Origin of the sequence: Thioalkalivibrio sp. ALMg13-2 (assembly GCF_000381185.1) — a bacterium.
Taxonomy (GTDB): Bacteria; Pseudomonadota; Gammaproteobacteria; order Ectothiorhodospirales; family Ectothiorhodospiraceae; genus Thioalkalivibrio; species Thioalkalivibrio versutus.
In genome coordinates, this window is sequence record NZ_KB906106.1 from 1 (window position 1) to 112826 (window position 112826).

Consider the following 112826-nt stretch of genomic DNA (forward strand, 5'->3'; position numbering starts at 1 on the left):
CGACGCGCTGGGGGACCTGACGCCGGTCGAATACCGGCAGTTACACACCCCGGAAACCTCTAGTTATGCGTGGACCTAATCCGGGGAAGTCGACATCATCAAGTACGCCGACGACGTCGAGTTCATGACGACCGAATTCACTTCCGACAAGGACATACTGAAGGCCGCAATCGAAGCGTCACCCGGCCTCGACAGAGATACCGCGTTCTACGCCGCGACCGAGGAAGCCATCGAGCGATTCGGAACGGAAGGCGGCACCAACGACAGGAAGGCCGTCATCGCCTTGACCGACGGCGAAGATACTTTTGTTGACGATACGGAGGCTGCGCTGGGACATCGGCCATCACCTCGGGCAGGAAACCTGGCGCCATTATCCCAAACCCGCCAGGCGGGCGGGACCCACGGCGGATTAAATCAGTGTTTCCTTAACGCTTGAGGATTCCGAGCCCAGATTCAAGGATGTCGAACTCTACAGTGGGACCAAGGCCATCCCAGCTTGCCCGTAAAGGTCCTTGCGGCATTCCCCCGAAGCCATTTTCGGCGGCGGTGGCGGTACTCCTTACGGAAGAAGCTGATGTCGTCGGTGATGTCCGCCAACCAGGCCGCGTTCGAACGTGATGGCTGGAGCTGCCGGTCCGGGTAGCTCCCCTCCACCGGCGGGACCTCATCCCGCTGGGTCGTCACGACGGACGTCCACTTCCAGACCAGGCGTAGCCTCTGTTCCTGGACGCGATGGCGGGTCCGATAGCACGGGCGACATCAACCACGTCGGCTCCACCAGGAGAAATCGGCTTGGTAATAGCGAGACACGACACCTTCGCGCCTCCGCGCGCGGGAAATCTCCGGAAAGCGTACGCCGCATGGCTCAGCACTCGACCCTGCTCGGCGAACGCGTCATGCTGAGCCACGCAGGATCGAGGAACCTGGGGCACCCAACGCGAGCGTGTCGATTAATCCGGGTTTCCCAGGGCACCGTTTTCCCTGGGGCCCCTTGCGAGGCTCGATCCGACTCGACCCAGCGAGACTCGCCGGGGCCAGACACGCAGACAACCCGCGAACGCCATTGACGATGCCACCTTCGCCCCGACTTTTACCGTTGCCCCTGCCCTGGATCCTCAGTGCCGGGCTACTGGCGGTAACGGCATGGCTGATCGCGGGTCTGGTCTGGTCGATCGCCGTTCCGGGGTATACATACCCCTCCGGCACGACGGTCCACGCGGAACGGGCACCCGCCAGTCGCCCCGACCCGTCTGCCGAAGCGGATGCCCCTCCGCGGTCCGGCTATACGCGAAGTGCCGTATTCTCCCCCTTCGGCACCTCTCGGGAAGCCGCCCCACAGGCCGTCGAGAACGCGCCGGAGACCCGCCTGAGTCTGGAGCTCCTCGGCGTTCTGGCGACCGGCCAGGGCAACGGCAGCGCGATCATTTCCGCAGGGGGGGCCAATGTCGAGCTCTACCATGTAGGCGACACCATCGGGAACCAGCTGGCGACGCTGCACCAGGTACACGCGGACCGGGTCATCCTGGAGCGCGAAGGTCGACTGGAGACACTGCGACTCCCGCGGGGCGACGAACTGCGAGTCGATGGCAGCCGCTCCGATACCGATCAGCGGTCGTCACAAACCGCTGCCTCCCCCGCGCCGATCACGGCCAACATCAGCCGATCCCGCTGGCTCGAGGACCCGCAGCGCGCCATGAATTCGCTGCGCGCCCAGCCCGTACTGCGGGATGGTGCCCTGCTGGGGATTCGAGTCACCCCGACGCGCAACGAGCGTGAATTCGAGCGCGCCGGTCTTCAGGAAGGCGACATCATCACCTCGGTGCAGGGCCAGCAGATTCGCGACATCGAAGACCCCGAGCAGATCCTCGCTGGACTCGGCAACACCGACCGGGTGAACATCACCATAGAACGTGACGGGCAGACCCTGCCGCTGACCATCGAGTTAACCGAATGAGCCTCCGACTCCGCCTTTTTGCCCTCGCATTGTCCCTGTTCTGCGCAGCGGGGTCCGTCGCGGCGGATGAGCTGACGCTCAATCTTCGCGACACCAACATCAGCAACCTGATCGATCTTGTGTCGGAGGAAACCGGGACCAATTTCATCGTGGACCCACGGGTGCGCGGCAACATCACGGTCGTTTCCAGCCGCCCCGTACCCCGGGACGAGCTGATGGATCTGTTCCACGACATCCTCAAGATCCACGGATTCGCGGCCATTCCGGGCGAATCGTCCACCCGCATCGTGCCCGACGCCCAGGCCAAATTAGATGCTCCCACGATCCTCGACATCGAGGCAGAACCGGACGCCGCCGTGCGGGGCGGGAGCATCGTCACCCACGTGATCGCGTTGCGACATGTGTCCGCCGCCCAGCTCGTTCCGGTCCTTCGCCCGCTGATCCCGCAAGGGGGTCATCTCGCGGCGGCGACCGAGCCCAATACGCTGCTGATTTCGGATACGCGCAGCAACGTGCATCGCATCCGCGCCCTCGTGGAACGCATGGACCTGCCATTCGCCGACGACTTCGAGGTCATCGAGCTGCGGCACGCCCGTGCCGGGGAACTCGCCGAGCAGCTGCAGATCCTGGCGCGAGAGGGCACGGGAGAGCTCGCCACACCCCAGGTCCTGGCGGATCGTCGCAGCAACGCCATCATCCTCTCCGGGCGCGAGGAGTCTCGCTTGCGCCTGCGCGGGCTCATTGCCCAGCTTGATCGCGAGATGGAAGAAGGGAACGCGCGCGTGCACTACCTGAAGTATGCACGTGCCGAAGAGGTGGCCGAACTGCTGCGCAACATCGCCGAGAAAAGTCCGGATGTCGACCCCGACGCGCGGGGCGGAAGCGGGATCCATATCGAGGCACACGAGGCCACAAACGCCGTGGTGACCTACGGGCCTTCCGACTTCATCCGCGATTTCGACATCATCGTGGAACAACTCGATATCCGACGCGCACAGGTCCTGGTGGAGGCTGTCATCGCGGAGGTCTCGTCGGATCGCGTGCGGGATCTCGGCGTGCAGTGGGGCGCGATCGGGAACAGCGGTGCCGGGGTCCTCAACTTTTCCGGCCCCGGGTCACGCGGGATCCTCGAACTCGCGGCGGGCGTGGAAGGATTCCTGGACGGGAGCGTGTCCTCTCCCCCGGACATCGGGGACGGCCTGACCGTCGGGGGCGTGGGGTCGACCGGAAGCACGCGGATCGCGGCACTGGTCAACATGCTGCAACGCGACACCTCCAGCAACATCCTGTCCACCCCCAGTCTTCTGACGCTGGACAACGAGGAAGCCGAGATCGTGGTGGGCCAGAACGTGCCGTTCATCGTCGGGCGCTCGATCGAGGATTCGGGCCAGGCCTTCGACACGATCCGTCGCGAGGATGTCGGGGTGAAGCTTCGCGTGCGGCCTCAGATCAACCAGGGCAATGCCGTACGCCTGGAGATCGAACAAGAGGTGTCGCAGCTGGCGCCGGGTACTTCCGACGCCGCCGACCTCATTACCAACACCCGAACACTGAAGACCCACGTCCTGATCGATGACGGCGACATGCTGGTACTCGGCGGGCTGATTGAAGAACAGCAAACCGACAGCGAGGCACGCGTCCCCGGCCTGGGAAGCATCCCCGGGCTTGGAAGACTCTTCCGGGCGGATCGCAACCAGACCGAGAAGCGGAACCTGATGGTGTTCCTGCATCCACGTATCGTCCGGGACAGCGCCCGTGGCGCCGAGCTGACCAGCGAGAAGTACAGCTTCATCCGCGGCGAGCAGCTGCGCGAGCAGGCGCGCACCCAGCAGCGCGCCAGCCCGGTCCTGCCGGAATGGGAGCGCCTGACCCAGCTCCCGCCCAGCTTCGAAGATGTCCATGGCAAGCGCGACTGAATGGCCGAGGGCACCCAGGCCATTAGCGCGGGGGCGACCCGGGAACACGTGCCGGACGTCCCGAACACGCCCGGGACGCCGGTGGCCGGTACGTTCGCGGTGAGCTACACCTTCGCCCGCCGGGTTGGCGCCGTGCCCGGGGATCTGGTCGAGGGCCAACGCCAGATCTTCCTGCGCCACGACGCCGATCCGCAAGGGCTCCTGGAACTTCGCCGGCGCAGCCCCGAGCCGCTGAACCTGGAAACCGTCGATGACAAGACCTTCGAGCAGCGTCTGCGCGAGCGCTACGAATCCTCCAGCTCGCGGGCCATGCAATCGATGGAGGAGCTCGATGGCAACCTCGACCTGTCCAGCGTGGCGGAATCCCTCGCCGAGCCGCAGGATCTCCTGGAGGCCGAAGACGATGCCCCAATTATCCGGCTCATCAATGCGCTTTTGACGGAGGCAGTACGGGAAAACGCGTCGGACATCCACATCGAGCCCTTCGAGAGCCGCCTGGCCGTCCGGCTGCGCGTGGATGGCGTCCTGCGCGAGGTTCTGACCCCGCCCGCGGGGCTTGCATCGCTTATCGTCTCGCGCATCAAGGTGATGGCACGGCTGGACATCGCGGAGAAGCGACTGCCACAGGACGGACGCATCTCCCTCAGGGTCGCCGGGCGCGCGGTGGACGTGCGCGTCTCCACCCTGCCCTCGGGCCACGGAGAACGCGTGGTGATGCGCCTGCTGGACAAGCAGGCCGGCCGCCTCGACCTCACCCACCTGGGTATGGATCCGGATACCCGTGACACCCTCGAACGGATTGTCACGCGACCGCACGGGATCGTGCTGGTCACCGGCCCGACCGGGTCGGGCAAGACGACGACGTTGTACGCGGCGCTGACCCGGCTCAATGACCGCAGCCGCAATATCCTGACCGTCGAGGACCCGATCGAGTACTACCTCGACGGGATCGGGCAGACCCAGATCAACAGCCGTATCGACATGACCTTTGCGCGCGGGCTGCGCGCCATCCTGCGCCAGGACCCGGATGTCGTGATGGTCGGCGAGATCCGCGATGTCGATACCGTCCAGATCGCGGTGCAGGCGAGCCTGACCGGTCACCTGGTGTTTTCCACCCTGCACACCAATTCCGCGATCGGGGCCATCACCCGCCTGCGGGACATGGGCGTGGAGCCCTTCCTGCTCTCCTCGACCCTGAACGGGATTCTCGCCCAGCGGCTGGTACGGGTCCTGTGCAAGGATTGCCGCGAACCTCACCCGGCATCGTCACGGGAGTGCGAGCTGCTGGGCGCAGCCCCCACCTCGCCTCCCACCCTCTACCGGGCGCACGGTTGCCCGAGCTGCAACAACCTCGGCTATCGCGGCCGGACCGGCATCTATGAACTGGTGGAGGTGAACGAACGCCTGCGCACGCTCATTCATGACAATGCGAGTGAACAGGCCATGGTGCAGGCCGCGCGCGAGAACAGCGTGAGTCTTCGCGCGGATGCCTGCCGGCGCGTGCTCGACGGCACGACCAGCCTCGAGGAAATGCTGCGCGTCACCGAGGCGGGCTAGGGCCATGCCCGCCTTCGAATACCAGGCGCTGGACGCAGCCGGCCGAACGCACAAGGGCGTGACCGAGGGGGATACCGCCCGCAGCGTCCGGTCCCAGTTGCGCAGCGAAGGCCTGACCCCACTGGATCTGCTCGAAATCGGCGAATCCTCGGCCGCCACCCGGGGCACCCGGACCCACTCGGGACGCGGCGGGGCCGGCGGCATCGGCGCCCTCGACCTCGCGCTCGCGACACGTCAGATGGCCACCCTTGCGCGCGCCGGCCTGCCGGTGGAGGAATGGCTGGCGACCGTCGCACGCCAGTCCGAAAAGCAGAAGGTGCGCAACATCCTCAGTGCCGTGCGTACCCGGGTCATGGAGGGGCACTCGCTGGCCCAGGCACTGGGCGCATTTCCGCGCGCGTTCCCCGAGATCTACCGCAGCACCGTCTCGGCCGGCGAGGCCTCCGGGCATCTGCACCTGGTACTGGAGCGCCTGGCCGAATACCTCGAGAATCGTCACGCGTTGCGGCAAAAGGTCATGCTCGCCCTGATCTATCCGGTCATCCTGACCCTGGTGGCCCTTGGCGTGACCGTGGGTCTGGTTGTCTATGTCGTACCCGAAGTGGTCCAGGTCTTCGAGGGCCTGGACCAGCAGCTGCCGACACTGACCCGCATGCTGATCAGCACCAGTGACCTTTTGCGAACCTATGGTCTGTACGCGCTGATCGCCCTGGGCGTGCTCGTGGTACTGCTCGCCCACTGGCTGCGCAAACCCGGGCCGCGCATGCGCTTCGACCGGCTGGTCCTGCGCCTCCCGCTCGTGGGGCGCCTGGTCCGGGGACTCAACACGGCCCGGTTTGCACGCACCCTCAGCATCCTGTCCGCCAGCGGGGTATCGCTCCTGGATGCGCTGCGCACCGGCGCCGAGGTCATCGACAGTCGGCCCATGCGCGCCGCGGTGGAGGATGCCTCGCTGCGAATCCGCGAGGGCCGCAGCATCGGTCAGGCCCTGGAAGAGACGGGATACTTCCCGCCGATCACCGTACACTTGATCCGTAGCGGCGAGTCCAGCGGACGGCTCACCGAGATGCTGGAACGGGCCGCCGAGACCCAGGAACAGGAGGTCGAATCCCGCATCAGTATCAGCATGGGGCTGTTCGAGCCCTTGCTGATCCTGACCATGGGCGGCATCGTCCTGACCATCGTCCTCGCCATCCTGCTCCCGATCTTCGAACTCAACCAGCTGGTGAATTGAACATGCAAGAACCCCGCTCTGCCTGCCTTGCGCGTACCGGATTCCGCGGTGCCCGGGGCTTCACCCTGATCGAGATCATGGTGGTGGTGGTCATCCTCGGCATCCTTGCGGCCATCGTGGTCCCTCGCGTGATGGATCGCCCGGACGACGCCCGGATCACCAAGGTCAAGCAGGATATCCGCACCCTGGAAAGCGCCCTGAATCTCTACCGGCTGGATAATTTCCGGTACCCGACCACCGACCAGGGACTGGATGCCCTGGTGGAACGCCCGCGCAGCGGCCCGGAAGCCCCCCAGTACCGCCAGGGCGGCTACATGGACCGCCTGCCAAGCGACCCCTGGGGCAACCCGTACCAGTACCTGCACCCCGGGCGACATGGCGACTTTGACGTCTTCAGCTATGGCGCCAACGGACGCCGCGGTGGCGAGGGGATCGAGGGCGAAATCGGCAACTGGAACATGGACGAGTTCTGAGGACGCCAATGGCGACCCGCCGCACACGCCCCACCGGCTTTACCCTGATCGAACTGCTGGTCGTGATGTTCGTGATCGGCGTGGTGGCCAGCATCGGCGTGCTGTCCATGAGCCAGCTGGGCAGCCGGAGCCTCGAACAGACCGCCCGCCAACTGGCGGGCCAGATCGAACTCGCCCGGGAACACACCCTCTTGACCGGCCAGGCGCTGTCCATCGGCATTGGTACCGAGGGGCTGGTCATCCTGGAGCGCCAGTGGATCGACGACGCCCGGGTCACCTGGACACCGATCGAGCGGGGGCCTCTGGGGCCGCGGGACTTTCGGCAACACGGGCTGCAACCGCGGCTTTACGTGGAGGGGCGGCGAAGCAGCCTCCACGAAGGGCCGGAACATAACCGCATCGCCATCAGCAATAGCGGCGACATCGAACCCTTTGAATTGGTGCTGGAACACCCCGACGGGCGAAGCGGTCTCGTGCTCCGGGCCGAACGGGGTCAACCCATCCAGGCCTTCGAACACCCGCCACCGGTAGGCGGCGAGCCCCGCCACCTGCTGATGGCCCGTCCGGCACAGCCCAACTAGCCATGCTGGCACGCGGCGCACGGCGCGGATTCACGCTCCTCGAGGTCCTGATTGCCCTGGTGGTGCTCGGCGTCGCCCTCGGGGCTCTCATCAAGGCGGGCAGCGAACACGCGCGCAATACCGCCTACCTGCAGGAACGTACGCTGGCCGGATGGGTGGCCAGCAACCTGCTCGCCGACTACGAGGCCGGGCTGCGGCGAGTCGATGTCGGCACCGAGCGCATCCAGTCCAGACTCGCGGACCGCGAATGGGAGGCCCGCATCGAGATCACCGATACGATCATCGACGCCCCGCTGGAGCTGCCGGCGGTGCGCCGTATCGAGGTCCGGGTGTGGCCGCTGGATGGCGACCCCGACCATCCCCTCGCCCAGGCGACCAGCTATGCATTGCCCTGACGTTCCGGCACAGCGGTCATGTGCATCGGGCGCCTCCCGCGGTTTTACCTTGCTGGAGCTGCTCGTGGCCGTGGCCGTGTTCGCCACCGTTGGCGTGCTGGCCATTGGTGGACTGCGTGCCGTGCTGATGGCGGACCATGCCACGCAAGCACAGAGCCAGCGCCTGGCGGAGCTGCAGGTCACACTGGCCGTGCTGGAACGCGACCTGCGCCACAGCATTGAGCTGCACCCCCGCGACGGCTACGGCGACCGCCTCCCCGCCCTGCGCTACAGCCCGGTCACGGACCCGCGGCAACTGGAGCTGGTACGCGCGGGAAGCGGGGAACACGGCCGCCTGGCGCGGGTCGCCTGGAGAGTCAGTGAACGGGGGCTGGAACGGGTTACCTGGCCGGTGTTGGACGGTGCCCTGCCGGAATCCGAGCAGGTGCGCCTGTTTCTGGGCCGGGATGCACACGCCGGGCGAGCGTCCACGGCGAACGGCCAGATGGCGCGGGACACGGGCGATGAACTGGAGATCCGCTTCGACTTTGTCGATGGCGACACCCTGGAGGTCACGGACAGCTGGCCGCCGCTGGATGGCGGCGACCGCCGACCGGCGCAGGTGATCGTCCGCCTGGTCGTTCCGGGACTCGGACCCGTCGAGCGCCGCATTGCCCTGCCGGGGGCCCAGTGAAGGACAGGAATTCAGGTGCCGCGCTGATCACGGCCCTGCTGGTGGTCGCGATCGCCAGCGTGACGGCGGTCACCATGACCATGCGCGACAGTCAGCAGGTGTTCCGCGCGGCCACCATCCAGGACCAGGATCGGGCGCGGCACCTGACCCAGGGGGCCGAAACCGTCGCCCTGCACATGCTGGAGAGGCTGCCCAATTACGACGATCTTCCCTGGGAGGGCTGCGCGTCTCCCACATTGCCACTGGAGGTCGAGGGTGTCGGCGTGCGCGCCCGCCTGGAGAACCTTCACTGCCGCTTCAACCTCAACAGCCTCGGGCGCGCCGATGACCCGCCCCTTGAGGCCTTCGCCGGCCTGATCGAGCACGCCCTCGCGGCAACCGAGGGTCAGTCGGGTAACGCCCAACGCCTGGCGGTCGCCGTACATGACTGGATGAACCCGGAAACGGACGACCCGGTATACCGCGGTCTGGAACCGCCCCGGCTCAGCGGCAACCGCCCGATGCGCCTCGCGTCGGAGTTGCTTCAGGTACACGGGTTCGATCCGGACCTCTGGCAGGCACTGGCACCCTGGGTCGTGGCACGGCCGGGCACGGACAACGCCATCGACATGGAACGCGCCCCGGACCCCGTCACCACCGCGGCGCTGGGTCAGGCGACCGAACAGAGCCGCGACATTCGCTATTTCCGTCTGCAACTGGTTGTCCGCATCGCCGGACGGGATTATTTTCACTGCGCGACCCTCGATGGTCCCAACGGGCGTACCATTCTTCGCGAACACGCTCCCTGCGAACCCTGAACAAGAAAACCGGATGCCTGCAGACGCTTTTCCCTCACCGGACCCCGCATGAACTGGTTCCTCTTCCAGCTGCCAGAACCCGAGATGCTGGGCGCGGACACGCCGCTTCGGCTGCGCTGGCTGCGGCTGCGCAGGAACGGCGCGCTCGCGGATCAGGGCGAGGCGGCACCGGACGAGCTGCGCGCCCTGCTCGCGGCGGACGACCATGCGGTTGCGCTGCTCCCCGGGGAACGCGCCCCTCTCCATCGGGTGTTCGTGCCCGGGAAGTCGGGCCGCGTCCGTCGCCGCGCGCTTCCGTTCGCGCTGGAAGACCGCCTCAGCGAGGATCTGGAACAGCTCCGGATTGTTGCCGGCCCTCGCCACGGTACCGAGACCCTGGCCGGCGTGGTCGCGCATCGGGATCTGGACCGCTGGCAAGACTGGCTTCGCGAGCATGGAATCCACGTGTCGCACATGATCCCGGACCTTGCGCTGCTGCGCAGCCTGGACCCGGGCGATCAGGTCTTCCTGTTCTCGGGAACGCACCGCAGCATCGTGCTTTCGCCCGAGGCTGAACCCCTCGCGATGCCCCGCGAGGTTGCCAGCTGGTGGTTGCAACAACGCTCCGCCGCCACCACGGCCTCCGGTGACACCAGCGCCCACGAAACGCAGTCTCCCCAGGCTGCGGTTCATGTGGTGGATCCGGCCGCCGAATCCGACCCACGCGCCCCCCTCCAGCCCCCACCCGAATGGTCCGGCGACGTCCTCGAACTCCTGCTGGCCGGGGTGCAATCGGGGAGCCTGCCGCCACCCGATCTACAGCGCGCCGTACGGGCTGCACTGGCCTTCGACTTCGCATCCTCCGCCGAAAGCCCGACCTCACTCGGCGCCCTTCCCGCACCATGGCGCGCACCGGCGGCACTGGCGCTCGTGCTGGTGGCAGTCTGGCTTGGGTCCGTGTGGCTGGAGGCCTGGCAAGTCGAGCGGGAATACCGGGCAACCGAACGGGACATCACGGCCCTGTTCGAGGAAACCCTGCCGCAGGCCCGCATGGTCGACCCCGTGGGCCAGTTCGAGAGCCTGCTAGGGCAAGCCGCGCCAGGCGCGTCGACCCCGACCGTACACAACCCCCTCGGCGAAGCCCTTGCCAGCATCATGGAGGGCCTCGCCCCGCGCGACCTCACCCTGCAGCGTCTGCGGGGCGACCCGGATCGCCTTGAACTCGAACTGGAGGGCAGCGGAATCGCGGAGCTGGAACAGTTGCGCGAGGCGCTGCGCGAAGCCATGTCCGCGCGTGTGCGGATCGTCTCGGCCGAAACCGGCGAGCAGGGTGTCCGGGCACGCATGACCATCGAGAAGGAACCATGAAGGCCTACTGGGACGACTTGCGGACGCGCGAGCAACGGATCCTGCTGGCAGGTGGTTTGGTCCTGCTGATCGCGGTGGTATTTCTGGGCGTCGTCGAGCCCCTGCTGGAAAGCCGCGAACAGTCCCGCGACCGACTCGCCGAGGCGCGCGCGGAGCTGGCCTGGATGCAGGCCAACGCCCCCGAGGTCGCGGCCGCCCGCAGCCGCGAACCGACACAGGACAATCAGCGCCCGAACCTTGAAGGCCGTTCGCTGATCGCCCACGTGGATGCCTCCGCGCGGGCCTTCGGTCTCGGCGAGTACCTGGCACGCGCGCGCCCTGGCGATACCGGCGTGACCCTGCACCTCGAGGGGGCGCCCTACAGCGACCTGATGCGCTGGCTCGGCGAACTGGAACAAGAAGACGGCGTCGTGCCCGGACGCATCTTGCTGGAACGCGTCGTCGAACCGGGGCGCATCAATGCCGAACTCTTTCTGACCCGCGAGTCGTAGCGTGACCGTCACCCCCGACAACCGCGTCGATGAACGGCTCCGGGATCGCCCTGCATGGTTCTCGCTGGGGGCATTTTTTGTTCTCGCCCTGGTGCTTGCGCTGGTCGTGCGCGCGCCCGCCTCCGTCGCGCTGGCGGGTGCCGAGCGGTGGGCCGGCTTGCCGGACACGATCACCTGGGAACGGGTGCACGGATCGCTCTGGCAGGGTAGCGTCGAGGGGGTTCAATCACCGGTGGGGCCGATGGGCCGACTGCACTGGAATGTACGACCCGGCGAGCTTCTGCGCGGGGGGCTGGGCGCCGACATCCACTGGGCCCCGCCCGGCGGCGGCGATCTCCGTGGGGGCCTGCGGCTCGGCCTCGACAGCGTGCAGCTCTCCGGGCTCGAAGGGACCCTGCCCGCGGCCGCCCTGCATCAGTGGGAGACGGGCATCCCCCTCGTTCTGGACGGCCGGTTGCAGACCAGCGGCCTGCACCTCCGGGTCCATCGGGACGGAACGGTGGAACACGCCTCGGGGCGGGTCAACTGGCAGGAAGCGGCCGCGGGCCTCCCCCGCCCCTTGCCCCTGGGCGAGCAACGCGCGACCCTGCGCGAAGAGGACCAGCGCCTGGGGATCGATCTGGATGCCTCGCCAGATGCCGAACTGGGCATCACCGGCACGATTCGCCTGGACCTGCGCACGGATCCCCCGGGCATGGATGCACGGGTTTTGCTGGACCCGCGCGCCCACGCCGATGCCAGCATCCAGCGCCTACTCGAAAACAATCTCCGCCGTGACGACCAGGGACGGTATCTATGGACCGCAGGATCAGCCCCGTGACACCCGAACCAAACCCGATAACGCCCCGCCGGTTCCGGCTTGCGACCCCGACCGCCGCGCTGACCGCCAGCGCACTGTTCGGCCTGATGCTGGCGGGTTGTGCCACCACCCCGCCAAACGGGTCCGAGCCCCCGCCAGAGGATATCCGCTATGCCCTGGAACGCGGGGACTGCCGTGCGGCTTACAGTGCGCTGGATTCTGCCGACGCACCCGCCTCGGTTGACGTCCGCCTGTCGGTCGCCCGGGTATGCCTGCAGCGCGGGGAATTCGCGCGCACCCGCAACCTCACCGATACCATCCGCCAGGAGAACCCGGATCATCCGGATATCGACTACGCCGCGTATCTCGGTGCCCTGGCGCATCTGGGAACTTGGAACCGGGCCACGTCCGCGCCGCCGAAGCAACGCAGCGAACAGGGCCGCCAGGTCTTCCTCCAACTGGCCGCCTTCCTCAACGACTACCCCATGTCGGAGTACGCGGAGTCCATTGCCCCACGCCTGGCCCGTATGCGCGAGAACCTGGCCAGCATCGAACTGGAGATCGCTGACCGATCCGCCGCGGCCGGGCACGCAGACGAGGCCCGCGCACGAATCGAGTACGTGCGCGACTACTATCCGGGTACCACCGCTGCGCAAACCGCCGCCGAGAGACTGGAGGCACGCCAAGCCGACGAAGACGACGCCGGGGACTAACCGGCCAGGCGACACCCTGACATGCCGGCATGGTCCGTCGGGTCTAGCAAACGTCGGTAGCCGGCCCCGCCATCATGCAGAGTTTTCCCGTCCTTCGTTGCGAGGGTCGAGAACGGGTCGCCAACCTTCGCCATTGCTCCCGTTTGCAGAACCGGCATCGCCGGACGACCGCCACAGCGCGCCTCCACGACAATTCCTACAGCCGCGGGGCCATGCCTCCCCTGCGGCCGTTCTCGCTTGCAGTCTTCACCCTTGAACCTGTGCGAATGAATCGCCCCCCGAGGCAACGACCACGGATTGAATCAGTGGCCGCGCGTACAGACCGCACCCGGTCGGAAGGCCACTCTTGAAATACCGCATTGGGCAGGGGTTGACGGCCACACACCGTTCGAACCTGCGATTCTTGATTGATCTCGGCAAGTTCCCTTTCGCGTCTGCGGTCCACGGGAAATGAGGGACCGATTGCGGGTCGAAATCGCCGATGTCGCCGAATATTCTGGTCATCTGGAGGAGCTTTGGAGTGAATCGGTCATTGCGCCCATCAAATGGCGACTTGCTTCGCCATGAACCAGCGCGATCGATGCGGCAGGTCTTCGCATGGATCGCGCTGGCATTGTCTTTGGCGCTTCTGGCGGTCGGGTGTGGGGGTGGGGGCGGCGGATCGTCCAGTGGGGGTTTCGTCGTTTCCGGGAGCATCGAGGTGCAGGCCTTGCATCATGTCGATTCCGATACGAACGACCCGGAAAGCCGGATCTCCAGCAACAACGACCTGGCCAGTGCGCAGGCGGTACGCATGCCCGCTATCATCGGCGGATTTGTGGCCAGCCCCCTGACCGACAGCCGCTTCGGCTCGGCCGGAGACCCGGATGACGTGTTCGTGGCCGAGTTCGAGGCCGGCGACCAGGCCTTGCTGGAGTTCCCGGATCCCGCACGGGCCGATCTCGATCTGTACCTGATTGATGAAGACGGGATGCTGGTGGATGCCTCCATCGGGATCGACGGTTTCGAACGCGTCGTCGCACCCGAGGCCGGGCTTTACTATGTCCGGGTATCGGCCTATTCGGGCCAGTCCGCGTACCACTTGCGACTCGACTCGTCGCAGCTGCTGGACCCCGCGCATGCGGCAAGCCTGCGTGTGGCGGATGACTTTGTGCCGGGCGAGATCATCGTGCGTAGCGCGGACGAGATGCGTCCCTTTGCACAGAGAAAGACCCCGGCCGACATGGGCCTGAAGAGGGCCTCCGGGGCGCCGGGACGCGGGCAGCTCTGGCGGATCCCCGAGGGTCATGCGGAGGCAGTCATCAGTACGCTGGGCCTGCATACGCCCTCGATCTCGCCGGCAGTGGCCTGGCGCACTCCGGAACACGCCGCTCGCCATGACACCCTGCGCGTCATCAAGGCGCTGCGGGGGCAGCCGGATATCGTCTCGGCATCGCCCAACTACCGGATGACTCCCCTGCGGACGACGCCCAACGACCCACACTGGGGAGATCAATGGTTCCACGAAGCCATCAACCTGCCGGAAGCCTGGGACATCACCACCGGCCAGGAAGCAGACGAAGAGGTTGTCGTGGCCGTCATCGATACCGGCGTCTACCGCGAGCACGAAGACCTGGACGCGGACCGGCTGTTCCCGACAAAGCGGTTTGTCTGCGATCCGGCAGACAGCACCTGTGATGAAGAACGTTCCTGGCATGGTACGCACGTCACCGGAATCATCGGGGCGGCCACCCACAACGGTCTTGGCGTCGCCGGCATCTCCTGGGGGGTGGACATCCTCCCCGTCTGGACCCTGAACGGGACCGGGACCCTGAACGACACACTACAGGGAATTCGCTACGCAGCTGGCCTGCCGAACGACTCCGGCACCGTCCCCGACAAGCGGGCCGACATCATCAACCTCAGCCTCGGGGGCGGTGGCTACAGCGCGGAGGCCGATGAACTCTTGCAGGAGGTGCGCGAGCTCGGAATCCTGGTGGTCGCATCCTCGGGCAACGACGGAACCAGCACGGTCGGCTATCCCGCGGCCTACGAATCGGTACTGGCAGCGGGCGCCACGGACCGCAATGCCGAACGGGCCTGGTACAGCAACTACGGGCCCCGGCTGGATCTGGTGGCACCCGGGGGCATCGTCCGGGTGAATCGCCGCGAGGACGGCATCCTGAGCACTTGGGTAAGGGAGAGCACGGCCGGAACCCTTGAATCGGACTACGCATTCCTCCAGGGCACTTCAATGTCCACAGCGGTCGTTTCCGGCGTCCTTGCGCTGGGCCGCGCGGTGAATCCGGGGCTCTCCCCGGGATTGCTGCTGGAGCTGCTCGAATCGGGCGCGCTCACCAAGGACCTGGGGCCCACGGGTTGGGACCCGGAAACCGGGTGGGGCGAGATCGACGCGCATCAGGCGGTCCAGGAGATCGCGGCCCGGGCCGGCTCAGGGGAGCTGGCACCCCGGATCTCGGCATCCCCACAAAGCCTGAACTTCGGCTTCACCGGAACGGGCCTGGATCTGCGCCTGCGCAACGGGGGCGATGGCACCCTGCAGATTGAAGACATCGCCACGCCCGCGACCTGGCTCACCGTGGAACCACACGCGGTAACCGACGACGGTCTGGGGCTTTATCGCGCCTACGGGCAGCGCGATGCCCTGAGCCCGGGCGACTACGAGTCTCGCTTGCGCATCACCGCCGACAACGGCGACCCGCGCGACATTCCGGTCGGCATCCGGGTCGCCGAGCGCGACCCGCAAAGCGATACCGTGGGACGGGTCTACGTACTCCTGCTCGACCGCGACGATCGCGTCGTGGCGCAAACGGCCCTGGAACCCGAGTTCGGGACCTACCGCTATCGCTTCGAAGGGGTGCCCGCCGGGGATTATCGCGTGGTCGCCGGCACCAACATCGCGGGCGATGACCGGATTTGTGCCGGCGCCGAGGCCTGCGGAGCCTGGCCGCAATATGAAGCCCGCGAGACCTTCCGGGTGGATCGCGACCGTACCGGACTCGACTTCGGAATCGCCTGGCGGCCGTTCACAGACGGTGGTTTTGCCCTGTAGCCCCGTTGGCCAGCGCCTGGGGTGAACTGGATCACCGGGCCTCGCAACCGGGACACGGGGACTGATTCACCCCCACCAACAGAAGGGGCGCTGAGTGAGAACCCGGCGCCCCTATGGCTTCCCCTACTGCAGGGCAGCGGCCCAAAGCCGTAACCCACTCGGACGATCGATACTAGCTATCCGGGAAATTCACTTCCGTCGTCTCACCCGCCTCGACTTCGGCGTTGGCCTGATCGACGAACTCGATGGGAGTGGCCTCCTCCGGATCGTCCTCGCCCGCCTCGAAGGTCAGGGCCACCGTGTAATCGCCCGCCTCCAGGAATCCTGCGGTGTAGCGGTACTCCCAGTCACCGGTCGCCTCGACATGGCGGTAGTGCACGTTGGCCGTGGTCACCGCATCGTCATCGTCATCGCGGAGATCACTCGGCTCACGATCAGGGCCCTCGAAGACATAAACCGCCGCGCCCGGGCAGACGTGCAGCCCCGGTTCGCGCTCTTCGCAGGTGAAATCCGCGGGGAGCAGCCCGGGATCCACTGTCCCCGTAATGGCGCCCGCTTCACGGTTATCCACCAAACGCAGCGAACGCCGCATGCGATGGTAGCCCTCAAAGCGAGTGTCTTCGCGGATCGCTTTGCGCAGATCAAAGTCCACGGTGAACGAGGCCTCTTCGTCCTCCGCAATGCTGAAGCCGCTGGATAGCTGCAAGCCCGCCTGCAACCCACCCGGGATGATCAGGTTCTCGCTGTAGCCATCCACGAACTCGATGAACGAGCTGGTCGCATAATTGGAGAGTGGCGGCGCACTGACACCCTCCTCTGGCTCCAGATAAAAACGGATCCAGTCGTAATCGCCTGCCGGGACTTCTGCGTCCTCGAACAGGAATTCAGAGTCTTCGCCTTGCAACGCGAGCAAATCGATCTCGCGAACGGATTCGTCCTCACCCAGATCGATGCGAATGCGTTCGCCGTCGGAAGGCTGGAGCTCGATATGGGTGAAGCGGACCACGACCCGGCTGGCCGAATCGACAGGGGCATCCGTCACGGCAAGGCTCATCTGTCCGGTCCCGCCACCGCTGCTCCCGCCGCCGCCACAGGCGACGAGCCCCGCCGTCGCGACCCCCAACCCCACCAAACGAGTCAAATTGCCAATCTTGTGCATCACGGTCTCCCTCTAGCCAGAAACGTCCTTTGCAAGCCTAGGCAGTTTGCCAGGCCCGATGACGCACAAAGCCGCATGGACCGCGGAAAGGCTGGAAAACCAGAAGCGCATCACACGAAACGAACCGCACGGAGCCGCTGTCGGGGCGAGTCCCGCGTCGCGAACGGGCGGGGTCGACTTGCGATTTCGGCGAGAACTCGGCAGGCGTCGGCCCGCCGCCCAGGTGCCCCCCCCTCAGGCAACCAGGACCGTCAGAAGCGGTCGAGGCTGGCGAGGGGCCCCGAGAGATCGCGGATGCGCATCCAGGAGGCGATGCTGGCGCGCCAGCGGCGGGTAGGCAGGACGGCATGGGGTACGGTCTGACTGAGGAACATCACCAGCGTCCCCGCGCGTGGCTGGATGCGGCGGATCTCGCGCCCTTCGCTGTCATAGATTGCGAGTTGGCCGCCGTCGCGTTCGCGCCAGTGACGGTTCAGGTAGAACACCAAGGACAGGCGGCGGCAATTGCCGGCCTGGAAGGCGTCCACGTGCCGGGCGTAGTGCGTGCCAGGCGGATAGAGGGCGAAGTGGGACTCGGTCTCGAACAAACCCGGAATCAGCGCCCGGCTCGCCTGCAAACGAATCTCGTCGAGGCGCGCCATGAACGCCTGCTGCGCGGGACTCGCGCCATCCAGCCAGTGAATCCAGTCGCCGCGGGTCGCCCGGTCCCGATGGCGTTCGCCCGCGCGGCCGATCCGCGCCTGCGCCAGTTGCGCCGCATCACGCAGCGCATAGACCTCCTCTCGCAACGAATCCACATACATGGGCTCGATGAAATTCGGCCACAAAAACGCCTGGTCACGCTCCAGGGTCTCCAACCAGTCGGTCAGTTGGAACACAGACGAAAGCGGACCGTGAGACAAATCTGCAGGGGTCTCGAAAAAAACCTGCCGACCAAGGCCGGTAACCGACATATTCACGGGCGCTGATACCTTTCAAAGAGGCCGGCCTGTGGGGACCGGCCGACATTACTATTCTAACTCAGCGGAAAAGCGGCATAGCTTGGAGCCAAAACATCCCCGCGCTCAAAAAACGCACGGCAAAGTGGAGACCTGACAGGCACCAAATACCCCATGCAAGCGACGAAGCCGGCGGCTACAGGGTCAAAACAGGCAGCAAGAGCCTGGACCGATGTGGCGGGCTGCGGCGCCAAAGATGCGGGGGCGTTAATCAGCGCCTCTCTCATGGTCCGATGATCGGGGTCCACCGCACAGCTTTCATTTGCTCGGTTTTACCATCACCAGCGCAATGCCACCAAGGACGGCAATGCCGGCCAGTACTAGCCGTGGAGTCAACGGTTCAGCCAGCAGCCCGACTCCGGCGATGGCGGTTAGAACAGGCACGTTCAGTTGGGCGACCGCAGCCGTCGAGGTCCGGATGTACTTGAGCGCGGCGTACCAGACCGCGTATCCCAGACCGGAGGCCAGAGCACCCGATGCAACGGCCAGCAGCACACCCGGAAGATCCAGCGTGGCGCTTGGAATATAAGCCATCGCCACGATCAATGTCGGCAAGCTAGCCAGCATGAAGTTCGACGCCGTAACCCGGGTGGGATCACCGCCAACTTTTGCCCGGAGCGTGTAGACCCCCCAAGCGACGCCAGCGGTAATCATCAGTGCGGCAGGAATCGGTGGCGGGGTCGAGAGTCCAGGCGACAGCAACCAGATGAGTCCGGCTAGCGCGAGGGCAAAGCCAGTCCATTGGCGAGACGTCAATCGTTCGCCTGTCGCCAGATACCAACTGACCATGGTCACCTGGACCGCGCCGAACAGCAGCAGCGCTCCGGTCGCCGCCGTCAGGGAAATGTAGGCGAACGAGAACCCGATGGCGTACACGAAGAGCGCGAGCGCTGACCCCCAACTGCCCCGCCCTTCTGGAAGGGCCGGCTGGGCCCGAACGATCAGCCACAGCATGATCGCTCCGGAGACAATCCGGATCGCGGTAAAGCTGACCGGATCAATGGAAGTCGAGGTGAACGCGGCACGCGTCAGGATGGAATTGGCGGCGAACGCAATGAGCGCCACTGACATCAGCGTTACTAAGCGAACCGGCATCGGCGTCGGATTCCTTCTATCTGACAGGAGGATGCGATGCATCCACACCCCGAGGGAGGCGGCGATGGCCGAGCAACCCGAGCGGTTGCGTTACGAGCAGGGCATGGTGCCGAAAATCGCACCGCGAGTTCAGTGGGGCACAGAGGCTGGATTGCCCCATCAGCTTCACCGTTGCGAATGCGACCAGCTGGCTCTGTGCCAGGCAAAAAGCCATGGCCGATTGAGTCGGCCATGGCTTCCTCAGACAAGCGAGTCGGATAACCCGCTAAATGGATAGAACCCTAGTAACGAAGGGCGGCCAGCTCGACAGTGGTACCACCGTTCTCGCTGGCATATTCCTCGGCGTCACCGGCCCGCATGAACGCGACGTAGTCGTCCTCGGTTTCCACGAACGACGCGACGTGGCCGAACAGCTTGAGGCCCGTGCCGTGGTCGTAGACATACGTCGCACGAACCTCGTCGGAACCTGATTCCTCAACCTCTTCGACCGCGGCCAGCATCTCGCCAATGGAGTCATACTTGATAATGCCTTCTTCGGCGAACCAGACCTCGGCCGGCGGAAGTCCGGGCGCGCCCGGTTCGGATCGGGTGATCTTGCCCAGCTGCTCCTCGTAGTCCTTGGCTTGAGCCTCGTAGACGGCTCGCACGAAGCTATCGTCCACCCAGCGGTCAAAGTCCAGTTCAGGGACCGAACGCTCCCGCTGCAGCGTCGCATGGTGATACTTCAGCGCGTCCACCCACTCGGGTTTCAGGGTCGGATCGACCGAGGTAATGCCGCCCTCACTGAAGTACAGGTACAGGACCTCTTTCTCGATCGTGGTCCACTCTTCCAGCTTGGTCGCCGCCCGCATGGGGTCTTCCATGATCCAGTCCTGCGCCTCCATCGTGGCTGCAATGTACGCCTCAACCACACGCGGATGCTCTTCCGCGAAGTCGTCACGGACCACGGTCCCATGGAACGTCGGCTGGCCGACTTCACTACCGTCGAAGACCTTACGGCCAAACCCGCGATACTCCATCACCTCGGACCACGGGGTGAAGTTCGAATGAGCATCGATGTTACCCGTGCGGATATTCGCTACCCCGACCGGTGGCCCCTGGTCGCGAAGCTGGATGTCATCCAGGATACCGGCCTGGCTCAGCGCATCCAGGGTCATACCCCAGGCGGCACTGCCGAACGGTGTCGAAAGCTGCTTGCCGGCGAGATCCGACAGACTCTGCGCAGGGGAATCGACAGGAACCACAATGCCATTACCCGTACCGCGGGCGTTGTACCCAGTCATGGCAACGAACAGGGACTCGGCACGACCGGTATTCTGGAAGGTCGCGCCGTTCACGATTAGCGGGTAGTCGCCCATGACCCCGAACTCGAGCTGCCCGGCGATCATTCGGTTGGTAATCGGCGGACCGGAGTCGAAGTCGGCGTACTGGACGACAAAATCGACATCTTCGTATCTGCCATCGGTTGGCAAATGCTCCTCGAATAGACGCAGGCGTTCGATGACGACCCCGCCCGATACCGTATTGGTAACCTGGCTTTGGTGTCCGACCCGGATTTGAACCGTTTCGGCCACCGCGGCCCCCGAAAAGGCTGCGATTCCCACCGCAGCAACAAGTGGCTTCCAACGCATAGTTCTTCTCCCTTCGTAGAGTGTCCGCCCAGGGGCGAATGCAACGCTTGTATGGCCGGTGGATCCCGGCATGGAGATCACTCTTCCTGTACTGACAGGCCATGACTGATCTACAAGGGATGCAGCAGATTCCGTGCCGGATCCCCCACGGAGAAGAATAAACTCCTATCACTCTGATTTTATTTGCCAAATCCTCTTCAACCGGGCGGCCGATGGTTCGCCCACCCACCCGCACCCCGCCCCAAGCTGGGGAATACCTGCGCCATCGGGGTGCCGCCTCCCGGTCGACCGGCCGCACCCGCATGACAAGTAGGACAGCCCTGCTCGCCGCCGCTTCGAGGGCCGCACGAGGGGATGGACTGCGTGAGCACTCGGCTACCCGGGACAGTCCACGCATGACACGATATGATGAGTTCATCCGACCACGAGCGAGACTCGCCCCATGGAACACAACAGCCCGGACCGAAAAACCCTCCAGGAATCGCCGCAACCACTCTACGTACAGATCAAGGAAACCCTGCGCCAGCAGATCCTTGATGGCACTTATCAGCCGCACCAGAAACTGCCTTCGGAAAGCGAATTCACGCGCCGGTTCGGGGTGAGCCGCATCACCATTCGGCAAGCGCTGCGCGACCTGCACAACGAGGGACTCATCTTCAGCTCGCAGGGCAAGGGCAGTTTTGTCAGCAAGCCGAAGGCGGTACAGAACGTCCGCCGCCTGGAGGGATTCGGCGAGGCCATGGCCGCGCAGGGCTACGAAGCAACAGCCCGGGTCGTATCGATCGAGGAGATCGTGCCGCCCAAGAATGTGCGTGAAGCGCTCGACCTATCCGGCACACAGGCCGGCTCAGTGGTCGAAGTGAAGCGGGTGCGCTATCTGAATCGGGTGCCGGTCTCCCTGGAGATCAGCTATTTCCCTCTGGGCGTCGGACGTCCACTGTTCAACCAGGACCTTTCCGGCGACATCTTCCCGCTGCTGGAAAACCTTTCGGGCATCCCGCTGGGAGCCGCCAACATCAGTATCGACGCCGGGCTTGCAAGCGACGAGGTACAGGAACAACTGGGGCTGTCAGGATCCGACCCGGTACTGCAGGTAGAGCGCCTGACGCACGACCGAGCCGGGCGCCCCATCGACTTCGAGTTCCTGTTCTTCGTTGGCGACTCGTTCAAATACCGCTTCGAGATCGATCGCTCGTAAGCACCCGCGGAGTGCGCAATCGTACGCCCCGGCAGGGCGCGCAATCAGGCCTCGACGAGTTCGGAATCCGGCTCGCTCCGAAGCACTCGGATCTTCTCCCGAAGCTCGGGCAGGATCTCGAACAGATCTCCCACCAGCCCATAATCGGCGACGCCGAAAATCGGCGCGTCCGGGTCCTTGTTGATCGCGACGATCACCCTGGAATCCGTCATCCCGGCAAGATGCTGGATGGCCCCCGAGATACCCACCGCGATGTACAACGCCGGCGCAACCACCTTGCCGGTCTGTCCGACCTGGCAATCGTTGGGCGCATAGCCCGCATCCACGGCGGCGCGCGAGGCCCCCACCGCCGCGTTCAGATCCGCCGCCAGATCCTCCAGCAGACGAAAGTTGTCGGCGCTGCCGAACGCCCGGCCGCCAGAAACCACGACGCCTGCGGACTCCAGCTGAGGCTTGTCCGAAGCGTCCACATGCAATCCCGCCTCGCGCGACTGCCCCTTGGGCTCGCCCACATCGACCCGTTCAACCGGCGCCCCGCCACCCGCCAGCACCTCGCTGGAGAACGCGGTTGGACGGATGGTCAGCAGTTTGCGCGGCTCCAGAACACGCAAGGTCTCGTTCGCGTTGCCCGCATAGATCGGATGCACGAAGGTCTCCGCGCCCTGAATCGCCGTCACATCCGACACCATCTGGGTATCGACCAACGCAGCGACCCGAGGGAGCAGGTTCTTACCGAACGTCGTTGCGGGTACCAGCACATGGGTGTACCCGTCCACATGCGCCGCCACCAGATCCGCCAGATCCTCGGCAAGACCACCGGACAAGTGCGCCGCCTCGGCCACTAGCACCCGGCGGACATCGGCCATCGAGGCAAGGCTCTCGGCCACCGCCTCCACTGCCACACCGGCCACCAGGATGTCGATGGTGCCGCGCAGTTCGCGGGCCGCCGTCAGGGTGGACAGCGTACTTGCGGCAATCGTGTCTGCAGTGGTCTCGGCCACAACCAGTATCGTGTTGGTCATCTCAGATCACTCCCGCTTCGTTACGTAGCTTGTCCAGCAGTTCATCCACATCGGCGACCCGCACACCGGCCTCGCGCGGGACAGGCTCGCTCACCTGGATCCGTTCCACCCGTGGGCGCATATCGACCCCCAGCGCATCCGGGGTACAGTCCTCGATCGGACGCTTCTTCGCCTTCATCATCGCTGGAAGTTTCACGAAGCGCGGCTCATTGAGGCGCAAGTCCGCGGTCACCACCGCAGGCAATTCCAGCTCCAAAATCTGCTGGCCGCCATCAATCTCGCGAGCCACCCGCGCCCGGCCGTCCTCGATTGTTAGCTCCGAGGCGAAAGTGCCCTGGGGCCAGCCCAGCAGCGCCGCGGTCATCTGCCCGGTCTGGTTGGCGTCATCGTCAATGGCCTGCTTGCCGAGCAGCACCAGATCCACCCGTTCCCGACGCGCAACCGCTGCCAGTAACGCGGCCACATTCAGGGGCTGCGGCGGCTGTTCCACATCGATCCGGATCGCGCGATCCGCACCCATCGCGAGGGCGCTGCGCAGGACCTCGTTGCTCGCCTCATCGCCCGCCGTGACCGCGATCAATTCGCTGCAGGTCCCCGCCTCCTTCATGCGTACCGCCTCTTCCAGGGCGATCTCATCGAAGGGGTTCGTCGACATCCGCACGTTCTCGGTCTCGACCCCGGTGCCATCGGCCTTCACTCGGATGTTCACGTTGTAGTCGATGACCCGCTTTACACCCACCAATACCTTCATTGCTCGTCCTCCCGGTTGCCGTGTTCTCCGGCACAAAGTCCTACCGCGCCTTACATCTCGGAATAGATCGGGCCCTCGCCGCCTTGCGGTACCTGCCACTGGATGTTCTGGGTGGGGTCCTTGATGTCGCAGGTCTTGCAGTGCACGCAGTTCGCGGCGTTGATCTGCAGACGGGGTGCGGTGTCGTCGCCAACAATCTCGTACACCCCGGCCGGGCAATAGCGTGTCTCGGGCGCCCCGAACTCGGGCAGATTCACCTGGACCGGAATGTCCGGATCCCGCAGGCGCAAATGGCAAGGCTGATCCTCGTCATGGTTCGTGTTCGACAGGTGCACCGACGACAGCAACGGGAAGGTGAGCACCCCGTCGGGCGCGGGATACTCGATGGGTTGGGCATCGGCCTGCCGCTGCAATTGTTCGTGGTCGGCGTGCTGGGGAAATGTCCAGGGCGCGCGCCCCCCGAACAGGTACGTATCCGCCGCCGCATAGGCCAGCCCACCCCAAAGCCCCCAACGGGCAAAGGCGGGGCGGACGTTGCGCACGGCCTTGAGCTCTCCCCAGACCCAGGAACCGGCCAGCGCCTGATCCACGCCCGTGGCGACTGCCGGGTCGGTGCCCGTCACCCACTGTTCGATCACCGCATCAGCCGCCAGCATCCCGGACTTCATTGCGGTGTGGGTTCCCTTGATCCGCGCCACATTCAGGAGTCCAGCCGCGTCGCCCACCAGCATCCCGCCGGGGAACTCCAGCTTCGGGCAGGACTGCACTCCGCCCTCGACGAGCGCCCGCGCCCCATACGAGAGGCGGCGCCCGCCCTCCAGGTGACGGCGAATCTCGGGATGGGTCTTGAACCGCTGCATCTCCTGGTAGGGCGAAAGATTGGGATTGGAATAGTCCAGCCCGATCACGAACCCCACCGACACCCGGCGCTCTCCAAAGTGGTACACGAATCCACCGCCATAGGTTCGCGAATCCAGGGGCCAGCCCACCGTATGGACCACGCTGCCCGGACGATGCACGGACTCGTCCACCTCCCAGACCTCCTTGATGCCGAGCCCGTAGGTCTGCGGGTCCGCATCCTTGTCGAGTTGGTAAGCCGCAATCACCTGCTGGCTGAGGGAGCCGCGGCAGCCCTCGGCCAGCAGCGTGCGCCCCGCCACAATCTCCACACCGGGCTCGTGCTGCGGCCCGGGCGTGCCGTCGGGCTGCAAGCCGATGTCGGCGGTCGCGACCCCGCGTACGGCCCCCGCTTCGTCATACAGGACCTCGGCCGCCGCGAAACCCGGGTAGATATCAACCCCCAGGGCCTCCGCCTGCTCGCCCAGCCAGCGACACAGGCTGCCCAGCGAACCCACGTAGTTGCCTTCGTTTCGCAGCAGGCGCGGCGTGGGCAGACGCAGCGCCCCGTGCTCGCGCAGCAACAGGAAATGATCGTCGCGTGCCGGGGTCTGCAATGGCGCATTGCGTTCGCGCCAGTCCGGGATCAACTCGTCCAGTGCCCGCGGATCGATGACCGCGCCGGAGAGGATATGAGCCCCGACCTCGGGGCCCTTTTCCAGCACGCAGACGGAGAGATCATCGCCTCCCTGCTCCTGCGCCCGCTGGCGCAGACGGATCGCCGCCGCCAGTCCAGCCGGACCCGCGCCCACGATGACGACATCCACCTCGATCTGCTCGCGCTCCATCCCGTTCTCCCGATTGGTCGACATCGACGGTTTACTGCTCGACAAAGGCCCGCTCGATTACATACTCGCCCGGCACGCCGGTCTTCGGCGAAGCGGTAAAGCCCATCTGGTCCAACATGTTGGAGAGATCTTCGAGCATGGCCGGACTGCCACAGATCATCGCGCGATCGTGTTCGGGATCGAGGCGCGGAAGATCCAGGTCATCCGTCAGCTTGCCGCTCTCGACCAGGTCGGTAATCCGGCCCTGACGGACGAAATCCTCGCGCGTGACGGTCGGGTAGTAGAGCAGCTGCTCCTGGGCCAACTCGCCGAGGTATTCGTGGTTCGGGAGTTCCTCGGTGAGATATTCGTGGTAGGCCAGCTCGCTCTTGTAACGCACGCCATGGACCAGAATGACCTTCTCGAAACGCTCATAGGTCTCCGGGTCGCGAATAATGCTCATGTAGGGCGCAAGGCCCGTTCCAGTGCCAAACAGGTACAGGTTCTTGCCCGGCAGGAGATCGTGGATGACCAACGTCCCGGTGGCCTTCCGGCTGACCAGGAGCGCATCCCCCTCGTTGATGTGCTGCAGGCGCGAGGTCAGCGGACCATCCGGTACCTTGATGCTCAGAAACTCCAGATACTCCTCGTGATTCGGACTCACGATGCTGTAGGCACGCAACAGGGGCTTGCCCTCCACCTCGAGTCCGATCATCACGAAATGGCCGTTCTCGAACCGCAGACCGGGGTCACGGGTAGTGGTGAAACTGAACAACGTGTCATTCCAGTGGTGCACGCTCAGTACTTCTTGCGGATCACAGGCTGCCATGGGGGTTACCTCCCGGATTCAAGTTGGGTTGTCCTGCCGTCATTCATTCGATTCGGCGACGCCTGGGCGCTCAGCTCCCACAGGTAGCGCCACGGAAAGACGCCCTGCTCGTGGCCATCGGAGAACACGAAACGCACACCGCTGACCCCGAATGGGGCAATGTCGACCACGCTCACCTGCGTGGCGTCCGTAACCGGCTGGTCGCTGCGCCGCGCCAGGGTGCAATGGGCGCAGCGACAGGCCAGCCGCAATGCCTCGAAACGCTTGCAGGTGACCTCGCCGGAGGGCCAGTGAAACTGCACCTCGCCGGCCTCGCGCTGGAGGCGGATCTCCGTCGGGGGTTGTATCTTCATCAGGCGATCTCCCTGGCGGTCGACGGGCCGTCATCCACGGGGCAGGTTCGGGCCAGTTCCGCAAGCACCGCTTCCTCGATCACCAGGGTGCTCGATGGAGGGCAGACCAGCGCACTCTCGGCCTCATCCACCGGCCGCGCGCCCAGCAACATGGCGACAGCGGTCAACCATGCGGCGGCAAAAGCCCCACGCATGACCCATCCTGTAATGACAAGATTGGGCATAACGAATCAGCGCTCCAACTCGGCCAACTTGCCCGAGCGCTCAATCCAGGCCTCGGCGTCCGGCAGCGGGTCCTTGCTGGAGCTGATCACCGGCCACAGCCCCGCGAGTTCGGCATTCAGCCCCAGCAGGTACTGCTGGTCATCGCTGAGATCGCCTTCCGCCTGGATGGCCTCGGGCGGACACTCCGGAACACACAGGTCACAGTCGATGCATTCCCCGGGGTTGATCACCAGCATGTTGGGCCCCTCGTGGAAGCAGTCCGCAGGACATACCTCGACACAATCGGTGTACTTGCAGCGGATACAGTTCTCGTTCACTACGTAGGTCACGTTCGCCTCCGTTCGGCTACTTGTCGCAATCGGTAAAGCACGCGGCGAATCAGCTCGCCACGCGCAGCTTCGACTGGGCCCACAGGGCGGTCTTGCGCACATCCGGGTCCGGGTCATCCAGCGCGCTTTCAACGTACGCCCGCGCCTTCGCATCACCGATCTCGCCCAGGGCACCCACGGCGGCCTTGCGCAGATTCGACACGGGGTCATCGGTGCACACGCCGACCGCCTCCACCGCATGCGGATCGCCAAGAGTGCCCAGGGCCTCGACCGCCTTTTCCCGCACTTGCCAGAAGGCGTCACGGGTCCCCTCGATCAGACGCTGCAGCGCCGCCTTGAGACGCAACTTGCCGATCATCGATGCGGCCTCGGCACGCACCTGCCAGTTCTCGTCCTGAAGCGCCGACAAGAGGGCTTCACTGATCGAGTCCGGGTCCCCATAGGAAAGGGCGCTCACGGCCACTCGCCGCACATCCGGATCCGCATCCTCGCGCGCACGCTCGATCAGGACTGGAAGATTGGCGGGGGAACGCAGCCAACCGAGGACGGAAACCGCCTCCCGGCGGACGCCCGAGTGAGTGTGCTGAAGCATCGCGAGCGCGGGTTCACTGCTTTCGGCCAGGCGCATCGGCTTGAGCGCGCCCAGCACCCCGGTGATCACGAAGGGGTCCTCACTACCCTGCAATGCATCGAGCAGCGGCCGGGCCGCATCTGTGTCCTTGAGATCCGCCAGGGCATGGGCGGCGGCATTGCGCACCGCTTCGTCGCTGTCGCTGAGTGCCGCGAGCAGGGCATCCGCAATATCGGCGGATTCGAACTCGTCGACCACCTTCGCCGCCTCGCGCCGGACCGCGGGGTCCGGGTCTTTCAGGGCCTGCGTCAGCAGATCGGCGGCCTCGGGCTCGGCCACATCCACCAGGGCCAGGACCGCTACTCGGCGCGTCTCCACATCCTCCGAGGTGAGCTTTTCTGCAATGTCCTGCAGTTCGGGATCGTCGTATTGGGTCATCGTCTTCACCTTTAGCTCAGCAGATACGGGATGTTCACGGTCACCGCATCGGTGGGGCAGTCCTTCTCGCAAGGCATGCAGTACCAGCACTCGTCGTAGTGCATGTGCGCCTTTCCGGTCACCTCGTCGATCATCAGGACATCCAGCGGGCAGACGTCGATGCAAACGCGGCAACCCTTGTCGGCGATGCATTTCTCTTCATCGACCACCACCGGGACGGTGGTCTTGTGGTTGGCTACAGGCATTTCGTTTCCCCTTTATTCGGCGGCGACTTCGTCGGCGTGTTCGATCCGCATGGACTGGTAGGCCGACAGCTCGTCGTCGTCCAGCGAGATGATGTAGGGGTCCACCGGACGCGTGCCGGTGGACATGGTCCCGTCCTCGCCCTTGAACAGACGGCTGTGACAGAACCAGTTGGCGTCGTCGCGCTCGGGGTAGTCGATGGAGTAGTGATACAGGCCCCAACGCGATTCCTTGCGCCCGAGCGACGCGCGCGCCGCCATCTCGGCGCAGTCGACAATGGAGTGCACCTCCAGGGCCCGTAGCAGTTCGTGGGGATCGCGTGCCTGGAGCTTGCCGAGATCCTCGCGTACCTGGAGGATCCGGCTGAGGCCGATCTCCATCTTCTTGGTGACCTTGGGCGGCTGCAGGTAGTCGTTCACCAGGCGGCGAACCTTGTATTCCATCTGCTCGGGCGGAATGCCGTCCTCGGTTTTCAGCGGCGCCATGACACGCTCCAGCTCCGCGGCGATCAGTGAGTCATCCAGCGGCGCTTCGCTCCATTCCCCCACATACCGAGTCGCGTTCTCGCCGCAGATCTGGCCGTAGACGAATGCGCCCAGCATATAGCTGTGCGGTACCGAGCCCATGTCACCTGCGGCGTACAACCCCGGCACGGTGGTCTCTCCGCGTTCGTTGATCCAGACCCCGGAGGCGGAGTGTCCGCTGCAGAAGCCGACCTCGGAGATGTGCATCTCCAGCATGTGCTCGCGATAGTTGGTGCCGCGCCCGGCGTGGAAGCGTTCGCGCGAGGGGCGCTCATTGGTGTGCAGGACCGTCTCGATCTCCTGGATGGTTTCCTCGGCCAGGTGATCGACCTTCAGATACACCGGGCCCTTGCCCCCCTCCAGTTCGCGGTAAAACTCGAGCATCATCTGGCCCGACCAGTAATCGCACTCGATGAAACGCTCACCGTGCGCGTTCGCCGTGTAGCCACCCAGCGGGCCGGTCACGTAGGCACAGGCCGGACCGTTGTAGTCCTTCAGCAACGGGTTGATCTGGAAACACTCCAGGTTCGCCAGGTCGGCCCCGGCGTGATACGCCATCGCGTGACCGTCGCCCACGTTGGTGGGGTTTTCGTAGGTACCGTAGAGATATCCGGAGGTGGGCAGCCCCAGGCGTCCCGCGGCACCGGTGGCCATGATCACCGCCTTGGCGCGAATCAGCAGCGGTTCCGAGGTGCGGGTGTTGACGGCAAACGCCCCGGCAATCTTGCCGTCACGGTCCTTCAGCAGGCGCGTTGCCTGGTAGCGGTTTTCCACCTTGACCCGGTTGCGGCGCAGACGGCGGTACAGGATCTTCTTGACGTTGTGGCCCTCGGGCATGGGCAGCACATAGCTCCCCATGTGATGGACCTTCTTCACGTCGTAGTCGCCGGTCTCGTCCTTCTGGAAATGCACGCCCCACGCGTCCAGCTTCTGGATCATGTCGTAGGAACGCTCGGCGTAGGCCATCACGGCCTTTTGGTCGACGATCCCGTCATTGGCCGTGGTGATCTCCTTGACGTACTGCTCGGGGGTCGCTCGGCCCGGGATGATGGCGTTGTTCAGGCCGTCCATCCCCATGGAGATCGCGCCGGAACGCTTCACGTTGGCCTTTTCCAGCAACATGACGTCCAGGTCCGGGTTCTCCTCCTTGACCGTCACTGCTGCCAGGGGCCCCCCGGTCCCACCACCAATCACCAGGACGTCCATCTCGACTGTTTTGATTTCGCTGACTTTCATAGGTACTCCTCGTTGGGATCCGTGCGGAACTTGCAGTTGAACGTGTCTTCGCGAAACGACAGGCATTCCACGTCAAATGGACGGCCGGACCGATCCATAAAGACACGCGTGAGTTTCAGGATGGACGCCCGTACGGGCAGCGCGAGCGCCGCGCCTACAGCCGGCTCCGGGTGGCACGCCTCGATCTCGATGCGGGCCCCTCGGACACCGATTCCCAGTCGGTTCTTGAGAACCGTCAGGGTGTCCATGTCGAGGTCACGGCTGAATATTCGCCGCCCGATGGCGAGGGGCAGAAAGCTCTCGCTGACCATGACCGGCTGCGAGCGCAGGTGCTGCACCTGGCGTATCGCGGTGACCCGGTCGCCGGGTTTCAACCGGAGCTCCCGCGCGACCATGGGTGATGGCACGGTCTCGCTGAGGGAAAGCAGCCGTACATCGGCCTCGCCGATCTGGCTGGTCACCGTCTCGCCGAAGGCCTCCATGCGCCGCAGCTCCTGGCTTACCCGCGGTCGGGCGACAAAATTGCCCCGCCCCTGCGCTGTCACCACCAGGCCTTCGGCGCGCAACTCCTGCAGGGCTCGACGCACGGTGATCCGACTCACCCCGAAGGCCTCGATCAGTTCCTTCTCGGTTGCCAGCCGCTCGTGCGGCGCACGCACCCCCTGCAGGATCTCGCGCCGCAGGCTGTCCCGGACCCAGCCGTACAGCGGCTCGGCCCTCGCGGCCCGGATCGTGGGCCGCGGCGGGACGGAACCTGTAGACCCTTGTTGGCGGTAGTAATAATGCATATGTACTAACCTATCATGACAAGTTATGTTGAGCAATCCGCAGGCGGGCCGGCCGCAGCGGGCTAGACCGCCTGCCCCTGCTGCTCGAACGCCCGTGTAGTCTCGGCGCGGATCAGGTCCAGGCACTGTTTCTTCAACTCGACGAAACGGGGCTCGGTCACGAGCCCGTGCGTACGCGGATGCGGGAGATCGACCCGGATGTCTTCGATCAGACGCCCCGGGCTCGCACTCATCACGATGATGCGATCGGCCAGAAAAACCGCCTCTTCGATGTCATGCGTCACGAAGACGATGGTGGTGTGAAACTCCTGGCGCAGATCCACCAGGTTCTGCTGCATCATCGAACGGGTCTGCGCATCCAGGGCGCCGAAAGGCTCGTCCATCAACAGCACGTCTGGGTAGTTCGCCAGCGCACGCGCGATACCGACACGCTGCTGCATGCCACCGGAGAGCTGCGCGGGATAGTGATTGCCGTAGGCCGACAAACCGACCATCCCGAGGAAGGTGCGCGCGATACTGTCCGATTCGGTCACCGAGTGGCCAGCCATGCGCGGGCCAAACGCCACGTTCTTGCGCACGCTCTTCCACGGAAACAGCGAATGTTGCTGGAACACCATCCCGCGCTCGGGACCGGGACCGTTCACCCGTTTGCCGTCGACCTCCACATGCCCGGACGTTGGCGCGACGAACCCGGCCACCGCATTCATCAGCGTCGATTTGCCACAACCCGAAGGACCCAGCAGGCAGATGAACTCGCCCGGCTCGACCTGCAGATTGGCTCCATCGACCGCCACGTTTCGGCGACCATTGGTGTTGAATTCGATGGAGACATCCGAGATGCGGATCCGGCCCACCTCTGGGCGAGTCCCCGCCGACCCGACATGATCAGGCTCCTTGCGCGAGGGTCCCTCGCCAAACGCCCATAGGTTTCCAAGCCTCATTTCGTACCCCGTTGCAGTTACGTTTTCATTAGCAGCGTCACGACTGACTGGCGGCACACCTAGCGCTGCCAGCGCAGGAATGGCCGCGTGCCAAACCGCACCAGCAAGGTCGACAGGGTCCCCAGCAGACCGATCGTGACCATCCCGACGATGATCTGCGGGTACTGAATCAACGAATAGGAACTCCAGGTGAAGTAGCCGATCCCGTACTGGCCGCTGATGATCTCGCCGGCCAGAAGCGAGAACCACGCGATGCCCATGCCGATCGCCATGCCCGCGACAATGCTCGGCAGTGCCGCCGGCAGCACCACATGAATCAGGATGGAAGTACTGGATGCGCCCAGGGCGCGGGCGGCCCGTACCAGGTCCTTCGGTGTCTGGTCGACCCCGTGCATGGTGTTCAGCACGATCGGGAAGAAAGCGCCGAGAAAGGTGATGAAGATGATGCTGCTCTGTTCGGTCGGCAGCATCAGTATCGCGAGAGGGATCCAGGCCACCGCAGGGATCGGGCGGAAGATCTCCACGTAAGGGGAGAAAATATCCTCCACCAAACGGTTGCGGCCCATGAAGACCCCTAGTGCGACCCCGGTTACCGTGGCCAGCCCGAAGGCGATCGCCACGCGCTCGACACTGGCCCCGATATGTCGATAGAACGTGTCGGATGACAACAGGTCGAGAAGCACCGCCCCCACGACGCTCGGCGCGGGCACATTCTCGAAGTTGAGCAACAATCGGAAGTCATTCGTGGACGCCAGATGCCACAACCCGATCAGCGCCAGGACGGAAAGTATCCGGACGCTGTAGCGACCCCACCAGGTACCGCTCGACTTCTTGAACCAGGCACCGGCGGTTGCATGATCCGACACGCTACCCTTAGATCCCTCGGTCGCGGTCTCGCTTGCTTGCACATCCGTTCTGGCCTGCGCAGGGGCGCCCAATTCCGGCGAAGCTGGGTCGGCCTTTTTCAGTTCGCCCACTACGGACACAGTCTTGTCAGTCATCAACCATCCCTCTTTAGCGATCAGGCAGTGATCCCGGCGAACGGCTCCGGAACACGAACCCCCAACTTGTTCTGACGTGTTCTTACGCCCTGAGAGGATTGCAGTAACTATGCCAATGACACTGAATCGGAGAGGAATGAGTTAAGGGTCTGTTTTTACAATGGGATCAGGATGGCGGGGCCGAAGCAGCACGCCAGGGCGCGGGAGAATGTGCATCACGTACGGGCATGCCAGCCCCAAGACAGGGCAGTGGGCACGGAGGAACCGGGGGGTCAAAGGACAAGTGCCCGCCGGACCGACGGAACACGCACGATGGCTCAGTGGTCGAGAAAACCGCCGGCGATCAGGTGCTGGCGCAAGGCGGCCTGGGCCTCGGTGACGCGGGCGCGGGCGCCACGCAGGCCCAGCTCGACCTGCGGCGCCTGGCGGTCCATGCGCGGGAGACAGGAGATACGCAGGTCGGGGAACGCGGCCTCCATGGCCTCGAGCACCGGGACCAGGCGGCTCTCGGTGACATTCTCCAGGCGCAGGACCTCTTCCACGGCACCCGCTGCCGCATCGCGGTCGGGGAAGCGCTGCTCCAGGACCCAGCGGGCCATGGGCTCGGCCATGGCCGGGAAACCGGGTACGCAGTGGTGCTGCGCACAGCTAAAGCCGGGGATGCCGTTGACCGGGTTGGGGATCAGGCTGGCGCCCTCGGGGAGCGCGGCCATCCGCACGCGATGGGGCCAGGCCTCCGCGCCGAAGCGCTCCTCGAGTATGGTCATGAACTCGGGATGGGGCGCCAGCGGCCGGTCGAGGGCCTCGGCCAGGCAGGCGCGGGTGCGGTCATCCGGGGTCGCGCCGATGCCGCCGAAGCTGAACACCTCGGCACCGCTAGCCAGGGTCTCGCGGAAGGTCTGCGTCAGCAGGCGGGCGTTATCGCCCACGATACGGATCCACGCGAGCTCCAGCCCCCTTTCCGCCAACGCCTCGGTCAGGTGCGCCTGATGCCGATCGCGGCGCTTCCCGCTCAGGAGTTCGTCGCCGATGATCACGGCGCCGATCTCGATCATGCCCGGGTCGTGGCCCTCCATCGCGGGTCGATCCATCGCCGATCTACTGCTTGGCGCCCATGGCCAGCGCGCGCTCGCGGGCGGCCGCACGGGCCTCGGGGGCGTTGTCCGGATCGTCGAGCCATGGCGCCAGATGCTGCTGCAGCAGCCCGGCCAGGAAGTCGAGGTGATCAGCGCGGTCGTTCAGCGCCGGGATGTAGTGGAAGCGCTCGCCGCCGGCCTCGGTGAAGATCTCGCGGTTTTCGTCGCCGATCTCCTCGATGGTCTCCAGGCAATCCGCCGAGAAACCGGGGCAGATCACGTCCACTGAGCGCACGCCCTGTCCCGGCAAGGCCTCCAGGGTCTTGTCGGTGTAAGGCTGCAGCCATTCCTCGCGACCGAAGCGCGACTGGAAGGTGACCTGCCACTGGTCGTCGTTCAGGCCCAGCGCCTGCGCCAGCTTGTGCCCGGTGGCGTGGCACAGACAGTGGTAGGGGTCGCCCTGCAGCAGGTAGCGTTTGGGGATGCCGTGGAAGGACATCATCAGGCGATCGGCCTGACCATGCGCCTGCCAGTGCTCGCGCACACTGTTGGCCAGGGCCTCGATGTAGCCGGGCTGGGCGTCATAGGCGGCGATGAACTGCAGATCGGGCACCCAGCGCCAGCCCTTGAGCACGTCGGCCACGGCATCGAAGGTGGAGCCATTGGTGCTGGCCGAGTACTGCGGGTACAGCGGCAATACGACCACACGACGCACGCCCTGGCGGCGCAATTCGTCCAGGCCGGATTCAATGGACGGGTTACCGTAGCGCATGCCCAGGGCGACCGGGACATCCTCGCCGACCTGCGCGGCCAGGCGCTCGCGCACACCGGCGGCCTGGCGTTTCGAGATCGCCAGCAGCGGCGAGCCCTCGTCGGTCCACACGGTTGCGTATTTCGCCGCCGAGCGCTTGGGCCGAATGTTCAGGATCACGCCGTTCAGAATCAGCCACCAGATGGGTCGCGGGACCTCGACCACGCGCGGGTCCCAGAGGAACTCCTTCAGGTAACGCCGCAAGGCGGGCGCGGTGGGTTCGTCCGGCGTCCCCAGGTTGGTCAGCAAAACGCCGACGCCGCGCGCCTGGCCATGGCGATAATCCGCTTCTCCGAAATACTTCATGGGGCTCCTTGCAGGCATGGGGGACGGTGACTCCCTGTCGGAGTCACGGAGCGTCGCTTTGGTTCACACGCCAAGGATACCCGCGGGCACGAGTGCGCGCGCGCCCCGGACGGATCAGACGCTACGACCCCGCAACGGGCTGGTACGCGGGAAGTGCGCCTGCAGGAACTCCATCTGGTCGGCCAGCACGCGCTTGCCCTTGAGGAAGATGTATTCCGCGTGGGTGGGCGTGAACGGGATGGCGAGCAACTGCATCCCGGCCTCTTCCGGCGTGAACCCCGCCTTGTGGTTGTTGCAGCGCTTGCAGGCGGTGACCACGTTGGTCCAGGTGTCTTCACCGTCCTGGCTGATCGGGGTCACGTGGTCGCGGGACAGATCGCGTTCGGGGAACGCGTGACCGCAGTAGAGGCAAAGGTGGGCATCGCGGCGGAACAGGGTGGTGTTATTGAGCGGGGGGATGTAGTCGTTGAAGCGGGACTTGCGGGTGCCGTGAGTGGCGATGATCGAGTTGACCTCGACCCGTGACTGCAACCCGGTGCGCGCGTTGATGCCGCCGCGCATGCGATATAGCGGGCTGCCACAGGTGTAGGCCACCTGCTCGGTGTAATAGAGGCGCACGGCCTGCTCCAGGCCGATCCACTCTAGCGGCATGCCCGCGGCATCCGTGCGCAGGACCTGATGCTCATTCGGCAACATGACCCCGTCCCGTCTCAAGGAAACACGGATTTGCTCACGCGGCGTACGGGTGAACAAATCCATGCCGCCTTCGATACCCGAAAAACAATAAACAGCCTTCAGGAACAAAGCAATTACAACGCCATGACCCGCGGTATCGTAAGCTCGCCCAACCTGACGGGCCCGGCAACGAGGGTGGACACGGTTTAAGCACGAGGCCGGATCCGCTACACTCGCGGGTCGTTTTTTGTGCGGCACGCCCGAATCACGCGTGCCGCATCCGATTTCACCACCCGCGAGCGCGGCTGATCGTCCCATAGGGAATACGGGAACGCTTGGCCCGGGGAGAGAGCGCATGGCAATCAAATTATCCGTTCCCAGGGAATCCGCCAGTGGCGAGCGCCGCGTGGCCCTGGATCCGTCGGTAGCGGCCAAGTTCAGCGATATGGGCATCACGGTGCAGCTGGAAAAGGGTGCCGGTTCCGAGGCCCATTTTCCGGATGCGGCCTACGAGAAGGCCTCCGTGGTCGACACCGAGACCGCCTACGGCCAGTCGGATCTGATGGTCCGCGTGGCACCGCCGACAGTCGAGGAGATCAACCAGCTGCCGGAAGGCTCGACCGTGGTCAGCCTGTTCCACGCTCACCGCAACCCGGATGTGGTCAAGGCGATGCAGGAGCGCAAGATCCTGAGCTTCGCGATGGAGCTGATCCCGCGCATCTCGCGCGCCCAGAGCATGGACGTGCTCTCCTCGCAGGCAGCCGTGGTCGGCTACAAGGGCGCGATCATGGGCTCCGATCTGTCCTGCCGCTTCTTCCCGATGCTGACCACCGCGGCCGGCACCATCCGTCCGGCCAAGGTGATCGTGATCGGCGCCGGCGTGGCCGGGCTGCAGGCGATTGCCACGGCCAAGCGCCTGGGCGCGATGGTCGAGGCCTATGACGTGCGCTCCGCCACCAAGGAGCAGGTCGAGTCGCTGGGCGCGAAGTTCCTCGATCTCGGCGTCTCCGCCGAGGGCGAGGGCGGCTACGCCCGCGAACTGACCGCGGAAGAGAAAAAGCAGCAGCAGGATGCCCTGGGCGAGTACATCGCCAAGGCCGACGTGCTGATCACCACCGCCGCGATCCCGGGACGCGATGCACCCAAGCTGATCCCCAAGATCATGGTCGAGGGCATGAAGCCGGGTGCGGTCATCATCGACCTGGCGTCCGAAGGTGGCGGCAACTGCGAGCTGAGCAAGCCCGGCGAGACCCACGACCACAAGGGCGTGATCATCCATGCCCCGTTGAACGTGCCCTCGCAGGTCCCGCTGCATGCCTCCGAGATGTATGCCAAGAACCTGCTGAATTTCCTCACGCCGATGATCGCAGAAGGCGGCGAATTCCAGCCCGACTGGGATGACGAGGTCATCGCCAAGAGCGTGCTGACCCGCGATGGCGAGATCGTGCACGAGGCCACCCGCGAGGCCCTGAAGGGAGCTCAATCATGATCATCGAAGGCTTTATCGCGCTATACATCTTCATGCTCGCGGCCTTCACCGGCTACGAGATCATCTCCAAGGTCCCGGTCATCCTGCATACCCCGCTGATGTCCGGTTCCAACTTCGTCCACGGCATCGTGCTGGTCGGGACCATGGTCGCGCTCGGCCACGCCACGACCCCGCTGGAACAGGCCATCGGCTTTGTCGCCGTGATCCTGGCCGCGGGCAACGCCGTGGGTGGCTATGTCGTCACCGAACGCATGCTGGAGATGTTCAAGACCAGCAAGAAGGACGACAAGAAGGGAGATAACGCATGAGTCTGATTATCAACCTCGCCTACTTTGCGGCGGCGGTCCTGTTCATCGTCGGCCTCAAGCAGATGTCTTCGCCGACCACCGCGCGGCCCGGCATCATGTGGGCCGGCGTGGGGATGGTGCTCGCCACGCTCGTGACCTTCGTGCATCCGGAGGTCTCCGGGGGCGTGAACTACACCCTGATCGTCCTGGGTATCGTCATCGGTGGCGGTCTCGCCTGGTGGAGCGGCAAGAAGGTCGCCATGACCGACATGCCGCAGATGATCGCGCTGTACAACGGCATGGGCGGCGGCGCCGCGGCCGGCATCGGCGCGATCTACCTGCTGCAGGCCACCCCGGAGACCGTCAGCAACACCGGCCTGGCGATCGCCACCACCGGCTCGCTGATCGGTTCGGTCGCCTTCTCCGGTTCGCTGGTGGCCTACGCCAAGCTGCAGGGCCTGATGAAGAAGACCTTCCACTTCCCGGGCCAGCAGGTGGTGAACATCGCCATCTTTGCTATCACCGTGATCCTCGGCTTCATGCTGGCGACCGGCGGCGGCGAGATCGGCTCGGCCACACTGCTGTTGTTCTTCATCCTGTCGCTCGCCTTCGGCATCCTGATGACCCTGCCGATCGGCGGCGCCGACATGCCGGTGGTCATCTCGCTGTACAACGCCCTCACCGGCCTGGCGGTCGGCCTCAAGGGCATCGTGCTCGACAACCCGGCGCTGATGATCGCCGGTATCGTCGTCGGCGCGGCCGGTACGCTGCTCACGCAGCTGATGGCCAAGGCGATGAACCGCCCGATCAAGAACATCCTGTTCAGCCAGTTCGGTGGCAGCAGCGGGGGTGCCGAGGAAGCGATCGAGGGCACCATGAAGGAGATCCAGGCCAACGACGCCGGGATCATGATGGCCTTTGCCGAGAAGGTGATCATCGTGCCGGGCTACGGCATGGCCGTGGCGCAGGCACAGCACAAGATCTGGGAATTCACCCAGCTGCTGCAGAAGCGCGGCGTGGACGTGAAGTTCGCGATCCACCCGGTCGCGGGCCGCATGCCCGGGCACATGAACGTGCTGCTGGCCGAGGCCGGCGTGCCCTACGACATCATCTTCGACCTCGACGAGATCAACGAGGAGTTCAAGACCGCGGATGTCGCCATGGTCATCGGCGCGAACGACGTCGTGAACCCGGTGGCCCGGACCAATCCGGACTCGCCGATCTACGGCATGCCGATCCTCAACGCGGACCAGGCGCACAACGTCATCTGCGTGAAGCGCGGCAAGGGCTCCGGTTTCTCGGGCATCGAGAACCACCTGTTCTATGCAGACAACAACCAGATGTTGTACGGCGACGGCCAGAAGGTGGCCGCCGAACTGGTGGCATCGGTCAAGGCCCTCGGCTAGTCGGCCCGCCCCACTCGCGGGGCCCGGACACCGGGCCCCGCAACCGAAACCCGGTCACCGTTTTGCGGTGCCGGGTTTTTTTGTTGCTCACCCAACGGGCCAGGATTGAAACCCGAAATCTGTACGTTTCCTGTACAAACTACCCACAAGGGCCGGGGTCAAACCCCGGTTAGCACACACAGCGCGCACTCGGTTTCACATAGAGATCATAACTCGCTGTTTTCCCTATATTAAATGGATATGGTCGATTTTTGCCCAATCCAAGTAGCCCTTAGCAGTAACAAGCATTTAGGGATGTTCATACCGATTCACCCACAGAGTTATCCACAGCTTTTGTGGATAACCCCCCCTCCCGAAGTGCGGCGGCCACGCCCCCTCCCCGGGGTCCGACACAGTAGACTGTGCGCATGCCTGCCGCGCCCCGAATCGCCTGCATCGCGCTGGATCGCCCTCTGGACCGGCTGTTCGACTACAGCATCCCCGAGGACCTGACGCTTGCATCCGGCCAGCGGGTGCGCGTGCCCTTCGGGCGCGGCTCGACCATCGGGGTCGTGGTCGAGCTGGCATCCACCAGCGAGGTTGCACCCGGCCGCCTGCGTGCGATCCAGGAAGCACCCGAGGCAGAACCGATCCTGGGGCCCCGCCTGCTGGAGCTGCTGCAGTTCGGAGCCCGGTACTACCACCACCCCCTGGGCGAAGCCCTGCTGGGGGCACTTCCCCCGGCCCTGCGCCATGGCGACCCGCTCCCCGCCCTGACCCCGGAGACCCTGTGGCGGATGACACCCGCGGGCAGCCAGGCGCTGGCCGACGGTGACGCCCGCGGGCGACGCCAGCAGGCCGTCCTCCGAGCGCTGGCCCACCCGGGTTCCACACCGCATGACTCACCGGCCCTGGATCGCGCCACCCTGGCCGCCGCCACCGGGCTGCAACTCGCCCCGCGCGAACTGCGCGCGTTTGCGGAACGCGGCTGGCTGGAGGCGATCACGCCCGACCCGAAACAGCCACCGCCCCCGAACACCAGCGACCACACCCTGACCGCCGAACAACGCGCCGCCGTCGACGCCCTGACCCCGGATACCGGCGTACCCCTCCTGCTGGAGGGTGTCACCGGCAGCGGCAAGACCGAGGTCTACCTGCAAATGGCCGAACGCGTGCTGGCACGCGGGCGCCAGGTCCTGTTCCTGATCCCCGAGATCGCCCTGACGCCACAGCTGAGCGCGCGCATCCAGCAGCGCTTCCCCGGGCAGGTTGCCCTCCTCCACTCCGGGCTGTCCGAGGGCGAGCGCCTGCGCGCCTGGGAGTCGGCCCGTCAGGGGCAGCGCCGCATCGTCGTCGGCACCCGTTCGGCGCTGTTCACACCCCTGCCCGATCTCGGCCTGATCATCGTTGACGAGGAGCACGACAGCGCCTTCAAGCAGCAGGACGGCTTTCGCTACAACGCCCGCGACCTGGCCATCAAGCGCGGCCAGCTGGAACAGGCCGCGGTGGTCCTGGGCTCGGCCACGCCGACCCTGGAGACCCTGCATGCGGCGACCACTGGCCGCTACGCCCATACCCGACTGGCGACACGCCCGGACGGCTCTCAACCGCCCGCCGTCGAGGCCATCGACACGCGTGTGCACACCCCCGACGAGGGCCTCACCGCCCCGCTTCTGGATGCCATGCAACAGACCCTCGCCGCCGGCCACCAGTGCTTCCTGCTACTGAACCGGCGCGGCTTCGCCCGCGTGCTGGCCTGCGACGCCTGCGGCTGGGTCGCCGAATGCCCGGACTGCGATGCGCGCCTGACCATCCACGCGCACAACCCGCGTGCCGTCTGCCACCTCTGCGGTCACCAGGAACCGCGCCCCCAGCGCTGCCCGCAATGCGGCGAGGCCCTGGCCCAGCGCGGTCTCGGCACCCAGCGCCTGGAACAGGCCCTGGCCCGCCACTACCCGACCACTCCGCTGATCCGCCTGGACCGCGACAGCATCCGCCACAAGGGGGCGCTCGAGGAGGCGCTGGACCGTATCCGCCAGCTGGATGCCGCCATCGTCGTCGGGACCCAGATGCTGGCCAAGGGCCACGACTTCCCGCAGGTCGGACTGGTCGGCGTGATTGACGTCGACCAGGGCCTGTTCAGCGTCGACCTGCGCGCGACCGAAAACACCCTGCAGCTCATCGTGCAGGCCGCCGGGCGCGCCGGACGTGGTTCCGGCGGCGGCCGCGTCCTGCTGCAGACAGGGCATCCGGACCACCCCCTGATCCGCGGCCTGAACGCCGCGGACTACCCGGCGATGGTCGCGCCCCTGCTGGAGGAGCGCGCCGCCGCCGAGATGCCACCCCACGGCCACCTGGCCCTGGTCCGCGTCGAGGCGGGCGATGCCGAGACCACCCGCCGCCACGCCGAGCGCGTCGCCACCCACCTGCGCAACGCCGCCGCCGAAGGCCTGCGCGTACTCGGCCCGGCCCCCGCACCGCGCCACCGCGTCAATCGCCGCTTCCGCGAACAGATCCTGCTGCAGTCCACCCAGCGCGGCCCACTCCATCGGGCCCTGACCCGCGCCCGCCACGCCTGGCAGACCGACGACCTCCCGCGCGGCACCCGCATCGCCATCGACATCGACCCGGTCTCGCTGGCGTAAACCGCCGCCCGGTTCCCTTCGAGCGCCCCGTACCGGGGCGGCACGACCAGCGCTTCCGGGTTAGAATGCGGCCCTTTTTACCCGACGGATCGAGCTTCCCTTGAAAGACACCCTGACCGAGGCCCTGGCGGCCGCACTGGAGACCCTGGTGGCCGAAGGCCGCGTACCCGCCGACCACGGTGTCGAGGTGCAGGTCACGCGTGCGCGCGACCGCGAACACGGCGACTTCGCCGCCAACCTGGCGATGCAGCTCGCGCGCCCGGCGAAATCCAAGCCACGCGATCTGGCCGAGGCCCTGTGTGCGGCCATGCCCGAGGTGCCCGGCCTCGCCGGCACCGAGATCGCCGGCCCCGGTTTCATCAACTTCCGCCTGGCCGCGGATGCCCGCACGCTGGTGCTGGGCCGCGTCGCGACCCAAGGTGACGACTTCGGCCGCTCCAGCGCAGGCGGCGGACGCCCGGTGCAGGTGGAATTTGTCTCCGCCAATCCCACCGGGCCGCTGCATGTAGGCCATGGCCGCGGCGCGGCCTTTGGCGCCACAGTAGCCGACCTGCTGGATTTCTGCGGCTTCGATGTCACCCGCGAGTACTACGTGAACGACGCCGGACGGCAGATGAACATCCTCGCCGCCAGTGTGTGGCTACGCTACCTGGAGCAGCACGGTGTCCAGGTGCCGTTCCCGGCCAATGGCTACAAGGGCGACTACATCCACCCGGTCGCCGAGACCCTGACCGCGCAGATCGGCGAACAGGGCGTGCACCCGGCCGAGGCCGTCACCCGCGGTCTTCCGGCGGACGAGCCGGACGGCGGCGACAAGGAAACCTTCATCGACGCGGTGATCGGCCGCGCCCGCGAACTGCTGGGCGAGACGCTCTACCGCAAGGTGTTCGACTGCGGCCTGAACGCGATCCTCGATGACATCCGCGACGACCTGCGCGAGTTCGGCGTGGAGTACCAGTGCTGGTTCTCCGAACGCAGCCTGGCCGACTCCGGCGCGATCGACGCCGCGGTGGAGGACCTGCAGGGGCGCGGCGCGCTGTACGAGCAGGACGGGGCCCTGTGGTTCCGCTCTACCGAATACGGCGACGACAAGGACCGCGTGGTGCGCCGCGAGAACGGCGACTACACCTACTTCGCCTCCGACATCGCCTACCACCGCGAGAAATTCCAGCGCGGCTTCGAGCGCGTCATCAACATCTGGGGCGCCGACCACCACGGCTACGTCCCGCGCGTGCGCGCCGCGCTGCAGGCCCTGGGCCTGGACCCCGGCCGCCTCGACGTGCTGCTGGTGCAGTTCGCGATCCTCTACCGCGGTGGCGAGCGCCTGCCCATGTCCACCCGCGCCGGACAGTTCGTGACCCTGCGCGAACTGCGCGACGAGGTCGGCTCGGATGCCGCGCGCTTCTTCTACGTGCAGCGCCGCTGCGACCAGCACCTGGACTTCGACCTCGACCTCGCCAAGTCGCAGTCCAACGACAACCCGATGTACTACATCCAGTACGCGCACGCGCGCATCGCCAGCGTGCTGCGCACCGCTGCCGAGCGCGGGCATGCCCCGGCCGCCGCCGACGCCGCAGGCCTCAGCACGCGCCTGACCGAACCGCAGGAGGATGACCTGCTGGACCGCCTGGACCGTTTCCCGGAGGTGATCGCGGCGGCCGCCGAGGCCTGCGAACCGCATCAGATCGCCCAGTACCTGCGCGAGCTGGCCGCCGGCTTCCACGCCTACTACAACGCGGTACCCTTCCTCAACGCGGACGACCCCGACGTGATCGGCGCGCGCCTCGCGCTGCTGACCGGCGCCAGGCAGGTGCTGCACAACGGCCTGCGCCTGCTGGGCGTGACCGCCCCGGAACGGATGTAGACCATGGCCCAGGCGCGCAAGACCCGTCGCAAGTCCGCCCCACGGAAGGCCTCGCGGCCGATCCCCGGCTGGGTATGGATGTTGCTCGGCCTGCTGATCGGCCTGGGGCTTGCCGCCGTGCTGTACCTGCAGGGTGCCGACCGCTCGCCGGATCTGGGCGCGCTGTTCGGTGACCCGGATCCCGCGACCGAGACGGCCGCCCCGACCCCGGCACCGGTGGAGCGGGACACCGCTCCCTCGGACGACGAGCCCCGCTTCCGCTACTACGAGCTGCTGCCCGAAGACGAGATCCGGGTGCCGGAGTCCGAGCGCGACGCGCCCGCCCCGGCTGTGCCACCGGCCGCATCGCCCAGTGAAGGCGATCCGGTCGTCCTGCAGACCGGCTCGTTCCGCCGCTTTGCCCAGGCCGACGAGATGAAGGCACGACTGACCCTGCTCGGTCTGGACCCGAAAGTGCACGAGGTCGAGATCCAGGGCGAGACCTGGTACCGCGTCTACCTCGGCCCGTTCAGTGACGAGGACCGCGTGCGCCAGGCGCTGGAGCGCCTGCGCACGGAGAATATCGAGGCCCTGCGTCTGCGCTACCAGGGCTGAGCGTGAAACCGGCCCCCGCACCGGATCTCGACGCCCTCGCGGCCCGCATCGAGGCGTTGCCCTCCGGCGGCGAACGCAAGGACCTTACGGACCTGCTGCGCCGGGCCCGCCAGCGCCAGCGGCGCGGGCAGCCGTGCGACCGTATGGCCCGCACCCTCGCCGAACGCCTGGCCACCACCGAGGGGGCCGCCCCCCAGGTAGGCAGCGACGAGCGCGCCCGCCTGCGCCCGCAACCCGTCTACGCCGGCGACCTGCCGATCCACGCCGAGCGCGAACGCATCGTCGCCGCCATCCGCAAGCACCCGGTACTCGTGCTGTGCGGCGAGACCGGCTCCGGCAAGACCACCCAGCTGCCCAAGCTGTGCCTGGAGGCCGGGCGCGGCGAGGCCGGGCTGATCGGTCACACCCAGCCGCGCCGGATCGCCGCGCGCTCGGTGGCCAGCCGCATCGCCGAGGAACTGGGCACCACCCTGGGCGGCAACCGGGACTCCACGGTCGGCTTCAAGGTGCGTTTCTCCGACCAGACCGGGCCAAACAACTGGATCAAGCTGATGACCGACGGCATCCTGCTGGCGGAAATGGCGCATGACCCGGAACTACGCGCCTACGACACCATCATCGTCGACGAGGCGCACGAACGCAGCCTGAACATCGACTTCCTGATGGGCGTGCTCAAACGCCTGTCGCACAAGCGCCCCGAGCTGCGCATCATCATCACCTCGGCCACCCTCGACCCCGAACGGCTGTCGGCGTTCTTCGACGACGCCCCGATCCTGACGGTGGCCGGACGCACCTATCCGGTGGAGGTCCGCTACCGGCCGATCGAGCCGGAGGATACTGGGGACGAAGGCGACGAACAGGGGCGTGGTGAACGCGACCTGTTCGACGGCATCCGCGACGCGGTGGCCGAGTGCGAGCGCGCCGGGCCCGGCGACGTACTGGTATTCCTGCCCGGCGAACGCGAGATCCGCGACGCCCACCAGGCCCTGCGCGGCCAGGTCCGCGCCGACACCGAGATCCTGGCGCTGTACGCGCGGCTGTCCGCGCGCGAGCAATCGCGGGTATTCCAGTCACACAGCGGCCGTCGCATCGTGCTCGCGACCAACGTCGCCGAGACCGCGCTGACCGTGCCCGGCATCCGCTTCGTGATCGACTCGGGGCTCGCGCGCATCTCGCGCTACTCCTGGCGCTCGCGGGTGCAGCGCCTGAGCCTGGAGGCCATCTCGCAGGCCGCCTGCGACCAGCGCGCCGGGCGCTGCGGCCGGCTGGGCCCCGGCATCTGCATCCGGCTGTTCGCGGAAGACGACTTCAACCTGCGCCCGCCCTTCACCGACCCGGAGATCCAGCGCTCAAACCTCGCCTCGGTGATCCTGCAGATGGCCGCGCTCAAGCTCGGCCAGCCGCGCCAGTTCCCGTTCCTCGACCCGCCCGACCCGCGCCTGGTCAAGGATGGCTACCACCTGCTCGACGAATTGGGCGCAGTAGACGACCGTGGCCGGATCACCCGGCGCGGGCGGCAGCTCGCGCGCATGCCCATCGACCCACGCCACGCGGCGATGCTGCTGGCCGGCACCGAGCACGACTGTGTCACCGAAACCGCCACCATCGCCGCGTCCCTGTCGCTGCAGGACCCGCGCGAGCGCCCGGCCGAGGCCACCCAGGCGGCGGACCAGGCCCACCGCGAGTTCCAGGTCGAGGGCTCCGACTTCATGGGCATGCTGCGGCTGTGGGACGCCTGGCACACCGCCCGCGAGGACCTCGGATCCAGTGCGCTGAAGCGCTGGTGCCGCGAGCACTTCCTGAACTTTCTGCGCATGCGCGAATGGCAGGAGCTGCGCGTACAACTCCTGCGCCTGGCGCGCGAGATGGACCTGAAGCCGAACCACCAACCGGCCGACGCCGAGGCGGTGCACCGGGCGCTGCTGACCGGGCTGGTCAGTCAGGTCGGGCAGAAGACCGAGCGCGGCGACTACCTGGGCGCGCGCAACCGCCGCCTCCAGATCCACCCCGGCTCGGTGCTGGCGAAGAAGAAGCCGGCCTGGGTGATGAGCGCGGAGATCGCCGAGACCACGCGTGTCTACGCCCGCGACAACGCACGCATCGAGCCCGACTGGATCCTGACCGCCGCCCCGCATCTGCTTAAGCACCACATCTTCGAGCCGCACTTCCAGGGCCGCAGCGGGCGCGTCGGGGCCTTCGACCGCATCACCCTGTACGGCCTGGTCGTGGCACCGAAAAAGCCAGTGGACTTCGCCAAGCACGACCCGGCCGAGGCACGGCGCATCCTGATCCGCGAGGGCCTGGTCGGTGGCGAGCTGCGCTCGCGCTCCAACGGCGTGCGCGCCAACCGCGAGGCGGTGGCCGAGATCGCCGAACAGGAGGCGCGCGGGCGCCGCCGCGATCTGCTGGTGGAAGAGGAGCGCCTGTTCGACTTCTACGACGCCCGTCTGCCGGCCGAGATCACCGACGGCACGACCTTCGAGACCTGGGCGCGCAAGACCGAAAAACACGATCCGGAGGCGCTGAAGATCGACCGCGCCGAGCTCCTGAACGAGCCAGAGGCCACGCTCCCGGAAGGCGCCTATCCCGACCATCTGGAGCTCGAGGGGCTACGCCTGCCACTGGCCTACCGCTTCGAACCCGGCCAACCGGACGACGGCGTGACCGTCACCATCCCCATCGCCGCGCTGAACGCGGTGCCCGACTGGCTGGGCGACTGGCTGGTGCCGGGGCTGCTGGAGGATCGCGTGACCGCCCTGCTGCGGAGCCTGCCGAAGGCCCTGCGCCGCCAGTTCGTGCCCGCCCCGGACTTCGCCCAGGCCGCCCTGGCCCGCATCGAACACCGCCAGGGCCCATTGATTCCCGCACTGGCCGCAGCCCTGCGCGCGATGACCGGCACCGACATCCCGCTGGATGCCTGGCGCCCGGAGACCCTGGAGCCGCACCTGGTTATGCGCTTTCGCATCCTCGACCCGGAAGGGAAGGAAGAGACCAGCGGCCGCGACCTGCCCGCGCTAAAGGCACGGCTGGGCGGGAGCGCCGAGGCCCACTTCGACGCCAGCCGTCCGGACGAGATCACCCGCGAGGGCATCACGGAGTGGGATTTCGGTGCGCTGCCGGAGAGTGTCGAATTCGACCACCAGGGGGCACAGCTGCGGGCCTTCCCGATCCTGGTCGATCGCGGCGATTCGGTCTCGCTGGAGCTGGAACCCGACCCGGCCAAGGCCGAACGCGCCCACCGCGCGGGCCTGCGCCGGCTGTTCCTGCTCGGCGCCCGCAAGACCGCGCGCGATCTGCGCCGCCAGCTCCCGGAGATCGAACGCGCCTGCCTGAATTACTCGACGCTGGGCAGCTGCGAGGCCCTGCGCGACCAGATCCTGGAGGCCGCTGCGGACCGCGTGTTCCTGGCCGAGCCCTGGCCACGCGCCGCCGAGGCGTTCGCCCAACGACTCAACGAGTCCCTGCCGGCGTTCTCGCCCACCGTAATGGAGCTCTCGCGCCTGACCGCCGAGATCCTGCGCCGCTGGCACGACCTGCGCACCCGACTGCAGGGCGACCTGCCGCTGTCCTGGATCGAGGCCGCGCGCGACATCCGCGGGCAGCTGGACGCGCTGGTCCCGGCGGATTTCCTGCTGCGCATCCCGCATGATGTCCTGCCGGAACTGCCGCGCTACCTCGAGGCGATCGACAAGCGCCTGGAGCGCCTGAGCCAGGCCCCGGACAAGGACCGCGCCCGCCGCGTCGCCGTGGAGCCGCTGTGGCAGCAGGCGCAGGAACTGATCGCCCGCGCCCCGGACCACCCGGACGTCCTCGCCTTTCGCTATCGCATCGAGGAATTCCGCGTCTCGCAGTTCGCCCAGGAACTGGGCACCCGCGAGAAGGTTTCGCCCAAACGCCTGGAACGCGAATACGCGACACTGATCCAACGACTGGCCAGTGGCACATGAGCCACGACAACGGAAGGACCAACGGATGCGCGTAGCGGTCATCGGCGCCGGGGTGATCGGTGTCACCACAGCCTGGTACCTGCAGGAGGCCGGAGCCGAGGTCGTGCTGCTGGACGCCGCTGCGGCGCCGGCCAGCGGATCCAGTTTCGCCAATGGCGGCATGCTGCATGCCAGCCATGCCGAACCCTGGAACGCCCCGGGCGTGGGTCTCGACCTGCTGCGTTATCTCGGGCGCCGCGATTCGCCACTGCTGGTGCGCCCGCACGCCATACCGGGGCTGATCGGCTGGGGCCTGCGCTTTCTCGGCAACAGCCGCCGCGCGCGCTTCGAGGAACACACCCGGCTCAATGCGCGCCTGGCGGCCTTCTCCCTGAAGGAGATCGACCGCCTGCAGCGCGAGCTGGCACCCGAGGGGCTGGACTTCGACTTCCGCCGCAGCGGCATCCTCAAGCTATTCCAGGACCCGGCCAGCCAGGCCCGCAATCGCACCGCCAGCGAGGACATGGCGGACGCCGGCGTGCGCTTCGAGGACTGGACCGTGGAACGCATCATCGCCGAAGAGCCGGCGCTGGCCCCCGTGCGCGATCAATTGTGCGGCGGGCTCTACTTTCCCGACGATGCCATCGGCGATGCCGCCCGCTTTACCGCGGGCCTGCTGGCCATCGCCCGCCGCCGCGGACTGACCTATTGCCCGGGCGTGGCGGTGCGCCGCCTGCGCACCTTCCGCGGCCGCCTCGATGCGCTGGAGACCTCGGAAGGCCCGATCGCCGCGGATGCCTGTGTCGTTGCCAACGGCTACCACGCGCCCGATCTGCTGCGCCCACTCGGAATCCGGCTGCCCGTGGCACCGGTCAAGGGCTACTCGCTGACCCTGCCGATGAACGCCGGAACCCGGATTCACCTGCCGCTGATCGACGACGCCAACAAGGTCGTGATGACCCCGCTGGGCGATCGCCTGCGCCTGGCCGGCACAGCGGAGTTCGCGGGTCGCGACGGCAGCCTGAACCCGCAGCGGGCCGCCAGCGTACTGGATCATTGCCGGCGCACCCTGGCCAGCCTGCCCGACCGAATGGATGCCGAGACCATGGCCCCGTGGACCGGCCTGCGCCCGATGAGCGCACGCGGCACCCCGATCCTCGGGGCGACCGCGGTACCCGGCCTTTACCTCAATACCGGGTCCGGCCACCTCGGCTGGACCTTCGCCTGCGGCGCGGCCACGCTGGTGCGCGACAGCGTGCTGGGCGAACCCCCGGCGTTGCCGATGGACGGCCTGACACTCTGATTTCGAACGGTTTGGGGAGCGACACGCCCTGGTCGATGCGTTTCGCTACGCTCAACACATCCTACAAAGCTCCGCAGGCACCCCGCGGGTGGACATCGTCCACCGTAGGATGCGTTGAGCGGAGCTTTGTAGGATGCGTTGAGCACCGCGAAACGCATCATGGAAAACCCCGACTCCGCCCGCACCGGTTTCAGGACGCGGAAAACACCATGCGGATGCGCGCGCCGTGGAGCTCCGGGGCCTGCTCGATGAACAGCGTCCCGCCGTGGTCGGTCACCAGGGTGTGGATGATACTGAGACCGAGCCCCTGACCCTCACCGCGGCCGTCATCCTGGCCGCCGCGGGTATCGGCGCGCTGCCCGCGCTCCAGCACCCGGGCACGATCGGCCGGCGGGATGCCGGGGCCGTCATCGTCGATGATCAGCATCACCTCGCCGGGCTGGCAGCGAGTGGTAATGCGCACCCGCGTGGTCGCATGGCGGATGGCGTTGTCCAGGGTATTGCCGAGGAGCTCGAAGATCGCCCCGCTGTCCATGCGCAGGACGCAGCCCGCAGCCAAATCGGTCTCCAGCGCCACCCCTTCCTGGGCCGCGAGCCGTCCCAATGCCTGTCCGGTACGCTCGATGATCGGCCCCAGCGGCTCGGCAGCCTGGAACGGGGCCGGCCCAAGCCGCTGGGCCTGGTTGAGCTGATGCTGGACGATGCCCTGCAGCCGGTCGACCTGGCGCTGCATGTCGTCATTATCCGGTCGCGCGCTCTCGAGGTTCAGGCGCAGGGCGGAGATCGGGGTCTTGAGGCTGTGAGCCAGATCCGCGAGGGCATTTTGCTGGCGCGCCAGGCGGGCGCGTTCGAACTCGACCAGGTCGTTGATGCTGCCGGTCAGGGCGCGAACCTCGGTGGGATAATCGCCCGCCAGATGCGCATGGTCGCCGTGGCGCAGGGCATCGAGGTCACGTCGGACCTGGCGCAGCGGGCGCAAGCCCCAGAACCACAACGCCAGCGAGAGGACCAGGATCATGGAGAGGGTCATGGTCATCAGCCCCTGCCAGAGGCTGGTGCGGTACTGCTCGACCTGTTCGCTGAAGGCCTCACGGTCCTCCAGCATCTGGAAGGTCAGGCCGACCTGACCGCCGTCCAGCTCCCACTGCACCGGCAGGCTGAAGCTGAAGTAGTCGTCTTCCGTCCAGCCGCGCAGGGAGACGCCGACCGCCGACGGCGAGCGCCACAGGGTCTGCCCCTCCTCGCCCAGGATGCGCGCGTAGAGCCCGCTGACTGGCAACTGCAAACGGCTCTCGGGGAGCATCTCGGGGACGCGCACATCGGCCGGGCCGACCACCTCGGCCAGCCCCATCAGCAGCAGGACTTGCGCCTCGAGGCGGGTTTCTACCGCATCCGCCGCATTGTCGCGGAAGGCGGCCTCCAGCACCCAGGCGGTCAGCAACGAGAAGATCAGCACGGTGATCGCCGTGACCCCCGCCAAGCGCAGGACCAGACTCCCACGCAGCTTGCGCAGGGCCGCTGTCATGCGGACCCGGCAGCCTCGCGGCAGGTCATCGAGGGCTGTCCGGCTCGTTTTCCGGCACGGCGTCGGGTTCGCGGGCGAAGCGGTAGCCGCGTCCGCGCAGGGTCTCGATCAAGCCCAGGCTGCCGTCGGCATCCAGCTTGCGCCGCAGGCGCCCGATCAGGACCTCGATCACGTTGCTTTCGCGGTCTTCGTCGTGATCGTAGAGGTAGTCCGCCAGCGCATCCTTGCTGAGCACCCGGCCCGGCTGGCGGACCAATGTCATCAGCAGGCGGTATTCGAATGTGGTCAGGGTGACCGGCTCGCCATTCAGCCAGACCTCGTCACCTGCGGTGTCGATCACCAGCGGCCCGAACGCCAGCCGCTCCTGGCCCGACTGCAGGCTGCGGCGTGCCAGGGCGCGCAGCCGCGCCAGCAATTCCTCGATGTGGAACGGCTTGGCCAGGTAGTCGTCAGCCCCGGCCTCCAGGCCCTCGACCTTGTCCTGCCAGCGGTCGCGCGCGGTCAGGATCAGGATCGGCAGGCGCGGCTTGGACTCGCGCGCCTTGCGGATCACGTCCAGCCCATCCATGCCCGGCAGGCCCAGATCCACCACCGCGATGTCGCAGTGGTACTCGGTCAGCAGGTAAAGCCCGGTCTCGCCGTCCGAGGCGGTATCCACGCGGCAGCCACTGCGGTCCAACTCGTCGCCAATCTGGTTGCGCAGCGCGACGTCGTCTTCAATCAGTACCACGCGCAGGTTCATTCCGGGAGCTCCACTTCGGTGCCTTCCTCGATCCGGAGGGTACGCACTTGTTGATCGTTGGTCAGGATACGGATGATGAACAGACGCGCCCCGAACTGGCTCACATCCTCGCGCGCGTGGAGCACCCGGCCCGGGTAGTGCGCCTCGATCTGGGCAACGGCCTCGTCGAGATCCCAGACGGCGGCCTCGGGGTCATCCGTGTTGAACTGGCCTTGCGCCGGAAGCGCCACGAACAGCAGCGTCGCCAGCACCAGTGCGTGGCCCGCGCGGGGCCGGGTCAGGTCCCGCCCGCGGTATCCGGGCTGGAGAGCCGGCGTGGGTCGCATATCGGTGCATTCTCCGGACGCGTGCGTGGGCAGATGTTGAAGATACAAGGGTATCGGCCTAGCCTGAACGATATCTGAAACCGACTGGAACCGTCATGCACGAGGCCACTGCCGCACAACCCGAAGTCCCACTGGAAGAACAGGCCGGCCCGCTGCCGTGGAAAGACCTGATGCCGCATTTCGCGCGCGGCGTGGTGATCCGCGTGGCGCCGGAGCTGGATCTGATCGAGGTCGCCCGCGCCATCCGCGACGATGCGACCCATCAGGTCAGCGAATGGCTGGCCAACGACCAGGTCGCGCGGGCCTCGGATGACGATGCCCGCCGCTGGGCCGCGAACGACCCGATCTTCACCGCGATCGTGGCCGCCCCCTGGGTCCTGGCCCAGGAACGGACGCCGGCCCACTAGATGGCCATCTCCCTCGGCATCACCGGCGAGACGATGGAGCGGTTAATCCAGGCCGCACGGGAATTCCATGCCAAAGAGGATGTGGTCTTCCCGGATACCGGAAGCGAGGGTAGCGACAACGACTGGGCGATGCAGATCCTGGCTGATCACGCCAGCGACCTGACCCTGCAGGAACTGGAGGGCACGCTGCGCGACCTGGGTCCGGACCAACAGGCGGAGCTGCAGGCCCTCAGCACCCTGGGGCGCGGGGATTACACGGCGGCAGACTGGGAGAGCGCCCTGCAGGACGCGCAGGATGACTGGAGCCCGGACACCGTGAACTGGCTGCTGACCAACCCGCTGATCGCCGACGAATGGGCCGCGGGGCTGGAACAGATCGAGCGCGAGGCGTAACGCCCGTTCCCGGTGTGGCTATTCCAGCTCTTCGGGGTCAAAGCGCACAGCAATACCCCCGTCCATCACCCGCACCACCTGGGCCTTGACCCGCGGCGCCGCGCCGCCGTCCCCCAGCATGCCGAATACCTGCAGCATCAGTTCGTCGTCCGAGGCGAGCTTCATCAGGTGCCCCACGCAGGCATTTTCCGGGTCTTCCCACTCGAGGAAGGCCCCCCCGCCGGAGATATCGTTCGTGGTCAGGGTGACCGTATCCCCGCTCTCGCACTCGGCCACGACCTCGACCGTCATCGGGATCCTTGGATGACGACGTCGTTCTCCTGTCATGGCACTCCTCCTGGCGGCATATGCCTTTGCAATGCATCGAAAAGGCGTTTTTTCTGTGCTATACGAGGTTCATGATCGTTGGTTTTCGCGATCAGGCGCAACTACCGGGCTCGAACCCGGTGGCGTAATCACAACCCGGATCTTCACACCGGGCCAAAGGATGAAGGCAGTACGTCATAGCTGTCGCTCGCAAAAAGCCACTTCTTACGGAGGAGTCCGTTTCAATGAAGAAATCGCACTTGTACCTGGTGGGGCTTGTCGCCTCGCTGGCGATGGCGGGCACTGCTACCCAGGCCCTCGCCGACGACGAAATCACCCGGGGCCAGCTGATGGCCGCGTCCTGCAAGGCCTGCCACAACGCCGCCGCTGCAGGCGACGGCGTACCGGAACTGAACCGCATTCCCGCTGAAATCATCGAGAGCCAAATGAAGGCATTCCGCGACGGTGACCGCGACGCGACGATCATGGATCGTCACGCCAAGGGCTACACCGACGAGGAAATCGAATCGATGGCCGGCTACTTCAGCCGCTTCTGATCAGGGGGAAACGAATCATGCATGACTTTAATCGACGTAATTTCCTGAAGGTCGCGGGCATCAGCAGCGCCGCGGCCCTCACCGGTATCGGCTGTGCCGCCAATGGCATGCGCGGGGCCGAAAAGGCCCACATTGTGGTCGTCGGCGGCGGCTCCGGCGGCGCGACCACCGCGAAATACATCAAGCAGTTCTCGCCCGACATGCGCGTAACGCTGATCGAGCCCAACGCCACCTACTACACCTGCTACGGCAGTAACTGGGTGATCGGCGGCTTCGCTGGCATGGACGACATCGCCCAGGGCTACGACACCCTGCGCGATGAATACGGCATCGAGATCATCGAGGACCGCGTCACCGCGGTGGACGCCGATGCGCGCAGCGTGCGCCTGAGCGGAGGCGACCGCGTGAGCTACGACAAGCTCGTGATGTCACCGGGCATCGACTTCCGCTACGACGACATGCCGGGCATCTCCGAGTCCGATGCCGAGCGCATCCCGCATGCCTGGAAGGCCGGTTCGCAGACCGAACTGCTGCGCTCCCAGCTGCAGGACATGCCGAACGGCGGCGTATTCGTCATGGTCGCCCCGCCCAACCCGTTCCGCTGCCCGCCGGGGCCGTACGAACGGGTATCGCTGGTCGCGAACTACTTCAAGCAGGAGAAGCCACGTTCCAAGATCATCATCCTCGACCCGAAGGATGGCTTCTCCAAGCAGGGCCTGTTCGAGGAAGGCTGGGCCGAGCATTATGGCGACATGATCGAGTGGCGGGCCGGCTCATCGGGCGGGCGCGCCGAGGAGATCGACGTCTCCAACATGACCGTACTGGCCGACAGCGGCTTCGAACGCGTCCGCGCCGACGTGCTGAACTTCATCCCGGCCCAGCACGCCGGTCAGATCGCCCATGACGTCGGACTGACCGACGACGCCGGTTGGGTGCCGGTAGACCAGCTGACCTTCAAGTCGGAGATGGACGACAACATCTACGTCCTGGGGGATGCCAGCGTGGCGGGCGCCATGCCAAAGTCCGGCCACTCGGCCAACAACCAGGGCAAGATCGTGGCGGCCGCCATCGTCCGCGAACTGGCGGGGCAGGAGCCCATCAACCCGTCGTCCGCCAACACCTGCTACAGCCTGGTGACCCCCGATTACGCGGTCAGCGTAGCCGCGGTCTACCAGTACCAGGACGGTGCGATGGCCGGGGTATCCGGTGCCGGTGGGGTCAGCCCGTCGGGTGCCAGCACCAGCTTCCGTCGCCGCGAGGCGGAATACACCCGCGCCTGGTACAACGGCATCACCCACGACATCTGGGGCTAAACCCCGGAGTTCCACTATGGAACACACTCAAACGGCGCCTCCGGGCGCCGTTTTTTGTTGGCCACCACGAAGTACACGAAGAAGGGCGATTTGCACCACAGATGTCAGCGATGAAACCGGAGATAACATACAGGAAGGGTAGGATGCCGATGAGCACAGCGAATCGCATCGGTTCCGCGGAACTGCCGCCCCCCGGATGCGTTTCGCAACGCTCAACGCATCCTACTCGCCTGACAACCGCCTGATCCCTGCCCTTCTTCGTGCCTTCATCCGCTTCGTGGTGAATACACCCGGGTCAGGCGTTGAGGTCGGGGATCAGGCGGCTGCGCAGGCGCTGGATAGAGTCCTTCAACTGCAGCTTGCGCTTCTTCAGGCGCTGAATGGCGAAGATGTCCGGTGCGGCCTGCTCGTGCATCACGCCGATCGCGGAATCCAGAGCCCGGTGCTCGGCCTCCAGCTCGGCCAGGCGTGCGCGAATCTGACTCTCGGTTTCCAAGCCGTCCCCCAGTGGTCCCGTGAAGTGGTGGCCGCATACCGGGAGACACCCCGCGTGGCCATTCGGATCATCAAACCCGTATGATCGCAGACCGTCCCCGGTGGGACCATAGCGAATACCATTCATCCGGAGCCCCCCCCCGATGGCGACCCACAACACGCCGCTGACCATTCAGACCCCGCGCGGCGTCCGCCTCGGCGGCGTGATCGTCGCGCCCGAGGCGGATGCCATCCGCGGCCAGGCCTGCATTGCCCACTGTTTCGCCTGCTCCAAGGACTTCCCCGCCACGGTGCGCCTGGCTCGCGCCCTGGCCGCGGAAGGCATCGCCACCCTGCGCTTCGACTTCATGGGGCTGGGCGACTCCGAAGGGGAGTTTCGCGACAGCACGCTTGCGACCTACTGCGAGGATCTGCACTCCGCCATCGAGGCGCTGGAGACCTACACGGGGCGGCATACCAACCTGCTGATCGGCCATAGCTTCGGCGGCGCCATGGCGATCTATGTGGGGGCGCAGCGCGAGTCACTGGACGGCATCGTGACCATCGCCGCCCCCAGCCGCCCCGGCCATGTCGCCCACCTGTTCGGCGATACCGCGGAGGAGATTCGGCGCGAGGGTTCGGCCCGCATCAGCATCGGCGGGCGCCCGGTGGAAATCGGCCACGCCTTTATCGAGTCGATCGAGGAGCCGACCCTGGATGCCGCACTGGAGACCCTGGAGCAGCCACTCCTGCTGCTGCATGCACCGGGCGACACCGTGGTCAGCGTCGACCACGCCCGCAAGATTTTCCAGCAGGCCCACCACCCGAAGAGCTTCGTCGCCCTGCACCAGACCGACCACCTGCTCTCGCGCCCGGAACACACCCGCTATGTCGCCGGTCTGATCCGCGCCTGGTCGGCGAACCTGCTCGACTAGACCCGGAACGGCAGGAGCTCCCCCGTAGGAGCCTGCTTGCAGGCGAACGCCCCTGCCCATATCGAGCGTTGGCAGGGGCTTCGCGTGCAAGCACGCTCCTGCATATCCGGGGACCTACCAGTAGTTCTCGGTCGTGATCTGCCCCGGCTTGCGTCGGCGGTTCTTCTCCAGCCCGCGCTCGCGCAGGATCGCGGCGGTATCCTTCACCATGTCCGGGTTGCCGCACAGCATGACCTGGGAGTGCTCCGGCGTGATCTTCAGGCCCGCGTGATGCTCCAGGCGGCCCTCGGCAATCGCGGCCGGTACCCGGCCCTCGAGCCCACCCGGGAACGGCTCGCGGCTGACAAACGGGATGTACTGGAACCGCTTCGCATCACGTTCCTGAAACTCCCGGATCGTGTCCTGGTAGGTGAGTTCTTCCGCCTTGCGCACCGCGTGGATCAGGCGGATGTTCTCGAAGCGCTCCCAGGGGGTATCGGTCTTCAGCATGGACAGGAACGGCCCCAGCGCAGTGCCCGTGGAAAGCAGCCACAGGTCGCGGCTGTCCGGTAGCTCATCCAGGGTGAAAAAGCCGGTCGCGCGCGGCATCAGCTCCACCGTGTCGCCCGGCCCCAGTTGCGCCAGACGATTGGACAGCGGTCCATCCGGAACGGTGATCAGATAGAAGTCCAGCGGCGTTTCGCCCGGCGCATTCACATAGGAATACGGCCGCGCCACCGGCTCGCCGTCGATCTCCAGACGCAGGCGGTTGAACTGCCCGGCCTTGAACAGCTCGACCTCGGCATCCACCCGCAGCGAGAACAGTCGATCCGTCCACTGCTTGCGCTCCTGTACGACACCGGTCACCCAGCCCATATTCCCTACTCCGTTACTCAGGTATTATCTTGAAGAGTGGCGGCGTGACCGGAAGGATTCAAGCACCCCCGGCCAACGCCGTATAATTGTCGCAAATCCGAACACTGGAGCAGTCATGGCCCGCACCCCCTCGCAGATGATCGAACTCGGCACCGAGGCACCCCGCTTTTCCCTTCCGGACGTCGTCTCCGGCGAGACCATCAGCCTCGACAGCTTCCCCGACGCGAAAGGCTACATGATCGCCTTTATATGCAATCACTGCCCGTTCGTGCAGCTGGTCCGGCACGAGTTCGCCCGCTACGGCCGCGAATACTCGAGCAAGGGCATCGCGGTCATCGCGATCAACTCCAACGACATCCAGGCCGTCCCGGACGACGCCCCGGACAAGATGAAGGACGACGCCCGCCGCTTCGGCTACAACTTCCCCTACTGCCTGGACGAGGACCAGTCCGTCGCCAAGGCCTATCACGCCGCCTGCACGCCGGACTTCTACCTGTTCGACGCCGAACGCAAGCTCTACTATCGCGGCCAGTTCGACGAGACCCGCCCGGGATCCGACACCCCAGTCACCGGACGCGATCTGCGCGCGGCCAGCGATGCCCTGCTCGACGGCCAGGCAGCCCCCGAGCCCCAGCACCCGAGCCTCGGCTGCAACATCAAGTGGCGCCCGGGAAACGAGCCCGACTACTTCGGCTGAACCGGGCACTCCTGTTCAAACAAGGCTTTGTGGGAACCGCCCTGTGGGAGCGAGCCTGCCCGCGAATGCCCCTGCCCGCGCCCGATCCTGGCCGGCGCATTCGCCCGCGGGCCATCCCCAACAAGCCCCTCGCCGCGCCGTATACTGACCCCATCTATTTTCCGGGGAGCGCCGCATGCCGCCCAATAACGTAATCGACGGCCCGCGAGTCTCAACATGGCGCTGCCCCTCCTGCCAGGAGTCGGTCCCGCGCCTGCTTCCGAACGGCAAGACCAACCGCATCCCGGTCGCCCCGGAACGCATGGCGCTGCCAGACGGAACTGTGCGTCAAGCCTGTGCGCGCGTGCAGGGCCTGCGTGCACCGGAAATCTGCTATGCCTGTGACCAGGCCTATCAGGAGCTGTTGGGCACGCTGGTGCGCCCCCCCGCCGAGCTGGGCGATGCCCGCGGCGACCCCGGGCTGAACGACACCGGCCTCATCGGCGCCCTGCTGCCCATCGCCGACCAGGGTACGCAGATCCTCATCTTCAACGTGATCAACGAGGAACTGCGCTGCACCGAGATCGAGCGCCTGATCACCTTCAACCCCGACCGCCTCACCTACCCCGGCTCGCGCGGCGCCATCGCCCCACGCATCTGGGCGCTCTACGAAGACCACCTGGCCCAGCTCCACGCCCGCGCACCCGTCCCCTACCACCCCGAGTAGAAGCACCTCAGCCCCCGGTGGAGCCTCCCCACAACAGATTGATGAGCACGTCATCGCGAGGCGCGCCGCGCCGTGGCGACCTCCGCGGACAGCCCGAACGCCACCCCCTCACCCGCGAGGCGAGCATCGGGGTTTCGGATGGGTATTGCCACGCCCCCTCGCGGGCCTCGCAATGACGGAGGATATCGTCATCCCGGCCGAAGCGAAGCGTAGAGCCGGGATCTCGCCGGAATGGGGACAGGGTCAGGAGATCCCGGATAACCGCTACCCGGTTTCCGGGATGACGAACGTGGAAAGGATGCGTCAGGCGTCGTCTTCGGCGTCCACACGCGCGAGCATGCGCATCCCCCCAACCATGCAACGCAGCGCCTCCAGGGTCTGCAGGTCGAACGCCGCCCCGGTCTCGCCCGGCAGCGTCCAGTACTTCGGACGGCAGGTGGCCGGGCGTTCGGCGGGCATCGCGCGGGCGGCCGCCGCGTCGACCGCCACGAGCAGGTCGGCCCACGCCAGATCCCTTGTCGTGACCCCGCCCATGATCCGCGCCGGGCGCACCTCGATCCAGTCCTCGAACTCCGCCGCTGCGCCCAGCTCCGCCACGCGCGCGGCCCGCCCGTCGGCCCGCTCGGCCGCCACCAGCAGGCGCGCCCGCCGCTTAAACATGTCCGATACCCCGCAAGCCCATTTGTCCAGCCACCGAGGTCAACGCCAAGCTATATTCAGAGACACGAATTACCCACCCCATATGGAGAACGGACACCATGGCCCACCTCGACTGGTCGCATTATCCGGTGAATGAACTGAAGCTCGTCTACAGCACGCTGCACGCGCAACTGACGCTGGAGCCCGAGCTGATGGATTCCGAACTGATGGCCGACCTGCAGACCCACCTGCAGCAGGCGGCCAAGGCTGCCGGCGTGGACGCCTCCACCCACTCGCAGTGGGCTGCGTGGCTTAACGACCGATAGAAACCTATGGAACACATGTCCCACGCAGCTAGCGGCGGACGTCGAAGCCCGACAGGCGGCCAAAAAACCCTAGCCCCTACAACTCCTGGCGCATTTTCTCGAGACCGCTGACCAAATCTGGAAGGTGCTCGTCCACCAAATTCCAGATCGTGTCGCTGTCGATACCCAGATAGGCGTGGATCAACCGATTGCGGGTAGCAACGATCATGCGCCAGGGAATATCCGGATGTTCCTCCCGGACCTCGGAGGCACATGACTGGCAGCCTCGCCGATAAGCTCGAGGTTACGGAGTACGGCGTCGAAGACGAGCTCATTCTGTACGAACATGTCGCGATCAAGACCATCCGTATAGGCCATCGCCTTGCGAGCGAACCGAATCATGTCGTCCAGATAGAAACGCCACTAGCGCCCGGCCATGGACTCAGACACGGATCGCCTCGCGCTCGACGAACGGACGAAGCTCGGCGCGCAGAGCTTTTTCCGAGACCAGATCCACCGGATACCCCAGAAGATCCTCGAGGTAAAACTGCACACCGAAATACTGTTGTGCGGAGGCCGGGCCGTCGTAACCCACCAGGATATCGACGTCACTCTGCTCTCCGGCCTCGTCGCGGGCCAGCGAGCCAAACAGCGCCAGGCCGCACACGCCGAATTCGCGTTCGAGATACGCACGGTGATCTTTGAGCGCCTTCAAGACGGCGGTACGGTCCAGCCTGCGAGACATTTGGCCCATTACATCGTCCTGTTAATGCCCGTCGGTCATCCCGGCAAAGTGCTCAGGCGTCGCCTTCGGTGGCCTTGCGGTGTTCGGCGGCGAAATCGAGCATGCGCTGGGTGGCGACCAGGGCCTTCTGGCGCGCGGTCTCGTCGACGAAGATCTCGTTTTTCGCCGGCTCGTTGGTGTCTTCCAGCGTCTCGGCCAGCGAGACCAGATCGTTCATCGCCATCCACGGGCAGTGCGCGCAACTGGTGCAGGTGGCGCTGTGGCCACCAGTGGGCGCCTCGATCAGCTTCTTGTCCGGCGCGGCCTGCTGCATCTTGTAGAAGATGCCCTTGTCCGTCGCGACGATGAATTCCTGTTCCGGGCGGTCCTTCACCGCCGCGATCAGCTGGCTGGTGGACCCCACCACATCCGCCTGGTGGATCACCTCGCGCGGGGATTCCGGGTGGACCAGCACGGCGGCGCCGGGATGGCGCCCGCGCAGATCTTCCAGCGCCCAGGAGCGGAACTCGTCGTGCACCACGCAGGAGCCGTCCCAAAGCACCATGTCGGCGCCGGTGGTACGGCGGATGTAATCGCCCAGGTGCTTGTCCGGGGCCCAGAGAACCTTCTTGCCCTGGTCGCGCAGGTGCTCGACCAGCGGCACGGCGATGCTGGAGGTGACGACGTAATCGGCCTGCGCCTTCACGTCCACCGAGGTATTCGAATACACGACGACCGTGTGATCCGGATACTGCGCGCGGAACTTCGCGAACTCGTCCGCCGGACAGCCGAGGTCCAGCGAGCACTCCGCCTCCAGCGTCGGCATCAGCACGCGCTTTTCCGGGCTCAGGATCTTGGCGGTCTCGCCCATGAAGCGCACGCCGGCCACCACCAGCGTCTCGGCCGGGTGCTCCTTGCCGAAGCGCGCCATCTCCAGGGAGTCGGACACACAGCCGCCGGTCTCGTCCGCCAGGCGCTGCAGGGATTCGTCCACGTAGTAATGCGCAACCAGCACGGCGTTGCGCTCGATCAGCAAGCGCTTGATGCGGCGCACCAGCTCGTCGCGCTGAGTGTCGGTCAACGCGTGCAGCGAGGCCGTCACATGGTCCGTGCGCGGCACGTGGAAAATCGGTTTTTCGGCCACCGGTGCGTTCATCTGCCCTCTCACCCCAGGATCCGGGGTAGATCATCGTCTTCTAATAGTACGACAGGGCCCCGGCCGCTGTCGTTCCTGCACATTGTGGGGTCGTATCCGCGCATCCCAACCGGCCCGCCTATAATGTTGCGGCCATGACCGAGCTGAAGCAGCAATACAAGGCGATGACGTTCGAGGAACGCATGGACCTGGCCCTGTCCGCGGACCTCGAGGACCAGTGGCGCCCTCTACTGGTACGCGACCAGCACGCCCAGGTGAAGGCGTATTTCTCGCGGCGCATGGACCTGACGCCGGAAGAGGTCGTCCTCCTACTGGCCGACCCGAACCAGACCGTGCGCCTCAACTGCGCCAAGCGCCCGGACCTGACCCCGGACCAGGTGGAGGCTTGCGTAAACGACCGCGACCCCAACCTGCGCTACTTCGTCGCGCGCAATCCGCTGTTGACCGAGGCACAGAGGGAACGCCTGATGAAAGACGAGGACGAACTGGTACGCATCGCCGTGCGCAAGGGCCCGAAGACCCGCGGCACCCGCGCACGCCCTGGACAAGCCGAGATGATCCGTTGACCGAGACCCCGCCAGAAACGCCGAAACGCCCCAAGCCCTCGCGGCGACGCCGCGCGCTCAGCTGGGGCATCCAGATCGGGCTCGCGCTCGTGATCTTCCTGGCGGTGCGCGCCTGGATGGCGCGCGACATGGTCGAGGGCCCGGCGCCTCAATTCGAGGCCCATCTTCTGGATGGAACGCCCGTTTCGCTCGCGGACTACGCGGACGAACCCATGCTGCTGCACTTCTGGGCCACCTGGTGCCCGATCTGCCGCCTGGAGGAAGGCGAGATCGTGCGCCTGTCGCAAGGCCACCCGGTGCTGACAGTCGCCATGCAGTCCGGCGTCAAGGAAGAGGTGCTCGACCACCTGAACGAACGCGAGCGCGAACTGGCCGTGATCAACGACCCGGAGGGCGCCCTCGCCGCGCGCTACAACGTGCGCGGCGTCCCGGCCAGCTTCATCATCAACCCCGACGGCGAAATCGTCTTCCGCAAGCAGGGCTACGCCCCGCCGCTCGAACTCCGCCTGCGCCTCTGGCTCGCACGCTGGCTGTAGCCCCTTCCTGCAAACGGTGCAATTCGCTTCGCTCAGTGCACCCTACGTCCAACCGTGATCACGCGGCGCGGGGTTCGATCTCGCTACGCACGCGGTCGGCGAGTTCGATCTGGGCACGCCGCAATTCGTATTCAACCTGCAGGTTCAGCCAGAAACGCTCGGAAGTACCGAAATAACGCGCCAGCCTCATGGCCGTGTCGGCGGAGACGCCCCGGCGCTCACGCACAATGTCATTCATCCGCGTCGTCGGTACATGCAATGCCCCGGCAAGCGCGTTCACACTAAGCCCTAGCGGAGCAAGAAACTCCTCGCGCAGGACCTCGCCTGGATGGATGGGCCGCATACCGTTTGTAGTCATGCTCTAACCTCCTTCGGGAACCCTTCAGTGGTAATCGACGATCTCCACGTCCTCGGCACCCTCGTCCGTCCACCGGAAACAAATGCGCCACTGGGCATTGATGCGAATGCTGTGCTGTCCCACGCGGTCACCAGACAGGGCCTCCAGCCGGTTCCCCGGCGGTGACCGCAAATCCTGCAGCGTCTCCGCCGCTTGAAGCTGAATCAGCTTGCGTTCCGCGATCGTTCGGACGCTCGACCAACGTCGACTTCTGCCCGTTTCGAACAGCGCCCGGGTTTCCCTACACCGAAAGCTTCTGATCATGGGCACATGATATAACGCTTAACGGTAAGCAGCAAACCAATGGCGCAGCTCGCTTCGCTCCGTGCACCCTACGTCCAGCCAGTCCCGCGTAGGATGCTGTTGAGCGAAGCGAAACGCATCAAAATGGCCGTGGCCAGCAACCCAGCTTCTTGACCCCCAACGCGCACACGTTACACTTCAAAGTGTAACCAAGGGAGGCCGCCATGGAAGCCACCACCAAGGACATGCGCCTGCACAGCCGCGAACTGCTCGCCGCCGTGGACCGGGGCGAGGAGATCGAGATCACGTATCGAGGCCGCTTGCGCGCCAAATTGGTCCCATACCGGAGCGCCGCGGCCCCGCAAGCACGCGCCGCCCACGATCCACTGTTTGGACTCTGGCGGGACCAGCAAGGCTCGGTTGACGACTACATCCGACGAATCCGGCAACCGAGGAAATTCAAGTAATGCTAGTGGACACGGATGTCCTGATCTGGAATCTGCGCGGGAATCAGAAAGCCGGCGAATGGCTCGACCGCTCGCCCGGATTCACGGTGTCCGCCGTAACCTACATGGAGCTCATCCAGGGCCTGCGCGACCAGACCGAATTCCGCGCGCTGCGCCAAGCCGTCCAGTACTGGGATGCCCGCATCCAACCGGTAAGCGAAGCCATCTCGAACCGCGCAACCTTCCTTGTCGAGACGTACGCCCTCAGCCACAACATGCAGATGGCCGATGCGCTGATCGCGGCGACCGCCACACAGCTGGGCCTGCCACTCGTCACGGCCAACGATCGGCACATTGAGGGTTTGGAAATACACCTGTTTCGACCCGAATAACGGATCGGTGCAGTTCGCTTCGCTCAGTACCCCCTGCGCTCGATCATTACCCGAACGCCGTAGGATGCGTTGAGCGCAGCGAAACGCATCGCCCTCGGACGAAGCGACTAATCGTCCAGCTCGCGCAGGACGCGGAAGCCCAGGTTGGTGTCCATCTCGTCGATGTTGCGGCGGCGCCGGGCAGCGCTGCGTGTGTTCACGGCAGGGTCGAACCACGAGCCGCCCTTGGTCACCACCCATTCGTTTTCCGGGTCTCGGCGATAGACGCCGTCACGCGGCAGCGACTGGTGTCCGTCGTGCCAAGGGGTGGAGGTGAACTCCTGCACGTTACCGTGCATGTCGTACAGCCCCCAGAGGTTCGGCTGGAAGCTGCCCACATCCAGCGGGCGCGACAACGGGAAACACGCCGGGATATACCACCTGCGCCGCTGGCGCCGCTCCTCGTACGGAAACAGCGAATTGAAGTGCACGTCGCGGCACCCCACCACCTCGCCAAAGGCGAACGGCGTGCGCGTGCCCGCCCGACAGGCGTATTCCCACTCCGCCTCGGTCGGCAGACGATAGCGCTTGCCCGTCTCCTCGCTCAGCCAGTCGAGATACTGCTGGATGCTGTCCGGCTTGATGTTAAAGATCGGCATGCGCGGGGTGCTGGGCCACACCAGCCACTCCCAGGGTTCCCAGCCGGTCGCGGCCTGGAAGGCCTCCCACTCCTCGCGGGTAACTTGATAACGCCCCAGGGCAAACGGCCGCTCCAACGCCACGTAGCGCCGCGGTGCCTCGTGTGGCTGATGGCCGTACTCCGAGGCATCCGAACCCATCTCGAACTCCCCGGCCGGGATCACCTGCAGCGCCGGCGTCGGCACGCCGGAGCGCGCCTCATCGCGAAAACCGACCGATCCGCCCACCTCGCGCGCCGCCTGCTGCTGCAGATCCAGCAGATCCGCCTGATCCATCCGCTGCACGTCCGTCACCATGGGCCCACTCACCTCCAAAATCCTTCACCACCCCCGCACGCGCCAGCCAAAACCCCGTCATTGCGAGCGCAGCGAAGCAATCGCCAACCCGAACCCGGGCACGTCGCCATCCAGCCTCACAAGCCGGGCTCAACAAACCCGCCCGCGGCCACACTGCTACGACGAGCCAGAATCAAGCCCGCCGGAGAACGCATCCTGTAGGCAAGCGTTAACGCCCAAGGTTCGCCCGGGCGCGTCGTCGCTTGCGCACGCTGCAAAGCCATTTTACGCTCCGAACCTTGTTTGGACTCAGGGAGGAGTCGAACATGCCGCACACGCGTGGATTCACGCTGGTGGAACTGCTGGTCACCCTGCTGGTGGCGTCGATCCTGCTCGGTATCGGCGCGCCCGCCTTCGGTCACCTGATCGAACAAACCCGCCTCACCACCACAACCAACCAGTTCCTCACCACCCTGCACATGACCCGCAGCGAGGCCATCCGCCGCGGCGCCCTGGTCACGCTGTGCACCTCCACCGACGGTGCCACCTGCACCGGCACAAGCTGGGATGCCGGCTGGATTCTCTTCGCCAATCCAAGCCGAGCCAACCAGCCATCCGGCCCCGACAGCATCCTGCGTATCGGCAGCGCCTGGACCAACCCGAGCATCGCGGTAACCGGAAATCAGCCCGTAAGCCAACGCGTTTCCTACAACGCCCTCGGCCAGACTGAACGTCTCTCCGGCGCCCTGCTCATGGGCACCATCACCATCTGCGCCACAGGAGCCGAAGGCCGCGCCATCGTCATCAGTAGCGCCGGTCGGCCCCGCGTCGAAACGACCGACTGCACCTGAGCCCGCCCCCAGGGCCTCCTCGAGCCGCGTCTCCCGAACCGCTCGTCGGCGCGATTCGACCACTAAGCCGACCAACCCTTGCGGTGCAGCGGCCGCATGCTTATCACTAAGGTCACGGAAACTCCGAACGGCTGACGCCTAATGACCCGACCCCACGGATTCACCCTCATCGAACTGATGGTCACCATCGCGGTGTTCGCGATACTGGCTTCGATCGCCGTACCCAGCTTCCGGTTCATCATCGAGAACAACCGCGTCACCACCGCATCCAACGAACTCACCACGGCGTTCAACTACGCGCGCAGCGAAGCCGTCCGCAGGGGGTTGCCCGTGTCCGTCTGTCCGATTGGGAGCGACTGGGATGACGGCTGGCAAGTCGTTCGCAGCGAGGGTTGCGGCGGCGATCTGCTCCGCCAGTGGAGTGAACTCCCCATCCGCGTCACCATCGGTCCTTCCGGCGAGGATGATGACTTCATCGCCTTCGATGCCTTGGGCGGGCGGATGGACACGGCGGCCGGCGATGCCGAATTCACCTTTCTCATCCAGCCCGAGGACTGTGCCGGCGGCGACCGGGCGCGCGAAATCTATATCGCCGCCGGCGGTCGTTCCTCCGTGCAGCGCGTCGCATGTCAGGGCGGCTAGACAACCGAGCACTTACCAGGACAAGCCCGATGGCCAGACTCCCCCAATCCACTGCAACACGCCACCGCTCCTCGGGCGTCACGCTCATCGAGGTACTGGTAGCCCTGCTTGTACTGTCCATCGGCCTCCTGGGTGTCGCGGCACTACAAGCCAACGCGCTTCAAGCCAATCACGGTTCCCAATTGCGCTCGCAGGCGACCAACCTCTCCTACGACATCGCCGACCGCATGCGGGCCAACCGCAAGGCCGCACTGGACGGCGACTACGACGGCACCGTTGTGGCCCAGTTCTGCCCCGCAGACGCGAACGATCTGCCTGATCCAACAGGCACACTCGCCCAACGCGATCTCCTCGAATGGACTATCGCGATGGGATGCGGGTTGCCCGGGGCCAGTGGAGAGATCGAACGCGACGGCAGCACATTCGACATCACAATCCGTTGGGACAACAGCCGCCTGTCAGAGGACGACTCTGACGATGTCGAAGAATTCGTCACCAGGACCGAGATATGAACGCCCGCCAGACCAAACTGAGCTCCGGTTTCCCCTCTATCCGCGGACTGACACTAGTGGAACTCATGGTCGCCATGCTGATCGGGCTGCTCCTGGTCGGCGGCACCATCAGCATCTTCATCAGCACCCAGCAGACCTATCGCACCCAGGAGGCCATGTCCCGCGTTCAGGAGACAGGCCGCTTCGCGATCGAGCGCATTGCGCGTGACGCTCGTGAAGCCGGTTACGGTGGCTGCCCCGGATCGGTGAATAACCTGCTCAATGAAGCAAGCGGGTCTTTCAATTCCAACCTGCACGACGCGAGCCAAGCCTTTATAGATAGCGATGCCCCATCTGACCACCTCCGAGGCGATATCCTTACCGTCTCGTCCATGGGCATGGTTACCGGGGGCCCATTCGAAGCAGCAGGGGGCACCCAACCCGCGTTTCAACTTGCACAGGGCGACCAATCCCAGATTAGGCAAGGTCAGATTCTACTCGTAGTCGACCCAACTTCCGGCGCGTGCGAGCAGTTTCAAAACGTGCCCGCACAACAAGGCGTCATCAACCGAGGGCCCGGACAGAACGTCGCTCCCGGAAACGTCGGACCAGCTGGCCAAGTGAACTACACCGATTTTCAGGGCCCAATCGACTTGCTCTCCCTTTCCAGCCGCACCTACTACATCGCCACATCCGCAGACGGTTCCACACCCGCGCTGTACCGACGAACCACCACGTCTGATGGAAGTGGCAACGCGTCCCACCAACCGGCCCGAGAAATCGCAGCCGGTGTGTACGACATGCGGATCGAATACGGCCTCGACGACAATGGAGACGCACGCGTGGAGCGTTACGTGGCCTCCGGTGATATGACCACAGGAGACTGGGAAAACGCAGCGGCCGTTCGCGTGCACCTCCTGGTCAACAATGGTTCGGAAGACAACGTGGTGGACGAGGCCCGCTCCAACCTCTATTTCGGCGGCACCCTGTTCGACGCCCCCGACCGGCGGCTCTACCAGACCTTCACCACAACCATTGCCGCACGCAACCTCCTCGAGTGAACTGCAAGGACGGAATGACCATGGCCTCTCGCATTTCCTGCAGACAGCCTCCCGGGCGCGCAGCCCAAGCAGGCTCCGCGCTGATCGTCGCGCTGATCCTTCTACTCGTAATCACCATCCTGGCCGTGGCCGGCATGCAGAACACCGTCCTCCAGGAACGGATGGCGGGCAACATGCACGACCGCAACATCGCCTTCCAATACGCGGAAAGCGGACTGCGAGACGCCGAAAAGAACATCGCCGGAAACATTGAAGGCCCGGTCGACTTCGCCCCCGCAAATGCCGAGAAATGGGATCAAGAGCTAACCACTAGCACACCGCGCAGCTTCTCCTACTACATCGAGCGCCTTGAGATATCGGGCAGCAACTGCCCGTCGCCCGGCCAAGCCGTCTGCCCAGAGGACTTCGGCGGCCCCACAACAAGCGACGCATACAGAATCACCTCCAAGGGAGTCGGCGGCACTGAGGATGCGATCGTGATCCTCCAGGCAATCATCCGACCGTAGTGACCCCACGCCCGCTTGAGAACGAATTTGCCACGAGAGAGAAAAATCATGGCCTCACACCGCTCAGAAAAGACCCAATTTCGCACGCCTCGCCTAACGCGACGCAAAGTCGCCATTGCGGTCGCGGCGGCCATGATGACCTTCTCGGGCACAGCTCATGGCATCAACCTCGCCAACACCCCGCTGTTCCTGCAGGACTCCGCGCTGCCGCCGAACATCCTGTTTATCCCGGACACCTCCGAGAGCATGCAGGAGAGCCCGGATGGCCGCCTGGCGATGGACCGCGACAACCCGCTATGCCAACCCGGACCGGATCTGGAGCCAGAAATTGACTACAACCGGGACCCTGCGCTGGACCTTTGCCCAGCCGGCGCGCGCAACCCGAACAGCAAGGGCAGCATCGTAAAGCGCGTGGGGCTGGACCTGCTGGACCGTTATCAGGGCCAGATCAACCTCGGCCTGATGTCGTACCAACAGATGCCGGCAAGCAACACCCGCGATGACTTCAACTCGGGCGGCACAGTTCGCTGGCGCCTGGTCGAACGAGCGATCGACGTCCGATTCAGCAACGATGAAAATCCATCATGGTACGACCCAGCGTTCGATGGGTCTTGGGACTCGCCAACCAAACGATTCCGTGTGCCACACCCCACTGACGACAATATCTGGATTTTCTTCAACGACGGAATCCCCGGCTATTGGTGGAATACATCGCCAGATGGTTCGTCAGGAATTCCGGAAGATGACGAAACGCTGTACCTCTGGCGGACTGGATTGGGAACAGCCGATTATGACGATATGGACCTCTATTCGGCGCTCCAATCCGGATCGGGAGAGTTGCAGGACAACGATAGCCTGCTTTGGTTCGACGACGAGGTTGGGAGCTTTGAAGTCTTTTTGGTGGATAGCCAACGACAAAGAAACATTACAAGCTGGGGCCAACGGGCCGCCTTTCTGCAGATGAACCAGCTCGAGTGGCGTAACACCGAAGCACCCGGGTTGGGCTATTTGCATGTACCGATCGGTGGCTTCGACAACGACGGCAACGTCGACCCGGACCATTGGAACGCAATCCGAACCAAGCTGCAGCCGCAACGCCACGACTGGGATGGCACGGGCAACCCGATGACCGCCCCCAACTGGCCTCTCATCGCCTCCGGACTGACGCCACTGGAAGGGACGATGCGGACGGCCCGTGACTACTTCCTCGGCCAGTCGACGAATTTTGGCTCGAGCCAGGGCAACAACAATCCTCCTGATATCCCGGAAAGCTGCGACATCAACGCAGCGATTTGGGTTACGGATGGACTGCCGTCCGTATCCGCCGATGGGACCAGCCTGGGGACGGACCTTCCCGGTGCGCTCGAGGACGCCGCAGAGGCCGTTGCCAGCTTCCATGACGACACCGGCGTAGACACGTACATCGTGGGATTCGCACTGCCCCCTGGGGTTTCCGACATCCCCAACATGCCCGCAAATCCGCTCAACCTACTCGCGGATGCCGGCGGTACCGGTACCGCATTCGACGCAACGGACGAAAGCAGCCTGGATACCGCGATGACGGAGATCTTCGAGGCGATCATCGCGCAAGCGACGGGAAGTGCTTCGTCAGTCGCCGCAGCCTCGACCAGTTACCAGCCGGATGGCACGAATCTCCTGTTCCAGGCGTCCTTCAACTCGAATGACTGGTCGGGTGACCTTACAGCCTTCGACTTCATTTTCGGCCAGGGCACCTTTACCGAGCAATGGAGCGCTGCCAGCATGCTGCCAAGCGCCGCCCAGCGAAACATTTTCTCGCACGACGGCAATGAGGGCATCCGCTTCACCTGGGAGAGCGTAGGTGGTGACCCTGGGCTGAGTGACACCCAGAAGAACCTCCTGAACGAAGATCCGGAACTGCTGGCCTACTTGCGCGGCGACCAGAGCAACGAAATCCAGAACGTGGGAGACGACGGCTTCCGCAATCGCTCCACCCCCCTGGGAGACTTCGTCAATTCCAACCCGGCCTTCCAGGGGCCTGCCCTGAATTTCGGCTATTCGCAGCTGGACGGCTACTCGCAGTTCCGCGCCGACAACCAGGATGTCCCGGAAGTCGTCTACGTGGGCGGGAATGCCGGCATGCTGCATGCCTTTGATGCCCAAACCGGCGAAGAGCTGTTCGCCTACGTTCCAAACGCAATCTTCGACAAACTCCGGGCCCTGGCCGATCCGGACTACAACCATCGATTTTTTGTCGATGGTCAACAAACCATCGCCCACGCGCAGATTGGCGGCGACTGGCGCACCATTCTGATTGGTACGCTGGGCGCTGGCGCCCGCGGTCTCTACGCCCTGGATGTGACGGACCCGACCGACTTTTCGGCCGATAACATCCTGTGGGAACTCACCGGAGATGACCTGGACGCACTCGGCTATACGTTTGGGGCACCAACAGTTGCCCGTACTGCGAATGGTCAATGGTCGGTGCTCTTTGCCAACGGCTATGGCAGTGACACGGACGAAGCCGTACTGATGATCGCGAACTTGGCATCGGGAGCCGTGACCGAGATCGAAACCGGCGCCAACGGCGGCAATGGACTCTCGGAAGCAACGTTCCGTGCCAACGCAGACGGCATCATCCGGGACGGATTTGCCGGAGACCTTAAGGGCAACCTGTGGAAGTTCGACCTGAGCAGTGGCAACAGCAACCAGTGGGGAGTGGCCTTTGGCCAGGGTAACAACCCCGACCCGCTCTTCCTGGCGACGGGCCCCAATAACGAGACCCAGCCGATCACCGCGCGCCCCACGGTCGGCAGCCACCCCAATGGGGGGTCGATCGTGCTATTTGGCACCGGAAAATACCTGGAAAACGCCGATAACCAGGTGCCGACCCCCGCACCGGTGCAGAGCTTTTATGGCATACGCGACTACGACGACGTCTCCACCCCGGTCAGCCGAAACAACCTCTTGCGCCACGAATTTATCGGTTCGGGGACGATAGGCGAGTTTTCCGTTCGCGCTACCACCGCCGGCGACAACTTCGATGCCGACGTTCACGACGGCTGGTACATTGATCTCGACTATCCAAGCCCTAGGGGAGAACGTGTTGTCGAACAAGCGGAGATTATTAGTGGCCGCGTCGAATTCGTAACCCTCACACCATCGGACGACCCCTGCGCAGGCGGGGGAACATCGTCCCCCTTTGCCTTTGACGCCGCGACCGGCAGCCGACCGAACGATCCGGTCTTCGACCTCAACCGCGATGGGCTATTCGATGCCTCCGAGACCATCACCATCAATGGGGAACAAGTCGCCGTTAGCGCGTTCGATTCGGGCCGCGGGATTATTGGACGCCCCACCATCGTACGCAACCCCGATGGCGGCATTACACGTGTGATCGGCGGCACGGACGCCCCTGATGGAGAACCTCTGGACCCGATTTATGGGCCAGGCTCCACAGGGCAGCGACCCCGCTCTTGGATCCAGCTTCGGTAAACGCGGATCTCAACAAGCCCGAAATTTGAACATCGGGGCAAACAGGACGCCCCGCGGTTCGTCCGACCCGGAACACATGAGTCGTGGCGTACAAGCCACGACCAACAGGAGAGCAAAGATGTCCCGTCCACGGAAAACCCTTGGCTTCACGTTGATCGAGCTGATGATCGTCGTTGCAATCATCGGGATACTCGCGGCGATCGCCTTCCCGGCATACGGCCGCTACGTGGAGCGCGCGCAGATTTCCGACGGGACCTCGGCCCTCTTGGGTGCGGCCCAGCGCATGGAACGCTGCTACACCTCCGAGATGAGATACGATAATTGCTCCCTCGCGGACGGCGACGAGGAGGAGTCCCCGGAAGGCTATTACAAGCTGGAATTTACCGAGCTGAGCAACAACTCCTTCGAGATCACTGCAACAGGACAAGCCGGGCGAGTCGAGACCGGGGCTTGCAACAAACTGACTATCAATCATCAAGGCATCCGCGGCCCTGCAGACGACTGCTGGTCGTAACGGATATCGCAGGTCACCGCGACTCCCTACTCTTTCAGGAGTAACGCAGTAAGGGGTCAAGCTACGGGGTCAAACCTTGCCCTTTGCCCCATTACCTCTGCGCCGCACATACCAGTCCGCCCTATCCCCGTTCGGCCTTGAGATGCCCCTTGAGCATCAACACGCTTCACAGGGACCAAAGCGTGTTCGTCTCTCCCATTACCTCTGCGCTGCACACACCAGTCCGCCCGATCCCCGTTCGGCCTTAACACGCCCCTTGAGCGTCAACACGCTTCGCAAGGGCCAAAGCGAGTTCATCTCTCCCATTCCCCGGGCGGGCAGCGCCGGATCAGCTTGTCAGGTTTTTTTACACTCGACCGATGCCAAAACACCCCCGGAACAACAAACGTCCATATTTTCATTAGCCTACGAGTTCTGGCGCCAAAATTGCTGGGGCCTCAAGTAGCGGGACCAACCCGTTCGTGGACCGAGGTTCTAGCAACGTCAAAGGGAGAGACGGTAATGAAACGATCCATAAAGTACCTGGCTTTGGTTAGCGCCCTGGGCGCATTTGGCTGGATGCAACCAGCACACAGCGCGCCAATCGACATTTCCAGCTGGACCTGTGTCGGGTCATGCGGCACGTCCACTGCGGATGGGGACGTCACGCTTTCGCCCTTCGGTAGTTCCGAATATGGGTGGATATCGACCAGCAATGGCCCGTCGATCGACGGCCTGGATGTCGGATCGGAAACGACCGGATCCACGATTACCTCGCCCCTGTTCAGCGCCAACGAAGGCGACGAGTTGAGCTTCTTCTTCAATTACGTCACATCGGATGGAGGCACCTTCACCGACTATGCCTGGGCATTGCTCCTGGATAGCAACCTGAACCCGGCGCTCCAGCTGTTCACAGCCCGCACGACACCAGATGGTGACACCGTGCCGGGTTTCAACCTTCCTGAACCGGATGCCGAAGTATCGCTCGACCCATCCGAAACCCCGGTCATTGCCGGCGCCCCGGACTGGTCCCCTCTGGGAGACAGCTCAGGGACTTGCTGGTCGGGTGGCTGTGGCTACACCGGCTGGATCAACAGCAGCTTTAGTTTCCTGGAGACCGGGAACTACGCCCTGCAGTTCGGCGTAGTGAACTGGTCGGATACGGCATACCAGTCGGGACTGGCGTTCGACGGCGCCACGATTGCGGGAGAGGCGATTGGTGGTAACGGACCACCGAACGAAATCCCTGTTCCGGCGACACTCGCTCTGTTCTTCACTGGCCTGGTCGCGCTGGTTGGAATTCGTCGGAAGGATCTCCAGGCATCGTAACCACACCACATATCAATTCATGTGCACCACACGGCTACAGGGTCAAACCTTGCCTTTTGCTCCGAGCGACTGCTAGCCGGACAGCGCGAGTCTAAAGGCATATTGTCGGTGACGTGACGCTGGATCCCGCGCGCGCTGCACGCCTTCATCCCCGGGCCGCGAAACGGTGAACCGGGGTCTCTTTCAGTAGGACGCCTTTCCTACCCTGCCCCCGGGCGGGGCGCCCTATGGAGATCCCGCATAATCGCGCTGCGATTTCCGGGATGACGTAGGCCTTTATTCCGGCGGCTCGATGCACAAACAAAAAGCGCCCGGCAGCTGAACCGACCGGGCGCTTTTCTTTGCCTTGGCCCCTGAAGGGGCATCGGCGCTAGCGGTTACGCCGAGGCGCGGGAGGCCTTCTTGCGCTCGTGTTCCACCAGGAACTTCTTGCGGATGCGGAGGCTCTCCGGGGTGACCTCGACCAGCTCATCTTCGTCGATGAACTCGATGGCCTGTTCCAGCGTCATGCGGATCGGCGGGGTGAGCTGGATGTTCTCGTCGGTGCCGGAAGCGCGGACGTTGGTGAGCTGCTTGGCCTTGAGCGCGTTCACGACCAGGTCGTTCTCGCGCGAATGCAGCCCGATGACCATGCCCTCGTAGACCTCTTCGCCGGGGCCGATGAACATCTTGCCGCGATCCTGCAGGTTAAACAGGGCAAAGCCCAGCGCCTTTCCGGTGGCGTTGGCGATCAGCACGCCGTTCTGGCGCGAGGCGACCGAACCGGGCTGGTACGGGCCGTAGTGATCGAAAATGTGGTGCAGGATGCCGGTGCCGGAGGTCGCGGTCATGAACTCGGTCTGGAAGCCGATCAGTCCGCGCGACGGGATGATGAAGTCCAGGCGCACGCGGCCCTTGCCGTCGGGGACCATGTTGGTCATGTCGCCGCGGCGTTCGCCGAGCTTCTCCATGATCGTGCCCTGGTGCTGCTCCTCGACATCCACGGTGACGGCTTCGTAGGGCTCCTGCCGCACGCCGTCGACTTCCTTGATAACCACCTCGGGGCGCGCAACGGAGAGCTCGTAGCCCTCGCGACGCATGTTCTCGATCAGGATGCCGAGATGCAGCTCGCCGCGGCCGGAGACCTTGAACTTGTCCGGGTCCTCGCCCTCTTCGACGCGCAGCGCCACGTTGTGCTTGAGCTCTTCCTGCAGGCGATCACGCAGCACGCGCGAGGTAACGTACTTGCCTTCGCGCCCGGCGAACGGCGAGGAGTTAACCTGGAAGGTCATGCTCACGGTCGGCTCGTCGACGGTGAGCGGTTCCATCGCCTCGACGTGGTTCGGATCACACAGGGTGTCGGAGATGAACAGCTTGTCCATCCCGGTGAAGGTAATGATGTCGCCGGCGCGGGCCTCTTCGACCTCCACGCGCTCCAGGCCGTGGAAGCCCATGATCTGCAGCATGCGGCCATTGCGCACGCCGCCTTCGCGGTCTACGACTTTCACCGGGCTGTTCGGCTTGATGTGCCCGCGCTTCACGCGGCCGATACCGATCAGGCCCTGGTAGCTGTTGTAGTCCAGCGAGGAGACCTGCATCTGGAACGGGCCTTCCGCATCGACGTTCGGCGGGGACACATGCTCGACGATGGTCTCCAGCAGGCAGGTCATATCGCCTTCGGTGACGCTGGAATCCATGCCGGCAAAGCCGTTCAGCGCGGAGGCGAACACGATCGGGAAGTCCAGCTGCTCGTCGGTCGCGCCCAGGCGATCGAACAGGTCGAAGACCTGATCCACGGCCCAGTCGGGGCGCGCGCCGGGGCGGTCCACCTTGTTGATCACCACAATCGGCCTGAAGCCCATGGCGAAGGCCTTCTGGGTGACGAAGCGGGTCTGCGGCATCGGGCCGTCCACCGCATCCACCAGCAACAGCACCGAGTCGACCATCGACAGCACGCGCTCGACCTCGCCACCGAAGTCGGCGTGTCCGGGGGTGTCGACGATGTTGATGCGGTAGTCCTTCCACTCGATCGAGGTGTTCTTGGCGAGAATCGTGATCCCGCGTTCCTTCTCGATGGCGTTGGAGTCCATGATCCGCTCGCCGTGATCGCCACGCTTGTCGAGGGTGCCGGACTGGCGCAGGAGCTGGTCGACCAGCGTGGTCTTGCCATGATCAACGTGGGCGATGATGGCGATATTGCGAAGCTTCTCGGTCATGGAATGCAAACTCTAGATACTGGCAAAAGGGCCGACACTATACAGAGTTATGCGTTGGCGCGCTGAGACTTCCACGTTTTCAGCGCAGGCTCCGCGCGCTTGCACCCCGTCATCCCGGCCAAAGCGCGGCGCAGTTCGCCCCGACAATGCCGAACGACCTCGTCATCCCGGACACCGCTCGCCGCGACCATGCGGTGCTCCCACGTCGTCATCCCGGCCGCAGCGCAGCGAAGAGCCGGGATCTCCCACGCCGGATACCCCCAAGGCCTGGCCAGACCACGGCGCACGAGATCCCGGATCACCGCTGCGCGGTGTCCGGGATGACGGGGGAGAGGCCGGTGCCCAGAACGCCGAGGAGGGCGCCGGCCGCAGGGGGGCGACGGTGTACAACGATCCGGGGTGAAGGAGAAGGTCCTGCCCCCCGGTCGACGGAAAGGGCGCGCGCAGATGGGTCAGGGCTAGCGGTCTTCTTCCGGGGGCGGGAACTGGAGGTGGAAGCCCTGCTCATCCAGGTTGGCGAGGACCTTCTGCGGATCTTCCTGGGCCAGGGTGCGTTCCGGGGTCAGCTCGAACTCCAGAGCGAACTCCAGGCGACCGAGCGCCCGAACCACGCCCTCGGGGAGTTCGGAGAAATCGTCCTTCTCCGGGAGATACACATAGGTATCGGCACGCTTGGTCGCGCGATAGACGTAACACTGCATGGGTTCAGTCCTCGAGATAGGTGTAGCCGGTCAGGCCGTGTTCCAGTTCCGCCAGCAGGCGCCCGGCGGCCTCGCCGCGCAGGCCGATGGCATCAATCTTGGCGCGGAAGGCGCGGCGCAGGTCGTCCGGGGCGAAGTGCACGTAGGAGAGCAGCTCGTCCACGGTGTCGCCGCGTTCGGGGTTCAGCAGGCGGTAGCCGCCCTGCTCGGTCAGTTCCACGTTCACCGTGTCGGTGTCGCCGAACAGGTTGTGCAGGTCGCCGAGGATCTCCTGGTAGGCCCCAACCAGGAAGATGCCGAGATAGTAGGCCTCGCCCGTTTTCCACGGGTGCAGCGCTAGCGTGGTGTGCGTGCCCTCGCGCTCCACGTAGTGCTCGATGTGGCCGTCGGAGTCACAGGTCAGATCCTGCAGAACGGCGCGGCGGGTCGGGGCCTCGTCCAGGCGGTGCAGCGGCATGATGGGGAAGATCTGATTGATCGCCCAGGTATCCGGGATCGACTGGAACACGGAGAAATTGCAGAAAACCTTGTCCGCCAGCTTGTCCGTCAGCTCGGCATGGATCTCGGCCGGCAGCGCCTCCGGCTGTGCCAGCAGCCGCTGGCACAGGGCGAAATAGATCGCCTCGGCGCGCGCCCGGTCCGCCAGCGACAGCATCCCGCGGGCGAAACGCGCCTGCAGATCGGACAGGCCGAAGGCGGCGTCGTGATAGATCTCCGACGCCGGGCGGTCGCGCTCGTCCAGCAGCGCCCGCATCGCGGCGATCTCGGGCAGCTCGTCGTCCGGCGCCGGCGGTATAGCACCATCCCCCGGGGCTGGCTCGCAGTCGATCACGTTGGTGATCAACACCGCGTGATGCGCGGTCAGCGCCCGCCCGGACTCGCTGAACACCTCGGGCATAGCGAGATCATGCTCCTCGCAGATGCGCTTGAGCGGGCGCAGGATGTTCAGCGCGTACTCCTCCACCGAGTAGTTGATGGAGCACTCGTTGCGCGAGCGCGACCCCTCGTAGTCGATACCCAGGCCGCCGCCGACATCCACCACCTGAAGCGCGGCACCCGCTTCGGTCAGCGCGGCGAAGTAGCTGGCCGCCTCGCCCATGCCGTTCTGGATGTCGCGGATGTTCGCGATCTGCGAGCCCATGTGGAAGTGCAGCAGCTGCAGCCGATCCAGCCAGCCGAGGCCGCGCAGGCGCTCGAGGATGCCCAGCACATCCGCCGCGGACAGGCCGAACTTGGCCTTCTCGCCACCGGTGTTCTGCCACTTGCCCTTGCCAATCGACGCTAGGCGCACGCGCAGCCCCAGCAGGGGCGCGATATCCATGTGCTCGGCCTGGCGGATGACCTCCTCCAGCTCCGAGGGCTTCTCGATCACGATGTACACGCGATGCCCGAGCTGGCGCCCGATCAGCGCCAGACGCACGTATTCGCGGTCCTTGTAGCCGTTGCAGATGATCGCGGCGCCCGGGCGCGACTGCGCGAGCACGGCCATCAGTTCCGGCTTGCTGCCCGCCTCCAGCCCCACCCGTGGGGTAAAGCCATCGGCATCCGGCGTGTCGCCCGCCGCCAGGATCTGATCCACCACGCTGCGCTGCTGGTTCACCTTGATCGGATAGATCGCCGTGAACGCGCCCTGGTAGGACAACTCGCGTGCAGCTGCATCGAAGGCCCGCGCCAGGCGGCGCACACGCCCGTCCAGCACGTCCTGGAAACGCACCAGCACCGGCGGCCCGATATGCTCCTCGCGCAGCCGCCCGGCCAGCTCATGCAGATCGACACCCGGGTGATCCGGCCAATCCGGTCGCCGCATCACCACATGGCCAGCGTCGTTCAGATCGAAAAAGCCACCATTCCAGTGGTCGATCCCGTAGGTGGCGCGGGCCTCATCCAGATTCCAGGGCGTGACAGACATGGCGGTTCCGGGTTTCACAGCGGGTATATCCCCGTCATTGCGAGGAGCGAAGCGACGCGGCAATCGCCTTCCATGTCCACCGGAACGTCCAGGGCGAGCAGCGCAACCAAACGCACTGCCCTCGTTCAGGAGATTACTCGCTACGCTCGCCCTTCGGGCCGGCCGGCGGCCGTTCAACGCAGCTAAGCTGCTTTTGTGCTTCGTCGCCTACGGCTCCTCGCAATGACGGGGAGGTTCAGAGTTGCCCGCAGGATACAGGGCACTATCATAGCGGCGCATCATACCGTCCACCGCATCCGCAAGGGGAGCCGCCCAATGGCACTCGACAACAACTGGTTCAGCGAACCGCACGAAAACATGGCGCTGTCCCTGCGCATCAAGCAAAAGCTGCACGAGGAACAGACCCCGTACCAGAAGATCGAGATCTACGAGACCGAGGCCTTCGGCAACCTGATGGTGATCGACGGCTGCGTGATGCTCACCGGGCGCGACAACTTCATCTACCACGAGATGATGTCGCACCCGGTGCTCTACTCGCACAGCGCCCCGAAGAACGTGGTCATCATCGGCGGCGGTGACTGCGGCACCCTGCGCGAGGTGCTCAAGCACGACGAAGTGCAAAAGGCCGTGCAGGTAGATATCGACGAGCGCGTCACCCGCTTGGCCGAGCAGTACTTCCCGGAACTGTGCGACGCCAACGATGACCCCCGCGCCGAGCTCCTGTTCGACGACGGCGTGCAGTACCTGCAGGACGCCACGCCCGGCTCCGTCGACGTGATCATCGTCGATTCCACCGATCCGGTGGGCCCGGCCGAGGGCCTGTTCTCCACCGCCTTCTACAAGGACTGCGTGAAGGCCCTGGGCCCGGATGGCCTGCTGGTACAGCAAAGCGAATCGCCGCTATTGCATACCGAGAGCATCATCCGCCCGATGCACGACAGCCTGCGCGCGGCCGGCTTCATCGATGCATTGACGATGCACTTCCCACAACCCACCTATCCCTCCGGCTGGTGGACCTGCACCATCGCGGCGAAGGACGCCCCGGTGTCCTTCCTGCGCGAGGAAGCAGCCGAGGAGGCGACGTTTGTCACCCATTACTACAACGCCGCCATCCACCGCGCCGCCGGGGCCACGCCCGAGTTCTTCCGCCGCAAGCTGTTCGCCTGATCCCGGCCAAACTCCCCTTAGCGCGGCGCCATCGTCGGGAGATTGCTTCGCTGCGCTCGCAATGACGGGATTCCCTTCCTGTCATTGCGAGGCGCCGAAGGGGCCGTGACACAAAAGCGCGAAGCGCGTTGAGCGGCCGCAGGCCGGCCCGAAGGGCGAGCGCAGCGAGTAACCTCCCGACGCAACCACCGACGTTCGCCCTGCTCCGCGCCGGGGCACCCACGGCGATCGCCACGGCGCTGCGCACCTCGCGATGACGGGCATCACAAACGCCGTAGGGTGCATTGAGCGAATGCGAAATGCACCGTTCGTGGTGGATATGGCTACGTGTGGCGGCCCGGCTTGAGGCGGTCGAGGCGCAGGCGTTCGCGGGTGTCGAACAGGCGGCGGGAGGCGAACCAGACCGCGCCGAGGGTGCCGAAGCCGGTGCCGGCAGTGATCAGGAACATGATCAGGATCTGGTACTTAACCGCCTCCACCGGCGGGGCGCCGGCGAGGATCTGGCCCGTCATCATGCCCGGCAGGCTGACGATGCCGGCCGCGGCCATGGCATTGATGGTTGGCATCAGGCCGGAGCGGGCCGCCTCGCGGCGCATGGTGGCGACGGCCTCGCTCCAGCCCGAGCCCAGCGCCAGGCGGGCCTCGATGGTGCGGCGCTCGCGCCAGACCGTCTGGGTCAGGCGGTCCAGCCCCAGCGCGATGCCGGTCATGGTGTTGCCCAGCAGCATCCCCAGCAGCGGGATGGCGTACTGCGGCTCCCACCAAGGCGAGGGTCCCACCATCGTGGTCAGCGCGAGCACGGTGACGGCAAAGGCCGAAACGAACATGGTGACCGCACCGATCCCGTAGCCCCACAGCCCGGCAAAACGGCGCTGCTGACGCGCCATCACCTCGTAGCCGGCGATCGACACCATGACCAGCGCCATCAGCGCCACCCAGCCCAGGTGCGCGTGGTCGAACAGCGTCTGCAACACCAGGCCGATCAGCAGCAGCTGTATGACGGTGCGCGCCCCGGCGATCAGCAGACTGCGCCCCAGCCCCATGCGCGCCCAGATGGTCAGGCCAGCCAGGGCCACGACCAGCAGCGCCGCCAACGTCAGATCCAGCGCGGAAAGCGAGATCAGCTCCATGCCGTGTTCTCCAGCTGCCCTTCGTGGATGGTGAGGATGCGCCCGCCCAGGCGTTGACGCTGCAGCGTGTCGTGGCTGACCCACAGCGCCGCCGCATCTTCCTCGGCGAGATACGCCCGCACCGCGCGTTCGATGCGCTTGGTGTTCTCCAGATCCAGGTTGGCGGTGGGCTCGTCCAGCAGCAGGACGCGGGGCCGGTTCAGCAGCGCGCGCACCAGACCCAGGCGCTGCTTCTCGCCGCTGGAGAGACGCTCGACCTCCCAGCCCAGCGAGGCCTCGGGCAACGCGACCTGTTCCAGCAGGTGCAGGGCCGCCTCACGCGAGAAATCGGCGGGCAGGTGTTCGTCCACGCGCTCGCCCCACCAGGCGGTCTCGGCCGGCACATAGGCCACGCGCCGGCGCCACTGGACCGGCAGCATGGCGTCGCGCGCCTCGCCGTTCAGCATCACCTCCCCCGTGCTGGGGTCGAGATCCGCCAGGGCGCGCAACAGCAGCGACTTGCCGGCACCCGAGGCGCCGGTGACCTGCACCAGTTCGCCCGGCTGAACCGCCAGGTCCAGCGGGCCCAGCTGGGCTGTTTTCAGTTGTCGGACGTCCAGCAGGCGATCCATGCGACAGGCTTCCGGTGCGGCAAAAGCGGGATCGTAACCGAAGCCGGGGTACGGGGATGAATGGCCCGACCGGGAGACCCTGCTTGCTGGGAAGAGAGCCGGCCGGGGTGTTAGTAGCCCGCGGGCATCAGTCGCAAGAACCGCCGCGGGCGGGGGCTTCGCGGGCAAGCCCTCTCCCGCCCGGTGTGTCGAACAAAAAAAGGGCGCCCGATAAAGGGGCGCCCAAAGGCCAACATCCAAGTCCTGGGAGACTGTCTTGTCGGCGTCGGAGGAGACGATGTATCGGGATCGAGCCGGGTTACGGCCCGACCCCGGTTTCAGGTTAACGAGGCTTTATTGCTTCCCGGTGAACTCCGGGTAGGCCTCGAGGCCGCACTCGGCGATATCGGCGCCCATGGCCTCGTCCTCTTCGCTCAGGCGGATGCCCATCACCGCCTTGAGGATCGCCCAGACAATCAGGCTGGCCACGAAGACGAACACGAAGATGGCGAGCAGGCCCACGATCTGGCCGAAGAAGGTCGCATCCGGGTTGGACAGCAGCACCGCCATCACGCCCCAGATACCGGCCGTCCCGTGCGCGGAGATCGCACCAACCGGGTCGTCGATCTTCAGCTTGTCGAGGGCGACGATCGAGAACACCACGATCACACCACCCACGGCACCGATGATCATCGCCAGGACCGGGCTGGGCATCAGCGGCTCGGCAGTGATGGACACCAGTCCCGCAACCGCTCCGTTCAGCGCCATGGTCAGGTCGGCCTTGCCAAAGATCAGACGGGTGGTGATCAGCGCGGCCACCACACCCCCGGCCGCGGCCAGGTTGGTGTTGGCGAACACGGCGGCCACGGCATTGGCGGACTCGATGTCCGACACCTTCAGCTCGGACCCGCCATTAAAGCCGAACCAACCCAGCCACAGGATCAGCACACCCAGCGTGGCCAGCGGCATGTTGGAACCCGGGATGGCGTTGATCCTGCCATCTGCGCCGTACTTGCCCTTGCGCGCCCCGAGGAGCAACACACCGGCCAGCGCCGCAGCGGCACCCGTGAAGTGGACGATGCCGGAACCGGCGTAGTCCAGGTAGCCGATCTGGTCGAGGATACCGCCACCCCAGCTCCAGAAGCCCTGGATCGGGTAGATGAAGCCGGTCAGCACGACCGCAAAGGCCAGGAAGGCCCACAACTTCATGCGTTCGGCCACGGCACCCGAGACGATGGACATCGCGGTGGCCACGAACACGACCTGGAAGAAGAAGTCGGCACGATCCGAGTAGTAGATGTCGCCACCGCTACCCAGCACGTCCGCGACTGCGTTGTCGCCGCTGATCAGGAAGCCCAGCCCCGGGATAATAGAGCTGAGACCATCGCTGTACATGATGTTGTAGCCGATCAGCATGTACATGATGCTGGCGATCGAATACAGGGCGATGTTCTTGGTTGCAATTTCGGCCACACTCTTGGTGCGCACCATACCGGCCTCGAGCATGGTAAAGCCCGCGGCCATCCACATCACCAGTGCACCGGCCACCAGAAAGTAAAAGGTGTCCATCGCATAGGCGAGTTCGACAACTTGCTGTTCAATTTCCATGATTGAAATTCCTCATTCGCTGGAAGGCAAAGGTTTAAAGCGCTTCCGGTCCGGTTTCGCCCGTGCGAATGCGCACGACCTGCTCCACCGGCGTAATAAAGATCTTGCCGTCGCCAATCTTGCCCGTGCTGGCGGACTTTGAAATGGCCTCGACCACCTGATCCACCAGGTTTTCGTCAACAGCCACTTCAAGCTTCACCTTGGGCAGAAAATCGACTACATACTCGGCACCGCGATACAACTCGGTATGACCGCGCTGGCGACCAAAACCCTTGACTTCGGTCATGGTCATGCCCTGCACGCCGATCTCCGAGATCGCCTCGCGAACATCATCAAGCTTGAACGGCTTGATCACGGCGGTAATCATCTTCATGTCAGACTCCTGTGGGCGGGTCCGCTGATCCACGGACCCGCCTTTGCATTAAGAGGTAATAGCCGGCTTCAGAACGTCTTGGACCAGCCCACCCAGGCGCCGAGGTCCTCGTCCGACTCGTCGACATACTCGAGGTTAAGGCTGAACTCGCCCCAGTCCCCGGCGTCGCGCGCCAGGCTGGCGGTGTAGTGGGTGTAGTTTTCGGCATCGGAATCGTCGAAGCTGGTACGACCCACGAGGAACCCGGCGCTGTAAACATCCATGAACGGGATATCCAGACCGGCGTAGAAGTACATGTCGTCATCCTGCAAGGCCGAGTCATCACTGTCGTGAACTACATAGGCCATGCCGCCATAGAGACCGACCGGCCCCGTATCGAAGCTGACTTCACCGTAGACTTCGCCAAAGTCGGCACTCAGGGAACCGGTATCGTCCCGGGCATCCGGATAGGCGTAATAGATGTAACCCACGTCGTAACCAAAACCATTCTCGAACGCATCGGCAAACCCGAGATAAAGATCCATTTCGTAGCTTGTTTGATCTTCATTCCCCTCGTCGACGCCAAAGTCAACATTCGAGACCCAGGTTCCAGCGTAGAAACCGGAGGCGTGCTCGTAATCAATGCCACCCTGAATGGCTGCGCCGTCATTACTTTCGGAAAAGCCCCGGAAGTAGTAGTTGGACACCGCACCGATGTTCACGGACAGCTCCGCGGCGGCGGTGGAGGTAAACGCGACGCCACCGGTGGAGCCTACGGTGAGGACAGCAGCGGCCAGCGCGGAACGGGTGAACTTCTTCATGTTGGTCATCTCCCAGATTGGTCAATCGAGTGTCGCGTAGTCGACACCCGGTCCTTGCACGGGCTGTGCCAAGTACCAAAAGGGAGCAAAATCGGCTTTTCACAACACGTGTTGCGGCCGAACCACGAGGTTTTGCCTCTGGATGGTGCGCACTAAAAGTGCACACGCACCAAAAGCGTGCGATCAACAAAAAGTGTGAACACGGTCCGGCGTCCGCACGGGGCAGACGCGGAACAAAAGGCAGGAAAGCGGGCCGGAAGGGCCCGTAGGAGAAGAGGGGCTAGTCGGACGTCGCGAGGGTGCCGCGTTCGATCTCGATGCCGACCTCGCGCACACCGGGAACGGCCCCGGGCTTGCCCAGCTTGATGCGCACCCAGGGGGTGCCGAACTGGGTCATCAGGGCCTCGGCGATCTCTTCGGCCAGGGATTCCAGCAGCGCGTGCGGCTCGCGCGTGACGATGGCCCGCACCGCGTTGGCCACCGCCTCGTAATCGACGGTATCGCCGATCTCGCCGGAATAGGCGGCGATGCGGGTATCCGCCGCCAGTTCGATGTCGAATCGCAGGCGGCGCTGGATCCGCTGTTCCCAGTCGTAGACACCGACAACGGCATCGATTTCGAGGTCGCGCAGATAGATTCGATCCATGGGCTCGGCGGGCTCCTGTAGGTCGGCGCCTATCCTACTGCCCGGGCCGCACGAGGTACACCGAGCCGTTATCATGGAGTTTCCCTTGCACGGCTTCGAGACACGCATGAGCGAGCCCTTCCACGACCTCCCGTGGCCCGACAGCCCCGAGGGCGAACCGCGCCGCATCGGGGTAGAGATCGAGATGGCCGGGGTCTCGCTGGAGATTATGGCCGAAGCAGTAAAGGCCGAATTCGGAGGGCAGATCGAACCGGACAGTGCGTTCGTCGCCCGCGTGCGCGATACCGACGTCGGCGACTTCCAGCTGGAACTGGACGCCCGGGTGCTGAAGGACCGGGCCTACCGCGAGCATCTCGCGCGCCTCGGCATCGAACTGGACGACTCCGACAAGGCGGCGCTGGATCGCTGGCTGGCCGACGCCGCCGGCCGCCTGGTGCCGCATGAAATCGTGGCCCCGCCGATCCCGGTGGCCGACCTGCCCCGCCTGGACCGGGTACGCGCGGCCCTGCAAGAGGCCGGCGCCCAGGGCACCGAACGCTCGTTTCTCTACGCCTTCGGGTTGCAGATCAATATCGAGATCCACCGTACCGATGCCGAGTGGCTGCTGGCGATCCTGCGCAGCTTCCTGCTGATGGCCGAGGCCCTCACCGCGGCCGGCGCAATCGACCTGGCACGGCGACTGTCCCCCTACATTCGGGCATTTCCCGGGCCCTTTGTACGCCACATGCTGGACCTGGAGTTCCAACCCGATCAGGCCGGCCTGATCGATGCCTACCTGGCGCACAGCCCAACCCGCAACCGACCACTGGACCTGTTGCCCTTGTTTGCCCACCTGGACCCGGAACGGGTCAACGCCGCACCGGTGGAACACGACTTGATCAAACCGCGCCCGGCCTTCCATTACCGCCTGCCGAACTGCGAGATCGACGACCCGGACTGGAGCCTGGCGCGCCCGTTCAATGGCTGGGTCGAGGTGGAACGCCTGGCGGCGGATCCGGAACGCCTGGAGCGCCTGTCGCGGGAATATATGGAACGCCCCGGCCAGGCCCTCGGCCGCTGGGCCGACGACTGGAGCCAGCGCCTTCGTGACTGGTTCTGACTCGGCTCCCAATGCAACCAGCCGGGTCACGCCCCAAGCCCGTCGCCCGGTGATCGCGATCTCCGGGCCGGACCAGGGCGGGGGTCCGGCCTGGCTGTTCACCGCCCTGGCGGTGTGGCGCGCGGGAGGCCGCCCTTTGCGGTTGCGCCCGGGCCGACCGCGCGGCCGTTGCCCGTTCGACGGACTGATCGTGGGCGGCGGGGCGGATGTCGACCCCGAGCTCTACGGCGAGACCCTGCCCGATGGACCGGATGCGGCCGCCATCCGCCAGGCGGAGCGCCGCCTCTCGCAACGGCTGATCGGCTATCTCTTCTACCCGGCCCTGTGGCTACTGCGCCGGTTGTTCCAGTCGCACGGCGGGGTACTGGACGTCGACCGCGACCGCCTGGAGAAGGCCCTGATCCACCGCGCGCTGGACGATCACCGCCCGATCCTCGGCATCTGCCGCGGCATGCAGCTGGTCAACGTGGTGCGCGGCGGCACGCTGCAGCGCGACCTGGCCGAGTTCTACGTGGAAACACCGCAGGCCCGCAGCCTGTTGCCGGTCAAGCCGGTCCAGCTGGAGCCGCGCAGCCACCTGGCCGACATCCTGGGCGACGCCACGCTGCACGTGAACGCCCTGCACAATCAGGCGGTGGATGGCCTGGGCCGCGGGCTAAGGGTCGCCGGCCGCGAGAGCAGCGGCGTGGTACAGGCGATCGAAGCCGACCGCGGCTGGTGCATCGGCGTGCAGTGGCACCCGGAATACCTGCCCCAGAAGCGCCGCCACCAGCGTCTGTTCCACGCCCTCGTTCAGGCCGCCGCCAATACCGGCTAAAACCCGATTCACCAAGAAGACACGAAGAAGGGCAGGCGCTCAGGCCGGGTACGGCACGGAGAGGCCGCCGAGGCCGCAGTAGCCGTGGGGGACCTTGGCCAGGTATTGCTGGTGATCCTCTTCGGCGAAATAGAACGCCGGCCCTTCGCCGATCTCGGTGGTGATCGTTCCGCCCCGTGCCTTGTCCAGCGCGGCCTGGAAGCGTTGGCGGCTGGTCTCGGCGGCCGCCAGCTGGTCCGCATCGGTGGTGTAGATCGCGGAGCGGTACTGGGTACCGACGTCGTTGCCCTGGCGCATGCCCTGGGTCGGGTCGTGGCCTTCCCAGAAGGTGCGGAACAGCGCATCCAGGTCGACTCGCCGCGGATCGAATACCACACGCACCAGTTCGGTGTGCCCGGTCTGGCCGCTGCATACCTCGCGATAGGTCGGATTCGGGGTATAGCCCCCACCGTAACCGACGCTGGTGGAGTACACCCCGCCCAGCTGCCAGAACAGGCGCTCGGCGCCCCAGAAGCAGCCCATGCCGAACTGAATCACCTGCATGCCCTCGGGGTACGGCGGTGCCAACGGGGTTCCCAGCACCATGTGGCGCCCGGGCACCGGCATCGGCTCCTCGCGCCCGGGCAAGGCCTGCTCGGGCGCAGGCATGCGCGGCTCGGAAAATGCGAACATCGGCGACTCCATCAGTCAGCCGGGGTGAGCCGGATCAGCTCCCCCGGGTTGTGGTCGGTAAGTACGTAGATTGCGCCTTCGTGCACGCGCACGTCGCGCACACGGCGATCCAGATCCGGCAGCACCTCGGACTCATTGACCAGGTCGCGCCCGTCGAAGGTCAGGCGGCGCAGCGTCTGGTGCGCCAGTCCGCCGACCAGCAGGTCACCATCCCAGTCGGCAAAGGCCGGATCGCGCAGGATCGCCATGCCGGACGGGGCAATGGAAGGCGTCCAGTGATGCAGCGGTGACTCCATCCCCTCCTTCTCGGTCAGACCCTCGCCCACCTGGCCGCCACGGTATTCCTCGCCGTGGGTAATGACCGGCCAGCCGTAGTTCAGGCCGGGTTCGATGATGTTGACCTCGTCACCCCCGCGCGGGCCATGCTCGTTCTGCCAGAAGGTGCCGGTCTCGGGGTCCATCACCATGCCCTGCGGGTTGCGCACACCCCAGGCCCAGATCTCCGGGCGGGCGTCGGGTTCATCCACCAGCGGGTTGTCATCCGGCACCGAACCATCGTCATGCAACCGGATGATGCTGCCGATATGGGTGGAGGTGTCCTGCGCATGATCGCGATCGCCGCGGTCACCCACGCTGATGTACACGTACCCGGCCTGGTCAAACACGATGCGGCTGCCGAAGTGGCGGCCGCCGCTGACACCCGGCTCGGCGGTGAACAGTGTCTCCACGTCCTGCAGCTCGCCATCCTGGAAGCGCCCACGCGCCAGGCGGGTCGTCAGTCCGCCCTCCACGCTCGCCGAGTAGGTGAAGTACAGCCAGCGGTTGTCGGAGAAATTGGGGTGCAGCGCAAGATCCAGCAACCCGCCCTGGTTGCGCGCCTGCAGGTCGTCCGGCATCCCCGGGACCAGCGCGCCCCGCCCGTCGAAGGCCTCGGTGTCCTCGAACCAGCGCAGGGTGCCCGGGCGCTCGCTGATCAGTGCACCGCCTTCGGGCAGGAAGGCGATGGCCCAGGGGTGATTCAGTTCCTCGTGCAGCACGCTGACCTGCAGATCCTGCTGCCCGCCCTCCAGGCCCTCGGCCGAGACCCCGGAGGACCCGGTGCATGCCACCAGAAGGCCCACGGTCATGGGAACCACCGTTACACGTCCCAGGATATGTTTGCGCTTGCTCATGGCTCGCTCCTTGTTCGGTCCGATGTCCATTGGTACCTGTGTTCAGGCGGCGGGTTCCCTCGGCTGGCAGACAGGGCACCAGTACGTCGAGCGGCCGTGTTCGCCCAGCAGGGCATATTCGACCGGTGCGCCGCACTGCCGGCAGGGCTCGCCACGGCGGCCATAGACGTTCAGGAACGCCCCCTCCTCCGCGCGCTCGCGGGTGATGCGCGGACCCGGCTTCAAGTTGCGCCGCAGCAACCGCTCGGCATCGCGGTACAGCCCCGCCAGCACTCGCTGCGACACCTGCCCGAGAGGCCACAGCGGGTGACAGCCTTGCAGGAACAGTACCTCTGACTTGTAGATGTTTCCGATGCCCGCCGCCAGCGACTGATCCAGCAGCACATCCAGGATCGGGCGCGCCGGGTCCGCGACGGTCCGCACCCGCATGACCACGGCATCCAGGTCGATCGCCGGGTCCAGCAGATCAGGGCCGACACGGGCATCCAGACGCGGGACATCCGCCGCACCCGCCGTGCGCGGGCGCCACTGCAGCTCGCGAGGATGAAAGCAGACCAGTACCCGCTCCGGGAGGCTGAGGACGGCCCAGGCACTGGAGGCCGGCTTGTGCCAGGCGACACCCGGGGCGTACTGGTGCCAGGTCCCGTACATGCCCAGGTGGGTGCGCAACTGCCACGGCCGGCCATCCGCAGCTGCAAGATCCAGCAACAAGTGCTTGCCCCGGGCCTGCACGGTCCCGGCGGTCATCGCGCCATGCTCGAGCAACGGATCGCCGCGCCGGGTGCGGGTCGCTACCGCAGTCAGCGTTGCGCCCTCCAGTACCGGCCGCAACGCGGCGGCCAGCTTGTGGATCGTGTCGCCCTCGGGCATGAGGGCGGGATCAGCGCTCGCGCGCGGGGTACAGGCGCGGCTCGCCCTCGGGCCGGGTGCGGAACAGGCGCATGGACCACAGGTACTGCGCCGGGGCCTGCTCGATGCCACGCTCGATGGCGGCGTTCATCTGCCGCGCATCGACGGCATCATCCCCCGAGGGATAGTCTTCCAGGGGCGGCCACAGGCGCATCACGTACTGGTCCGCCGCCGCGTCATACCAGGCGAAGCTGGGCAGGACCGCCGCCTTCGACATGCGCGCCAGACGCGCCAGCGCGGTCAGCGTGGCCTTCTGCACACCGAAGAAATCCACGAATACTGCGCCCTCGGCGCCCAGGTCCTCGTCCGGCAGGTAATAGAAGAAGCGACCGCGCTTGAGCTGGCGAATGGCCGGGCGCAGGCCCTGGTCGCGGGCGAAGATATCGCCGGAATAGCGCGTGCGGCTGCGGTGGTTGATCCACTCCAGCACCGGGTTCTTCAGCGGCTTGGCGAAGGACACGCCGTCGAACATCTGACTCATGCGCACGCCGCCGTAATCCAGCCCCAGGGAATGCGGCGCCAGGATGATCACTGGCGTCCCGCCGGAGCGCAGGCGCTCGTAGTGCTCCAGACCCTCGATGCGAATGCGGGCGGCGTGCTGGCCGGGCTTGCCGAACCACAGCAACCCGTAGTCCAGCGCCGTCTGCGCCTGGTAGCGGTAATAGGCCTCCAGGCGCTGGGCGCGCTCCGCGGCGCTCATCGCCGGGAAGCACAGCTCCAGGTTCCGCTCGACCACCGCCCGACTGCGCCCGGCCAGCCGGCGAATCAGCCGGCCCAGCCCGCCGGCGAGACCGCGCACGGCCGGTCGCGGCAGCTCCTGCAGCACCCAGGCCAGGCCCAGCAACAGCCAGCTGCCCCAGTAACGCGGGGCGAAGTGCGCGGCGGTCAGCGGGGCCTGGTAGGCACCAGCGTCCTCGCGCCGCCCGGTTTCGTCGTCGACAGCGCTCATGCGCCCCCGGCACCGTCGGTGGGCCCGTCCGTGGCGGCCTGCTGCTTGCGGGCGCGCTTGGCGTAGACCTCCATCTCCTTCGCGGCCTGCAGATCACCCTTCTCGGTGGCCACGCGGATACCGCGCTCGCAGGTGGACAGGGCCGACTCGGGGCGCTCCAGCTCCACCAGCGTCTTCGCCAGCAGCTTCCAGGCCGCGGAATAACCGCCGTCCAGATCCAGCGCCCGCTGCAGATGGGGCACTGCGGCCTCCAGCTGGCCATCGGTCGCCAGGGCATTGCCCAGCGAGAAACGCAGCATGGCGGAATCCTGACCGCCGTCGAGCATATTCTGGAAGCGTTCGATCATGTCGCTCATGGGGTACCTCCCTCGGCGCGTGCCGATACGTACAGTCAGGCTAACGCCGCCAGAAGGCGGGCGACAGAAGCACCAGCACGGTAAAGATTTCCAGGCGCCCCATCAGCATCGCAACCACCAGGACCCACTTGCTGAAATCGTTGATCGACTGGAAGTTGGGCCCGACCTCGCCCAGACCGGGGCCCAGGTTGTTCAGCGAAGCGGCCACTGCCGAGAACGCGGTCACCTGATCCAGACCGGATGCCATCAGCCCCAGCATCATCACTACGAACACCATCACGTAGGCCGCCAGGAAGCCCCACACCGCCTGCACGACGCGATCCGGGGCCTCCTTCCCGTTGACCTTCACGGCGATCCGCGCGTGCGGGTGGATCAGACGCTTGATCTCGCGCAGCCCCTGCTTCACCAGCAACAGCACGCGCACCACCTTCATGCCACCACCGGTGGAACCGGTACAGCCACCGATGAACGACAGGAGGATCAACAACACAGGCAGGAAACCGGGCCACAGGTAGAAGCTGTCTGTGGCATAGCCCGTCGTGGTCGCAATGGACACGACATGGAAGACCCCGCGGCGCAATGCATCCCCGAACTGATCGGTAAACCCGCTCCAGAGCATGAAACCGACCACCAGGACGATCGCCGAGCCGAGCACCAGGAGGTAGGCGCGTAACTCCTCGTCCCGCCGGTAAGGCTTCCAGGTCGCGCGGTGCAGCACCAGAAAGTGGAGAGCAAAGTTCATCCCGCCCAGAACCATGAACGCGATGGCGACCATCTCGATCGCCACGGAGTCGAAATGACCGATGCTGGCGTCATAGGTCGAAAAGCCACCAATCGCCACGGTGGTGAAGGAGTGCGCGATCGCATCGAAGGCATCCATGCCGGCGGCCCAGTAGGCCAGCGCGCAGGCCACGGTCAGGCCCAGGTAGATGTACCAGAGGTTGCGCGCGGTCTCGGCGATTCGCGGCGTCAGCTTGTTGTCGCGGATCGGCCCCGGAGTCTCGGCCTTGAACAGCTGCATGCCGCCCACGCCCAGCAGCGGCAGGATGGCCACCGCGAGCACGATGATCCCCATGCCGCCCATCCATTGCAGCTGCTGGCGATACCACAGCAGCGCCCGCGGCAGATCATCCAGCCCGGTCAGCACCGTGGCGCCGGTCGTGGTCAGCCCGGACATCGACTCGAAGGCGGCATCGGTGAAGGACACCTGCAGGCTCGGGTCGAGGTACAGCGGTGTCGCCCCGGCGATCCCCAGCCCCAGCCAGAACAGCACCACCAGGATGAAGCCGTCGCGCGCCTGCAGCTCCTGGCGCATGCGGTACAACGGCGCCCACAGCAGCCCGCCCATCAGCAACAGGAGGGCGAAGGCCTGCAGGAACACGTACGCGGTGGACTCCCCGTACAGAAAGCCGATGGCCGCCGGCGGCAGCATCGCCAGACTGAACAGCGTCAGCAGGACACCCAGCAGCCGGGCCGTGGAGGCGAGATGGAGCATCCGCGCGCTCCGCCTAGGGAAACACTGATGAATGTACGCACTCGCGCTCGAGTCGCTTTTGCGTGCGAACAAGGCGCGGTGACTGCCGTGCAGTCATTCTGCACAAGGGAACCGCAACGCCGTGCGCGCGCAAAAGCGGCCGAGCCCCGCGGGGTTGGTAACCCAGGTTCCCCGATCCTGCGTTGCGGCCCTTGCCGGTAGAACCACTACCGGCTGCGCACCGCGCCTTGTCTCGGAAAACCTGGGATACCAACGCGAGTGTGTACATTGATCAGTGTTTCCCTAAAAGAACAGCGCCGTGGGCTGGAACAGGCGCTGCACCTGCTTCACCTTGCGCCGATCGGTCACGAACAGAATCACGTGGTCGCCGGCTTCGATGACCGTGTCGCGATGGGGGATGATGACCTCCTCGCCCCGCACCACCGCTCCGACGCGAGTGCCCTCGGGAAAGTCGATCTCGTCGATCCGGCGGCTGACCACCTGCGACGTCCGGGCATCGCCGTTGACCACGGTCTCGATCGCCTCGGCCGCACCGCGGCGCAGGGCATGCACGGTGGCGGTTCCGCCCTCGCGCACCCGCGCCAGCAGCGCACCGATGGTCGCCTGCTGTGGCGAGATCGCGACATCGATGGTCCCGCTTTGCAGCAGGTCCACGTAGCTCGGCCGATTGATCAGCGACATCACCTTGCGCACGCCCCAGCGCTTGGCCAGCATCCCGGCGAAGATGTTCGCCTGGTCGTCGTTGGTGACCGCGCAGAACACGTCGCTGTGCTCGACGTTGATGGATTCGAGGAAGCGGTCATCCGAGCTGTCCCCGTGCAGCACCAGCACATTGCTGGGTAGCGTCCGCGCCAGATGATCGGCACGTTCGGAATCGCGTTCGATCACCTTGACCCGGTAGCGCTTGCTAAGCGTCTCGGCCAGGCGCTCGCCGATGTTGCCGCCACCGGCCACCATGATCCGCTTGTAGGGCTTTTCCAGCTTGCGCAGCTCCGAGGTCACCGCGCGGATGTTCTTCTTCGCCGCGACGAAGAACACCTCGTCATCGGCCTCGATCACCGTGGAACCATCCGGCTGGATCGAGCGATCCTTGCGGAAGATCGCGGCCACCCGGGTCTGGATGCCCGGCATGTCGTTTTGCAGATTCTTCAGCTCGTGCCCGACCAGCGGGCCACCGTAGTAGGCGCGCACCCCCACCAGCGAAACTCGGCCCTCGGCGAATTCCAGCACCTGGAGCGAACCGGGGTGCTCGATCAGGCGCTGGATGTGGCTGGTCACGATGGCCTCGGGCGAGATCAGCATGTCCACCGGCATCGCGTCCTGGGCAAACAGCGCCGGGGTCTCGTGGTAGTCGCGGGCCCGCACCCGGGCGATCTTGGTCTCGATATTGAACAGCGTGGAGGCCACCTGGCAGGCGACCATGTTGGTCTCGTCCGAGTTGGTGACCGCGATCAGCATGGACGCGTCCTGCGCACCGGCTGCCTCCAGCACCGAGGGGTGCGCGGCAAAGCCGTGCACGGTCTTGATGTCGAAACGATCCTCCAGCTCCGCCAGCATCTCGGCGCGGTAATCGACCACCGTAATGTCGATCCCGTCGGCGCTCAGCGCCTCCGCCAGCGACTGACCGACCTGCCCGGCCCCGAGGATGATGATGTGCTTCATGCGTCTCCCGTCCCGGAGCAGGTTCAGCTATCGGATTTCACGCGCTTGGGGTCGATCCCCAGCGCCTTGAACTTGCGGTACAGGTGCGTGCGCTCCAGCCCCACCCGTTCCGCCAGGCGCGTCATGTTGCCCTCGGAGCGCTCCAGCTGTTGCTGCAGGTATTCGCGCTCGAACTGTTCGCGCGCCTCGCGCAGCGGCAGATCGGGGATGGCGACCGTCCCCTCGCCGCCCTCCTCGGCGCGCTGCGGCTGCCCGCTAAGGGTACGTTCCACCTCGTCGCGGGTGATCTCGTCGCCGGAGCCCAAAATCATCAGCCGCTGCACCAGGTTGCGCAGTTCGCGCACGTTGCCCGGCCAGTGGTACTGCTGCAGCCGTTCCAGGGCCGGACGCTGGAAGGCGCGCGGCGGCAGCCCCTCCTGCTGGTGCAGGTGGCGCATATGACACTCCAGCAGTTCCGGGATGTCTTCGGGGTGCTCGCGCAGGGGCGGGATGGTCAGTGGCAGGACATTCAACCGGTAGTACAGGTCCTCGCGGAAGTGGCCCTGCTTGACCGCCTCGGCCAGGTCGTACTGACTCCCTGCGATCACGCGCACGTTCACGCTGATGGGCTGGTTGCCGCCGATGCGGGTGATGCGCTGGGTATCCAGCGCATGCAGCAACCGCCCCTGGGTCTGCAGATCCATCTCCGCGACCTCGTCCAGGAACAGCACGCCACCCGCCGCCTGCTCCAGCAGCCCATAGCGCACATGTTCTCCCTGCTCGCTGCCGAACAGCTCGGCGATCGCCTCCTCGCCCGAGAGCGACCCCACCGAGACCACGATGAACGGGCTTTCGCGGCGCGCGCTGCGTGCATGCAGCAGCCGCGCGAAGGTCTGCTTGCCAACGCCTGGCTCACCGGTGATCAGCACCCAGGTATCGTGCTGCGCCATGCGCTGCACCTGGTCGCGCAGGTTCACCATGGTGGCGCTGTCGCCCACCGGGTCGGCCACCGTACCGGCGTGGCGCTTCAGGCCCACGTTCTCGCGCTGCAGGCGTGCGGCCTCCAGGGCATTGTTCAGGGTGATCAGCAGCTTGTCGATGGACAACGGCTTCTCGATGAAGTCGTAGGCACCCAGGCGCGTGGCATCCACAGCGGTCTCGACGTTGCCGTGACCGGAAATCATCACCACCGGGCAGGGCAGCCCCTCGTCATCGCCCCACTCCTTGAGCAGGGAGATCCCGTCACCGTCCGGCATCCAGACATCCAGCAGGATCAGGTCCGGGCGGCGACTGCGACGCTGTGCCTTGGCCTCGGCCACGGAGCCGGCGAGTGCTACCTGATAGCCCTCGTCCTCCAGCACATCCTGCAGCAGCATGCGGATGTCCGGCTCGTCGTCGACCACGAGTATGTAGGCTTCGCTCATTCGGGCTCCTCGTGAACCACCGGACCATGCTCCACCGGGATGCGGATGCGGAAGACCGCCCCGCCCGGCCCGGACTCTGCATTATGGCACTCAATCATGCCGCCATGCTCCTCCACGATCTTCTGCGCGACGGCCAGACCGAGACCGGTTCCACGCGGCTTGTCGGTGGTGTAGGGCTCGAAGATACGCTCGAGGAACTCCGGCTTGATGCCCGGGCCGGTGTCGATCACACGCAATTCGATATGCGGCCCGGCCGAGTCGTCGAGATACGCCGTGGCGACATGCACCTCCATGTCCTCGTGGCCCTCGCCCGCCTCCAGGGCGTTCTTGATCAGGTTGTGCAGCAACTGGCGCAGACGCCCGGCGTCGCCATGGATTCGCGGCAGGGATGCATCCAGCGTGACATCGACGCGCGAGCGCCCGTCCTGGTCCAGGTACAACTCGCAGACGTCCCGGATCAGCTGGTTCAGATCCACCGACGCGCGCTCCAGCTGCGGGGCCTGGGCATAGTCGCGGAAGGCGTTGACCAGGGTCTTCATCGCCTCCACCTGCTGCACGATGGTACCGGTGGCGCGATCCAGCACCTCGCGATCCGCCCCCTCCAGCACCTTGCCCAGACGCCGCGACAGGCGCTCGGCGGACAGCTGGATCGGGGTCAGCGGGTTCTTGATCTCGTGCGCCAGGCGGCGCGCAACCTCGCCCCAGGCGGCGTCACGCTGGGCCTTCAGGAACTCGGTCATGTCGTCGAACACGATCGCGTGCAGACCGCGGCTGGACCCCGAGGTCGGCAGCCACACGGCACGGGTCATCAGCACCTTGCGCCCGCTACGGGTAAACACCACCACCTGGCGCGACCATTCTTCTTCCTGGCGCACCAGGGCATCGCTGATCGCCTCGAAAAACTGCGCCACCAGCGGGCACTCGGCGCCCACCTCCGACATCACCCGGGTGCGCGCCCGCTGCAGGTCGCACTCCAGGATCTCGCTGGCCGCGGCGTTCGCGGTACGCAGGCGCAGGCTGCCATCCAGCGCCAGCACGCCGGAGCGCAAGTGTTGCAGCACGCTCTCCAGGTAGGCGCGCTCGGCGTCCAGCAGGCGGCGGTTGCGTTCCGCCTCGTCGCGCGCCTCGTTCAGGGTGCGCGTCATGGTATTGAACGACTGCACCAGGAAACCCAGCTCGTCGGCGCGCTGCACCGCCAGGCGGGTGCTGTAGTCGCCCTGGGCGACCATGCGTGTGCCCTGCACCAGGTCGGAGATCGGGCGCACCATGCGCCGCGCCACCAGCAGCCCGGCCCAGAGCGCGGCCATCAGCGAGATCGCCAGCGCCAGTGACAGGGTGAACACAAAGCCCTGGATCATCGGCCCGCGCAGGTAGGCGAATTCGCGATAGTCGGCGAAGGCGTCCTGCACCCGTAGCGACAACGCGCTCATGCGCGGGTCCACGGGATAGATACCCTGCAGGATACGGTTCTCCGAGCCCGGGCGGCGGCTGCTGGTGGTGGCCACCACGCGGATGATCAGCGAGCCGTCGGGCTGCGGCTCCAGCCGCGAATACGGCTGTTCCGGGCGTACCCGCATCAGAATGTCGGACCCGGGCGGGGTCGGCAGACGACGGATTGGGCTGTCGGTGCTGGAGGCGATGATGCGGTTGTTGGAGCCGACCAGGGTCAGCTCCTGCGCCCCGACCTGGCGGCGATAGTCGTTCAGGGCCAGCGGCACCAGCCCCTCCGAGACCCCCTCGAGATCGCTCATCAGTTCCTGGGTCTCGTTCGCCAGCTGGCGCACCCGCAGATCCAGCGACGAGCGCGACAGCTCCAGCGCATCCTCCAGCGCCGACTCCACGCGCACGTCGAACCAGGAATCCACGCCCTCGTTCAGGAACTTGAAGGAGAAGTAATAGACAACGGACACCGGCAGCACCGCCACCAGCATGAACACCGCAACCAGGCGCAGGGTCAGCCGGCTGCCGGGGACCCCGCGGCGATACTGGATCGCCATGCGCGCGACCTGATAGATGATCAGCCCGCCCAGCGCCACCAGCACGGCGACGTGGAACACCAGCAGCCACAGGAACAGCTGCTCGAAGCGCGCCTGGTTCTGCGCGGCATCGCCCATCACCACCAGCGAGGTCAGCAGCAGCACGAACAGGAGCCCGATGCCGAACAGCCCCCACGGGAAGCCCCTTAGGGAAACGCTGATCAACGTACACCCTCGCGTTGGTAACCCAGGTTTTCCGAAACAAGGCGCGGTCCGCAGCCGGTAGCCATTCTATCGGCAAGGGCCGCAACGCCGGATCGGGGAACCTGGGTTACCAACCCCACGAACCATTGAAAGCAGGGGCTCGGCCGCCCGTTGTGATCAAAAACGGGCCTGCGCACGGCGTTGCGGCACCCTTGTGCAGAATGACTGCACGGCGGTCGCCGCGCCTTGTTCGCACGCAAAAGCGACGAAGCAGCGAGCGCGTACGTTGACCAGCTTTTCCCTAATCCAGCGACCATCGCCGCCACTCCTGTCGTGTCGTCAGATCACCGCGCAACCCGGCATCCAGCTGCAGGGGCAGAGGCAGCGCCGAGTACACCAGCATCAGGCGTGCCGCCAGGTCGAACTCCCCGGGATTCGGGCGCGCCGAAGCGGGAATGCCATCCAGGCGCAGCCGGCCCAGCCGCCGGGCGACCTGGTCCAGGGCATCCCCCAGGGTCGGTTTCAGATCCATGCGCTCGTCGGTCACCGCGGTTACCAGGTAATGCCGGTTCAGCGCAAAGTATTGCAGCTGGACCCGGCGGGTCTCGCTCGCCAGGGTGTCGCGCCCCACCCGGCGACCGCGCTCCAGACGGGTTTCCGCCTCGAACTCCAGGATCACTCCGTTGGCCAGGGCATCTTCAAGCACGGCGGGCAGACGCATGTCGATATCGAGACGCACCAGCACGGTGGTGTCGTCCAGCCACAGGTGATTGGCGCCGCGGATCTCCACCGCCGCGGCCGGCACAGGCAGCGCCAGCAGAGCAAACAGGCAGCACAGCGCCACGAAGGGCCCGCGCCACGGGGAGGCGCCGCTCGGCATCAGGGGGCCTGCTTCTCCAGGAGCGCATAGTAGAAGCCATCACCGCCCTCGAGACCCAGCGGCAGCGACACGCCGACCTCGCGCGGCCGGCCTCCGGGGATCCCCGCATCGCCGTTCACGGGAAGCACCCGCGCATCCGCGGTCGCGGCCACGAACGGGGCCACAACGGCCTCGTTTTCCGGCGACAGCAACGAGCAGGTGGCATACAGCAGCCGCCCGCCCGGGCGCAGCAGCTGCCAGGCGCCGGCCAGCAGGCGGGCCTGCTCCGCCGCCAGGCGCGGGATGTCCTCGGCTCGACGCAGGGTCTTGATATCCGGATGACGCCGGATCACGCCGGTGGCAGAACAAGGCACGTCCAGCAGGATCGCGTCGAAGGCCTGGCCGTCCCACCAGTCGTCGGCGGCCTCCAGGTCGGCGGCGACCAGCCGGGCGTCGAAGCCCAGCCGGTCGAGATTCTCGCGCACCTGCTCCAGGCGTTCCGGGTCGTTGTCCAGCGCGGTGAGGTCCAGTTGGCCACCGGCGCGCTCCAGAAGGTGCCCGGTCTTGCCGCCCGGAGCCGCACAGGCATCCAGCACCCGCTCCCCCGGCTGCGGATCCAGCAGTTGCCCGGCCCATTGCGCCGAGGCGTCCTGGACCGACAGCGCCCCGTCGGCAAACCCCGGCAGCGCCCCGACGTCGACCGGATTTTCCAGGGTCAGCGCGCTGGCGAGCACCGGGTGCGGCCGCGCCGGCGTCCCCGCAGCGGCCAGCGCCTCCAGCGCCGCCTCGCGGCTGCCGCGCTGCAGGTTCACCCGCAGGGTCATCGGCGCCGGCAGCGTCGAGGCCTCCAGCAACGCCTCCCAGTCCTCAGGCCAGGCGTCGCGAATCGCCTCCAGCAGCCACGCCGGAACCGCATAGCGCAGGCCCGGCTCCGCCTCGATCCGGGCGGCCAGTGCATCCTGCTCGCGCAGGGCACGGCGCAGAACCGCGTTGATCAGCCCCACCGCGCCGGGTCGATGGATCTCGCGCGCCAGCTCGGCCGTCTCGCGCACCGCCGCATGATCCCGCGTACCGAAATGCAGCACCTCGGCCAGGCCCTGCGCCAGCAGCACGCCGATCACGGCATCCTTCTTGCGCAGCGGCCGCTCGAGAAACCCGCCGACCAGGCCCTCCAGCTGCGGATACCAGCGCAGGGTGGTGTAGGCCAGGGCCTGCACCCAGGCGGCATCGCGCGGCGCGAGCCCCTCGGTCACCAGCTCCACCGCCCGGGTCAGCGACTGCCCCTGCAGCACCACGCGTTCGACCGCCTCCAGCGCACGCTGACGCGGCGAACGCGAATCCACCCGCGAGGGCACCACACGCTTTTGCTTGCCTGCCATCAGACCGCCCCCGTCAGGGTCTGGCCAACCAGATCGGCATTACGAGCCCAGTCGGCCGCCGCGACCGGGCGACGTCCCGGCAGCTGCACCGTTTGCAGCCGCAGGATGCCGTCGCCCGTGGCCACGTCGACGCCGTCCACTCCAGCATTTCGAATCGTCCCCGGCGCCGCATCGGCCGGTTCGGCAAGAGGGGTCGCGTTAAACACCCGCACCACCTGCCCCTGCCAGCCGGTCTGGGCCACCGGCCAGGGGTTGAAGGCACGTACCTGGCGATCCAGGGCGACGGCCGGTTGCGACCAGTCCATCCAGGCCTCCTGTTTCTCCAGCTTGCGGGCATAGGTGGCCTGCGCATCATCCTGCGGCAAGGGGGCGGACTCGCCAGCGGCGATCGCCGGGAGCTGCTCGACCAGCAGTTCGGCGCCTTCACGGGCGAGGATGTCGTGCAGGCTTCCAGTCGTGGTCTCCGGCGTGATCGGGACACGGCGGCAGGCATGCACCGGGCCGGTATCCAGCCCCGGGGCCATCTGCATCAGGCAGACCCCGGTCTCGGCATCCCCCGCGAGGATGGCACGATGAATCGGCGCCGCGCCGCGCCAGCGCGGCAGCAACGAGGCATGGATATTGAGACCGCCCAACGGCGGGATCGCGAGCACCGCGCGCGGCAGGATCAGCCCGTAGGCCGCCACGATCAGGATATCCGGGCGCCAGGCCGCGAGCGCCGCCTGGGCCTCAGGGGATTTGAGGCTCTCCGGCTGCACCACCGGCAGCCCCGCGGCCTCGGCGACCTGCTTGACCGGGCCGGGGCGCAACTTGCGCCCGCGCCCCGCCGGGCGGTCCGGCTGGGTGTAGACCGCGACCGGCGCATGCCCGCTCTCGATCAGGGCCTGCAGCGCCGGGACTGCAAAATCGGGTGTCCCGGCATAGACGATGCGCAGGGAGTCGACGTCCGTGTCCGCCACCCCCATCAGACCGCGGGGACCGCGGCCTTGTCACCCGCCCCGGTGCGGACGCCCTGCTTCTCCAGCTTCTTGCGAATGCGGCCGCGCTTCAGGCTGGACAGGTAATCGACGAACAGCTTGCCGTCGAGGTGGTCAATCTCGTGCTGGATGCACACCGCGAGCAGCCCGTCGATGTCCAGCTCGAAGGGCTGGCCATCGCGCCCCAGGGCGCGCACGCGGATGCGGTCGGCACGCTGCACCTTTTCGTAGAAACCGGGCACGGACAGGCAACCCTCGTCCATCTCCTCCTCGCCGGAGGTTTCCAGGATCTCGGGGTTGATCAGGGCATGTGGCGCGCTCTGATCATCGGAGATATCCGCCACCAGCACACGCTTTTGCACGTTGATCTGGGTGGCCGCCAGGCCGATGCCCGGGGCCTCGTACATGGTCTCGAACATGTCGTCCACCAGGGTACGGATCTCGTCATCCACCTCGGCGACCGGCTCGGCCTTCAGGCGCAGCCGGGGATCGGGGAAGTGCAGGATTTCACGCTTGGCCATGAAAAAACCTCAAACTTTGTACTGTACAGACGTCGCAATTCTGCTAACGTTGGACCGCAATATCCGCGGAGTTGCGTCATCCGAATGGGGCCGGGCCACAGGAAGGCTCGGGGAGCGCGCGGACCTGACAGGGGACACCAAAATGTACAAGACCAGGGCCACCACGACCTTCGTTCTGCCGGGCATTCTCTTCAGTGTAACGCTGTTGCTGAGCGCCTGCGCGGCCACGCCAGAGAATGGCAGCGCCGAAACGGCCACATCCGGCACCAGCGAAACGCAAGCTGCCGCCCGTGAGTCGCGCAACGCACTGGAACAACGCAGCTCCGCCGAGGCCGAGCCGGAGATCCGCGAATCCGCGCCGGAACGCTACGTCGTCAAGAAGGGCGACACGCTCTGGGATATCTCCGCGATGTTCCTGCAGGACCCCTGGTACTGGCCGGAGATCTGGCTGGTCAACCCCGAGATCGAGAACCCCCACCTGATCTATCCGGGTGACGTGCTGAGCATTCATTACGTGGATGGCCAGCCGCGCATCATGGTCGACGGCGGCCCGCGCGTGCGCCCGACCCATCGCCTGTCGCCCGAGGCCCGGGTGGTGGAGCGCGACGAGGACATCTCCCCCATCTCCACCCTGCAGTCGTTCATGTTCCGGCCGCAGGTGCTGGACGAAGAGACCCTGGAGAACGCGCCCTATGTCCTCGCCTCGCAGGACGAGCGCGTGATCTTCGGCCCCGGTGACCGCGTCTACGTGCGCAACGCCGAAGACACCGAACAGTACGAGCTCTACCACATCGTGCGCCACGACGGCATGCTGATCGACCCGGATACCGGCGAGGAGCTGGGCGTCGCGACCCTGCCGGTGGGCGAGGCGGAGATCATCGAGCCGGGCAACGTCGCCCGCGCCGATATCCGCAAGGGCGAACGCGAGGCGATCCGTGGCGACCGCCTGGTACCGTACGCCGAAGAGCAGGATCGGCTGTTCGACATTGGCCGCGCGCCGGCCGGCGCCGAGGGCACGATCATCTCGCTGTTCGACGCCATCAGCCAGATCGGCCAGCTCCAGGCCGCAATCATCAACCGCGGCGAGCGCGACGGCATCGAGAACGGTCAGGTCTTTGCGGCCTTCACCGCCGGACGCGAGGTCCGCGACCCGATCAGTGATCGCGCCAACGACGTCGTCACCCTGCCGGAAGAAGAAGTCGGCACCGTGATGGTCTTCCAGACCTTCGAGAAGGTCTCCTACGTGCTGGTAACCGAGGCCGAACGCACCCTGCGCGAGGGTGACAAGGTTCGCGCCCCCTGACCGGACTTGCGGCCCGGCTTCATGCGTGATGCCGGAACGGCGGCCGCTCCGCACCAGGACTGGCTACGCCTGATCAACACCCCTGGCCTCGGCCCGCGGCGCATGCTGCAACTGGTCGAGGCCTTCGGCACTCCGGGCCACGCCCTCGGCGCCCCGGCCGCCGAATGGCAGCGTGCGGGCATCGACCTCAAGCTGGACGATGCCGCGCGCCAGGCCCGCGACAAAGGGGCCGAAGCCGACCGGGCCTGGCTCGATGCCGATCCCCGGCATCACCTCCTGTGCCTCGACGACCCCGCCTATCCGCCCCTGCTGGCCGAGCTCCCCGACCCACCGCCGGTGCTGTACCTGAACGGCAACCCGGAACTTCTGCGCGCCCCGCAAGTGGGGATCGTCGGCAGCCGCGAGGCGACCCCGCAGGGCGAGCGCCTGGCCAGCGAATTCGCGCGCGAGCTGGCCACGGCCGGGCTCACGGTCACCAGCGGCCTGGCGCGCGGCATCGACGGCGCGGCCCACGAGGGCGCCCTGGCCGCGCCCGGCGGGCGCACCATCGCGGTGGTCGCCACCGGGCCCGACCGCATCTACCCCGCCCAGCATCGCCGGCTCGCCCATCGCATCGCGGACCATGGCCTGGTCGTTTCACTATGGCCCACTGACACCCGGCCGCTGGCGCGGAACTTCCCGCAGCGAAACCGGGTGATCAGTGGGCTTTCGCTGGCTACGCTGGTCGTGGAGGCGGCCCTGAAGAGCGGGTCGCTGATCACCGCGCGCCTGGCCGCCGAGCAGGGGCGTCAGGTCTATGCGGTCCCCGGCTCGGTGCTCAGCCCGGCCAGCCGCGGCTGCCACCGGCTGATCCGCGACGGCGCCCAGCTGGTGGAGTCGGCCGACGAGATCCTCGACGACCTCGCGGACTGGCTGGGCGTGGCGCCCAACGCCCCGGTTGTCGCGGCCGAATCCGCCAGCGAACCGCTGGACCCGGAGCAGGAACGCGTGCTGAACGCGATGGGTTTCGACCCGGTCCCACTGGAAACCCTGCGCGAACGCACCAAATTGACCATCGAACAGCTTTCATCCATGCTGGTTTTGCTTGAACTCCATGGCCGCGTGGCCGCTCTCGACCACGGGCGTTACCAGCGCCTCGACGCAGGATCCCCCGAATCATGAACGAGAACGTGCTGGATGTGCTCATGTATCTCTTTGAGCACACCATCGACGAGGAATCCGACGAGGAGCCGGACCGCTCGGAACTGGAGCGCCACCTGGTGGAGGCCGGTTTCGCTCGGCGCGAGATCGATCGCGCCCTCGGCTGGCTGGACCGCCTGATGAGCGAGGCCCCGCTGGCAGGCCGCGGCGGGGACGGTGCCGCCCAGCGGATTTACGCCCCCGAGGAGCGCAAGCGCCTGGACACCGAGTCTCACGGCTTCCTGCTGCACCTGGAGCAGAACGGCCTGCTGACCGCGGGCACCCGCGAGCTGGTGCTGGATCGCGTCATGGAGCTGGATGCCGAGGAGATCGACCTCGACCAGCTGCGCTGGGTGGTGTTGATGGTGCTGTTCAACCAGCCCGACGACGCGATCGCCTATTCCCGCCTGGAAGAGGTCATGCGCGACGACTCGGGCCCCAGTGCCGTGGATTATCTGCACTGACTTCACCGTCTTTCGATGGTTACGCGGTAGCCACGGGCGTTTTCCTCATCTAGTCTTTAGCGCCCGTGAACCCGGTTGCATGCTTGCAACCGCCACCGCCCCGACACGGAACCCGCTGCCACGGAGACGGTCCCGAGCCACATGAGCAAGCACCTCGTCATTGTAGAGTCCCCCGCCAAGGGCAAGACCATCGAGAAGTACCTGGGTCCCGACTACCAGGTCCTCGCCTCGTATGGCCACGTACGCGATCTCGTACCCAAGGAGGGCGCGGTGGATCCGGAAGACGGCTTCCGGATGAAGTACGACATCATCGAGCGCAGCGAGAAACAGATCGAGGCGATCGCCAAGGCGCTGAAGAAGTCCGACGACCTGATCCTCGCGACTGACCCCGACCGTGAAGGCGAGGCGATCTCCTGGCACCTCCACGAGGTCCTGCGCGAACGCGGCCTGCTGGAAAACCGCGACGTGCACCGGGTGGTGTTCCACGAGATCACCAAGAAGGCGATCCAGGAAGCGATCGAGCACCCGCGCGACCTGGCCCAGCCGCTGATCGACGCCCAGCAGGCGCGCCGCGCGCTGGACTACCTGGTCGGCTTCAACCTCTCGCCGCTGTTGTGGCGCAAGATTAAGCGCGGCCTGTCCGCCGGGCGCGTGCAGAGCCCGGCCCTGCGCATGATTGCCGAGCGCGAGAACGAGATCGAGGCCTTCGTCGCCCGCGAGTACTGGACGCTCGACGCCCTGACCGAACGCCAGGGCCAGTCGTTCACCGCGCGCCTGACCCACCTGGACGGCAACAAGCTGGACCAGTTCGACCTCAACAGCACCGAACTGGCGCACGACGCCCAGAAACGCCTGACCGACGCCGCCAGCGGCGAGCTCCGGGTCGCCAAGGTCGAGAAGAAGCAGCGCCGCCGCAACCCGGCCGCGCCGTTCACCACCTCGACCCTGCAGCAGGAGGCCTCGCGCAAGCTCGGCTTCACCGCCAGCCGCACCATGCGCACCGCCCAGCAGCTCTACGAGGGAATCGACCTCGGCTCCGGCGCGATCGGCCTGATCACCTACATGCGTACCGACTCTGTGGCCCTGGCCGGCGAGGCGATCGGCGAAATCCGCGGTCTGATCGAGGAGCGCTACGGGGCCAACAATGTCCCCGACAGCCCGCGGCAGTACAAGACCAAGTCCAAGAACGCGCAGGAGGCCCACGAGGCCATCCGCCCGACCTCCGTGCGCCACGTGCCGAACGAGATACGCGACCGCCTGAGCAGCGACCAGGCACGCCTGTACGACCTGATCTGGAAGCGCACCGTCGCCTGCCAGATGATCCACGCGACCTTCGACACCGTCGCTGCTGACCTGGTCCCGGGCGAGACCCAGCACCAGTTCCGCGCCACCGGCTCCACCCTGGTCGATCCCGGCTTCATCGCGGTCTACCAGGAGGGCCGCGACGACACGCAGGACGATGACGAGGACAAGCGCCTGCCGGAAATGGCCGAGGGCGACAGCGTCAAACTGAACGAAGTCACCGCCGACCAGCACTTCACCGAGCCGCCGCCGCGCTACACCGAGGCCAGCCTGGTGAAGACGCTGGAGGAATACGGGATCGGCCGCCCCTCCACCTACGCCAGCATCATCTCCACCCTGCAGTCGCGCGAGTACGTGGAGATGGATGGCAAGCGCTTCATCCCGACCGACACCGGCCGGATCGTGAACAGCTTCCTGACCCAGCACTTCGACCGCTACGTGGACTACGACTTCACCGCGAAGCTGGAAGACGAGCTGGATGCCATCTCGCGCGGCGAGAAGGACTGGGTCCCGGTGCTGGAAGCGTTCTGGGGCGACTTCCGCGACCGGGTGAAGGAAAAAGAAGAGAACGTGACCCGCGCCGAGGCCGTGCAGTCGCGCGAGCTGGGCCCCGACCCGCAAAGCGGGCGCCCGGTCAGCGTACGCCTGGGCCGCTTCGGACCGATCGTGCAGATCGGCACCAAGGACGACGAGGAGAAGCCGCGCTTCGCCGGCCTGCTGCCCGGGCAGAAGATGGACAAGGTCACCCTCGAGGAGGCGCTGGAGCTGTTCAAGCTGCCGCGCGATCTCGGCGAGACCCCCGAGGGCGAACCGGTGATGGTCAACATCGGCCGCTTTGGCCCGTACGTGAAGTACGGCTCCAAGTACGCGTCGCTGGGCCCGGACGACGATGTCTGGACCATCGAGCTGCCACGCGCGCTGGAGGTTGTCGCCGAGAAGAAGAAAAAGGACGCCGAACGCTTCATCAAGAGCTTCGACGCGGAAGGCATCCAGGTCCTGAACGGGCGCTACGGCCCCTACGTGACCGACGGCAACAAGAACGCCAAGATCCCGAAAGAGACCGACCCCAAGTCCCTGACGCTGGAACAGTGCCAGGAACTGATCGCCGCCGCCCCGGAACGCAAGGGCCGCGGACGCAAGGGGGCGGCCAAGTCCACGGGCAAGACCGCTGCCAAGTCCTCTAGCAAGGCCGAGGGCAAGACCGCCAGCAAGACGTCGGCCAAGTCGACATCCGCGAAGAAACCGGCGACCAAGAAGAAGGCCACCGCCAGCAAGACGGGCGCGAAGAAGACCACCGCCAAGAAGACCCCGGCGAAGAAGTCGTCTACTGCGAAGTCCGCCGGCGCTGGCGACAACCGCCTGAGTGCCGAGCCCTCCGGCGATCGTGGATCGGAATAACGCCCCGCTGCTGACCGCCGAGATCGATCCCGTCGCGCACCACGTGCGCGACGGCGGGGTGATTGCCTACCCCACCGAGGCGGTCTTCGGCCTTGGCTGCCGCCCGGACGCGCCGGAGGCGATCCAACGGATCCTGACACTGAAGGGTCGACCGGCAGCCAAGGGGCTGATCGTGGTCAGCGACCGGCTCGACCGCCTTGCCCCCTGGCTGGCCCCGCTGCCCGCCGACCGCCAGGCCGAGATCGACGCCAGCTGGCCCGGCCCCACAACCTGGCTGCTACCCGTAACCCCTGACTGCCCCACCCTGCTGTGTGGCGAACACGACAGCCTGGCCGTGCGCGTAACCGCCCATCCAGCCACACGTGCGCTGTGCGCCGCCGTCGACAGCGCGCTGGTCTCGACCAGCGCGAACCGCGCCGGCGCGGAGCCCTGCCGCACCTGGGATTGCGTTACCTCACAACTCGGGGCGGGCATCGATGCGATCCTGCAGGCAGAATGTGGCGGGCGCGACGCCCCCAGCGCGATCCGCGACGCCCGCACCGGGGCCTGGCTCCGGGGTGGACCGGACCCCGACGCGAACACCGACCACTGAACAACCGGGACGCAGCATGAGCCAGGACAACGTCTCCATCGAGCGCGTAATCGACTACCTGCAGGGCCTGCAGGACCGCATCTGCCAGGGCCTCGAGGGCCTGGACGGCCGGGCCCGCTTCGAGGAGGACGCCTGGGAGCGCCCCGCTGGCGGCGGCGGGCGCACCCGCGTGCTGCACGAGGGCGCGGTGTTCGAGCAGGCCGGGGTGAATTTCTCCCACGTGATGGGCGACAACCTCCCGGCCTCGGCCACCGCCCACCGACCGGAGATGGCCGGGCGCTCGTTCCAGGCCACCGGCGTCTCCCTGGTGATCCACCCGCACAACCCCTTTGTTCCGACCTCGCACGCCAACGTGCGCTTCTTCATCGCCGAGAAGCCCGGCGAGGACCCCATCTGGTGGTTCGGCGGCGGCTTCGACCTGACGCCCTACTACGGCTTCGACGAGGACTGCATCCACTGGCACCGTACCGCCGAGGCCGCCTGCCGCCCGTTCGGCGAGCACCTCTACCCGGCGCACAAGAAGTGGTGCGACGAGTACTTCCACCTCAAGCACCGCGACGAACCGCGCGGCGTGGGCGGGCTGTTCTTCGACGACTTCAGCGAGGGCGGCTTCGAGCATGCCTTCGGCTACATGCAGAGCGTGGGCAACGCCTACCTCGACGCCTACGCCCCGATCGTCGAGCGCCGCCACGCCTCCGACTTCGGCGAGCGCGAGCGCCAGTTCCAGCTCTACCGCCGCGGGCGCTATGTCGAGTTCAACCTGGTGTATGACCGCGGTACCCTGTTCGGCCTGCAGTCGGGCGGGCGCACCGAGTCGATCCTGATGTCGCTGCCGCCGCTGGTGCGCTGGGAGTACAACTACCAGCCGGCGCCCGGCACGCCCGAGGCCGAACTGTACGAACGCTATCTGAAGCCGCGCGACTGGCTCGCCGAGACTGCCGGCTGACTCCAAACACGCAAGGACCTGGCATGACCGCACCGATCGCCCCCTATCCCGCCGGCCGCCCGCGCCGAATGCGCCGCGACGGCTTCTCCCGCCGCCTGATGCGCGAACACCACCTGCGCGCGGACGACCTGATCCTGCCGGTATTCGTCACCGAGGGCGAGGGCGTGCGCGAGGCGGTGCCGTCGATGCCTGGCGTGGAACGCGTCTCCATCGACCAGCTGCTGGAAGAGGCGGCCGCCGCCGTGCGCCTGGGCATCCCGGCACTGGCGCTGTTTCCGGTGGTGCCGGGCGAGAAGAAGAGCCTGGATGCGGCCGAGGCGTGGAACCCCGAGGGCCTCGCCCAGCGCGCGGTGCGCGCACTGAAGGCGGCGCACCCGGATCTCGGCGTGATCACCGACGTCGCCCTGGACCCGTTCACCACCCACGGTCAGGACGGCATCATCGACGAGGACGGCTACGTGGTGAACGACATCACCACCGAGGCCCTGGTGAAACAGGCGCTGTCGCACGCGGCGGCCGGCGCCGATGTGGTGGCCCCCTCCGACATGATGGACGGGCGCATCGGCGCGATCCGCGGCGCGCTGGAGGACGGCGGGCACGTGCACACGCGCATCCTCGCCTACTCCGCGAAATACGCCTCCGCCTTCTACGGCCCGTTCCGCGACGCGGTGGGCTCGGCCGGCAATCTCGGCAAGGGCGGCAAGGAGACCTACCAGATGGACCCGGCCAACGGCGACGAGGCCCTGCACGAGGTCGCGCTGGATCTCGCCGAGGGGGCCGACATGGTGATGGTCAAACCGGGCATGCCGTACCTCGACGTGGTGCGCCGCATCCGCGACGAATTCCGGCGCCCGACCTTCGTCTACCACGTCTCCGGCGAGTACGCGATGCTCAAGGCCGCCGCCGAGCGCGGCTGGCTGGACGAGCGTGCCTGCGTGCTGGAGGCCCTGACCGGCATGAAGCGCGCCGGGGCCGACGGCATCCTCACCTACTATGCGCGCACCGTGGCCGAATGGCTGGCGGAGGACGCGGCGCGATGAGCGAGCCGCGTCCGGATCGCTACGCGGTGGTGGGCAACCCCATTCACCACTCGCTGTCCCCGCGCATCCACACCCTGTTCGCCGAACAGACCGGGCAACACCTCGTGTACGAAGCCCGCCAGGGCACCCCCGGGCAGTTCGCCGAGGAGGTCAACGCCTGGTTCGCCGAGGGGCTCAAGGGCCTCAACGTGACCGTTCCATTCAAGGAAGAGGCCTTCGCCCTGGCCCGGGTGCTGAGCGACCGGGCGCGCCATGCCGGGGCAGTCAACACCCTGTGGCGGGACGGCGACCACCGGATCCACGGCGACAACACCGACGGCGTCGGATTCTGTCGCGATCTCGACCGCCTCGACTTCGACGTGCGCAATCGCCAGGTCCTGATCCTGGGGGCCGGAGGCGCCACCCGCGGCCTGCTGCAGCCGCTGCTGGAAGGCGCACCAGAGGTGCTGATCATCGCCAACCGCACCGTGGCCCGCGCCGAGGGGCTGGTGGATGCCTTCCGGGATATCGCCCCGGCCACCCGGCTCTCCGCCTGCGGCCTGGACGCCCTGCCGCAAGGCCCGTTCGACCTGGTGGTCAACGCCACCGCCACCGGTCTCGGCGACGATGCACTGGCGCTCCCCGAGCACCTCGTCCACGCGGACAGCCTGGCCTATGACCTGGTCTACGGCGCCGGTGCCAAGCGCTTCCTGGACTGGGCCGCCGGTGCGGGCTGTGTACGCGGCAGCGACGGCCTCGGCATGCTGGTGGAACAGGCGGCCGAGGCCTTCTCCATCTGGCGCGGGGTGCACCCCGAGACGGATCCCATTCTGCGTCAACTGCGTCACGAAATCGCTCCCGAATAGCCCACCCACAACCCAGGTTCATGGACGGTTCACGCGCCACAGCGCAAGCTGAACCTATTGCCCCGTATCCGCACGGGGCCAGCGAATACTGGGAGATTCATCATGCAACGCATTCTCGCCCTGGCCGTCACCAGCGCCCTGGTACTGGTGGTGGGCTGCACCACCACGGATCCGTACACCGGGGAAGAACGCGTCTCCCGAGCCACCATCGGGGCCGGCATCGGGGCCGCCACCGGTGCGGTGCTCGGTAGCGTCACCAGCAGTCGCAACCGCACCCAGCGCGCCATGATTGGCGCCGGCATCGGGGCCCTGGCCGGTGGCGCCATCGGCAACTACATGGACCGCCAGGAGGATGCCCTGCGCGAACAGCTGCGCGGCACCGGCGTGAGCGTGACCCGCGATGGCGACAACATCATCCTCAACATGCCGAGCAACATCACCTTCGATTTCGATCGCAGCGAGATCAAGCCGCAATTCCATGACGTCCTCGACTCGGTCGCACTGGTGCTGGAGGAGTTCGACCAGACCGGGATCGAGATCGCCGGGCACACCGACAGCACCGGCCGGGTGGAATACAACATGGACCTCTCCGAGCGCCGTGCCGAGAGCGTGGGTCAGGCCCTGATCCGCCGTGGCGTACAGCCGGTGCGGGTGCACACCATCGGCCTCGGGCCGCACCAGCCGGTCGCTACCAACGACACCGATGCGGGCCGCGAACAGAACCGCCGCGTCGAACTCACCCTGTTCCCGCTCACCGCCGACTAACCTGCACGTTCCGTGCCCGGCACCCCGACGCTCGCCGGGGCGCCGGGCCGACCCTATTCTGGCGACGTCTGCAGCGCCTCGCGCTGGACACTCCTACCCTTCCTGCGGCAGAATCCCGATCATTCGCTGCATCGTGATTTTTCGGTGCAATCGCGTCCATTCTCGACAGGATCGCTACCGATTCCCCCTGCCATGGCGTCCATACTGCTGCTCAACGGCCCCAACCTGAACCTGCTGGGACAGCGGGAGCCGGAGCGCTACGGCGTACAGACCCTGGCGGACATCGAGACCGACCTTAAAGCCCGGGCGGAACAGGCCGGCGCAACCCTCGACTGCTTCCAGAGCAATCACGAAGGCGACCTGATCGACCGCATCCACGCCGCCGCCGGCGAGGGCGTGGAGTACATCCTGATCAATCCGGGCGGCCTGACCCACACCAGTGTCAGCCTGCGCGATGCCCTGCTGGGCGTTGCCATCCCGTTCTACGAGATCCATATCAGCAACATCCACGCCCGCGAGCCCTTCCGCCAGACCTCGCGCCTGAGCGATGTCGCCGCCGGCCTGGTCAGTGGCTTCGGCGTCATTGGCTACCGGCTGGCGCTGGATGCGGCGCTTGCAGCTATCAAGGACTAAGAGGCTTCCATGGACATTCGCAAGGTCAAGAAACTGATCGACCTGCTCGACGAGAGCGGCATCCACGAGATCGAGATCCACGAAGGCGAGGAGTCGGTGCGCATCACCCGCTCCGCCAGCGGGACGCCCATGGCCGCCGCCCCGGCCCCATTGCCCCCAGCGGCGCCCGCCGCCGCGGCGGCCCCGACCGCAGCCCCGGCGGGGACGACGGAGGCCGTACCGGAAATGGACGGTCATCGGGTCACCGCGCCCATGGTCGGCACCTTCTATCGGGCGCCGAGCCCGGGCTCCAAGCCGTTCGTCGAGGTCGGCCAGACAGTGGAGGCCGGCGAGACCCTCTGCATCATCGAGGCCATGAAGATGCTCAATCCGATCGAGGCCGACCAGAGCGGCACCATCCGCGACATTCTGGTCGAGAACGGCAACCCGGTGGAATACGGGCAGCCGCTGTTCATCATCGGATGAACCCATCCGTCGGGCGTCACATTCCCGGCTTCGCTGGAAACAGGTTCGAGCATGTTTGAGAAAATTCTGATCGCCAACCGCGGCGAGATCGCCCTGCGGGTCCTGCGTGCCTGCCGCGAAATGGGCATTGCCACCGTCGCCGCGCATTCCAGCGCCGACCGCGACCTGAAGCACGTTCGCCTGGCGGACGAGTCGGTCTGCATCGGCCCCGCGGCCTCGGGCGAGAGCTACCTGAACATCCCGGCGCTGATCGCGGCCGCCGAGGTCACCGACGCCGGCGCGATCCACCCGGGCTACGGCTTCCTGTCGGAAAACGCGGACTTCGCCGAACGCGTGGAGTCTTCGGGCTTCGCCTTTATCGGTCCGCGCGCCGAAACCATCCGTCTGATGGGCGACAAGGTCTCCGCCAAGCAGTCGATGCTGGAGGCCAACGTGCCCTGCGTCCCCGGCTCCGGCGGCGCCCTGGGCGACGACGCGGATACCAACCTGGCGCTGGCGCGCGAGATCGGTTACCCGGTCATCATCAAGGCCGCCGCCGGCGGGGGC

The 112826-nt window shown here is 66.0% G+C and carries 113 protein-coding genes and 1 pseudogene (1 of these 114 running past the window's edge); 59 read left to right on the forward strand and 55 right to left on the reverse strand.

Annotated features, from left to right (window positions below; genetic code table 11):
- Positions 1-124 precede the first annotated feature (124 nt).
- The 15 genes from F618_RS15440 (at position 125) to F618_RS0106365 (ending at position 15982) form a co-directional block, all read left to right on the forward strand.
- Entirely contained in the window at positions 125-436 is a 312-nt protein-coding gene (locus F618_RS15440) for a hypothetical protein (RefSeq protein ID WP_231362667.1), read from the forward strand.
- Positions 437-1069: 633 nt separating this feature from the next.
- Positions 1070-1954 carry a type II secretion system protein GspC gene (gene gspC, locus F618_RS0106300; protein ID WP_026331170.1) on the forward strand — a complete coding sequence of 295 codons (885 nt, stop codon included), beginning with the start codon at positions 1070-1072 and terminating at the stop codon, positions 1952-1954.
- A complete protein-coding gene (gene gspD, locus F618_RS0106305) occupies positions 1951-3870 on the forward strand; it encodes a type II secretion system secretin GspD (protein WP_026331171.1) in 1920 nt (639 codons plus the stop codon). Before gspC ends, gspD begins: the two co-directional genes overlap by 4 nt.
- Positions 3871-5427: a type II secretion system ATPase GspE gene (gene gspE / locus F618_RS0106310; protein ID WP_019568069.1), complete on the forward strand. Its 1557-nt coding sequence runs from the start codon at positions 3871-3873 to the stop codon at positions 5425-5427.
- Positions 5428-5431: 4 nt separating this feature from the next.
- Positions 5432-6661 (forward strand): type II secretion system inner membrane protein GspF, encoded by a 1230-nt coding sequence (gene gspF, locus F618_RS0106315; protein ID WP_019568070.1) that lies wholly within the window; start codon positions 5432-5434, stop codon positions 6659-6661.
- A gap of 2 nt (positions 6662-6663) precedes the next feature.
- On the forward strand, positions 6664-7134 hold the full coding sequence (gspG, locus tag F618_RS0106320) for a type II secretion system major pseudopilin GspG (RefSeq protein WP_019568071.1): 471 nt from the start codon (positions 6664-6666) through the stop codon (positions 7132-7134).
- 8 nt (positions 7135-7142) lie between these two features.
- Positions 7143-7715 carry a prepilin-type N-terminal cleavage/methylation domain-containing protein gene (locus F618_RS0106325; RefSeq protein WP_019568072.1) on the forward strand — a complete coding sequence of 191 codons (573 nt, stop codon included), beginning with the start codon at positions 7143-7145 and terminating at the stop codon, positions 7713-7715.
- A 2-nt stretch (positions 7716-7717) separates the two neighbouring features.
- A complete protein-coding gene (gene gspI, locus F618_RS0106330) occupies positions 7718-8110 on the forward strand; it encodes a type II secretion system minor pseudopilin GspI (RefSeq protein WP_019568073.1) in 393 nt (130 codons plus the stop codon).
- Positions 8097-8783 (forward strand): type II secretion system minor pseudopilin GspJ, encoded by a 687-nt coding sequence (gene gspJ / locus F618_RS0106335; protein ID WP_026331172.1) that lies wholly within the window; start codon positions 8097-8099, stop codon positions 8781-8783. Before gspI ends, gspJ begins: the two co-directional genes overlap by 14 nt.
- Positions 8780-9580, forward strand: coding sequence for a general secretion pathway protein GspK (locus tag F618_RS0106340; RefSeq protein ID WP_019568075.1), 801 nt, complete (start codon positions 8780-8782; stop codon positions 9578-9580). The genes gspJ and F618_RS0106340 overlap by 4 nt, the downstream gene beginning before the upstream one ends.
- Positions 9581-9628: 48 nt before the next feature.
- Positions 9629-10927 (forward strand): type II secretion system protein GspL, encoded by a 1299-nt coding sequence (gene gspL / locus F618_RS0106345; RefSeq protein WP_019568076.1) that lies wholly within the window; start codon positions 9629-9631, stop codon positions 10925-10927.
- Positions 10924-11418: a type II secretion system protein GspM gene (gene gspM / locus F618_RS0106350; RefSeq protein ID WP_019568077.1), complete on the forward strand. Its 495-nt coding sequence runs from the start codon at positions 10924-10926 to the stop codon at positions 11416-11418. The genes gspL and gspM overlap by 4 nt, the downstream gene beginning before the upstream one ends.
- Before the next feature lies 1 nt (position 11419).
- Positions 11420-12238 carry a type II secretion system protein N gene (gene gspN, locus F618_RS0106355; protein WP_019568078.1) on the forward strand — a complete coding sequence of 273 codons (819 nt, stop codon included), beginning with the start codon at positions 11420-11422 and terminating at the stop codon, positions 12236-12238.
- Positions 12235-12930, forward strand: a complete 696-nt coding sequence (locus F618_RS0106360) for an outer membrane protein assembly factor BamD (RefSeq protein WP_019568079.1) — start codon at positions 12235-12237, stop codon at positions 12928-12930. The genes gspN and F618_RS0106360 overlap by 4 nt, the downstream gene beginning before the upstream one ends.
- A gap of 700 nt (positions 12931-13630) precedes the next feature.
- On the forward strand, positions 13631-15982 hold the full coding sequence (locus tag F618_RS0106365; RefSeq protein ID WP_019568080.1) for a S8 family serine peptidase: 2352 nt from the start codon (positions 13631-13633) through the stop codon (positions 15980-15982).
- 172 nt (positions 15983-16154) lie between these two features.
- Here the strand turns inward: F618_RS0106365 and F618_RS0106370 are convergent, their stop codons facing one another.
- The 4 genes from F618_RS0106370 to F618_RS0106385 all read right to left on the reverse strand — a co-directional run bounded on the left by F618_RS0106370 (position 16155) and on the right by F618_RS0106385 (position 20865).
- A complete protein-coding gene (locus F618_RS0106370; RefSeq protein ID WP_019568081.1) occupies positions 16155-17141 on the reverse strand; it encodes a DUF4382 domain-containing protein in 987 nt (328 codons plus the stop codon).
- Positions 17142-17392: 251 nt separating this feature from the next.
- Positions 17393-18019: a 2OG-Fe(II) oxygenase gene (locus F618_RS0106375; RefSeq protein ID WP_019568082.1), complete on the reverse strand. Its 627-nt coding sequence runs from the start codon at positions 18017-18019 to the stop codon at positions 17393-17395.
- Positions 18020-18397: 378 nt separating this feature from the next.
- Entirely contained in the window at positions 18398-19234 is an 837-nt protein-coding gene (locus F618_RS0106380; protein ID WP_019563695.1) for a DMT family transporter, read from the reverse strand.
- A gap of 281 nt (positions 19235-19515) precedes the next feature.
- Entirely contained in the window at positions 19516-20865 is a 1350-nt protein-coding gene (locus F618_RS0106385; protein WP_019568083.1) for an ABC transporter substrate-binding protein, read from the reverse strand.
- Between the two features lie 442 nt (positions 20866-21307).
- On the opposite strand from F618_RS0106385, the gene F618_RS0106390 reads away from it, so the two are divergent.
- Positions 21308-22063, forward strand: coding sequence for a GntR family transcriptional regulator (locus F618_RS0106390; protein ID WP_019568084.1), 756 nt, complete (start codon positions 21308-21310; stop codon positions 22061-22063).
- Positions 22064-22107: 44 nt separating this feature from the next.
- Here the strand turns inward: F618_RS0106390 and F618_RS0106395 are convergent, their stop codons facing one another.
- The 16 genes from F618_RS0106395 to F618_RS0106470 form a co-directional block, all read right to left on the reverse strand.
- Positions 22108-23085, reverse strand: a complete 978-nt coding sequence (locus tag F618_RS0106395) for an electron transfer flavoprotein subunit alpha/FixB family protein (protein ID WP_019568085.1) — start codon at positions 23083-23085, stop codon at positions 22108-22110.
- Position 23086: 1 nt separating this feature from the next.
- Positions 23087-23836, reverse strand: a complete 750-nt coding sequence (locus F618_RS0106400) for an electron transfer flavoprotein subunit beta/FixA family protein (RefSeq protein ID WP_019568086.1) — start codon at positions 23834-23836, stop codon at positions 23087-23089.
- Positions 23837-23886: 50 nt separating this feature from the next.
- Complete coding sequence (locus tag F618_RS0106405) at positions 23887-25521, reverse strand: electron transfer flavoprotein-ubiquinone oxidoreductase (RefSeq protein ID WP_019568087.1); 1635 nt, start codon at positions 25519-25521, stop codon at positions 23887-23889.
- A 31-nt stretch (positions 25522-25552) separates the two neighbouring features.
- On the reverse strand, positions 25553-26329 hold the full coding sequence (locus F618_RS0106410) for a ferredoxin--NADP reductase (protein ID WP_026331175.1): 777 nt from the start codon (positions 26327-26329) through the stop codon (positions 25553-25555).
- Between the two features lie 5 nt (positions 26330-26334).
- Positions 26335-26682 (reverse strand): gamma-butyrobetaine hydroxylase-like domain-containing protein, encoded by a 348-nt coding sequence (locus F618_RS0106415; RefSeq protein ID WP_019568089.1) that lies wholly within the window; start codon positions 26680-26682, stop codon positions 26335-26337.
- Positions 26682-26906 carry a hypothetical protein gene (locus F618_RS0106420; protein WP_026331176.1) on the reverse strand — a complete coding sequence of 75 codons (225 nt, stop codon included), beginning with the start codon at positions 26904-26906 and terminating at the stop codon, positions 26682-26684. The genes F618_RS0106415 and F618_RS0106420 overlap by 1 nt, the downstream gene beginning before the upstream one ends.
- 6 nt (positions 26907-26912) lie before the next feature.
- Positions 26913-27236 carry a ferredoxin FdxA gene (gene fdxA / locus F618_RS0106425; protein WP_019568091.1) on the reverse strand — a complete coding sequence of 108 codons (324 nt, stop codon included), beginning with the start codon at positions 27234-27236 and terminating at the stop codon, positions 26913-26915.
- A gap of 49 nt (positions 27237-27285) precedes the next feature.
- On the reverse strand, positions 27286-28245 hold the full coding sequence (locus F618_RS0106430; protein ID WP_019568092.1) for a HEAT repeat domain-containing protein: 960 nt from the start codon (positions 28243-28245) through the stop codon (positions 27286-27288).
- Between the two features lie 11 nt (positions 28246-28256).
- Positions 28257-28490 carry a ferredoxin family protein gene (locus F618_RS0106435; protein ID WP_019568093.1) on the reverse strand — a complete coding sequence of 78 codons (234 nt, stop codon included), beginning with the start codon at positions 28488-28490 and terminating at the stop codon, positions 28257-28259.
- 12 nt (positions 28491-28502) lie between these two features.
- Entirely contained in the window at positions 28503-30248 is a 1746-nt protein-coding gene (locus F618_RS0106440) for a fumarate reductase/succinate dehydrogenase flavoprotein subunit (RefSeq protein WP_019568094.1), read from the reverse strand.
- The gene (locus F618_RS0106445) at positions 30245-31036 is read right to left on the reverse strand and encodes a GntR family transcriptional regulator (protein ID WP_019568095.1); all 792 of its coding nucleotides are present in this window, start codon (positions 31034-31036) and stop codon (positions 30245-30247) included. Before F618_RS0106445 ends, F618_RS0106440 begins: the two co-directional genes overlap by 4 nt.
- 62 nt (positions 31037-31098) lie before the next feature.
- A complete protein-coding gene (locus F618_RS0106450; protein WP_026331178.1) occupies positions 31099-31881 on the reverse strand; it encodes an ABC transporter ATP-binding protein in 783 nt (260 codons plus the stop codon).
- A gap of 155 nt (positions 31882-32036) precedes the next feature.
- Complete coding sequence (locus F618_RS14755; RefSeq protein ID WP_019568097.1) at positions 32037-32843, reverse strand: ABC transporter permease subunit; 807 nt, start codon at positions 32841-32843, stop codon at positions 32037-32039.
- Between the two features lie 452 nt (positions 32844-33295).
- Positions 33296-34054 carry a molybdopterin-binding protein gene (locus F618_RS0106460; RefSeq protein ID WP_019568098.1) on the reverse strand — a complete coding sequence of 253 codons (759 nt, stop codon included), beginning with the start codon at positions 34052-34054 and terminating at the stop codon, positions 33296-33298.
- 22 nt (positions 34055-34076) lie between these two features.
- Entirely contained in the window at positions 34077-35171 is a 1095-nt protein-coding gene (gene hemH, locus F618_RS0106465; RefSeq protein ID WP_018144579.1) for a ferrochelatase, read from the reverse strand.
- Between the two features lie 114 nt (positions 35172-35285).
- Positions 35286-35867 carry an HNH endonuclease gene (locus tag F618_RS0106470; RefSeq protein ID WP_018168316.1) on the reverse strand — a complete coding sequence of 194 codons (582 nt, stop codon included), beginning with the start codon at positions 35865-35867 and terminating at the stop codon, positions 35286-35288.
- 334 nt (positions 35868-36201) lie between these two features.
- Between F618_RS0106470 and F618_RS0106475 the strand changes: the two genes are divergently transcribed.
- The 8 genes from F618_RS0106475 (at position 36202) to F618_RS0106510 (ending at position 49339) form a co-directional block, all read left to right on the forward strand.
- Positions 36202-37335: an NAD(P) transhydrogenase subunit alpha gene (locus F618_RS0106475; RefSeq protein ID WP_038071307.1), complete on the forward strand. Its 1134-nt coding sequence runs from the start codon at positions 36202-36204 to the stop codon at positions 37333-37335.
- The gene (locus F618_RS0106480) at positions 37332-37643 is read left to right on the forward strand and encodes an NAD(P) transhydrogenase subunit alpha (protein WP_017942675.1); all 312 of its coding nucleotides are present in this window, start codon (positions 37332-37334) and stop codon (positions 37641-37643) included. Before F618_RS0106475 ends, F618_RS0106480 begins: the two co-directional genes overlap by 4 nt.
- Positions 37640-39028, forward strand: a complete 1389-nt coding sequence (locus F618_RS0106485) for an NAD(P)(+) transhydrogenase (Re/Si-specific) subunit beta (protein ID WP_018168318.1) — start codon at positions 37640-37642, stop codon at positions 39026-39028. The genes F618_RS0106480 and F618_RS0106485 overlap by 4 nt, the downstream gene beginning before the upstream one ends.
- Positions 39029-39435: 407 nt before the next feature.
- Positions 39436-41652 carry a primosomal protein N' gene (locus F618_RS0106490; protein ID WP_019568099.1) on the forward strand — a complete coding sequence of 739 codons (2217 nt, stop codon included), beginning with the start codon at positions 39436-39438 and terminating at the stop codon, positions 41650-41652.
- A gap of 100 nt (positions 41653-41752) precedes the next feature.
- Complete coding sequence (gene argS / locus F618_RS0106495; protein WP_019568100.1) at positions 41753-43516, forward strand: arginine--tRNA ligase; 1764 nt, start codon at positions 41753-41755, stop codon at positions 43514-43516.
- A gap of 3 nt (positions 43517-43519) precedes the next feature.
- A complete protein-coding gene (locus F618_RS0106500) occupies positions 43520-44110 on the forward strand; it encodes an SPOR domain-containing protein (protein ID WP_019563722.1) in 591 nt (196 codons plus the stop codon).
- Positions 44111-44112: 2 nt separating this feature from the next.
- On the forward strand, positions 44113-48057 hold the full coding sequence (gene hrpA / locus F618_RS0106505; protein WP_019568101.1) for an ATP-dependent RNA helicase HrpA: 3945 nt from the start codon (positions 44113-44115) through the stop codon (positions 48055-48057).
- Positions 48047-49339, forward strand: a complete 1293-nt coding sequence (locus F618_RS0106510; protein WP_369772991.1) for an FAD-dependent oxidoreductase — start codon at positions 48047-48049, stop codon at positions 49337-49339. Before hrpA ends, F618_RS0106510 begins: the two co-directional genes overlap by 11 nt.
- Positions 49340-49529: 190 nt before the next feature.
- Here F618_RS0106510 and F618_RS0106515 read toward each other — a convergent pair whose 3' ends face one another.
- Genes F618_RS0106515 through F618_RS0106525 form a run of 3 tightly spaced genes read right to left on the reverse strand, consistent with a single transcriptional unit; the run spans position 49530 to position 51932 of the window.
- A complete protein-coding gene (locus tag F618_RS0106515) occupies positions 49530-50864 on the reverse strand; it encodes an ATP-binding protein (protein ID WP_018144588.1) in 1335 nt (444 codons plus the stop codon).
- Positions 50865-50889: 25 nt separating this feature from the next.
- Positions 50890-51606, reverse strand: coding sequence for a response regulator transcription factor (locus tag F618_RS0106520; RefSeq protein ID WP_019568103.1), 717 nt, complete (start codon positions 51604-51606; stop codon positions 50890-50892).
- Positions 51603-51932: a PepSY domain-containing protein gene (locus F618_RS0106525; protein WP_019568104.1), complete on the reverse strand. Its 330-nt coding sequence runs from the start codon at positions 51930-51932 to the stop codon at positions 51603-51605. Before F618_RS0106525 ends, F618_RS0106520 begins: the two co-directional genes overlap by 4 nt.
- A 95-nt stretch (positions 51933-52027) precedes the next feature.
- Here F618_RS0106525 and F618_RS0106530 point away from each other — a divergent pair, with 95 nt between their 5' ends.
- Positions 52028-52339, forward strand: coding sequence for a DUF2288 family protein (locus F618_RS0106530; protein ID WP_019568105.1), 312 nt, complete (start codon positions 52028-52030; stop codon positions 52337-52339).
- Positions 52340-52732, forward strand: coding sequence for a DUF3775 domain-containing protein (locus tag F618_RS0106535; protein ID WP_019563726.1), 393 nt, complete (start codon positions 52340-52342; stop codon positions 52730-52732). It begins immediately after the preceding gene.
- Positions 52733-52750: 18 nt separating this feature from the next.
- On the opposite strand, the gene F618_RS0106540 is transcribed toward F618_RS0106535, so the two are convergent.
- Complete coding sequence (locus F618_RS0106540; protein WP_077277014.1) at positions 52751-53059, reverse strand: PilZ domain-containing protein; 309 nt, start codon at positions 53057-53059, stop codon at positions 52751-52753.
- Positions 53060-53283: 224 nt separating this feature from the next.
- Here F618_RS0106540 and F618_RS0106545 point away from each other — a divergent pair, with 224 nt between their 5' ends.
- Positions 53284-53595 carry a c-type cytochrome gene (locus tag F618_RS0106545; protein ID WP_019568106.1) on the forward strand — a complete coding sequence of 104 codons (312 nt, stop codon included), beginning with the start codon at positions 53284-53286 and terminating at the stop codon, positions 53593-53595.
- Between the two features lie 17 nt (positions 53596-53612).
- Complete coding sequence (locus F618_RS0106550; RefSeq protein ID WP_018952242.1) at positions 53613-54908, forward strand: FCSD flavin-binding domain-containing protein; 1296 nt, start codon at positions 53613-53615, stop codon at positions 54906-54908.
- A gap of 295 nt (positions 54909-55203) precedes the next feature.
- On the opposite strand, the gene F618_RS0106555 is transcribed toward F618_RS0106550, so the two are convergent.
- A complete protein-coding gene (locus F618_RS0106555) occupies positions 55204-55404 on the reverse strand; it encodes a YdcH family protein (protein WP_018168326.1) in 201 nt (66 codons plus the stop codon).
- 142 nt (positions 55405-55546) lie between these two features.
- Between F618_RS0106555 and F618_RS0106560 the strand changes: the two genes are divergently transcribed.
- Positions 55547-56317 carry a S9 family peptidase gene (locus tag F618_RS0106560; RefSeq protein ID WP_019568107.1) on the forward strand — a complete coding sequence of 257 codons (771 nt, stop codon included), beginning with the start codon at positions 55547-55549 and terminating at the stop codon, positions 56315-56317.
- A gap of 114 nt (positions 56318-56431) precedes the next feature.
- Here the strand turns inward: F618_RS0106560 and F618_RS0106565 are convergent, their stop codons facing one another.
- On the reverse strand, positions 56432-57172 hold the full coding sequence (locus tag F618_RS0106565; protein WP_019568108.1) for a ferredoxin--NADP reductase: 741 nt from the start codon (positions 57170-57172) through the stop codon (positions 56432-56434).
- A 115-nt stretch (positions 57173-57287) separates the two neighbouring features.
- Between F618_RS0106565 and F618_RS0106570 the strand changes: the two genes are divergently transcribed.
- A complete protein-coding gene (locus tag F618_RS0106570; RefSeq protein WP_019568109.1) occupies positions 57288-57869 on the forward strand; it encodes a thioredoxin family protein in 582 nt (193 codons plus the stop codon).
- A 175-nt stretch (positions 57870-58044) separates the two neighbouring features.
- Complete coding sequence (locus tag F618_RS0106575; RefSeq protein WP_019568110.1) at positions 58045-58575, forward strand: hypothetical protein; 531 nt, start codon at positions 58045-58047, stop codon at positions 58573-58575.
- A gap of 303 nt (positions 58576-58878) precedes the next feature.
- Here F618_RS0106575 and F618_RS0106580 read toward each other — a convergent pair whose 3' ends face one another.
- Positions 58879-59235 (reverse strand): hypothetical protein, encoded by a 357-nt coding sequence (locus F618_RS0106580; RefSeq protein ID WP_019568111.1) that lies wholly within the window; start codon positions 59233-59235, stop codon positions 58879-58881.
- A gap of 98 nt (positions 59236-59333) precedes the next feature.
- Between F618_RS0106580 and F618_RS0106585 the strand changes: the two genes are divergently transcribed.
- Entirely contained in the window at positions 59334-59540 is a 207-nt protein-coding gene (locus tag F618_RS0106585) for a hypothetical protein (RefSeq protein WP_018938259.1), read from the forward strand.
- 76 nt (positions 59541-59616) lie between these two features.
- Here the strand turns inward: F618_RS0106585 and F618_RS14760 are convergent.
- The 3 genes and pseudogenes from F618_RS14760 to nadA all read right to left on the reverse strand — a co-directional run bounded on the left by F618_RS14760 (position 59617) and on the right by nadA (position 61399).
- Positions 59617-59921, reverse strand: a pseudogene (locus tag F618_RS14760) (DUF86 domain-containing protein).
- Between the two features lie 40 nt (positions 59922-59961).
- A complete protein-coding gene (locus tag F618_RS0106595; protein ID WP_019568112.1) occupies positions 59962-60273 on the reverse strand; it encodes a nucleotidyltransferase family protein in 312 nt (103 codons plus the stop codon).
- A gap of 43 nt (positions 60274-60316) precedes the next feature.
- Positions 60317-61399 (reverse strand): quinolinate synthase NadA, encoded by a 1083-nt coding sequence (nadA, locus tag F618_RS0106600; RefSeq protein WP_018144605.1) that lies wholly within the window; start codon positions 61397-61399, stop codon positions 60317-60319.
- Positions 61400-61533: 134 nt separating this feature from the next.
- Between nadA and F618_RS0106605 the strand changes: the two genes are divergently transcribed.
- Positions 61534-61965, forward strand: a complete 432-nt coding sequence (locus F618_RS0106605) for a hypothetical protein (protein ID WP_018168333.1) — start codon at positions 61534-61536, stop codon at positions 61963-61965.
- A complete protein-coding gene (locus tag F618_RS0106610) occupies positions 61962-62501 on the forward strand; it encodes a protein disulfide oxidoreductase (RefSeq protein ID WP_018144607.1) in 540 nt (179 codons plus the stop codon). Before F618_RS0106605 ends, F618_RS0106610 begins: the two co-directional genes overlap by 4 nt.
- Before the next feature lie 58 nt (positions 62502-62559).
- On the opposite strand, the gene F618_RS0106615 is transcribed toward F618_RS0106610, so the two are convergent.
- Both F618_RS0106615 and F618_RS14765 read right to left on the reverse strand, forming a co-directional pair.
- Entirely contained in the window at positions 62560-62859 is a 300-nt protein-coding gene (locus F618_RS0106615; protein ID WP_018144608.1) for a HigA family addiction module antitoxin, read from the reverse strand.
- A 24-nt stretch (positions 62860-62883) separates the two neighbouring features.
- Positions 62884-63162 carry a type II toxin-antitoxin system RelE/ParE family toxin gene (locus F618_RS14765; RefSeq protein WP_018938262.1) on the reverse strand — a complete coding sequence of 93 codons (279 nt, stop codon included), beginning with the start codon at positions 63160-63162 and terminating at the stop codon, positions 62884-62886.
- Positions 63163-63365: 203 nt separating this feature from the next.
- Here F618_RS14765 and F618_RS0106625 point away from each other — a divergent pair, with 203 nt between their 5' ends.
- Positions 63366-63608: a type II toxin-antitoxin system Phd/YefM family antitoxin gene (locus F618_RS0106625; protein ID WP_019568114.1), complete on the forward strand. Its 243-nt coding sequence runs from the start codon at positions 63366-63368 to the stop codon at positions 63606-63608.
- A complete protein-coding gene (locus tag F618_RS0106630) occupies positions 63608-63979 on the forward strand; it encodes a type II toxin-antitoxin system VapC family toxin (RefSeq protein WP_019568115.1) in 372 nt (123 codons plus the stop codon). Before F618_RS0106625 ends, F618_RS0106630 begins: the two co-directional genes overlap by 1 nt.
- A 107-nt stretch (positions 63980-64086) precedes the next feature.
- Here F618_RS0106630 and F618_RS0106635 read toward each other — a convergent pair whose 3' ends face one another.
- Positions 64087-64953, reverse strand: coding sequence for an SUMF1/EgtB/PvdO family nonheme iron enzyme (locus tag F618_RS0106635; RefSeq protein ID WP_019568116.1), 867 nt, complete (start codon positions 64951-64953; stop codon positions 64087-64089).
- Positions 64954-65258: 305 nt separating this feature from the next.
- On the opposite strand from F618_RS0106635, the gene F618_RS0106640 reads away from it, so the two are divergent.
- The 8 genes from F618_RS0106640 (at position 65259) to F618_RS0106675 (ending at position 73779) form a co-directional block, all read left to right on the forward strand.
- Complete coding sequence (locus tag F618_RS0106640; RefSeq protein WP_019568117.1) at positions 65259-65783, forward strand: GspH/FimT family pseudopilin; 525 nt, start codon at positions 65259-65261, stop codon at positions 65781-65783.
- Between the two features lie 141 nt (positions 65784-65924).
- Complete coding sequence (locus F618_RS0106645; RefSeq protein ID WP_019568118.1) at positions 65925-66425, forward strand: GspH/FimT family pseudopilin; 501 nt, start codon at positions 65925-65927, stop codon at positions 66423-66425.
- A gap of 29 nt (positions 66426-66454) precedes the next feature.
- Positions 66455-66937, forward strand: coding sequence for a type IV pilus modification protein PilV (pilV, locus tag F618_RS0106650; protein WP_019568119.1), 483 nt, complete (start codon positions 66455-66457; stop codon positions 66935-66937).
- The gene (locus F618_RS0106655) at positions 66934-67977 is read left to right on the forward strand and encodes a PilW family protein (RefSeq protein ID WP_019568120.1); all 1044 of its coding nucleotides are present in this window, start codon (positions 66934-66936) and stop codon (positions 67975-67977) included. The genes pilV and F618_RS0106655 overlap by 4 nt, the downstream gene beginning before the upstream one ends.
- A 14-nt stretch (positions 67978-67991) precedes the next feature.
- A complete protein-coding gene (locus tag F618_RS0106660; protein WP_019568121.1) occupies positions 67992-68483 on the forward strand; it encodes a PilX N-terminal domain-containing pilus assembly protein in 492 nt (163 codons plus the stop codon).
- Positions 68484-68615: 132 nt separating this feature from the next.
- Positions 68616-71957 carry a PilC/PilY family type IV pilus protein gene (locus tag F618_RS0106665; RefSeq protein ID WP_019568122.1) on the forward strand — a complete coding sequence of 1114 codons (3342 nt, stop codon included), beginning with the start codon at positions 68616-68618 and terminating at the stop codon, positions 71955-71957.
- A gap of 118 nt (positions 71958-72075) precedes the next feature.
- Positions 72076-72471, forward strand: a complete 396-nt coding sequence (locus F618_RS0106670; protein WP_019568123.1) for a type IV pilin protein — start codon at positions 72076-72078, stop codon at positions 72469-72471.
- A gap of 501 nt (positions 72472-72972) precedes the next feature.
- Complete coding sequence (locus F618_RS0106675) at positions 72973-73779, forward strand: NF038132 family protein (protein ID WP_019568124.1); 807 nt, start codon at positions 72973-72975, stop codon at positions 73777-73779.
- Positions 73780-74156: 377 nt separating this feature from the next.
- On the opposite strand, the gene typA is transcribed toward F618_RS0106675, so the two are convergent.
- The 3 genes from typA to speA form a co-directional block, all read right to left on the reverse strand.
- Entirely contained in the window at positions 74157-75974 is a 1818-nt protein-coding gene (typA, locus tag F618_RS0106680; protein ID WP_019568125.1) for a translational GTPase TypA, read from the reverse strand.
- A gap of 458 nt (positions 75975-76432) precedes the next feature.
- Positions 76433-76675 carry a YcgL domain-containing protein gene (locus F618_RS0106685; protein WP_018144623.1) on the reverse strand — a complete coding sequence of 81 codons (243 nt, stop codon included), beginning with the start codon at positions 76673-76675 and terminating at the stop codon, positions 76433-76435.
- Positions 76676-76679: 4 nt separating this feature from the next.
- The gene (gene speA / locus F618_RS0106690; protein ID WP_019568127.1) at positions 76680-78584 is read right to left on the reverse strand and encodes a biosynthetic arginine decarboxylase; all 1905 of its coding nucleotides are present in this window, start codon (positions 78582-78584) and stop codon (positions 76680-76682) included.
- A 315-nt stretch (positions 78585-78899) separates the two neighbouring features.
- Between speA and speE the strand changes: the two genes are divergently transcribed.
- Positions 78900-79751 (forward strand): polyamine aminopropyltransferase, encoded by an 852-nt coding sequence (gene speE / locus F618_RS0106700; RefSeq protein WP_018168343.1) that lies wholly within the window; start codon positions 78900-78902, stop codon positions 79749-79751.
- Between the two features lie 323 nt (positions 79752-80074).
- Here the strand turns inward: speE and fetB are convergent, their stop codons facing one another.
- From fetB to folB, 6 genes are all read right to left on the reverse strand, one after another.
- Complete coding sequence (gene fetB / locus F618_RS0106705) at positions 80075-80881, reverse strand: iron export ABC transporter permease subunit FetB (protein WP_018176238.1); 807 nt, start codon at positions 80879-80881, stop codon at positions 80075-80077.
- Positions 80872-81492: an ATP-binding cassette domain-containing protein gene (locus tag F618_RS0106710; RefSeq protein WP_018176239.1), complete on the reverse strand. Its 621-nt coding sequence runs from the start codon at positions 81490-81492 to the stop codon at positions 80872-80874. Before F618_RS0106710 ends, fetB begins: the two co-directional genes overlap by 10 nt.
- 333 nt (positions 81493-81825) lie before the next feature.
- A complete protein-coding gene (locus tag F618_RS0106715) occupies positions 81826-83079 on the reverse strand; it encodes an ammonium transporter (RefSeq protein WP_018938931.1) in 1254 nt (417 codons plus the stop codon).
- Between the two features lie 34 nt (positions 83080-83113).
- Positions 83114-83452, reverse strand: a complete 339-nt coding sequence (locus tag F618_RS0106720; RefSeq protein ID WP_012981610.1) for a P-II family nitrogen regulator — start codon at positions 83450-83452, stop codon at positions 83114-83116.
- Between the two features lie 68 nt (positions 83453-83520).
- Complete coding sequence (locus tag F618_RS0106725) at positions 83521-84252, reverse strand: TorF family putative porin (protein WP_024325934.1); 732 nt, start codon at positions 84250-84252, stop codon at positions 83521-83523.
- Between the two features lie 280 nt (positions 84253-84532).
- On the reverse strand, positions 84533-84898 hold the full coding sequence (gene folB / locus F618_RS0106730; RefSeq protein ID WP_019563311.1) for a dihydroneopterin aldolase: 366 nt from the start codon (positions 84896-84898) through the stop codon (positions 84533-84535).
- 73 nt (positions 84899-84971) lie between these two features.
- Between folB and F618_RS0106735 the strand changes: the two genes are divergently transcribed.
- Positions 84972-85997 carry an amidoligase family protein gene (locus F618_RS0106735; protein WP_019563312.1) on the forward strand — a complete coding sequence of 342 codons (1026 nt, stop codon included), beginning with the start codon at positions 84972-84974 and terminating at the stop codon, positions 85995-85997.
- 49 nt (positions 85998-86046) lie between these two features.
- Complete coding sequence (locus F618_RS0106740; RefSeq protein ID WP_019568129.1) at positions 86047-86814, forward strand: gamma-glutamyl-gamma-aminobutyrate hydrolase family protein; 768 nt, start codon at positions 86047-86049, stop codon at positions 86812-86814.
- 39 nt (positions 86815-86853) lie between these two features.
- Here the strand turns inward: F618_RS0106740 and msrA are convergent, their stop codons facing one another.
- The 13 genes from msrA to def form a co-directional block, all read right to left on the reverse strand.
- Positions 86854-87486, reverse strand: a complete 633-nt coding sequence (gene msrA / locus F618_RS0106745; protein WP_019568130.1) for a peptide-methionine (S)-S-oxide reductase MsrA — start codon at positions 87484-87486, stop codon at positions 86854-86856.
- An 11-nt stretch (positions 87487-87497) separates the two neighbouring features.
- Positions 87498-88658: a PQQ-dependent sugar dehydrogenase gene (locus tag F618_RS0106750; RefSeq protein ID WP_019568131.1), complete on the reverse strand. Its 1161-nt coding sequence runs from the start codon at positions 88656-88658 to the stop codon at positions 87498-87500.
- A gap of 42 nt (positions 88659-88700) precedes the next feature.
- The gene (locus F618_RS0106755; RefSeq protein ID WP_019568132.1) at positions 88701-89528 is read right to left on the reverse strand and encodes a DNA-formamidopyrimidine glycosylase family protein; all 828 of its coding nucleotides are present in this window, start codon (positions 89526-89528) and stop codon (positions 88701-88703) included.
- A gap of 10 nt (positions 89529-89538) precedes the next feature.
- Positions 89539-90516 (reverse strand): lysophospholipid acyltransferase family protein, encoded by a 978-nt coding sequence (locus F618_RS0106760; RefSeq protein ID WP_019568133.1) that lies wholly within the window; start codon positions 90514-90516, stop codon positions 89539-89541.
- On the reverse strand, positions 90513-90872 hold the full coding sequence (locus F618_RS0106765) for a tetratricopeptide repeat protein (RefSeq protein WP_018144640.1): 360 nt from the start codon (positions 90870-90872) through the stop codon (positions 90513-90515). Before F618_RS0106765 ends, F618_RS0106760 begins: the two co-directional genes overlap by 4 nt.
- A 40-nt stretch (positions 90873-90912) precedes the next feature.
- Positions 90913-92367, reverse strand: coding sequence for a TrkH family potassium uptake protein (locus F618_RS0106770; RefSeq protein ID WP_018168356.1), 1455 nt, complete (start codon positions 92365-92367; stop codon positions 90913-90915).
- Positions 92368-92649: 282 nt separating this feature from the next.
- A complete protein-coding gene (gene trkA, locus F618_RS0106775; RefSeq protein ID WP_018144642.1) occupies positions 92650-94029 on the reverse strand; it encodes a Trk system potassium transporter TrkA in 1380 nt (459 codons plus the stop codon).
- Between the two features lie 23 nt (positions 94030-94052).
- Positions 94053-95432: a sigma-54 dependent transcriptional regulator gene (locus F618_RS0106780; protein WP_018168357.1), complete on the reverse strand. Its 1380-nt coding sequence runs from the start codon at positions 95430-95432 to the stop codon at positions 94053-94055.
- Positions 95429-97633 carry an ATP-binding protein gene (locus F618_RS0106785; protein ID WP_018176246.1) on the reverse strand — a complete coding sequence of 735 codons (2205 nt, stop codon included), beginning with the start codon at positions 97631-97633 and terminating at the stop codon, positions 95429-95431. Before F618_RS0106785 ends, F618_RS0106780 begins: the two co-directional genes overlap by 4 nt.
- A gap of 280 nt (positions 97634-97913) precedes the next feature.
- Positions 97914-98492, reverse strand: a complete 579-nt coding sequence (locus F618_RS0106790) for a DUF4390 domain-containing protein (protein ID WP_019568134.1) — start codon at positions 98490-98492, stop codon at positions 97914-97916.
- Positions 98492-99850 (reverse strand): 16S rRNA (cytosine(967)-C(5))-methyltransferase RsmB, encoded by a 1359-nt coding sequence (rsmB, locus tag F618_RS0106795; RefSeq protein ID WP_019568135.1) that lies wholly within the window; start codon positions 99848-99850, stop codon positions 98492-98494. The genes F618_RS0106790 and rsmB overlap by 1 nt, the downstream gene beginning before the upstream one ends.
- Complete coding sequence (gene fmt / locus F618_RS0106800) at positions 99850-100815, reverse strand: methionyl-tRNA formyltransferase (protein WP_019568136.1); 966 nt, start codon at positions 100813-100815, stop codon at positions 99850-99852. Before fmt ends, rsmB begins: the two co-directional genes overlap by 1 nt.
- Positions 100815-101348 (reverse strand): peptide deformylase, encoded by a 534-nt coding sequence (gene def / locus F618_RS0106805; protein WP_019568137.1) that lies wholly within the window; start codon positions 101346-101348, stop codon positions 100815-100817. Before def ends, fmt begins: the two co-directional genes overlap by 1 nt.
- Before the next feature lie 142 nt (positions 101349-101490).
- On the opposite strand from def, the gene F618_RS0106810 reads away from it, so the two are divergent.
- The 12 genes from F618_RS0106810 to accC all read left to right on the forward strand — a co-directional run.
- The gene (locus F618_RS0106810) at positions 101491-102651 is read left to right on the forward strand and encodes a LysM peptidoglycan-binding domain-containing protein (protein WP_019568138.1); all 1161 of its coding nucleotides are present in this window, start codon (positions 101491-101493) and stop codon (positions 102649-102651) included.
- Positions 102652-102672: 21 nt separating this feature from the next.
- On the forward strand, positions 102673-103812 hold the full coding sequence (gene dprA, locus F618_RS0106815) for a DNA-processing protein DprA (protein WP_019568139.1): 1140 nt from the start codon (positions 102673-102675) through the stop codon (positions 103810-103812).
- A complete protein-coding gene (locus F618_RS0106820) occupies positions 103809-104294 on the forward strand; it encodes a DUF494 family protein (RefSeq protein WP_018144651.1) in 486 nt (161 codons plus the stop codon). The genes dprA and F618_RS0106820 overlap by 4 nt, the downstream gene beginning before the upstream one ends.
- Before the next feature lie 141 nt (positions 104295-104435).
- Positions 104436-106994, forward strand: a complete 2559-nt coding sequence (locus tag F618_RS0106825; protein ID WP_019568140.1) for a DNA topoisomerase I — start codon at positions 104436-104438, stop codon at positions 106992-106994.
- Positions 106981-107586: an L-threonylcarbamoyladenylate synthase gene (locus F618_RS0106830; protein WP_019568141.1), complete on the forward strand. Its 606-nt coding sequence runs from the start codon at positions 106981-106983 to the stop codon at positions 107584-107586. The genes F618_RS0106825 and F618_RS0106830 overlap by 14 nt, the downstream gene beginning before the upstream one ends.
- 16 nt (positions 107587-107602) lie before the next feature.
- Positions 107603-108532, forward strand: coding sequence for an oxygen-dependent coproporphyrinogen oxidase (gene hemF, locus F618_RS0106835; protein ID WP_019568142.1), 930 nt, complete (start codon positions 107603-107605; stop codon positions 108530-108532).
- 23 nt (positions 108533-108555) lie between these two features.
- A complete protein-coding gene (hemB, locus tag F618_RS0106840) occupies positions 108556-109572 on the forward strand; it encodes a porphobilinogen synthase (RefSeq protein WP_019568143.1) in 1017 nt (338 codons plus the stop codon).
- Complete coding sequence (aroE, locus tag F618_RS0106845; RefSeq protein WP_019568144.1) at positions 109569-110417, forward strand: shikimate dehydrogenase; 849 nt, start codon at positions 109569-109571, stop codon at positions 110415-110417. Before hemB ends, aroE begins: the two co-directional genes overlap by 4 nt.
- Before the next feature lie 102 nt (positions 110418-110519).
- Positions 110520-111182: an OmpA family protein gene (locus tag F618_RS0106850; RefSeq protein ID WP_018650581.1), complete on the forward strand. Its 663-nt coding sequence runs from the start codon at positions 110520-110522 to the stop codon at positions 111180-111182.
- 192 nt (positions 111183-111374) lie between these two features.
- Entirely contained in the window at positions 111375-111815 is a 441-nt protein-coding gene (aroQ, locus tag F618_RS0106855) for a type II 3-dehydroquinate dehydratase (protein WP_019568145.1), read from the forward strand.
- Between the two features lie 9 nt (positions 111816-111824).
- The gene (gene accB, locus F618_RS0106860) at positions 111825-112280 is read left to right on the forward strand and encodes an acetyl-CoA carboxylase biotin carboxyl carrier protein (RefSeq protein ID WP_019563328.1); all 456 of its coding nucleotides are present in this window, start codon (positions 111825-111827) and stop codon (positions 112278-112280) included.
- Between the two features lie 51 nt (positions 112281-112331).
- Positions 112332-112826 carry the start of an acetyl-CoA carboxylase biotin carboxylase subunit gene (gene accC, locus F618_RS0106865; protein ID WP_018938912.1) on the forward strand. The gene runs 852 nt beyond the window's last position, so only the first 495 of its 1347 coding nucleotides appear in the window; its start codon is at positions 112332-112334; the stop codon falls past the right edge of the window.

Excerpts from the sequence above, each read along its gene's own strand:
- F618_RS15440 (WP_231362667.1), top strand. The coding sequence starts at position 125 with ATGACGACCGAATTCACTTCCGACAAGGACATACTGAAGGCCGCAATC.
- gspC (WP_026331170.1), top strand. The coding sequence starts at position 1,070 with ATGCCACCTTCGCCCCGACTTTTACCGTTGCCCCTGCCCTGGATCCTC.
- gspD (WP_026331171.1), top strand. The coding sequence starts at position 1,951 with ATGAGCCTCCGACTCCGCCTTTTTGCCCTCGCATTGTCCCTGTTCTGC.
- gspE (WP_019568069.1), top strand. The coding sequence starts at position 3,871 with ATGGCCGAGGGCACCCAGGCCATTAGCGCGGGGGCGACCCGGGAACAC.
- gspF (WP_019568070.1), top strand. The coding sequence starts at position 5,432 with ATGCCCGCCTTCGAATACCAGGCGCTGGACGCAGCCGGCCGAACGCAC.
- gspG (WP_019568071.1), top strand. The coding sequence starts at position 6,664 with ATGCAAGAACCCCGCTCTGCCTGCCTTGCGCGTACCGGATTCCGCGGT.
- F618_RS0106325 (WP_019568072.1), top strand. The coding sequence starts at position 7,143 with ATGGCGACCCGCCGCACACGCCCCACCGGCTTTACCCTGATCGAACTG.
- gspI (WP_019568073.1), top strand. The coding sequence starts at position 7,718 with ATGCTGGCACGCGGCGCACGGCGCGGATTCACGCTCCTCGAGGTCCTG.
- gspJ (WP_026331172.1), top strand. The coding sequence starts at position 8,097 with ATGCATTGCCCTGACGTTCCGGCACAGCGGTCATGTGCATCGGGCGCC.
- gspL (WP_019568076.1), top strand. The coding sequence starts at position 9,629 with ATGAACTGGTTCCTCTTCCAGCTGCCAGAACCCGAGATGCTGGGCGCG.
- gspM (WP_019568077.1), top strand. The coding sequence starts at position 10,924 with ATGAAGGCCTACTGGGACGACTTGCGGACGCGCGAGCAACGGATCCTG.
- F618_RS0106370 (WP_019568081.1), bottom strand. The coding sequence starts at position 17,141 with ATGCACAAGATTGGCAATTTGACTCGTTTGGTGGGGTTGGGGGTCGCG.
- F618_RS0106380 (WP_019563695.1), bottom strand. The coding sequence starts at position 19,234 with ATGCCGGTTCGCTTAGTAACGCTGATGTCAGTGGCGCTCATTGCGTTC.
- F618_RS0106385 (WP_019568083.1), bottom strand. The coding sequence starts at position 20,865 with ATGCGTTGGAAGCCACTTGTTGCTGCGGTGGGAATCGCAGCCTTTTCG.
- F618_RS0106390 (WP_019568084.1), top strand. The coding sequence starts at position 21,308 with ATGGAACACAACAGCCCGGACCGAAAAACCCTCCAGGAATCGCCGCAA.
- F618_RS0106395 (WP_019568085.1), bottom strand. The coding sequence starts at position 23,085 with ATGACCAACACGATACTGGTTGTGGCCGAGACCACTGCAGACACGATT.
- F618_RS0106400 (WP_019568086.1), bottom strand. The coding sequence starts at position 23,836 with ATGAAGGTATTGGTGGGTGTAAAGCGGGTCATCGACTACAACGTGAAC.
- F618_RS0106405 (WP_019568087.1), bottom strand. The coding sequence starts at position 25,521 with ATGGAGCGCGAGCAGATCGAGGTGGATGTCGTCATCGTGGGCGCGGGT.
- F618_RS0106410 (WP_026331175.1), bottom strand. The coding sequence starts at position 26,329 with ATGGCAGCCTGTGATCCGCAAGAAGTACTGAGCGTGCACCACTGGAAT.
- F618_RS0106415 (WP_019568089.1), bottom strand. The coding sequence starts at position 26,682 with ATGAAGATACAACCCCCGACGGAGATCCGCCTCCAGCGCGAGGCCGGC.
- F618_RS0106420 (WP_026331176.1), bottom strand. The coding sequence starts at position 26,906 with ATGCCCAATCTTGTCATTACAGGATGGGTCATGCGTGGGGCTTTTGCC.
- F618_RS0106430 (WP_019568092.1), bottom strand. The coding sequence starts at position 28,245 with ATGACCCAATACGACGATCCCGAACTGCAGGACATTGCAGAAAAGCTC.
- F618_RS0106435 (WP_019568093.1), bottom strand. The coding sequence starts at position 28,490 with ATGCCTGTAGCCAACCACAAGACCACCGTCCCGGTGGTGGTCGATGAA.
- F618_RS0106440 (WP_019568094.1), bottom strand. The coding sequence starts at position 30,248 with ATGAAAGTCAGCGAAATCAAAACAGTCGAGATGGACGTCCTGGTGATT.
- F618_RS0106445 (WP_019568095.1), bottom strand. The coding sequence starts at position 31,036 with ATGCATTATTACTACCGCCAACAAGGGTCTACAGGTTCCGTCCCGCCG.
- F618_RS0106460 (WP_019568098.1), bottom strand. The coding sequence starts at position 34,054 with ATGGAGGGCCACGACCCGGGCATGATCGAGATCGGCGCCGTGATCATC.
- hemH (WP_018144579.1), bottom strand. The coding sequence starts at position 35,171 with ATGAAGTATTTCGGAGAAGCGGATTATCGCCATGGCCAGGCGCGCGGC.
- F618_RS0106470 (WP_018168316.1), bottom strand. The coding sequence starts at position 35,867 with ATGTTGCCGAATGAGCATCAGGTCCTGCGCACGGATGCCGCGGGCATG.
- F618_RS0106475 (WP_038071307.1), top strand. The coding sequence starts at position 36,202 with ATGGCAATCAAATTATCCGTTCCCAGGGAATCCGCCAGTGGCGAGCGC.
- F618_RS0106480 (WP_017942675.1), top strand. The coding sequence starts at position 37,332 with ATGATCATCGAAGGCTTTATCGCGCTATACATCTTCATGCTCGCGGCC.
- F618_RS0106485 (WP_018168318.1), top strand. The coding sequence starts at position 37,640 with ATGAGTCTGATTATCAACCTCGCCTACTTTGCGGCGGCGGTCCTGTTC.
- F618_RS0106490 (WP_019568099.1), top strand. The coding sequence starts at position 39,436 with ATGCCTGCCGCGCCCCGAATCGCCTGCATCGCGCTGGATCGCCCTCTG.
- F618_RS0106500 (WP_019563722.1), top strand. The coding sequence starts at position 43,520 with ATGGCCCAGGCGCGCAAGACCCGTCGCAAGTCCGCCCCACGGAAGGCC.
- F618_RS0106515 (WP_018144588.1), bottom strand. The coding sequence starts at position 50,864 with ATGACAGCGGCCCTGCGCAAGCTGCGTGGGAGTCTGGTCCTGCGCTTG.
- F618_RS0106520 (WP_019568103.1), bottom strand. The coding sequence starts at position 51,606 with ATGAACCTGCGCGTGGTACTGATTGAAGACGACGTCGCGCTGCGCAAC.
- F618_RS0106525 (WP_019568104.1), bottom strand. The coding sequence starts at position 51,932 with ATGCGACCCACGCCGGCTCTCCAGCCCGGATACCGCGGGCGGGACCTG.
- F618_RS0106530 (WP_019568105.1), top strand. The coding sequence starts at position 52,028 with ATGCACGAGGCCACTGCCGCACAACCCGAAGTCCCACTGGAAGAACAG.
- F618_RS0106535 (WP_019563726.1), top strand. The coding sequence starts at position 52,340 with ATGGCCATCTCCCTCGGCATCACCGGCGAGACGATGGAGCGGTTAATC.
- F618_RS0106540 (WP_077277014.1), bottom strand. The coding sequence starts at position 53,059 with ATGACAGGAGAACGACGTCGTCATCCAAGGATCCCGATGACGGTCGAG.
- F618_RS0106545 (WP_019568106.1), top strand. The coding sequence starts at position 53,284 with ATGAAGAAATCGCACTTGTACCTGGTGGGGCTTGTCGCCTCGCTGGCG.
- F618_RS0106550 (WP_018952242.1), top strand. The coding sequence starts at position 53,613 with ATGCATGACTTTAATCGACGTAATTTCCTGAAGGTCGCGGGCATCAGC.
- F618_RS0106560 (WP_019568107.1), top strand. The coding sequence starts at position 55,547 with ATGGCGACCCACAACACGCCGCTGACCATTCAGACCCCGCGCGGCGTC.
- F618_RS0106565 (WP_019568108.1), bottom strand. The coding sequence starts at position 57,172 with ATGGGCTGGGTGACCGGTGTCGTACAGGAGCGCAAGCAGTGGACGGAT.
- F618_RS0106570 (WP_019568109.1), top strand. The coding sequence starts at position 57,288 with ATGGCCCGCACCCCCTCGCAGATGATCGAACTCGGCACCGAGGCACCC.
- F618_RS0106575 (WP_019568110.1), top strand. The coding sequence starts at position 58,045 with ATGCCGCCCAATAACGTAATCGACGGCCCGCGAGTCTCAACATGGCGC.
- F618_RS0106580 (WP_019568111.1), bottom strand. The coding sequence starts at position 59,235 with ATGTTTAAGCGGCGGGCGCGCCTGCTGGTGGCGGCCGAGCGGGCCGAC.
- F618_RS0106585 (WP_018938259.1), top strand. The coding sequence starts at position 59,334 with ATGGCCCACCTCGACTGGTCGCATTATCCGGTGAATGAACTGAAGCTC.
- F618_RS0106595 (WP_019568112.1), bottom strand. The coding sequence starts at position 60,273 with ATGGGCCAAATGTCTCGCAGGCTGGACCGTACCGCCGTCTTGAAGGCG.
- nadA (WP_018144605.1), bottom strand. The coding sequence starts at position 61,399 with ATGAACGCACCGGTGGCCGAAAAACCGATTTTCCACGTGCCGCGCACG.
- F618_RS0106605 (WP_018168333.1), top strand. The coding sequence starts at position 61,534 with ATGACCGAGCTGAAGCAGCAATACAAGGCGATGACGTTCGAGGAACGC.
- F618_RS0106615 (WP_018144608.1), bottom strand. The coding sequence starts at position 62,859 with ATGACTACAAACGGTATGCGGCCCATCCATCCAGGCGAGGTCCTGCGC.
- F618_RS14765 (WP_018938262.1), bottom strand. The coding sequence starts at position 63,162 with ATGATCAGAAGCTTTCGGTGTAGGGAAACCCGGGCGCTGTTCGAAACG.
- F618_RS0106625 (WP_019568114.1), top strand. The coding sequence starts at position 63,366 with ATGGAAGCCACCACCAAGGACATGCGCCTGCACAGCCGCGAACTGCTC.
- F618_RS0106630 (WP_019568115.1), top strand. The coding sequence starts at position 63,608 with ATGCTAGTGGACACGGATGTCCTGATCTGGAATCTGCGCGGGAATCAG.
- F618_RS0106635 (WP_019568116.1), bottom strand. The coding sequence starts at position 64,953 with ATGGTGACGGACGTGCAGCGGATGGATCAGGCGGATCTGCTGGATCTG.
- F618_RS0106640 (WP_019568117.1), top strand. The coding sequence starts at position 65,259 with ATGCCGCACACGCGTGGATTCACGCTGGTGGAACTGCTGGTCACCCTG.
- F618_RS0106645 (WP_019568118.1), top strand. The coding sequence starts at position 65,925 with ATGACCCGACCCCACGGATTCACCCTCATCGAACTGATGGTCACCATC.
- pilV (WP_019568119.1), top strand. The coding sequence starts at position 66,455 with ATGGCCAGACTCCCCCAATCCACTGCAACACGCCACCGCTCCTCGGGC.
- F618_RS0106655 (WP_019568120.1), top strand. The coding sequence starts at position 66,934 with ATGAACGCCCGCCAGACCAAACTGAGCTCCGGTTTCCCCTCTATCCGC.
- F618_RS0106660 (WP_019568121.1), top strand. The coding sequence starts at position 67,992 with ATGACCATGGCCTCTCGCATTTCCTGCAGACAGCCTCCCGGGCGCGCA.
- F618_RS0106665 (WP_019568122.1), top strand. The coding sequence starts at position 68,616 with ATGATGACCTTCTCGGGCACAGCTCATGGCATCAACCTCGCCAACACC.
- F618_RS0106670 (WP_019568123.1), top strand. The coding sequence starts at position 72,076 with ATGTCCCGTCCACGGAAAACCCTTGGCTTCACGTTGATCGAGCTGATG.
- F618_RS0106675 (WP_019568124.1), top strand. The coding sequence starts at position 72,973 with ATGAAACGATCCATAAAGTACCTGGCTTTGGTTAGCGCCCTGGGCGCA.
- typA (WP_019568125.1), bottom strand. The coding sequence starts at position 75,974 with ATGACCGAGAAGCTTCGCAATATCGCCATCATCGCCCACGTTGATCAT.
- F618_RS0106685 (WP_018144623.1), bottom strand. The coding sequence starts at position 76,675 with ATGCAGTGTTACGTCTATCGCGCGACCAAGCGTGCCGATACCTATGTG.
- speA (WP_019568127.1), bottom strand. The coding sequence starts at position 78,584 with ATGTCTGTCACGCCCTGGAATCTGGATGAGGCCCGCGCCACCTACGGG.
- speE (WP_018168343.1), top strand. The coding sequence starts at position 78,900 with ATGGCACTCGACAACAACTGGTTCAGCGAACCGCACGAAAACATGGCG.
- fetB (WP_018176238.1), bottom strand. The coding sequence starts at position 80,881 with ATGGAGCTGATCTCGCTTTCCGCGCTGGATCTGACGTTGGCGGCGCTG.
- F618_RS0106710 (WP_018176239.1), bottom strand. The coding sequence starts at position 81,492 with ATGGATCGCCTGCTGGACGTCCGACAACTGAAAACAGCCCAGCTGGGC.
- F618_RS0106715 (WP_018938931.1), bottom strand. The coding sequence starts at position 83,079 with ATGGAAATTGAACAGCAAGTTGTCGAACTCGCCTATGCGATGGACACC.
- F618_RS0106720 (WP_012981610.1), bottom strand. The coding sequence starts at position 83,452 with ATGAAGATGATTACCGCCGTGATCAAGCCGTTCAAGCTTGATGATGTT.
- F618_RS0106725 (WP_024325934.1), bottom strand. The coding sequence starts at position 84,252 with ATGAAGAAGTTCACCCGTTCCGCGCTGGCCGCTGCTGTCCTCACCGTA.
- folB (WP_019563311.1), bottom strand. The coding sequence starts at position 84,898 with ATGGATCGAATCTATCTGCGCGACCTCGAAATCGATGCCGTTGTCGGT.
- F618_RS0106735 (WP_019563312.1), top strand. The coding sequence starts at position 84,972 with ATGGAGTTTCCCTTGCACGGCTTCGAGACACGCATGAGCGAGCCCTTC.
- msrA (WP_019568130.1), bottom strand. The coding sequence starts at position 87,486 with ATGTTCGCATTTTCCGAGCCGCGCATGCCTGCGCCCGAGCAGGCCTTG.
- F618_RS0106750 (WP_019568131.1), bottom strand. The coding sequence starts at position 88,658 with ATGAGCAAGCGCAAACATATCCTGGGACGTGTAACGGTGGTTCCCATG.
- F618_RS0106755 (WP_019568132.1), bottom strand. The coding sequence starts at position 89,528 with ATGCCCGAGGGCGACACGATCCACAAGCTGGCCGCCGCGTTGCGGCCG.
- F618_RS0106760 (WP_019568133.1), bottom strand. The coding sequence starts at position 90,516 with ATGAGCGCTGTCGACGACGAAACCGGGCGGCGCGAGGACGCTGGTGCC.
- F618_RS0106765 (WP_018144640.1), bottom strand. The coding sequence starts at position 90,872 with ATGAGCGACATGATCGAACGCTTCCAGAATATGCTCGACGGCGGTCAG.
- F618_RS0106770 (WP_018168356.1), bottom strand. The coding sequence starts at position 92,367 with ATGCTCCATCTCGCCTCCACGGCCCGGCTGCTGGGTGTCCTGCTGACG.
- trkA (WP_018144642.1), bottom strand. The coding sequence starts at position 94,029 with ATGAAGCACATCATCATCCTCGGGGCCGGGCAGGTCGGTCAGTCGCTG.
- F618_RS0106780 (WP_018168357.1), bottom strand. The coding sequence starts at position 95,432 with ATGAGCGAAGCCTACATACTCGTGGTCGACGACGAGCCGGACATCCGC.
- F618_RS0106790 (WP_019568134.1), bottom strand. The coding sequence starts at position 98,492 with ATGCCGAGCGGCGCCTCCCCGTGGCGCGGGCCCTTCGTGGCGCTGTGC.
- rsmB (WP_019568135.1), bottom strand. The coding sequence starts at position 99,850 with ATGGCAGGCAAGCAAAAGCGTGTGGTGCCCTCGCGGGTGGATTCGCGT.
- fmt (WP_019568136.1), bottom strand. The coding sequence starts at position 100,815 with ATGGGGGTGGCGGACACGGACGTCGACTCCCTGCGCATCGTCTATGCC.
- def (WP_019568137.1), bottom strand. The coding sequence starts at position 101,348 with ATGGCCAAGCGTGAAATCCTGCACTTCCCCGATCCCCGGCTGCGCCTG.
- F618_RS0106810 (WP_019568138.1), top strand. The coding sequence starts at position 101,491 with ATGTACAAGACCAGGGCCACCACGACCTTCGTTCTGCCGGGCATTCTC.
- dprA (WP_019568139.1), top strand. The coding sequence starts at position 102,673 with ATGCGTGATGCCGGAACGGCGGCCGCTCCGCACCAGGACTGGCTACGC.
- F618_RS0106820 (WP_018144651.1), top strand. The coding sequence starts at position 103,809 with ATGAACGAGAACGTGCTGGATGTGCTCATGTATCTCTTTGAGCACACC.
- F618_RS0106825 (WP_019568140.1), top strand. The coding sequence starts at position 104,436 with ATGAGCAAGCACCTCGTCATTGTAGAGTCCCCCGCCAAGGGCAAGACC.
- hemF (WP_019568142.1), top strand. The coding sequence starts at position 107,603 with ATGAGCCAGGACAACGTCTCCATCGAGCGCGTAATCGACTACCTGCAG.
- hemB (WP_019568143.1), top strand. The coding sequence starts at position 108,556 with ATGACCGCACCGATCGCCCCCTATCCCGCCGGCCGCCCGCGCCGAATG.
- aroE (WP_019568144.1), top strand. The coding sequence starts at position 109,569 with ATGAGCGAGCCGCGTCCGGATCGCTACGCGGTGGTGGGCAACCCCATT.
- F618_RS0106850 (WP_018650581.1), top strand. The coding sequence starts at position 110,520 with ATGCAACGCATTCTCGCCCTGGCCGTCACCAGCGCCCTGGTACTGGTG.
- aroQ (WP_019568145.1), top strand. The coding sequence starts at position 111,375 with ATGGCGTCCATACTGCTGCTCAACGGCCCCAACCTGAACCTGCTGGGA.
- accB (WP_019563328.1), top strand. The coding sequence starts at position 111,825 with ATGGACATTCGCAAGGTCAAGAAACTGATCGACCTGCTCGACGAGAGC.